Source organism: Pseudogulbenkiania sp. AW2-16 (assembly GCF_056824575.1).
Genome location: NZ_CP157668.1, coordinates 1,014,888 through 1,129,463, shown reverse-complemented (window position 1 = coordinate 1,129,463; position 114,576 = coordinate 1,014,888). Strand labels below are relative to the sequence as shown.

Below are 114,576 nucleotides of genomic sequence, written 5' to 3'. Positions count from 1 at the left end.
TGATGGGCCACCGTGCGTTCGAGGTGCTGCGGCGACACCGGCAGCCACGGCGTGCCGTTGCTGAAACCGCCCTGGGCGCTGCTGTCCCACACCATCGGGGTGCGGCAGCCGTCGCGCCCCTTGTACTCGGGCCACATGGTCTTGCCGTACGGGTCCTGCAGCAGTTCGAACGGCACCTCGGCTTCGGCCAGCGCCAGTTCCTCGCCCTGGTACAGGCACAGCGCGCCGGGCAGCGCCAGCAGGAACGCCAGCAGCAGCTTGGCGCGCGCCTCGGGACTGCCACCCAGCGCCTGCCAGCGGCTGGCGATGCGCGGCACGTCGTGGTTGCCGAGCGACCAGCAGGCGTACGCGTCGCCGGCTTCGCGCAGGTAGTCGGCCAGCACGCCGTGCAGGTACGGCGCGGCGCAGTGCTCGGTGAGCAGGGTGAACACGTACGCCATGTGGAGGTGCTCGTCGCCCCGGGTGTAGGCGGCCAGCGTCGGGTATTGCAGGTCGTCGCCGATCTCGCCGACGGTGACCGCGCCCGGGTACTGGTCGATCAGCTGGCGCAGCCGCGCCAGGAACAGCAGGTTCTCCGGCTGGGTCTTGTCGTAGAGGTGGCGCTGGTGGGTGTAGGGGTTGCTGCGCGGCGCACCCGGGCTGTCCATCTCGGCCGGACGCGGCGGGTTGTTGCGCAGCTGCGCGTCGTGGGTGCCGAAGTTGATCGCGTCGAGGCGGAAGCCGTCCACGCCGCGCTCCAGCCAGAAGCGCGCCACGTCGAGCAGCGCGTCCTGCACCGCGGGGTTGTGGAAGTTGAGGTCGGGCTGGCTGGCCAGGAAGTTGTGCAGGTAGTACTGCTCGCGCCGGGTGTCCCACTGCCAGGACGAGCCGCCGAACACGCTCAGCCAGTTGTTGGGCGGCGTGCCATCGGCTTGGGCGTCGGCCCACACGTACCAGTCGGCGCGCGTGTTGTCGCGGTTGGCGCGGCTCTCGACGAACCACGGATGCTGGTCCGAGGTGTGGCTCAGCACCAGGTCGATCAGCACCTTGAGGCCCAGTTCGTGGGCGCGGGCCACCAGCGCGTCGAAGTCGGCCAGGGTGCCGAACATCGGGTCGACGTCGCAGTAGTCGGCCACGTCGTAGCCGAAGTCGGCCATCGGGCTCTTGAAGAACGGCGAGATCCAGATCGCCTCGGCGCCCAGGCCGGCGATGTGCGGCAGGCGGCGGGTGATGCCCGGCAGATCGCCGATGCCGTCGCCGTTGCTGTCCTGGAAGCTGCGCGGATAAACCTGATAGATGACGGCACCGCGCCACCAGTTTGGATTGTGCTGTTGCATGATGTATTACCCCTTGACTGCGCCGGCGGTGAGGCCGGAGACGATCTGGCGCTGGCACAGCAGTACCAGCAGGATCAATGGAACGGTCACGATCACCGAGGCGGCCATGATGGTGCCCCACGGTAGTTCGAAGCTGCTGCCGCCCGAGATCATCGAGATGGCCACCGGCACGGTGCGCTGCTCGGGCGAGATGGTGAAGGTGAGCGCGAACAGGAACTCGTTCCAGGCGCCGATGAAGGCCAGCAGCGAGGTGGCGGCCAACGCCGGCAACAACAGCGGCAGGAAGATGCGGAAGATCAGCGTGAACACGCCGACCCCGTCCATCAGCGCCGCCTCTTCCAGCTCCTTGGGCAGCTCGCGCATGAAGGTGACCAGCACCCAGATGGTGAACGGCAACGTGAAGATCAGGTCGGTCAGCACCAGCGCGCCCAGGCGGTCGTACAGACCGAGCGCGCGCACCAGTTCGAACAGGCCGGACAGGATGGCCACCTGCGGAAACATCGACACGCCGAGGATGGTCATCATCAGCACGCCGCGGCCGCGAAACGACACCCGGCCGAGTGCGTACGCGGCCAGCACCGAGACGCCGAGCGACAGCAGCACCGCGCCGCCCGATACCAGCACCGAGTTGAGCAGGTAGGCGCCGAACGGCTGGTCCCGGAACAGGCTGGCGTAGTTGCTGAACGACGGGTGCGCCGGCCACAGCGAGGTCGAGAACAGCTCGTTGCCGCGCTTGAGCGACGAGCTGATGGTGTAGAAGAACGGGAACAGGCTGATCACCATCACCAGCGCCACCGCGACGTAATACAGCAGGGTCTCTACCGGATGCTTTTTCATCTCATACTCCTTGCATGCGGCGGCGGGTGAAGGCCATGTAGCCGGCGGTGAACAGCACGATCACCAGGAACAGCACGGTGGCCGAGGCCGAGCCGAAGCCGACCTGCTGGAAGTCCACCAGCTGTTCGCGCACGTACACCGACATGCTCTTGGTCAGGCGGCTGTTCGAGGTCATCACGTAGATCAGGTCGAACACGCGCAGCGCATCGAGCGCGCGGAACACCATGGCCACCAGCACGGCGGGCAGGATCAGGGGCAGCGTGATGTGGCTGAACACCCGGAGCCGCGGCACGCCGTCGACGCGCGCGGCCTCGTAGCAGTCGGAGGGCACCATCTGCAGCGCGGCCAGCATCAGCAGCGCCATGAAGGGCGTGGTCTTCCACACGTCGACCAGGATGATGGTGAAAAACGTCAGGTCCGGATCGGCGATGAAGGCCAGCGGATGGTCGATCAGGCCGAGGCTTTGCAGCAGCACGTTGATCACGCCGTACTGGTCGTTGAGCATCCAGCTCCACATCTTGGCCGACACGATGGTCGGGATCGCCCACGGCACCAGTACGGCGGCGCGCAGCAGGGTGCGTACGCGCGACGGCGTGTTGAGCAGCAGCGCCACGCTAAGCCCGAGCAGGGTTTCCAGCGTGACCGATATCACGGAGAAGCGCAGCGTGTTGGCCACCGCGCTCCACCACGCGGCATCGCGCAGCACGCCGTTCTCGCCGATATAGTTGTCCAGCCCGACGAACTGCAGCTGCGTCAGGTCGCCCAACTGCGCATTGGTCAGGCTGAACCAGATGGTGCGCAGCAGCGGCCAGCCGGCGATGGCCAGCAGCACCACCAGCGCCGGCGCCACCAGCAGCCAGGCCGTGCGCTGGCGCGAGCGCTGCAGCGAGGACTCGGCGGACGACGGACGCGCGGGGGCCGCCGAGGTCAGGGTTTGACTCGTCATGGAAGACTCTCCAGGGTGATTCCAATGCGCCTGAGAAACGCTAACGTTGTCGGCATGCGTTGTGCGGACTGCGTGCGAATCTATCGTTGGGCAAATCAAGGATTTGCACGCAGAGATTCGCTCAGCGAGCCTGGCCGTACCGTGTGTACGGTCTGCGGCCCCGCTCAACTTGCCTTCGCGTTTTCGTTCCTCATGCTTTTTGGAACAAGAAAAGGCCCGCGCCCCGCTGTGCGGAGAGCGATGTACGCGGGCGAAGGGGAGAATTACTTGGCGGCGACGAAGCCTGCCGGAGCCAGCCGCTTGAGCGTGCCGTCCAGCTGCGCCAGCGCGTCGGCCGACTTGGCGTTGCCCGACAGCACGTCGTGGGCGGCGTTCCAGAACTGGTTGCTCACCTGGTTGTACTTGCTGGTGGTCACGGTGGACGGGCGCGGCACGGCGCTGGCGAAGGTGGGGTAGAGCTCGGCCATGAACGGACTGGCCTTGATGATGTCCGGGTCCTTGTACAGGGCCGGAATGGTGGGGTTGAACGAGCCCGCGATGGCGCGGTACTTCTGCGCTTCTGCGCTGGTCAGGTACAGCAGCAGGTCGGCGGCCAGCTTGGGGTTCTTCGAGTAACGCGACACGGCGAGCTGCCAGCCGCCCAGCGTGGCGGCATGGCGGCCGGCGTTGCCGCCCTTGGGCAGCATCATCACGCCGACCTTGCCCTTGACCGCGCTGCCGTCCTGGTTCATCACCGACCAGGCGTACGGCCAGTTGCGCATGAACACCGCGTTGCCGGACTGGAAGACGCCGCGTGCCTCTTCTTCGGCAAAATTCAGCACCGCCTTGGGCGAAATGGTGCCCACCCACTTGGCGGCGGTGTCGAGCGCCTTGGCGGCGTTCGGGTTGCTGATGGTCACTTTGCCCTTGGCGTCGACGACGGTGCCGCCGTTGAAGCTCGACACCCACTCGAGCGCATTGCAGGTCAGCCCCTCGTAGGCACGCCCTTGCCAGACGTAGCCCCACAGCTTGTCGTTGCCGGCGGCGCGCTCCGCGTCCTGGATCTTCTTGGCCGCCGCGGTCATCTCGTCCCAGGTGGTCGGCGCTTTCAGGTGGTATTTGTCGAGCAGGTCCTTGCGGTAGTACATCATGCCGGTGTCGATGTACCAGGGCATGGCGACCAGCTTGCCCGCCACGGTGTTGTTGGCGACGATGCTGGCGAAGTGCTGCTTTTCCGCCCCCTTGCTGTAGGGCTTCAGGTCCAGCAGCTGGTTGGCCAGGATGCCGGGCCAGACCACGTCGATCTGCAGCACGTCGATCTTGTCCGAACCGCTGCCGAGCAGTTGCTGCAACAGCGCCAGTTGCTCGTTCGAGTCGTTCGGCGTCGCCACGAACTGCACTTCGTTGCCGGTCTTCTTGGCCCATTCCTTGGCCGAGTCCATGCACACATTCTGGCCCGGTCCCGGCGCGCCGCATTCGAGACGCAGGGTAGCGGCTTCGGCGGTGCCGGCCAGCGCCAGCACGGCGGCGGCGCTCATCAACGCGATTTTCATGACGGGTCTCTCCTCCTTGTTGTGGTCGACATCGCGTGGTGTGCCGGGGTGTGGCGCGGCTGACTCACGATGTCCTGTACCCATCTAACCGCGCTGGCGTTAATGGCAAATTTCATGGTGCGGGGTGCGGCGTTAACAATTGCAACAGGGCGGCTTCGGCCAACCTTGGCGGCTTAGCCGGCGTCCCGGGCCAACAGCCGTGCCAGTTCCGGCAGGGTGTAGGGCTTGGCCAGGAACGGCGCGCCGGCCGGCCAGTCGCTGCGCCGGGCGTGGTATTCCGGCGGCAGGCCGGAGGTCAGCACCACCGCCAGGCCGGGATGCGCCTGCTGCAGGCGGCGGTAGAGGCGCACGCCGTCGCCGCCCTCGCCCAGCATCACGTCCGACAGCACCAGCTCGGCCGCGCCGCCGGCGGCGAGCCAGTCCAGCGCCGCCGCCTCGCCGGCCACCGCGTGCACCGTGGCGCCCAGTTGCTGCAGCAGCGCCATGGCGGTGTCGCGCACGTCGGCGTCGTCGTCCACCAGCAGCACGCGGCGCGGCGGCAGCGTGGCGGGCAGCGCGGCGGGACCGCGCTCCAGGGTGCAGTGCGGCGCGGCGGGCGGCAGCCACAGCGAGATCGTGGTGCCCTGGCCCGGGGTGCTGTCGATGCCGACGTCGCCGCCGCTCTGGCGCAGGAAGCCGTACACGATGGACAGGCCGAGCCCGCTGCCCTTGCCCTGTTCCTTGGTGGTGAAGAACGGTTCCAGCACGTGCGGCAGCACCTCGGGCGGGATGCCGCGCCCGGTGTCGCGCACGGAGAGGCACAGCGCCGGGCCGGACAGCGGCGTGGCGCCGTCGTCGCGGCGCGCGACGAGGTCGAGCCGGCCGCCGTCCGGCATCGCCTGCGCCGCGTTGAGCGCCGGGTTGAGCACGGCGTTTTCCAGCTGGCCGCGGTCGACGCAGACACGCAGCCCGGGTTCGGCCTGCACCGTGACGGCGATGCCCTCGCCGACGCTGTATTCGATCAGGTCGAGCATTTCCTGCAGCATGTCGTCGAGGTCGACGATCTCCGGCGTGAGCGGCTGGCGCCGGGCGAAGGCCAGCAGCCGGCGCGTCAGCGCCGCCGCCTTGTTGGCGGCGCCGTGGGCGCGTTCCAGGCGGCGGCGCGCGTCGTCGGGCAGGTCGTCACGCTGCTCCAGCAGCTCGAGGTTGCCGAGGATCGCCACCAGGAAGTTGTTGAAGTCGTGCGCCACGCCGCCGGTGAGCTGGCCCAGCACCTCCATCTTCTGCATCTGCTGCAACTGCGCCTCGGCGACGCGGCGCGCCGAGACGTCGCGGCACACCGCCACCCAGCCGCCCTCCGGCATGGCGCGGCTGCGGAATTCCAGCACCCGGCCGTCAGGCAGGTGCAGCTCGGCGGCGCTGGCGATGCGCTCGCGACCGTCGGCGGTGTGCGCCGCGGTATCGGCCGCCACCGCCTGCCAGCGCGTGCCGGCGGGCATCGCCGTGCGCAGCGCGGGGTAGGGCAGGCCGCTGCTGAGCCGCGCCGGGTCGATGCCGAGCAGGGCCGGGAACTGCGGGTTCCACACCATCAGCGCGCCGTCGGCGTCGTACACCGAGAGGCCGTCGTTCATGCTGGCGAACACCGTCTGCAGCAGCCGGCGCTGCGCCTCCAGGCCCTGCGCCAGGCGCTGCTTTTCCAGGAGGTTGTCGCGGAACACCTGGAACGCCCGCGCCAGCTCGCCGATCTCGTCGGCGCGTTCGGTGGCGGGGGTGGCCTGCGCGGTGTCGCCGGCGGCGAGCCGGCTCATCACGCGCGAGATCGACTGCATCTGCCGCGCCACGCGCCGCACGTAGCCCGCCGCCAACAGCGCCACCAGCACGCCGACCGCCGCCAGCACGGTGAGTCCGCTGATGCCGGAGCGGATGGTGACCTGCACGCGGCGGCTGCGATTGTCGGCCAGCGCGCGCAGTTCCTGCACGTAGGCGGCGGTGCGCTGGCTGAGCTGCACCGCGTTGCTGCGGTAGAGCTGCAGCAGCAGCGCTATGCGCTCGTCGGTGGCGAGCACCTGGCGGCGCTGCTCGAACAGGTTCTGCGGCGTGCAGCAGATCACGTCCAGCTCGGTGTGGAGCCAGGGCGGCAGGTAGCGCGTCTCGCCGCGCCGCTGCATCGCCAGCAGCAGCGCTTCGGCGTCGGCTTCCAGCGCGCCCAGCGCGGCACGGTCGCGCGCCAGCGGCACCGCCTGCAGCGTGTGCCACAACGGCAGCAGGGTCGGCGCGCTGCGCACCACGCCGCCGTGGCCGAGCTGGTCGAGCAGGTGGTCGAGGCGCAGGCGGTAGGCGTCGAGCGCCTGCTGGTGGTGGCGCTTGTCGCCGGACAACAGCAGCAGTTGCTCGAGGTCGTGTCCGGCGCCGTCCAGCATGCTGCTGACCGCGAGGCGGCGGTCGGCCTGCGGCGGCAGCGCCAGCGACAGGCGCTGGATGTCGCCCATCAGCGCCTGCAGCCGCTGCACGTCGTCGGGCAGGGTGTCGGGGGCGTAATTGTCGGCCAGGTTGGGGGCGATGGCGGCCACCTGCGACACCTTTTCCGCCAGCTCCAGCACGCGCGCCAGCTCCGGCATCACCTCCTCGCGAAAGCCGGTGAGGGTGTCGAGCGTGGTGCGCATGCCGCTGACGCCGACCAGGGTCACCGCCAGCATCAGCACGAACATCGCCGCGAACGCCGCCTGCAGCCGGGTGCGGATCGGCTGCGACCAGGCGGAACGCACGGGTTGGGGGAGAAGGGCACGGCGGACCTCAAGGGCGGCTGACCGCGGCGCGGAACTGGTAGCCCAGGCCGCGCTCGGTGCAGATCAGTTCGGGGTGGCGCGGGTTCGGCTCGATCTTGCGCCTGAGGCGCAGGATCAGCACGTCGATGGTGCGGTCGTACACCTCGGTGTCGAGGCCGCGCGTCTGCTCCAGCAGCTGCTCGCGGCTCCACACCCGCTGCGGGTGGCGCACCAGCGTCGCCAGCAGCGAGAACTCGCCCTGCGTCAGCGCGCACGGCGTGCCGTCCGGCTGGCGCAGCTCGCGCGCGGTCAGGTCGAGCAGCCAGCCGTTGAAGGCGTAGCACTCGTGCGCCTTGCCCGGGTGGCGCTGCAGCGGGATCGACAGCTCGGTGGTGCGGCGCAGCGCGGCGCGCACGCGCGCCAGTAGTTCGCGCCCGGAGAACGGCTTGGTCAGGTAGTCGTCGGCGGCCAGTTCCAGCCCCAGCACGCGGTCGGTCTCGTCGCCCTTGCCGCTCATCATGATGATCGGCACGGCGGACTGGCCGCGCAGCTCGCGCGCCAGCATCAGGCCGTCCTCGCCCTTGAGCCTGAGGTCGAGGATCACCAGCGCGAAGCGCTGTGCCGCCAGGGCCTGGCGCATCGCCGCGCCGTCGGCTACGCCGTGCGGGGCGAAGCCGCCGTCCTCCAGCAGCGCGCCGAGCCAGTCGCGCACCTCGGTCTCGTCGTCGACGATCAGGATGCGGTGCTTGTCGTCCATGCGGGGGGCTCCTCCTTATTCATCGTGTTGTTCACGATGTTTGGCATCCCGTTTCTTATTGAGTCGGGCTTTTGTGTCAGCTGCGCGGACGACATTTCAAGCGGTGCTGACCGCCGGCAGGCAAGGGGGCTGTGTCGCCAGCCCCCTTGCAACCCCAGGCGACCCCGACGGCCCGTGAATTCCCGCTTGACCAGGGCAGGGCAAGGCGCCGCCGAACTCCATGCGTGCAAATCCATCGCTGGGCCAATCGGAGATTGGCACGCGGAGATTTGCTCAGCGGACGCATTTGCTAACGTCAAATCGCTCAAACAGGCGGCGGCTTAAAACCTTGCCCTACCCCGTCCAAACGGCACAGGCCAACGGGGATAGGGACGAGTCGGTTTTGTCTTGGCTCCGAGTTCGATTGTAGATGCCGAGCTCTGTCGATCCTCACAGAGCATGCACTGGTTCATAACAGAAAGCGCGGCGCGATGTGTTTCAATTGTTACACGGCGCCTGGCGCCAGCCGCCGCGCCACCTCGTCGGCCAGCGCGAGGCAGCTGGTCAGCCCCGGCGATTCGATGCCGTAGAGGTTGATCAGCCCCGGCACGCCGTGTTGGCGCTCGTCCTGGATCACGAAATCGGCGTCGGCCTGGTCCGGCGCGGCGAGCTTGGGGCGGATGCCGGCGTAACCCGGCTGCAGCGCGCCGTCCGGCAGCGCCGGCCACCACTGGCGGATGCTCTGGTAGAAGCAGCCCGCGCGCGCCGGGTCGACGCGGTAGTCCACCGCGTCCACCCATTCCACGTCCGGGCCGAAGCGCGCCTGGCCGGCGAGGTCGAGAGTGAGGTGGGTGCCCAGTCCGCCCGCCACCGGCAGCGGGTAGATCAGGTGCGAGAACGGCGCGCGTCCGCTCAGCGTGAAGTACACGCCGCGCGCGTAATGCAGCGGGGGAATGGAGTCTGCCGGCAGGCCGTCGATGGCCGCCGCGACGCGCTGCGCCCACAGCCCGGCGGCGTTGACCACGCGGCGCGCGTGCAGGTAGTACGGGGTGTCGCTGCCGATGGTGAGCACCAGTGCCGTCCGGCTCGATGCGCCCGCCGACCACCGGCGAGGCCAGCGCCAAGAGCGCGCCGGCGGCTTCGGCGTCGGCCAGCAGCGCCAGCATCAGGGCGTGGCTGTCGACGATGCCGGTGGCGGGCGACAACAGCGCGGTGTGGCCGGCGAGCGCCGGCTCCAGGTCGGCGAGCTCGGCCTGTTCCAGCCAGCGCAGGTCGCTCACGCCGTTGGCGGCGGCGCGTTGGGCGATGTGCGTCAGCCGCGGCGCGTCGCCGGCCTGGGTGGCGACCAGCAGCTTGCCGAGGCGGCGGTGCGGCACCGCGCGCGCGGCGCAATAGCGGTACAGCGATGCGCGCCCGGCCAGGCACAGCCGCGCCTTGAGCGAGCCGGTCGGGTAGTAGAGCCCGGCGTGGATCACCTCGCTGTTGCGGCTCGAGGTGTGGTGGCCGAAGGCGGCTTCGGCCTCGGCGACGATGACTTCGTGTCCTTGCAGGGCCAGCGCGCGCGCCACCGCCAGTCCGATGACGCCGGCGCCGATCACCAGGGTGTCGATGTGGTCCATGGTCGTTTCCTCAGAACCCGTTCACGATCTTGCTGCGCATTCCTGATCGGGGCTCATGTGCACTGCGTGCCAATCTATTGATTCGCTCAGCGATCGGGAGTCCTCATGTATTCCAGTACATTCCAGTTCCTGCGCTGCTTTTCACCCCGCTGAGGGCTGCTCGCGACAGATCGTGAACAGGTTCTCAATCCTGTCCGGCCAGCTGCGCGGTGGCCGGGCGGCCGAGCAGGGTGATGGCGTCGGCCAGTTGCCCGCTCCAGGGTTGGCCGAAGTTGAGGCGCAGGCAGTGGCTGAAGCGCGGCTCGGCCGAGAACAGCAGGCCGGGGGCGAAGCTGATCGACTGCGCCAGCGCGGCTTCCAGCAGCCGCGCGGTATCCACCCCCTCCGGGCATTCCACCCACAGCAGCAGCCCGCCCTGCGGCCGGCGCACGCGCGTGCCGTGCGGGAACGCCGCCAGCACCGCGTCGGCGGTGGCCTGCATCTGCTGCGCCAGCTGCTGGCGCAGGCGCTGGCTGGTGCGCGCGTAATCGCCCGCCGCGAGCATGTCGGCCAGCACCACCTGCAGCAGCGACGAACTCACCAGCGAGCTGCTTTCGCGCAAGCGTGCCAGCGCCGCGTGGTGGCGCCCGCCGGCGAGCCAGCCCAGGCGGAACGACGGCGCGAAGCTCTTGGTGAACGAGGCGCAGTAGATCACCTCGCCGTCGCGGTCCCAGGCCTTGAGCGGGGTGGGGCGGCGGGGGCCGAAGTAGAGGTCGCCGAACACGTCGTCCTCGATGATCGTCACGCCGTGCCGGCGCGCCAGCTGCAGCAGGCGCTTCTTGTTGTCGTCCGGCATCAGCGCCCCGGTGGGGTTCTGGAAGTGCGGCACGGTGACCAGGCACCGCACCGCCGGGCCGTGGCGCAGCGCGAACTCCAGCGCCTCCAGCGACAGCCCGGCGTCCGGCGTGCAGGGAATCTCCAGCGCCTTCAGGCCCAGGCTTTCCAGCGTCTGCAGCAGGCCGAAGTAGACCGGGGTTTCCACCGCCACGGTGTCGCCGGGGCGGGTGAGCAGGCGCAGCGCCAGGCTGATGGCCTCGGTGATGCCCTGGGTCATCAGGATGTCGCCGGGGGTGAGATCGAGCTCGGCGCCGGCGGCGAGGCGGGCGATCTCGCGCTTGAGCCGGGTCTGTTCGGATTCGGCGAGGTAGGCGCCGATCAGCTCCGGCTGGCGCAGCAAGGTGTGCTGCAGGCGGCGCGCCAGCTCGGCGGTGGGGTAGAGCGCGGTGGCGGCCTCGGCCATGTGCAGCTGCAGCGCGAGGCGCGAGCCGGACAGGCGCAGCAGGTGCGAGACGCGGCTGTCGACCCGCACCAGCGCCGCCGGCGCCGGCAGCGGCGCGCTCTGCTCGGGGTGGGCCGCGCGGCGCGGCAGCGCGGCGTAGAAGCCGGCGCGCGGGCGCGCCACCACGCTCTGGCGCTGTTCCAGCAGGCGGTAGGCGGCGAGCGCGGTCAGGGTATTGACGCCGTAGTGCTCGGCCAGGCGGCGCACCGCCGGCAGGCGGCTGCCGGGGACGAATTCGCCGGCGTCGAGGCGGGCCTGCAGTTCGGCGGCGATGCGCTGGTAATGCGGAGTGGCGTTCATCGTCTTGTTATATAGAACAGATCGCGCCCAGCCTAAGCTGTTTGGCGCGTTGTGTGAAGGCGGCGTCGCGCGGCGGGACTACGCTGGGGCCATCGATAACATCTGAGCGGTTAACCAACCCCGCGCAGCGGTCCTGGCCAGGCGCGCGGCTGCCGCCCGTACACCCAGTACGGCAAATGCGCGCCCAGCGATGGATCCGCACGCGCACAACACTGCCAAGAGGGTTGTGTTAGCGGCTCCAAGGAGCAGAACCATGACGTTTTCCCCCTGGCGCGATCTGTCGCCTTCGGCCGTCCTCGCTGCGGTGCTTGCACTGCTGGTGGGGTATTCCGGCCCTTTTCTCATCATCGTGCACGCCGCGCAGTCGGCGGGCCTGAGCGCTGCCCAGTTGGGCTCCTGGGTGTGGGCGGTGTCGATCGGCTCCGGCGTCGCCGGCCTGTGGCTGTCGCTGCGCTGGAAGGCGCCGGTGATCACCGCCTGGTCGACGCCGGGCGCGGCGCTGCTGCTGGCGGCGCTGCCCGGCGTGCCGTACCCCGAGGCGGTGGGTGCCTTCCTGGCGGCGGCGGTCATCGTCACCGCGATCGGTGCTTCCGGGCTGTTCGACAGGATCATGAAGGTGTTCCCGCCCGCGCTGGCGGCGGCGCTCTTGGGCGGCATCCTGTTCCGCTTCGTCGCCGAGCTGGCCGGGGCGGCCAGCCATGACGCGGCGCTGGTGCTGCCGATGGCGGCGGCGTTCTTCCTCGGCCGGCGGCTGTTCCCGCGCTACGCCTTGCCGCTCGCGCTGGCTCTGGGATTCGTCATCGCCGGCGTGCAGGGCCTGTTCGGCGCGCTGCCGGCGTGGCAGGGCGGCGCCGGGCCGCAGTTCACCCTGCCGGCATGGTCGTGGACGGCCTTCGTCAACCTCGCCATTCCGCTCGCGCTGGTGGCGCTGACCGGGCAGTTCCTGCCGGGCATGGCGGTGCTGGCCTCGTCCGGCTACCGCATCCCGGCGTGCTCGCCGGTCACCACGCTCGGATTGATGTCGATCGTCACCGCGCCCCTGGGCGGGCACGGCGTGGTGCTGGCGGCGATCACCGCGGCGATCTGCACCGGGCCCGAGGCGCACCCGGACCCGGCGCGGCGCTACATGGCCGGGGTGGTGTGCGGGGTGTTGTATATCCTGCTGGGGCTGGCCGGCGGCGCACTGGCGGCGCTGATCCTGACCCTGCCCAAGGCGCTGGTGGCCGCCGCCGCCGGGCTGGCGTTGTTCGGCACGCTGGCCTCCTCGCTCGCCACCGCGCTGGGCGACGAGCGCCAGCGCGAGGCGGCGCTGCTCACCTTCGTGGTGGCGGCCTCCGGCGTCACCATCGCCGGGCTCGGCACCCCGTTGTGGGCCTTGCTGGCGGGTGGGGCGGTCAGCGGCCTGCTGCGCTGGCGTTGGCGCTCGGCTCCGGCCTGACGCCTGGAGCATGCCGCCGACCTGTGGCGGTGCCGCTGTCACGCCGGCCGGCATTGCCGAAGTATTGCGTCAGGTACTGGTGTAGCCGCTGGCTGGCGGGGCTGTCGCCGGCGCCGGGCGTCTTGATCCAATAGGAATGGGCACAGCCGACTTGATGCTCGTTGAACGGCACCAGCTGCCCGAGAACCAGTTCGCTCTCCAGCATCACCGGGTCGCACAGGGCCAGTCCCAGGCCCTTGCAGGCCGCGCTCAGCGTCGATTTCGGGGAGTCGCACACCAGCCGTTCGGTGCTGCCCGGCAGCGGGTTGGCCTCCAGCCAGCGGTTCCAGCTGTGCTGCCAGATCTGCTGGTTGGGCTGCTGGAAGATCAGCAGGCGCAAGCGGCTGGTGTCGCCGCTGTGGGCGAACAGTTCGGCCACCGGCGGCGCGCAGAACGCCTGCAGGCGCACCGAGCGCAGCAGCTCGCCGTCGAAGCCCGGCCATGAACCGTCTCCCCAGCGCACCTCGCACGACACCGGCGGCATGTCCCTGTCATTCGGCCGCTCGGGCGAGCTGATGATGATCTTGTCGGCTCCGCTGATGAACTCGATCTCCCGCAGGCGCGGAATCAGCCACTGGCTGGCAAACAAGACCGGGCAGCGAATATGCAGCACCTTTTGCGCCGTGGCCTCGTTGATCTGCCCGATGGCTTTTTCCAGCGTATCGAAGGCCTGGCTCGCCGCAGCCAACAACTGCTGTCCTGCCGGCGTCAACACGATCCGTTTCTGATTGCGGTCGATCAGTTTCTGGCCCAGCGCCGTTTCCAGTGTCTTGACTTGCCGGGACAGCGCACTTTGCGTCAGGCCCAGCGCCGACGCGGCTTGGGTGAAGCTGAGGGTGCGGCCCACCGCCTCGAAGATTTTGAGGGCATTGAGAGACGGTAATTGTCTTTTCATTAATTTTTGTTTATTCAAATGGGATGCGTGAGGACTGTATTTTTTATGCCGGCTGTGCGTCAATTATGTACTTTTTGATTTCTATTACAAATCAGCCGCAGGATTAATTAGTGAATTCCGAAAACGCATCGATGGCGGTGAGAAAAAATCAACCTATGAGATTCGCGCACGGCCAGAGCAGAGCGCTTGTCCTTTTTGTCATGAACAGAATGACGGCGTTATGGCCCGATGGCCGGAGTGTGAAAATTGCCAGTGCCGTGGCATGGCGGGAGTTGTTGCTGTTTTGCACCAAAATGCGGGCGGGTGGCGTGGCGGGGTGGAATGCAAACGTTTGTTTTGGAAGGACGGACTGCGCCGCTCTTCCCGAGGATTTTCCAGTGAGCCGAGGTGGATGATGAAAATCACAACGCGTTTGATACTGTCGTTCCTGATCGGGGTGCTGCTGGTGATCGCGGCGGGAGGGCTGGCGGTATGGCAGCTGTCCCGGGCGCAGGTTCGTATCGAAGGGTTCACGACGGACATCATGCCCAGCGTCAAGGTCCTGGTCGCCGCCAAGGATGCCACGGCCAATGCCCGGGTGGCGGTGTGGAAGCACATCGCCACCGCGGACCCGGCGAAGAAGGCCGAGTACGAGAACCAGATCCGGCAGAGTTTCAGCGCCATCGACACGCAGCTCGCGGCCTACGAGTCGCTGGTCAGCGACGCCGACGACCGCGCCGCGCTGGCGGCGGACAAGGCGACGTATGCGGCCTACAAGCAGGAGATGGACCATACGCTGGGGGCGTCGCGCAGCGGCGACACCAACGCCGCGGTCGCCTTCGCCGGCCGCGGCAAGGGCGCGGCACTGGCCGCCTCCTGGACGCAGCATATCGGTTACAACAACAGAATGGCCGTCGCCATGAAGCAGGACAACGACCGTGCCTACGCCCAGTCGTTGTGGCTGTCTTTCGGCCTGATGGCGCTGTCCGCGCTGCTGGCGCTGGTGTGGGGCGGCTTGCTGTGCCGCAACATCAAGCGCGGTCTCGGCGACCTGGCGAGCACGATGGAAACCATCAGCAGCCGGCTCGACTTCACCCTGCGCGCCCCGGCTGCGGGGCGGGACGAGATCGGCCAGGCCTCGCAGGCCTTCAACCGCTTGCTGGAGCGGCTGCAGTCCAGCCTGCGCACGCTGCAGCAAGGCGTGATGGCGGTGGCGGAATCGTCGCAGGAACTGCAGGCGGCGTCGCGCCAGGTGGCCCAGAGTTCGGACACGCAGAGCGCCTCGTCGGCGCAGATGGCCGCCGCGGTGGAAGAAATGACGGTCAGCATCAACCATGTCGCCACCCGCGCCGAGGAGGCGCAGCAGCTGGCGGGCGAGAGCGCCGGGCAGGCCGGCAACGGCCAGCAGGTGATCGGGCGTTCCGTGGCCGACATCCAGGCCATCGCCGCGACCGTGAGCGGCGCCTCGGAAGACATCGTCCAGCTCGAATCGCGCAGCCAGGACATCGCCTCTGTGGTAAGCGTGATCCGCGACGTGGCCGAGCAGACCAATCTGCTGGCGCTCAACGCCGCGATCGAGGCGGCGCGCGCCGGCGAGTCGGGGCGGGGCTTCGCCGTGGTGGCGGATGAGGTGCGCAAGCTAGCCGAGCGCACCGCCGCCTCCACCCAGGAGATCGGCGCCATCATCGCCGCCATCCAGCAGGTCTCCGGCAGCGTGGTGGGGCGCATGCAGCAGACCGTGCAGCAGGTGGAGCAGGGCCAGGAGGGCGTGCAGTCGGCGCAACAGAGCATGAGCAGCCTGCATCACGGCGCCAGCCAGAGCGCGCGCCTGGTGACGGAGATTTCCGACGCCATCCGCGAGCAGGGCATGGCCACCAACAGCATCGCCCAGCAGGTGGAAGTGGTGGCGCAAGGCGCGGAGGAAAACAGCTGCGCCGCCAGCCAGCCGCCGCGCTGGCCGCGCGGCTGGAAGGGGTGGCGGGGAGCATGCGCCAGGAGGTCAGCGCCTACCGCGTGTGAGAGGCCCGGCGCTGGCGGGGCGGCGGCGGCGCGTGTACAGTTGAACGACTGTATACAATCCAGTGCTTCCGTTCCGTCACCCACAAGGTATCGACTCCATGTTTTCTGCCGACATCTACCTGCAGCGCCGTGCCCGCCTGCAGGCGGCGGGCCTGTCCGGCCTGTTGCTGTTCCCGGGCAACGTCGACGCACCGATGAACTACCGCGACAACATCTACCCCTTCGTGCAGGACAGCTCCTTCCGCTATTTCTTCGGCCTGAACGAGCCGGGGCTGGCCGGCGTGATCGACGCCGACAGCGGCGCGGTGACGCTGTTCGGGCGCGAGCCCGACGTCGCCGAGGTGGTGTGGACCGGGCCGCAACCGAGCCTGGCCGAGCGCGCCGCCTCCGTTGGCGTCGCCGTGGCGCGGCCGTACGCCGAGCTGGCGGCGGTGGTGCGCGCGGCGCGCGGCGCCGGCCGCACCGTGCACTACCTGGCGCCGTACCGCGGCGAGACGCAGATCGAGCTGGGCCGGCTGCTGGCGTTGCCGCCGGACGAGCTGGGCGCCGGCGTGTCCGCCGCGCTGACCCGCGCCGTGGTGGCGCTGCGCGAGATCAAGGGCGACGAGGAAATCGCCGAGATGGAAGCGGCGCTCGCGGTGACGCACGCCATGCACCTGGCGGCGATGCGCGCGGCGCGGCCGGGCGTGGCCGAGCGCGCGGTGGTGGGCGAGATGGAAGGCATCGTGCGCCGCCACGACTGGCAGCTGGCCTACCCCAGCATCTTTTCGCGCCGCGGCGAGGTGCTGCACAACCATCACCACGACCAGGTGCTGGCGGCCGGCGACCTGGTGGTGAACGACAGCGGCGCAGCGAGTGCCAGCGGCTACGCCAGCGACATCACGCGCACGCTGCCGGTGGGCGGGCGCTTCACGCCGCGTCAGCGCGCGCTGTACGACACAGTGCTGGCGATGCAGCTGGCCGCGCTCGAGGCGATCCGCCCGGGCGTACCCTATCTCGAGGTGCACAAGCGCGCGGCGCGGGTGATGGTGGAGCGGATGACGGCGCAGGGTTTCTTCCACGGCGACGCCGACGCCATCGTCGACTCCGGCGCCTACGCCATCGCCTTCCCGCACGGCCTGGGGCACCAGATCGGCATGGACGTGCACGACATGGAGGGGCTGGGCGAGGACCTGGTGGGCTACGGCGGCGAGGCCCAGCGCAGCGCGCTGTTCGGCCTGGGCTACCTGCGTCTGGGCAAGCCGCTCAAGGCCGGCATGGTGATCACCGTGGAGCCGGGCATCTACTTCATCCCGGCGCTGATCGACGCCTGGCGGGCCGAGGGCCGCCACGCCGGGCTGATCGACTACGCGCGCTTCGACGACTACCGCGATTTCGGCGGCATCCGCATCGAGGACGACGTGCTGGTGACGGAACAGGGCTGCCGCGTGCTGGGTACGCCGATCCCGAAGACGGCGGATGAGGTGGAGGCGGCGATGGCGGGCTGAGAACCTGTTTACGATCTGCTGCGCGTCGGCGATACGGCGTTAAAAACGTCTTCGGAATGCTCATTTACCACGTGTAAACTCCGCTTCCTCAGCCGTTTTTGCCTTGTTTCGCTCTAGCTCGCGAGATCGTAACCAGGTTCTGAACCGTCTCACCGCGCTCATCGACCAAAGGCTGGCCGAAGCCCGTGTGCGGGGCTTCGGCCAACCTTTTGTTCAGCGCCGCCGCGTGCGCGGCGGCGGGGAGGGCGATGCGCTCAGAGGAAGCGCACCGGCTCGCCCTGATGATCGAACGCCAGGTAGCGCGACACGTCGCCGCCGGTCTGGATGGTCTGGATCATGCGCTTGAGCGGCTCTTCGGCGTCGTCGCTGCTGGGGGCCTGGCCGTTGGCGCCGCCGATGGCGGCGACGAACATGAGCTGCCAGTGCCTCGCCGGTGCGCGCCGATTCCGCCTTGAGCGCGGCGAAGTTGGTGAGTTCGGCCGGGGTCTTGTCGACGCACAGCACCGGCTGCAGGATGCCGCCCTGGCCGGCGTTAAAGCGTTCGGCTTCGTGCGGGGCGTGGTCGTCGTGCAGCACCGAGCGCACGAACACGAACAGCAGGCGTTGCGGGTCGGGCTGCTGGCGTGCGGCGGCCAGCAGCGAGTCGAAATCGGTGATCTGGGTCATGACGCGGTATTCCAATACGGGCAGGGGGAAGCTGCAGTGTAGCGCGACGGCGGCGGGCACTTCGATACGCCCGACGAGGGGGAGGGGCTAGGCCGAACGGCGGAGGCAGGGCACGGGGCGTCAGGGCGAATCCTCGTCGTCGATGCGGTTCTGCCGTTCCAGTTCGGCGGCCAGGATCGCCCCGGCGCTGGCGCCGGCCATCGCCGCCGTGCGCTGGCTGTCCTCCTCGGTCAGCTCGTGGGTGTCGTCGTAGCCCGCCAGCGGCGCCATGGGCTGGGGCGGCTTGGCCGGCGCCGGTACCGGCAGGATGACGTGGATCGCGCGGTGGGCGAACAGGATGCCGCGTGCCTCCAGCGCCTCCTTGACGCGGCGGTAGGCCTCGCGCCGGATCACCCACTGCTCGCCGGGGCGGGTGGTGAACTTCATGCGCACGATCAGCGCCGACTCCTCGATGCGCATCACCCCCTGCGACTTCAGGGGCAGGATGAAGTGCGGCCCCAGTTCGGGGTCGGCCAGCATCTCCTCGCCGACGCCCTTGATCACCTTGCGCACCGTCTCCAGGTCGACGTCGTAGGGCAGGCGGATCTCCAGCTTCATGGTCGCCCAGTCGCGGCTCATGTTGCGCACGGTGCGGATCGAACTGTAGGGGATGGTCTGCAGCGCGCCCAGGTGGTGCCTGAGCTGCATCGAGCGGATCGACAGCCGCTCCACCGTGCCGCGCAAGTCGCCGGCCTCGATGTACTCGCCGCGGCGGAAGGCGTCGTCGAGCAGGAAGAAGATGCCGGAGATGACGTCCTGCACCAGCTTCTGCGCCCCCAGACCGATGGCGATGCCGATCACCCCGGCGCCGGCCAGGAGCGGCCCGATCTCCACCCCCAGCGCGTGCAGCAGGCTCAGGGTCAGGATGATCAGCAGCAGGAAGAACAGCAGCGTGCGCAAGGGCGGCAGCAGCGTCTCGCGCCGGCTGCCGGCGGCGGCGCCCTCACCCTCGTCGGCCAGGGTGCTCTGCACCTCCTGCTCCGGCGGCGGCAGCTGGCGCTCGATCTGCGACAACAGCACCTCCCACACCATATAGGCCAAGAGCACGATCACCATGCTGTCGAGCAGCGACTTGAGCAGGCGGCTGATGCGGCCGTCGCCGCTCATGGTCATGGCGTCGTAGCCCAGCACGTCGGCCACGGTCAGCACCGCGACGGTGAGCATGATCAGCCTCAGCCCGCCCTGCATGATGCGGCGGAAGCGGCGCGAGCGTTGGGCGAAGGTATGGCTTTGCAGCCAGGGCAGCTGGCACAGCTTGTAGAGCGCGGCGGCGAACAGCCGGTCGATGATCGGAAACAGCAGCGTGAGCCACCACGGCCAGGACATCTTGGCGGCGTGCTGCAGGTTGCCGATGATCAGACTGTGGCTCCACAGCAGCCAGATCGCCAGCAGCCACAGCGTCACCAGCAGCGGCCACGACTGGCTCAGGATGATGGCCAGGCCGTGTTCCCCGCCGTTGCGGTCGCGGCTTTGGAACAACTGCTCGATGGTGCCGCGCTGGAGCCAGACGAAGCCCAGCGCGAACAGGTTGAGGGCGAGGCCGGTGAGCACCTTGAGCAGGCGCACCAGTTCGCCGTCCATGCCGAGCCAGGCCAGGAAATCGGTGCCCTGGAAGCCGACGATGTAGAGCAGGGTGAAGGTCATCACGCCGCGGTGGAAGCCGATGGCCTGCTCGCAGGCGATCGGCAGCGGGCGGATGCCCTTGGCGGTGGGGGCGAACACCGCCTGCGACAGCACGCCCACGGCGCGGAAGGTCACCGTCGCCAGCAGCAGGCTGAACAGCAGCTTCGGCCGCACGTCGTTGGTGTTGCTGGTCAGCAGCAGCATGCCCTGCGCGGTGATCATGAAGATGCCGACGCACAGCAGCCGGAACAGCGTGCGCAGCAGCTGGTAGCCGATGCGGCTGCCGAGCCCGCTGGCCTGTTCGCGGCCGATGGCGTTGGCCAGCGCGCGGAAGCGGCGCCCGGCCAGGTACTCGGCCAGCATCGCCACCCCCACCACCAGCACGGTGATGCCGGCAAAACGGTCCCAGCCGGCGGCGGTGATGTCGTGGTCGATCTGCTGCGCGATCAGTTGCAGCTCGCCGGCGGCGCGGCCGAGGATTTGCTGGATGATCCACAGCACGTCGGCGATCTGGTTGGTGCTGTTGAAGAGCTCGTTCAGCATGGCGGCGCGCCCTCCGCCACAGCGGCATGCCACAACGTCGCCGGATCGTGCCAGTGCGGCGGCGGGGTGGGCGGCCAGCAGCGCCAGCAGGCGCGCGGCACCGTCCCAGATGGCGGCGTCGTGCACGCGGTGGTGGCTCATGATGCCGCTGGGTTCCTGGGCGTCAGCCTCGCCGCGGCGCCGCGCCGCGAGGTGGCGCGCCAGCGCCGCTGCCAGCGCCGCGTCGCCGGCGTACTGGCGGCTTCGCCAGTCGATCAGGTCGGCGTGCACGTTGACCACGGCGAGACCGGGCTGCACCCGACGCGGGCCGAGGGTGGAGAGCCCGATCAGCCCCGCCTCGGGCAGGCGCGCAATCCAGCCGGGGTGGAGGCGGTTCCACGGCGGCACCAGCACCGGGCGGAAACGTTGGCCGAAGGCCGCCGCCAGGCGCGCCCGCCCGCCCTGCAGCGCCGCGCGCAGCACGTCCCACTGCCAGGCGGCGCCGAGCTCGCACTTGCGCTCGCCCGGCAGGGCGTGGTCGAGGTGGGCGATGCCGTGTTGCAGCACGCCGGGCGCGTGCCGGGCGGCGAGGGCGGCGGGCAGCGAGTCCTCCAGCGCGGCCGGAATCACCGCCAGCCACAACGGCACGGCGTGGGCATCGGCCAGGTCCAGTAGCCGTTGCAGCGCGGCACTGTCCGCCACCGCGTCGTCGTCGCGCCACCACATGGTGGCCGTCCGGCCGCTCTCGCTCCAGCGGTCGAGTTCCGCGCGCAGCACGGCAAAACCATCGTCACCCGCCATGGCCGGCCTCCTCGGCCCAGCGCCGCAGCAGCCGCGCGCTCTGCTCGGCGCCGTCCAGCCTGAGTGGCAGGCGGGTGGGCGGCAGGGTCAGCGCCTGCTCGATCGCCGCCGCCAGCGCCAGCGGGGTCAGCGCGTTCTCCTCCAGCAGCGCGACGCGTCCGCGCGCGGCCAGCGCCTCGGCGCGCAGGTGCTGCTCGGTCTGGTCCTCGCCCTGGAACGGCACCAGCACCGCCGGGCAGCCGGCGGCGAGCAGGTCGAGCACGGTGTTGTAGCCGGCCTGCGAGATCGACAGCGCCGCCACCGCCAGGCGTGGCGCGAAATCGGCGCGCAGGTCCTCGACGATCACGCCGTCCGGTGCATTGTGCTCCAGCGCCCGGCGCCGCGCCGCCTCCAGCCGCGGGCCGCACAGCAGGCGCCAGCGCCGCGCAGCGAGCCGGGTCAGCGGCCGGGCCGCCAGCGCGGTGGCGAGCAGCTCGGCGCCGACCGCGCCGCCGCCGGCCGAGACCAGCACCTCGCCGGCCGCCGCGGGGTCGTCCGACGGCGTCAGCGTGGCGCCGACGTAGCCGGTGTGGTGCACCCGCTCCGGCGGCAGCTGCGCCACCGGAAAGCTTGCCGCCAGCGGCAAGAACTCGGCGTCGCCGTGCACCAGCAGGTGGTCGAAGTCGCGCCGGAACAGCGCGGCGCTCTCCGTCTGGCGCTCGGGCGAACGCCCTTGCAGCACGTCGCGCACCGAGCAGACGACCAGCGGACGCGGCGTCATGGCGCGCGCCGCCTCGATCAGGGGGTCGAGCTCGAAGCGCAGGCGGCGCCGCCCGAACGGGTAGCTCTCGATCAGCAGCAGCGCCGGGCGCACCTGCTCCAGCGCCGCCAGCACGCGGTCGCGCCGCTCGGCCTCCAGCGCGGCGTCGAGCGGCCGGCCGTGGCGGTCGAGCAGGGTGGTGAAGCGGGCGTCGGCACTGGTCAGCGGCGGCAGCACGATGCGCCGGGCGGCGCCGAAATCGACCAGCGCGCTGTCCTCGCCGCCCATCAGCATGTGCACCTCCAGGCCGTGCGCCTCGGCACGCCCGCGCCAGCCGCGCGGCGCGCTGCAGGTGGCCGATGCCGAGCAGGCTCTGGACGTAGAACAGCAGCTTCACGAGGCGTGCTCCCGCACGATGGCGCCCACCCGCTTGCCGATGGTCTGCAGCCCGCACAGCATGTTGCGCCGTGCCGCGGCCGACGGCGGTGCTTGCTCCGGCAGGCGCTGCAGCGCCGCCACCATCGGCGCGGTGTCGGCCAGTTGCGCCGGGTCGAGCATGGTGGTCAGCCCCAGCGCGGTCGCCTTGCGCGCGCGGATCAGCTGCTCCAGGCGCGGCTCGGTGCGCGGCACCAGCAGGGCCGGCTTGTTGAACGACAATATCTCGCAGAAGGTGTTGTAGCCGCCCATCGCCACCACCGCGCGCGCCTGGTTCATCAGCGATTCGAACTGGGTGTCGAAGGTGGCGATCTGCACGTTGGGCAGCCGGGCGGCGCGCAGCCGGAACGCCTCCTGCTCGTGCGCCGACATGAACGGCCCCAGCATGAACAGCGCCGGCCACGGCAGCGCGGCGCCGCTTTCGTAGGCGCGCAGCACCCAGTCCACCATCTCGGCGCCGTCGCCGCCGCCGCCCGGCGTCACCAGCAGGTAGGGCTCGGGCAGCCCCTCCAGCAGGCCGGAGCTTTCATGCTCCGGCAGGTGGCGCGGCAGGTAGCCGGTGTACAGCATCTTGTCGTGGATGGCGGGGGTGATCGGCAGCCCGGTGAGCGGGTCGCCCATATTGCGGCTGCCGTACACCCAGATCTCGTCGTACAGGCTCTCCAGCGCCGGCAGCGCGTTCTTGGCCTGCCACTCGCGCGACAGCCGGTCGGCGTCGTCCATCACGTCGCGCAGGCCGAGGATGGTGCGGGTGCGGCGCGTGGCGAGCAGGTCGAGCGTGCTGGCCACCTCGCCCTTGAGCCCGAGCGGCTCCTTGTCGACGATGAACAGGTCCGGCTCGAACACGCGCGCGGTGTGCAGGATGATCGACTCGCGCAGCGCCAGCGTCTCCTTCAGGCTGATGTGCAGCTTGAGCGGGGTGTACTCGCCGTTGTAGAGCTTGATCACGCCGGGAATGCGCACGAAGTCGACACGCGCCTTGAAGTTGAAGTGGCCGGCGATCGGCGATCCGGTCAGGATCAGCACCGTCAGCGACTTGTAGCGCTCGACCAGGGCGTGCGCGATGGCACGGCAACGGCGCAGGTGACCCAGCCCGAACGAGTCGTGGCTATAGATCAGGATGCGGCTTTTCTTCATCGCGGGATACCTTGGCAGCAGCCGGGACGGCTTCTTCCGGTATAGCCGATGCCGCGACGGGCGGGCCCGGCCAGTACGCTCGCAGCAGCGCGGCGGCGCGCCCCAGCGAGTGGTGCTCGCGCACGTAGTGTGGGCCGGCCTCGGCCATGGCGCGGCGCACCGCCCAGTCGTCCAGCAGCGTCGCCACCGCGGCGCTGAAGCGCTCGACGTTGCAATCGTGCACCAGCCGCCCGCTGGCGGCGTCGACGATGCCGGCCACGCCGGCGCCGTAACCGGCCACCACCGGGCAGCCGGCGGCCTGCGCCTCCAGCAGCGCCATGCCGAACGACTCGTTTACCGCCGGCCACACGCACAGCTGCGAGGCCGCCAGCCACGGCGCCGCCGCGGGCGGGTCGAGCGCGCCCAGCCGCACTGCACCGGGCAGGTCGGCGATCAGCGCGTCCAGTTCCGCCGCCGCCGCGCCGTCACCGACGATCAGCCAGTGCAGATGGCGTCCCTCCGCCAGCAGCCGCCGGTAGCACGCCGCCATCAGCCGGTACGAGGCCATCTTGTCGCCCGGGCGCAGCATCGCCACGCTGATCAGCCAGGGCCGCGCCGGGTCGAGCCCGGCTTCGCGCGCCAGCTCCCCACGCGGGCGCCGCCGCGCCAACGTCGTGGTGTCGATGAACGGCGGCAGCCGGCGCAGCACCCGCAGCGGGTTGGCCAGGACCGTCGCCAGGCCGGGCTCGTCGCGCGGGTTGACGATGAAGATGCGTGCCGCCTGGCGGATCGCCGCCACGCAGTCGGACAGGTTGTCCTGCCACAGCCCGCCTTCCTGCTGCGGCGCGTGCGAGGCCTCGCACAGCAGGTAGGGGATGCCGAGGGCGCGGCACACCGCCGGGCCGATCCAGTCCGGCGCCTTGTGGTAGAGGTGGTAGGTGAACCAGGCCTGCGGCCGCTCCTCCGGCGGACGGGCGCGGTAGGCGGCGATCAGCGCCGCGGCGCGGCGTTCGGCGCGCGCCTTGAGCCGCTGTTGCTGGCGCGGATCACCGACGCCGTCGTAGCTGCGCAGGCTGGAGGCCAGCTCCACTTGCCAGCCGGCCAGGCGCAGACCGCGCAGCAGCAGCCGCGCCAGTGTGCGGTCGCCGGACGGCACCGGGTGGCGCGGCGATTTCAATGGGGCGTAGAAGGCGAGACGGGGCATGCTGCCTCCGTAGCGGAAAGAGGGGTGTCAAAACAGGCCAGCAGCCGCTCGATGCCGCGTTCCATGGCGAACTCGCGGCGCACCCGCTCGGCGCCGGCCTGGGCCAGGCGCTGGCGCAGGCCGGGGTCGGCGATCAGCCGCGCCAGCGCCGCGCCGAGCGCCGCCACGTCGCCGGGTTCCACCAGCACGCCGCTGACGCCGTCCTCGATCAGCTCGGGGATGCCCGACAGCCGCGTCGACAGGCAGCACACCCCCTGGCTCTGCGCTTCCATCAGCACGTTGGGCAGGCCGTCGCGGTCGCCGTCGTCGACCACCTTGCACGGCAGCGCGAAGAGATCGGCCTGGCGGTAGGCCGCCAGCACCTCTTGCTGCGGCAGCGCGCCCAGCCAGCGGATGTGGCCGGCCAGCCCGAGCCGCTCCGCCTGGCGCTTGAGTTCCGGCAGCAGCGTGCCGCCGCCGATGTGGCTCAGGCGCCAGTGCAGCCCGGGCGGCAGCGTCGCCAGCGCCGCGAGCAGGTCGTCGTAGCCCTTCTTGGCCACGGCGCGGCCCACCGACAGCAGCTCCACCGGGTGCGCCGGGTCGCTGCCGTCGCGCGCGGCCGGGGGCGGGGGTGGCGGCGGAAAGCGCGCGAAGCTGATGCCGTGGTAGACCAGATGCACCTTGCCGCGCCCCTCAGGCAACGCCGAGAGGTAGTCGTGGTTGGCGCGGGTGCAGGTGGCGAGCCACTGCATGTCGGCCAGCTTGGCGCGGATTTCCCACTCCGGCTGGGTCCACACGTCCTTGGCGTGCGCCGACGCCGCCCACGGCAGGCCGCTCAGGCGCGCGGCGTAGCGCGTCACCGAACCGGGGGTGTGGATGAAATGCACGTAGAGCTGCTCGATCTCGGGCGGGCACTCCGCCGCCAGCACCAGCGCCTGGCCGAAACGGCGCACCCGGTTGGGGGTGAAGTCGCGCGCGAGGTCGGCGAGGAACAGCCGCCACGTCGCCCACAGCGCCGCCGGCCGGCGCAGCGCCGCCAACGCGGCACGCAGCACGCGCCACGGCTGCTGGTACAGGTACTCCGGCAGATACACCACGCGGGCACGGATCTCGTCGTGCACCGGGTGGCGCTCCAGGTCGGTGGGGTGGCGCAGCGAAAACAGCGTCAGCGTGAAGCCGCGCGCCTCCAGCTCGCGCAGCTCCTGCGCGATGAAGGTTTCGGAAAGGCGCGGGTAGCCTTTCAGGACGACGCCGAGGTGGCGGGTTGGCATGGCGAGATCGGTTCCCTGCTAGCAACGGACTCTTCTCCAGTATCGGCCACACGACGTAAAAAAACCGCCCTGCCGTTGCCGGCCGGGCGGTCGATCTTTCAAGGTTGGCCGAAGCCGGCGTTAATGCGCCACGCTCTTCACCAGGTCTTCCACCACCTTCTTGGCGTCGCCGAACACCATCATGGTCTTGTCCATGTAGAACAGCTCGTTGTCCAGACCGGCGTAGCCGGCGTTCATCGAGCGCTTCACCACGATCACCGTGCGCGCCTTGTGCGCCTCCAGGATCGGCATGCCGTAGATCGGGCTCGCCTTGTCCTTCTGCGCCGCCGGGTTCACCACGTCGTTGGCGCCGATCACCAGCACCACGTCGGTGTTGGAGAAGTCGGAGTTGATCTCCTCCATCTCCTGCACCTGCTCGTACGGCACCTCGGCTTCGGCCAACAGCACGTTCATGTGCCCCGGCATGCGGCCCGCCACCGGGTGGATGGCGTAGCGCACCTTCACCCCGGCCTCGTGCAGCAGCTCGGCGAACTCCTGCAGCGCGTGCTGCGCGCGCGACACCGCCAGGCCGTAGCCCGGCACGATGATCACGCTGTCGGCGTTGCTCATCAGGAAGCCGGCATCCTCGGCCGAGCCCGACTTGTAGTTCTTCGGACCCGAGGCCGCGGCGCCGCCGACGGCCGCTTCGGCGCCGAAGCCGCCCAGCAGCACGCTGACGATGGAGCGGTTCATCGCCCGGCACATGATGTACGACAGGATGGCACCGGACGAACCGACGCAGGCGCCGGCGATGATCAGCACCGGGTTGTTCAGCGTGAAGCCAATGCCCGCCGCCGCCCAGCCCGAGTACGAGTTCAGCATCGACACCACCACCGGCATGTCGGCGCCGCCGATCGGGATGATCAGCGTCACGCCCAGCACCAGCGCCACCGCCACCATCGCCAGGAAGGCGGCGTGGCTGTCGCTGACGAAGTAGACGATGCCGAAGCCCACCATGGCGATCGCCAGCAGCAGGTTGAGCAGGTGCTGGCCGCTAAACGACACCGCCTTGGAGCCGAACTTGCCCGACAGCTTGCCGAACGCCACCACCGAGGCGGTGAAGGTGATCGCGCCGATGAAGGCGCCGATGAACAGCTCCACCTTCTGCACCGGGGTATGCTCCACCCCGCTGTGGAAGATCGCCGCCACCGCGATCAGCACCGCCGAGAGGCCGACCAGCGAGTGCATCGCCGCCACCAGCTCCGGCATGCCGGTCATCTCGACGGTCTTGGCACGCCACGCCCCGATCACCGCGCCGCCGGCGATGGCCGCGCCGATCAGCGCCAGCACCGGCTTGTCCATGATCAGGAAGGTGGTGACCACGGCGATCAGCATGCCCACCATGCCGTACAGGTTGCCGCGCAGGGCGGACACCGGACTGGACAGCCCCTTCAGCGCGAGGATGAACAGCACCGCCGCGATCAGGTAGAGAATTGCAGAGATATTTTCCATGGCGGCTCCTTACTTTTTCTTTTTCTTGAACATGTCGAGCATGCGCTGGGTCACCAGGAAGCCGCCGAAGATGTTGATGCTGGCCAGGAAGATGCCGATGGCGCCGAGCACGGACGTCAGGGTGATGGCCTCACCGTTGATGTCCACCACCTGCAGCAGCGCCCCGACCACGATGATGCCCGAGATGGCGTTGGTCACCGCCATCAGCGGGGTGTGCAGCGCCGGGGTGACGTTCCACACCACGTGGTAGCCGACGAACACGGCCAGCACGAACACGGTCAGACTGGTGATGAAAGGATCGATCATGATGCTCTCCTGGAAGGTCAGGCCCGCGTCGCGGCCGGCTGGGCGGCGGCGGACGGGGAGGAAGGTTGGCCGAAGCGCACCGCGCCGTCGTGGGTGATCAGCGTGGCGGCCAGCAGGTCGTCTTCCAGGTTGAGGGTGAAACCGTCCTTGCTCAGCATCAGCGACAGGAAGGTCAACAGGTTGCGCGCGTACAGGCTGGAGGCGTCCGCCGCCACCAGCGCCGGCAGGTTGGTGGTGCCGACCACGGTCACGCCGTTGTCGGTCACGCTCACCTCGCCCGGTACCGTCAGCGCGCAGTTGCCGCCGGCCTCCGCCGCGATGTCGATGATCACCGAGCCCGGCTTCATCGCCCGTACCACCTCGGCGCTGATCAGCTGCGGCGCCTTCTTGCCCGGGATCAGCGCGGTGGTGATGATGATGTCCGCGGCCATGGCGTGCTTGGTCACCAGTTCGGCCTGACGGCGCTTGTAGTCGTCCGACATCTCCTTGGCGTAGACGCCGTCGCTGGCCGCCTTCTCCTCGTCGGTCATCGGCACCTCGATGAACTTGGCGCCGAGCGACTCCACCTGCTCCTTGGTGGACGGGCGCACGTCGGTCGCCTCCACCACCGCGCCCAGGCGCTTGGCGGTGGCGATGGCCTGCAGCCCCGCCACGCCCACGCCCATGATCAACACGCGCGCCGGCTTCACGGTGCCGGCGGCGGTCATCAGCATCGGCATGAAGCGCGGGTAGTAGTGTGTGGCCAACAGCACCGCGCGGTAGCCGGCGATGTTGTTCTGGCTGGAGAGCACGTCCATGCTCTGCGCGCGCGTGGTGCGCGGCAGCAGCTCCATGGCGAAGGCCGACAGCTTCTTGGCCGCCATCGCCGCCAGGTGCGGGTTGGCGTAGGGGTTCATCAGCGAGACGACGGTGGCGCCGGTCTTGAACTCGGCGATCTGGTCGGCCTCGGGCGGGCGCACCTGGAGCACGATGTCGGCGTTGGCGAGCGCTGCCGCGCGGTTCTCCGCCGGCTGGCGCCGGCGTCGGCGTAGGCCGCATCGGGGACGGCGGACAGGCGTCCGGCCCCCGACTCGACGACCACGGAGTGACCCATGGCGACGAGTTTTTTCACCGTTTCCGGTGTAGCGGCCACGCGCGCCTCGCCAGCCAGACGTTCGGCTGGAATTGCGATCTGCATGGTCAGTTCCTCAGTTGTGTGAAAAGCGTTAGTAAAGACGGCAAACGGCTGTTATCCCCGAAGATTAAACAGCCGTTCGTTTTATCTTTATGTATTTATTTGTTATTAAGCGTATCGCTTTTATACTTTTGCGACAAATTTTGCGGAAAACTTGTCCACTGTCAATGCGACTTTAGATGTCCCGGATTGCACTGACATGTCCTGCTCCGCTGTCAATCCGACTCCAGGCGTCACCCCAGCATGTCGTAGGCGAACTTGCCGATCAGCCCGGTCACCAGAATCAGGAACAACACCCGCACCAGCCCGGCTCCGCCCTTGATGGCAATGCGGCTCCCTACCTGGGCGCCGACGATGTTCGACAGCGCCATCGGAATGCTCACCGCGTACAGAATGTTGCCGGTGGTGACAAAAAACGACAGTGCCGCGATATTGGTTGCCGGGTTCACCACCTTGGCCGCGGCCGAGGCGTGCAGAAAGTCGAAGGCGAAACAGCGCACGAACAGGAAAATCAGGAACGTTCCGGTGCCCGGCCCGAAAATGCCGTCGTAGAAGCCGATGCCGCCGCCGATCAGCAGCGCCAGCCGCTTCTCCCGCGCGGTGACCGCCGTCGGCTTGTGTACCCGCCCCAGATCCTTCTTCTTCAAGGTATACAGCGCCATCGCGATCAACAGCACCAGCACCACTGGTTTCATCACCTGCTTCGGCACGTGGCTCGCCGCGGTGGCGCCGGCGAACGACAGCAGGAAGGCCGCGCCGGTGGCCGGCAGAATCAGGCCCCACGCCATCCTCACCCGTTTGACGAAGCTGCGCGTGGCGCTGGCGGTACCGAACACCGAGGCGAACTTGTTGGTGCCCAGCAGCGTGGCCGGAGCCTGCGTCGGCAAACCGTTGAACAGCGCCGGCAGCTGGATCAGCCCACCGCCACCGACTGCCGAATCGATCATGCCGGCAAAAAACGCCATCAGGCATAGAAAAACCATTTCCATTGGGCTATTTCTTCTATTTGTTGCGCCGCACAAGCCATGATGACAGTAACTTTTTGTCACACGAGCTGTAAAGCAGGGTTTACGATTAAGGGAAAACGCGAGACCGTAAAGCATAATCGATTCCAACGTTTTTCAGGTTGGGGCGGCAATGAGCCGCTTGTCATGCCGCCCGTCATCCCGATCGAGGTACCGAAGTGACCATGCCGTTATGGCCCTATCCGCTGGTATTCGCCCATCGTCTGGGCGGGGCGCTGGCACCGGAAAACACCCTGGCAGGCTTGTTGATCGCGGCACGGCTGGGCGTGCGCGCGGTGGAGTGCGACGTCAAGTTGTCGGCCGACGGCGAGCCGTTCCTGTTGCACGACGACACCCTGCAGCGCACCACCAACGGTGCCGGCCCGGCCCGCGCGCTGACGTTGGCGCAGCTGCGTGAACTGGACGCCGGCAGCCGCTTCCACGCCGCCTTCGCCGGCGAAGCGTTGCCGCTCCTGGAGGAACTGGCCACGCTGTGCCGCAGTGGCGGCATCCAGGTCAACCTCGAGATCAAGCCCTGCCCGGGGCGCGAGGCCGAAACCGGGCGCGTGGTCGCCCGTGCGGCGCGGCGGCTATGGCAGCGCGCCGCAGTGCCGCCGCTGCTGTCGTCGTTCTCGGCCGAGGCGCTGCACGCCGCCCGCATCGCGGCACCGGAGTTGCCACGCGGCCTGCTGTTCGACACGGTGCCGGCCAATTGGCGCGCCCAGCTTGACGCCGTCGGCGCCCTGGCGCTGCACTGCCACCACGCCAGCCTCAACCTGACGTTGGTCGAATCCATCCACAGCGCCGGCTACGCCGTCATGGCCTACACCGTGAACGACGTCATGGAAGCGCGGCTGCTGCAGTCCTGGGGGGTCGACATGCTGTGCACCGACCGCCCGGACCGATTGGGAGAACTGCAAAGCCGGGTCTAGCCCATCCCATGAGGTGGCTGCGCCTTCACGTCTTGAGTGCTGGCGGACGGCGTGCGAATTTATCGCTGGGCAAATCCCTGCGTGCCAATCTTCGATTGGCTCAGCGAGAGATTGGCACGCCGTCATTCGCTCGGCGATACGGAATCCTCAGGTACGGCATGACCATTCCGGTTACTGTGCTCCGCCAGCACCCAACCTGCCTTGGCCCGCTCACCTAACTGGAACGGACTTTCAGTCCATCCCCAACCCCGCATAGCGCCTCTCCCACTCTGCGGCGAAAGCTTGGCGCTCGGCCGCGCTCATCGCCAGCCCGCACTTGCTGCGGCGCCACAACACGTCGTCCGGCTGGAGCGCCCACTCCTCCCTGATCAGGTATTCCACCTCGCGCTGGTACAGGCCGCCGCCATGGTCGGTGCCGAGGTCGGCCAGTGCCGTCGCTTCTTGCAGCAGCCGCTCGATAAGGCTGCCGTGGCGTTGCAGCAGCGCCGTCAGCAGGGTTGCCGGCAGCCAGGGATAGCGCTGCGCCAGCTGGTGCCGGTAGGCGCTCAGCGTCAGCGTCGGCAAGACGCCGCCGGGCAGCGCCGGGGGCGGCTCGTCCGGCAGCTCCAGGTCGAAGTGGCCGGCCAGCCGTGCCAGCGCGGCGCGCGCCAGCTGGCGATGCGTGGTGAGCTTGCCGCCAAACACCGACAACAGTGGCGCGTCGCTGCCGTCGAGTTCCAGATGGTAGTCGCGCGTCACCGCCGTGGCGCTGGGCGAGCCGTCGTCGAATAGCGGCCTCACCCCGGCAAAGCTCCACACCACATCCTGCGGCCGGATCGGGCGCACGAAATACTCGTTCACCACGCGGCACAGGTAGTCGATCTCCTCCGCGCTCGCCGCCAGCGTCGCCGGGTCGCCGTCGAACGGCACGTCGGTGGTGCCGATCAGGGTGTAGTCGCCGTACGGCAGCACGAACACCACGCGGCGGTCGCCGTTTTGCAGCAGGTAGGCGTGCTCGCCCTCGTAGCAGCGCGGCACCACGATGTGGCTGCCCTTGACCAGCCGCAGCCGGGAGCGTCCGGCGTGGCCCAGGCTGGTTTCCAGCACCCGTTCCACCCACGGTCCGGCGGCGTTGACCAGCGCGCTCGCCGTCACCGTGCGCGGCGCGCCGGAAGAATCCGCCAGGCGCGCCAGCCAGCCCCCTCGCTGCGGCAGGCGCCTTCCAGGCGGGTGCGGGTCAGCACGTCGGCGCCGTATTCGCGCGCCTGCATCGCGTTGAGCACCACCAGCCGGGCGTCGTCGACCCAGCAATCGGCGTAGCTGAAGCCGGTATGGTAGCGCGGGCGCAGCGGCGCGCCGGCCGGGTGCTGCGCCAGCGTCAGGCGCTGGCTGGCCGGCAGCTGCTCGCGGCTGCCGAGGTGGTCGTACAGCAGCAGCCCGAGGCGGATCATCCACACTGGGCGCAGCGCCTTGTGATGCGGCAGGATGAAGGTCAGCGGGCGGATGATGTGCGGTGCCATCGCCAGCAGCACCTCGCGCTCCGCCAGCGCCTCGCGCACCAGGCGGAACTCGCCGTACTCCAGGTAACGCAGGCCGCCGTGGATCAGCTTGCTCGACGCCGACGAGGTATGCGCCGCCAGGTCGTCCTGTTCCACCAGCAGCACCGAGAGCCCGCACTGGGCCGCCAGGTTGGCGATGCCACAGCCGTTGATACCGCCCCCCACCACCAGCACATCGTAATGATCTCGCATCGTTGCCCCATCCCGTTTGGCTGTCCTGCTTTCAGCATACGACATGGTGCCGGCGCAAGGAGGGCGGCGGTGGTCTATAGCCCGGCACATGGGTCGCCAGCCCCACCGCGATCCGATGCCACAACCAGGTAAAAATTTGTTCGGCATCTACTCATTCGGCATGGTAGGCGGTGTTTTTCCGGTAGAATATCGGGCACCATGGCACCCGCTGCGTCCCGGTGCCATTCCGGCTCATGCCCACTAACCCGACCCTAGTCCGACAACACCATGTGGAATGCTACCCGCCTGCGTCTGGCAGCGGCTCTCGTCGTGCTGGCCACCGTGCTGGCCCTGCCAGCCTACTGGCTGCGCCTGGAGCACAGCCACGACGTCTTGCGGGCGCAGGCGTTGCAGCAGAGCGCCCGGCACGCCGAGCAGATGGCGGCCGCGCTGGCCGACAGCCAGGCCGGCGCGCTGGCCAACGTCGACTTCGCGCTGCAGGGCCTGCGCGCGGAATACCTGGTGGCGCCCGAGCAGGTGGCGCAGCACGCCGTGCAGATCATCGCCACCTTCCCGGCCGGCATGCTGAGCCAGATCGCGGTGATCAACGCCGACGGCTACCTCACCTACTCCAGCCTGAACGACTCGCTGCACGTCTACCTGGGCGACCGCGACCACTTCAAGGTGCACGCCATCAGCCGCACCGACCAGATCTACATCAGCAAGCCGGTGCTGGGGCGGGTGTCCCAGGCCTGGAGCATCCAGTTCTCGCGCCCGATGTACCGCGACGGCAAGTTCGCCGGGGTGATGGTGTTCTCGATTGCGCCGGACTTCTTCATCAACCGTTTCGGCGCGCTGCGCCTGGGGCCGAACGACACCTTGGCGCTGTTGCGCAGCGACGGCCGCTTCCTGGCGCGCAATCGGCTGCAGGACAAGGCGATGGGGCAGCCGTTCGACTTCAACGCGCCGTTCCGCGGCCCGTCTCCCGCCGCGCATGGCAGCTTCCGCCTGACTTCCTCTCTCGACCACGTGCCGCGCATCCATGCCTGGCAGCTGCTGGAGGTGTTCTCGCTGATCGCCGTGGTCGGTTTCGACGAGCGCGCCGTGCTGGCACCGGTCGAGCGTACCATCGCCGCCAGCCGCGAACAGAGCACGGTGGGGGCGCTGCTGCTGGCCGGCTGCGCCGCGGCCCTCGCGCTGCTGCTGTTGCGCCTGGCGCGTCAGCAGCACGCGCTGGACGAGAGCGAGGCGCGTTATAGCGGCCTGTTCGAGAACAACGCCGCCATCAAGCTGCTGGTCGACCCGGCCGGCGCCCGCATCGTCGACGCCAACCCCGCCGCCGCCGAGTTCTACGGCTACCCGCGCGAGGTGCTGGCGCGGATGCGCCTGCCGCAGCTGATCACGCTGCCGGCCGAGGCGCTGCAGCGGGAAATGGAGCGCGCGCTGTGTGGCGAGAGCGGCCGCTTCAGCTGCGTCCACCACCTCGCCAACGGCGAGCAGCGCCAGGTCGAGGTATACACCGGACCGGGTCCATTGGACGGCCGCAACCTGCTGCATTGCATCGTGCACGACGTCAGTTCCCGCCACGAACTGGCACGGCGGCTGCGGCACTGCGAGGAACAACTCCAGGCCCTGTTCGACAGCGTGGCCATGGGTGTCGCCGTGATCGACGCCGACGGCGCGGTGAGCGCCGCCAACCCGCTGGCGCGGCGCCTGCTGGGGCTCGACGAGGCGGGCTGGATGCGGCCCGAGCGCTGGCTGGTGCACCCGGACGGCACGCCGCTCGCCGCCGATCAGGCACAAGGACTGGCGGCGGTGCGCGACGCGGCCCCGCTCGAGCACGAACAGCTCGGCATCGCCAGCCATGGCGCCGAAGCGCAGTGGCTGTCGCTCAGTGCCCGCCCGCTCGGCGGCGACGTCCAGGGCCGGACACCCGCGGCGCTGCTGGCATTCAGCGACGTCTCGCCGCTCCTGGCCGGCCAGGCGGCGCAACGGCTGGCGCAGTCGGTGTTCGACGCCGCCAGCGAAGGCATCATGGTGACCGATCTCGACAGCGTCATCGTCACGGTCAACCACGCCTTCAGCCTGCGCAGCGGCTACAGCGCCGACGAGATCGTCGGCCACACCCCCGCCATGCTGGCCTCGGGCTGGCACGACGAGGCCTTCTACCGGACGCTGTGGCAACGCCTGCGCCAGGATGGCCATTGGGAGGGTGAGATCAACAACTGCCGCAAGAACGGCACGGTGCAGGCCGAGTGGCTGAAGATTTCGGTGCTGGCCGACGAACAGGGCCGGCCCAGCCACTACGTCGCACTGTTCAGCGACATCTGCCCCGAGCGGCAGCGCCAGCAGGCAGCCTGGCAGCAGGCCCACTGCGACACCCTGACCGGCCTGCCCAACCGCACCCTGCTGCTGGCCCGGACGTCGCGCGCCATGGCGCGCGCCGAGGCAGACGGCCAGCGCGTCGCGCTGCTCTATCTCGATCTGGAACGCTTCCAGCCGATTGCGGCGCGCTACGGCGAAGCAGCCGGCGAGCAGCTGCTGCGCCAGGTCGGGCGGCGTTTGGAGAATGGCTTGCGCCCGCAGGATTGCGTGGCGCGGCTGGGGTGTGACGAATTCGCGGTCCTGCTGGCCGACCTGCCGCAGGACGCCACCGCCATCGCCGAACGGGTGGAGCCACTGCTGGCGCGGCTGGCCAATCCGTTCATGCTGGGCAAGCACCGTGTCGAGATCGCGCTGCGCGTCGGCGTCGCGGTGTATCCCGGCGACGGCAACGAGCCCGCCCACCTGCTTGTCCGTGCCGAGTTGCTGTCCCGTTCCGGCACCCCGGGTGCCCCGTTGCTGCTGGCGTCGGGGAGCCCGCCGGGCCGAGGGGGCTTACTTGCCGATGCAGAAGCGGCTGAAGATCACCCCGAGTAGATCGTCCGGGGTGAATTCGCCGGTCACTTCCGACAGCGCGTGCTGCGCCAGGCGCAGCTCCTCGGCGAACAGCTCCACCTGCTGCCACACCGTCTCGGCCAGCGCCAGGTGCTCGGCGGCACGGCGGATGGCGTCGAGGTGGCGTTCGCGCGCCAGGAACACCCCTTCGCTGGCGCCACGGTAGCCGATCATCTCCAGCAGCTTGGCGCGCAGCAGCTCCACCCCGGCCAGGGTGCGCGCCGACAGCCGCACCACCGGATGGCCGTCTTCTTCGGCCAACCCCGGCGCGTCGCCCGACAGGTCCACCTTGTTGAACACGAACACACGCGGCAGGCGTTCCGGCAGCTTGGCCAGGATGGTGGCCACCTCGGCCCCCAGTCCCTCGCGGCTGTCCACCAGCACCAGCACCAGGTCGGCGCGCTGCACCGCCTGCCAGGTGCGCTCGATGCCGATCTTCTCCACCACGTCGTCGGTGTCCCTGAGGCCGGCGGTATCGATCACGTGCACCGGCACGCCGTCGATGACGATCTCCTCGCGCAGCGTGTCGCGCGTGGTGCCGGCGATGTCGGTGACGATGGCGACGTCGTCGCCCGCCAGAGCGTTCAGCAGCGACGACTTGCCGACGTTGGGCTGCCCCACCAGCACCACGTGCATGCCCTCGCGCAGGATCGCGCCCTGGCGCGCCGTGGCCTGCACCTGGGTGAGCCGGGCGCGCACCCCGCCGAGCTTGCCGCGCGCGTCGGCGGCCTCGAGAAAGTCGATCTCCTCGTCCGGAAAGTCGAGCGTGGCCTCCACCAGCATCCTGAGCGTGATCAGCTCGTCCACCAGCTGGTGGATCTCGTGCGAGAACGCGCCCTTGAGCGATTTGAGCGCACTCTTCGCCGCGGTCTCGCTGGAGGCGTCGATCAGGTCGGCCACGCTCTCGGCCTGCGCCAGATCGAGCTTGTCGTTGAGGAAGGCGCGCTTGGTGAACTCGCCCGGATCGGCCAGCCGCGCCCCCAGCTCGAGGCAGCGCGCGAGCAGCATGTTGAGCACCACCGGCCCGCCGTGGCCCTGCAGCTCCAGTACGTCCTCGCCGGTGAACGAGTTCGGGCCGGGGAAGTACAGCATCAGGCCGTTGTCGATGGCCGTGCCGTCGGCGGCGACGAAGTCGCTGTAGGTGGCGTAGCGCGGCTGCGGGGTCTTGCCGCCCGAGATGGCCTGGGCGAACGGCAGCAAACCACGGCCGGAGACGCGGATGACGCCGACGCCGCCACGGCCGGGAGCGGTGGCGATGGCGCAGATGGTGGTCGGAGTGTAGGCAAGCGACATGGTGGCGATCCTGCGGCAAAGGCGGAAAAATCTGGCCGAAACGGTCTGGGTGTTAGACCGCTTCGGCCAAGCTTTTCTCTGGGGACAGAGCAAAGGATGTCAGGAAAAAAGCCCGGCCATCAAGGCCGGGCTCGTCATCGGGAGTGCAAAGCGGCTCAGGACTGCAGCGCCAGCTTCTTGGCCTTCTCGATCTGCTTGTTGATGTACCACTGCTGGGCGATCGACAGCACGTTGTTCACCACCCAGTACAGCACCAGACCGGCCGGGAAGAAGAAGAACATCGCCGAGAACGCCAACGGCATGATCTTCATCATCTTCGCCTGCATCGGGTCGGCCGGCGGCGGGTTCAGGAAGGTCTGCAGGAACATGGTGATGGCCATGATCGCCGGCAGCACGTAGAACGGGTCCGGGCGGGCCAGATCGTTGATCCACAGCGTCCACGGCGCCTGGCGCAGCTCGACCGAAGCCAGCAGCGACCAGTACAGGCCGATGAACACCGGAATCTGGATCACCATCGGCAGGCAGCCGCCGAGCGGGTTGACCTTCTCGCTCTTGTACATCTCCATCACGGCCTGCTGCATCTTCATGCGGTCGTCGCCGTACTGCTCCTTCAGGCGTTCCAGACGCGGCGCCAGCGCCTTCATCTTGCCCATCGAGCGGTACGAGGCGGCGGTCAGCGGGTAGAACAGCGCCTTCACGGTCAGCGTCAGCAGGATGATCGCCCAGCCCCAGTTGTTCACCAGCGCGTGCAGCTTGGTCAAGAGCCAGAACAGCGGCGAGGCGAAGATGTGCACCCAGCCGTAGTCCTTGGCGTACTCCATGCCGTCGGCCACCTTGGTGATGATGTCGAACTCTTCCGGACCGGCGTACAGCGGCACGGTGATCGAGCGGCTGGCGCCCGGCGCGATGGCCGGCAGATCCACCAGCGTGGCGGCGGAGAACAGACCGTTGCTGCTCTTCAGCTCGAAGCGGCACGGCTGGCCGGCGGCGCACACGCTCTGGCCGCCCAGCGGCTTGATGATCCAGGCGCTCATGAAGTAGTGCTGCAGCATCGACACCCAACCGTTGTCGGCGCTCTTGACGTAGTCACCCTTGCCCTTGGTCAGATCGTCGAACGACACCTTCTGGAACTTGCCGTCGGTGGTGTACACCGCCGGGCCGGTGAAGGTGCTCGCAAAGCGGCCTTCGCCTTCCGGCTTCTGGCCGTCGCGCAGCAGGCGGAAGTAGGCGGTCGGGGCGACCGGCGCGCTGCCGCTGTTGCTGATGTCGTAACGCACGTCGATGTCGTAGGCGCCCTTCTTGAAGGTGTATACCTTGCTTACCTTGACGCCGTTGGCTTCAGGCGCGGTCAGCTTCACTTCCAGCTTGTCGCCGTTCATCTGGTAGCTGGTCTTCTCGGCCGTGAACACGGTCTTGTGCGTCGGCAGCGCCGGGTTGGAGGCGGCCACCAGACCGGTCTGCGCCACGTACACGCGGCCGCCCTTGTCGGTGAACAGCTCGAACGGCTTGCTGGCGTCCTCGGCGGCGTTGTGCTTCAGCAGATCCAGGCGACGCAGGTCACCCCCCACGGTGTCGATCTCCGCCTTGTAGAGGTCGGTGCTGACCGTGATGCGCTGGCCCGACGTCAGCTTGGCGGCATCGGCCGGCTGGGCTGCCGCGCTCGGGGCGGCCGGGGCTCCCGGCGCACCCGCCGTAGTCTGGCTCTTGGCCAGCTGCTGCGGGGTCGGTTTGGGCGCAAAATATTCCTGCCAGAGCAGCAGGATGCTCATGGACAGAACGATGAAAATGATCAGTCGTTTGGAATCCATCTCTCGTTACCGGGAAAGGTGGTCAGGGAACCGGGTCGTAGCCGCTGCCACCCCAGGGGTGACAGCGCGAAATACGCCGAACAGCCAGCCAGCCGCCTTTGCAGGCGCCATGTTTCTTCACCGCCTCGATCGCGTAGCCGGAACAGGTCGGCACATAGCGACAGCGCGGCGCGAGCCACGGGCTGATGGCGACCTGATAGCAACGGATCAGGAAGATGAAGAGGCGTGACATCGGGCTAGTTTACCAAAGAGTGAGGACAACGCCGTGACAGCTTCGGTGCGCGTCTCGCGGTCGAACACGAGGCGGGAACGCACCACGTAATCGAAGGAGCCGAGCGTCTGCTGGTTCAGGCGGAACCACTCTCGAACGGTGCGCTTGATGTAATTACGGCGATACGCCCGCTTGGCGACCTTCTTGCCGACCACGAGACCGAGTCGCGGGCGGTTAAGGCCGTTGGGGCGGGCGTATACCTGAAAATAGGGATTGCTGCGCGCTTGCCGCAAACTAAAAACGGATGAAAATTCATCCGTTTTCAACAGCCGGTGCGCACGGCGAAAGCGAAAGGCCAAAACTTACACGGCCAGACGCTTGCGACCCTTGGCGCGGCGGGCGGCCAGAACGGCGCGACCACCACGGGTCTTGGAGCGTACGAGGAAGCCGTGGGTGCGCTTGCGGCGCGTGGTCGAAGGCTGGTAAGTGCGTTTCATGATTCGGTGTTCCTATTTCGAAACGAGGAAATAAACGCGTGATTTCACAAGAAAACCCGGGCTTTGTCAATCGCTAATTTTTTCGCTCCCTGTGGATAACTTTCCGGAAAACTATTAGAATGTCAAAACTTAGCGCCCCCCACCCGCTGCGTAAGAATTGAACAGAAACCTTCCCCCTGCGGGCAAGGTTAGCCGCTCCGGCTGGGAGGATGCGCCTCTGCGCCATGCCGAACACTGACCGCCGCGCCGCCCACGAGGCCCTGGCACGGCGGTATCTCCCGCCTTCGCGACAACGGACAACGGCGGGATTTTTTGCTTTTTATTGCGTGTACTTAATGACCGAACTGGATCAATTCTGGCCTGCGTGCCTCGCTCGCCTCGAGGGCGAACTGTCTTCACAGCAGTTCAACACCTGGATCAAGCCGCTGGCCGCCGAACTCACCGAGGACGGCGTGCAGCTGTTGGCGCCCAACCGCTTCATCATGCAGTTCATCAAAGACCGTTTCCTCGGTCGCATCGAGGAACTGGCGGTGGAGCTGATGGGCGAGGTGCCGGTCGAGCTGCGCCTGGGCAGCCCCAATGCCGCCCCGGCGGTGGTGCCGGCCAAGCCGGCCGCGCCGAGCGGCAAGAGCGCACCGGCCGGCGGCGCGGCCCCGGCCGTGGCCACCCCGGCCAAGCAGGCGGCGGTCAAGGCCATCGGCGGCGGGCACGAAAGCACCCGGCTCAACCCGGCGTTCACCTTCGACACCCTGGTGACCGGTAAAGGCAACCAGCTGGCGCGCGCCGCGGCGATGCAGATCGCCGAGAACCCGGGCGACCAGGCCTACAACCCGCTGTTCGTGTACGGCGGCGTCGGCCTCGGTAAGACCCACTTGATCCAGGCCATCGGCAACCACGTCTACCAGAAGAACCCGCAGGCCAAGATCCGCTACATCCACGCCGAGCGCTACGTGGCCGACATCATGCGTGCCTACCAGCACAAGGCCTTCGACGAGTTCAAGCGCTACTACCACTCGCTCGACCTGCTGCTGATCGACGACATCCAGTTCTTCGCGGGCAAGAACCGCACCATGGAAGAATTCTTCTATGCCTTCAACGCCCTCTTGGAAAGCGGCAAGCAGGTCATCATGACCTGCGACACCTACCCCAAGCAGATCGAAGGCATGGACGAGCGCCTGATCTCGCGTTTCAGCTGGGGGCTGACCGTCGAAATCCAGCCGCCGGAGCTGGAAATGCGCGTGGCCATTCTGATGAAAAAGGCCGAGGCCGACAGCATCAAGCTCGACCACACCGTGGCCTTCTTCATCGCCCAGAACGTGCGCTCCAACGTGCGCGAACTGGAAGGCGCCTTGAAGCGCGTGGTGGCCTACGCCCGCTTCACCAACCAGAGCATCTCGCTCGAACTGGTCAAGGAAGCGCTCAAGGACATCCTCGCCGCCGGCAACCGCCAGGTGACGGTGGACGCCATCCAGAAGACCGTGGCCGAGTACTACAAGATCAAGCTGGGCGACATGCACAGCAAGAAGCGCAGCCGCGACATCGCCCGGCCGCGCCAGATCGCCATGGCGCTGGCCAAGGAGCTGACCCAGCTCTCGCTGCCCAACATCGGCGACGCTTTCGGCGGACGTGACCACACCACGGTGCTGCACGCCTGCAAGACCATCGCGGAGATGCGCGGCAGTGACGCCGACATCGGCCACGATTACGATACCCTGCTGCAAATGCTGCGCAACTAAAAAACTTTCGGGAGCCCGGAACATGCTGATTCTGCAAGCTGAACGCGATGCCCTGCTGAAACCGCTGCTGGCGGTGACGGGGATTGTCGAGCGTCGCCACACGCTGCCTATCCTGTCCAACGTGCTGATCGAGAAAAAGGACGGCGCGGTGGGCTTTCTGGCCACCGACCTGGAAATCCAGATCACCACGGCCAGCGCCGAAACGCTGCCGGGCGAATCGTTCCGCCTGACCACCTCGGCCAAGAAGCTGCAGGACATCCTGCGCGCCATCCCCGGTAACTCCACCGTGTCGCTGGAGCAGCAGGACAACCGCCTGACGCTGAAAGCCGGCAAGAGCCGCTTCAACCTGCAGACGCTGCCGGCCGAAGACTTCCCGCTGCTGTCGGTCAACGGCACGCCGGAAGCCACCTTCAGCCTGCCGCAAAAAGAGCTCAAGCGCCTGATCTCGCAGGTGCAGTACAGCATGGCGGTGCAGGACATCCGCTACTATCTCAACGGCCTGTTGATGCAGACCGACGACAACCAGGTACGCCTGGTGGCCACCGACGGCCACCGCCTGGCCTTCGCTGCCGCCGAAATCGACACCTCGCTGCCCAAGGCCGAGGTGATCCTGCCGCGCAAGACCATCATCGAGCTCTACAAGCTGCTGCAGGATAGCGACGAGCCGATCACCATCGAAGTGCTGGCCAACCAGGTGCGCTTCACCTTCGGCTCCACCGTCATCATCAGCAAGGTGGTGGACGGCAAGTTCCCCGACTACAACCGCGTCATCCCGCTCGACAACGACAAGCTGTTCCTGATCGACCGGCTCACCTTCCTGCACGCGCTGCAGCGCGCCGCCATTCTCGCCAACGAGAAATTCCGCGGCGTGCGCCTGGTGCTCAAGCCGGGCAGCCTGTCCATCCTGTGTACCAACAGCGAACAGGAAGAAGCCGAAGAAGAGCTGGAAATCGACTACGGCGGCGGCGAGCTGGAGATCGGCTTCAACATCAACTACCTGCTGGACGTGCTCACCAACCTGCCGGCCGAAACGCTGCAGCTGGCCTTCGGCGACGCCAACCGCAGCACGCTGGTGACCATTCCGGACTACAGCCAGTTCAAGTACATCGTGATGCCGATGCGCATCTAACGCGGTTTCGGCCGGCCTCGGGCATCACCAGGTTGGCCGAAGACGAAGGCGGGGGCCTCCCCCGCCGGTGACACCTGCCACACGACAGAGAAGGTTTTATGAGCGAACAGGAATACGGCGCAGACAGCATCAAGGTTCTCAAGGGTCTGGATGCCGTACGCAAGCGCCCGGGCATGTACATTGGCGATACCTCGGACGGCACCGGCCTGCACCACATGGTGTTCGAGGTGCTGGACAACGCCATCGACGAAGCGCTGGCGGGTCACGCCGACACCATCAAGGTCACCATCAACCCGGACAACTCCATCTCGGTGGAAGACAACGGCCGCGGCATCCCGACCGACATCCACCCGGAAGAAGGCCGCTCCGCCGCCGAAGTGATCATGACCGTGCTGCACGCCGGCGGTAAGTTCGACAGCAACAGCTACAAGATCTCCGGTGGCCTGCACGGCGTCGGCGTCTCGGTGGTCAACGCCCTGTCCGACTGGCTGCGCCTGAAAATCTGGCGTGACGGCAAGGTGCACGAAATGGAATTCCGCCGCGGCGAAGCGGTGGCCCCGCTCACCGTCACCGGCCACAGCACCTATCGCGGCACCGAAGTCACTTTCCACGCCAGTGAAGAAACCTTCGGCAAGATCGAATTCCACTTCGACATCCTCGCCAAGCGCATCCGCGAACTGTCGTTCCTGAACCAGGGCGTGGCCATCACCCTGATCGACAAGCGCACCGGCAAGGAAGAAAACTTCGCCTTCTCCGGCGGCGTGGCCGGCTTTGTCGAATACATGAACCGCAACAAGACCGCCCTGCACCCCAAGGTGTTCCACGCCATCGGCGAGAAGGAAGGCATGACGGTCGAAGTGGCGATGCAATGGAACGACTCCTACCAGGAATCGGTGCAGTGCTTCACTAACAACATCCCGCAGCGTGACGGTGGCAGCCACCTCACCGCGCTGCGCCAGGTGATGACCCGTACCCTCAACGGCTATATCGAACAATCCGATACCGCCAAGAAGGCCAAGGTCGACACCTCCGGCGACGACATGCGCGAAGGCCTCACCTGCGTGCTGTCCGTCAAGCTGCCCGATCCGAAATTCTCCAGCCAGACCAAGGACAAGCTGGTCTCCAGTGAGATCGGCCCGGTGGTCAACGAAGTGATCAGCGACGCGCTGAAATCCTTCCTGCTGGAAAACCCCAACGACGCCAAGATCATCGTCGGCAAGATCGTCGACGCCGCCCGCGCCCGCGAAGCCGCGCGCAAGGCGCGCGAGATCACCCGCCGCAAGGGCATCATGGACGGCCTAGGCCTGCCCGGTAAACTGGCCGACTGCCAGGAAAAAGACCCGGCCATGTCCGAACTTTACCTGGTCGAGGGTGACTCCGCCGGCGGTTCCGCCAAGCAAGGCCGCGACCGCAAGTTCCAGGCCATCCTGCCGCTCAAGGGCAAGATTCTCAACGTCGAGCGCGCCCGCTTCGACAAGATGCTGGCCAGCCAGGAAGTCGCCACCCTGATCACCGCGCTCGGCTGCGGCATCGGCAAGGACGAATACAACCCGGACAAGCTGCGCTACCACCGCATCATCATCATGACCGATGCCGACGTGGACGGCGCGCACATCCGTACCCTGCTGCTCACTTTCTTCTACCGCCAGACCCCCGAGCTGGTCGAGCGCGGCCACATCTACATTGCCCAGCCGCCGCTCTACAAGGCCAAGCACGGCAAGCAAGAACGCTACCTCAAGGACGACTACGAGCTCGACCAGTACCTGCTGCAGCTGGCGCTCGAGAAGGCCGAACTGATGCCGGCCGAAGGCGAAGCCGCACTGTCCGGCGACACCCTGGCCGAAGTGGCGCGCCAGTTCCTGCTCGCCCGCGCCGTGATCGAACGCGAAAGCCGCGTGGTCGACCCGCTGGTGCTGCAAGCCATGCTGCGCGTTGGCCGCCTGTCGCTCGACACCGAACACGCCGCCCGCGACGCCGTCGCCGTGCTCACCGCCGCGCTGCCGGCTGAGTTCATCCGCCTCGACCTGCTGCACGACGAGAAGAACGACGGCTGGATGATCAAGATCACCCGCAAGCTGCACGGCAACGTGATGGTAACGGTGCTCGACCAGGACTTCCTCGATTCCGGCGACTACGCCGAACTGGCCAAGACCGGCGACCTGCTCAAGGGCCTGCTGCGCGAAGGCGCCACCGTCAAACGCGGCGAAACCGTCAAGCCGGTGGCCGACTTCGGCGAAGCGCTCGACTGGCTGCTGGCCGAAGTGCGCAAGGGCATGAACATCCAGCGCTACAAAGGCCTGGGCGAGATGAACCCGGAACAGCTGTGGGAAACCACCATGGACCCGACCGTGCGCCGCCTGCTCAAGGTGAAGATCGAAGACGTGATGGGCGCCGACGACGTGTTCACCACCCTGATGGGCGACAACGTCGAACCGCGTAGGGCGTTCATTGAGGGTAATGCCTTGATTGCACGGAATATTGATGTGTAAACATGTCGGGTGACACGGAAAGTGAAAACCGTGTCACGTTAGTGCAAAAGTAGTGACACAGTTAATGAAAAAGCCACCGAGGACGGTGGCTTTTTTATGCTGTAGGCAGGCTGCTCGGCTTGAAGCCAGATTAGGGGTCCTATATGCCGGAAACTCCATAAAAATCATGATATTCTGCGAATAGGCCAAAAAATACCTGGCCAAACCTCCACTGATTTCCGCACAATGCGCGAAAAACGCCCACGAAGGACGCTAGTCTTTACATTGATTAGATGAAGGCAACAATGAACAAGCAACACATGACCAAGCTCTCCGACGCCTTGGTAAAGCAAAAGCACTCCCGCATCCTCGCTGGAAATGCTCCCAGAACATTGGATTTGTTTGCTGGGTGTGGCGGTATTTCTTTGGGCTTTGATGCGGCCGGGTTCAAGACGATTGGTGCTGTGGAGTTTGATCCTGATGCTGCACGTTCCCATGCAATGAACTTCATGAGCGATTTGCCGCATGATCTTTTCGAGATTCATGCTGGTGCAAAAGACATCACCAAGATAGAGCCAGCCAGCTTGTTAGAGACATTCAAGCTGGAGGGGCCGATAGAGCACCACGTTGATGTGATCATAGGCGGTCCGCCTTGTCAGGCATTTGCGCGGGTCGGTCGGGCCAAGCTACGTGAGGTTGCTGACCATCCTGAAGCATTCTTGAAGGACCCAAGAGGCAACCTTTACCTGCGCTATCTGCACTATGTCAATGAGTTGAAGCCCATTGCCATCCTGATGGAGAACGTACCAGATGTTCTGAACTATGGAGGGCATAATGTAGCCGAAGAAACTTGCGAAATATTGACCGAGATGGGGTACAGGTGTGGTTATACACTTCTCAACTCGGTCTACTTTGGTGTACCTCAGATGCGGGAGCGAATGTTCCTGGTGGCAGTGGCTTCACAAATCGCCTCAAAGATTTCCGTTCCCACTCCCTCCCATTGGATAGACATGCCGAAGGGCTACGAGGGCACTCGGCAGGTTGCACTTCAGACTGTTAGACGCGGGCTATTTGAGGGCGAGGGGTTTTTCATTGACCCGCCAATCCCCGACAAAAACAATTGCATCCCAGCTGTCACAGCACAGGATGCCCTTGGCGATCTTCCGGTGATTACCGAACACTTGGAGGGGAAACTGAAAAAAGGGGCGCGTCGTTTCGACAATGCATTGCCTTACCCCGGGGGAGCAATCAACGCGTATGCCAAACTCATGCGTTCTTGGCCTGGATTCGAGAATGATGCCGGTGTGCGCGATCATGTCATCCGCTATCTGCCTCGTGATTATGCAATCTTCAGGAGAATGAACCCTGGAGACCAGTATCCGGAAGCACATGGACATGCAGTAGCTATGTTTGATGAGTGCCTTGCTGCCTTAGAAAATCAAAAAGGAAAAACCATTGGTCCCAACTCAAAGGAGTACAAGGAGCTATGGAAAGCAACTGTTCCTCCGTATGATGTGAGCAAGTTTCCAAATAAATGGCGCAAGATGGAGGCATACGCTCCTGCACGAACACTGATGGCTCATCTGGGGAAAGATGGGTACTCCCACATTCACTACGACAGCGCCCAAGCGAGAACCATTTCTGTGCGAGAGGCCGCTCGGCTTCAATCTTTCCCGGACGGCTTTGTGTTCTCGGGGTCCATGAATCCGGCATTCAAGCAAATCGGAAACGCGGTGCCGCCTTTGCTCGCGAAAGCCATAGCGGATAGCCTCTACAAAATTCTTATGGGAGAAACGGATGTTGAGAAAACTAGCGCTGAAGAAGCTCAAGCCGTCTGATTTGTCTTTCTTCAAGTCATATCTCACGAAGCACCCGCAAGCTAAGCAAAAGGGTTTCAACCTCGACCTGAGTGTAATGGAAGGGGTGTTTTTCCCCTCGCTTCGGGTTTCACTGGAACCTCTTAGCAAAAGGGCAGCTCACGTTGACCTGACAATGTATGGACCGGGGATGGCCGATGCTCATACATTGGCTAGAAAGGTGAAGCGAGATGCGAAGAACATTCGCTTGAATGGTGAGATTGTTGACTGCCCTGTCACCGACCCCACTCGCTATGACGGGCTGGTTCCAGGTGACTTTGCAGTAATGGAATTCGTTGGGGCCGCTGTACCAACCGCTGTGAATGTTGTGCTGATTGCAGCGGGACACCCAGACGATGCAGCCCTTTATGCTGAGCTTCAGCCGCTGCTTCCTTCTCCCAATGATTCAATGAGAGTGCTTTCAGAGAAAGAGTTGGAGAGTGCCATCAATGAGGCGGCACCTGCGATCTCTCATCCGATTCGAGATTGGCTTGATGCAGCATTGTTGGAGGAGGTCGGCCAGGGAAGTTCGGAAGCGACTGAAACACTCAATAAACGACGGGCTGGACGAGGTCTCAGTCCTTCTGATCTGAAAGCCGCGAAGGAGTCTGCAGAACGGACTGGACGTCTTGGAGAGGAGTTGCTGGATCAGCATCTCAAGTTTTCAGGATTCATTGGTGTGGCCAGTCACGAGTGGGTGGCACAACTCAATGCAGTTTCTCCCTTCGATTTTTCCTTGAAAATGGATGATGGTTCTGAACGTCATGTCGATGCGAAAAGCACTTCAGGTAAGTTCTCGGCTCCACTCTATCTTTCCATCGGCGAAATAAAACACGCAGTATCAAGCGGGGTGCCGTATGACATCTTTCGGCTCTATGAGGTAAAAGAGTCGAGTGCCTCGCTTAAGGTCGCAAGGAACATTGGCCCTCAGCTTGAACCTGTTCTCAAAGCACTTTCCTCCATGCCGTCGGGAGTAAGCGTAGATTCGCTTTCATTCGACCCGTCCTTTTTTGAGTTCGGTGCAGACAGTTTTGATGTTGAAATTGCTCCGGAGGATGAGGAGGAGTTGGAGTAACCGTACCTAGCAGGGGGCGCAATGGTAGGAAAAGACGTCCTATCGCCTGAACAGCGCAGGCGTTGCATGTCCCGTAACCGAGGGCAAGACACTGGACCGGAGGTTGCTCTAAGAACATTGTGCTGGGCAAACGGTCTTCGATACCGTCTCAACTCAAAGCTTGTCGGTAAGCCAGACTTTGTTTTTGTGCGCGAGAAAGTGGCAGTGTTTGTCGACGGTTGTTTCTGGCATGGTTGCCCAGATCACTACAACGCCCCGAGTACCAGAAGTGAATTCTGGAAAAAGAAGCTAGAAAACAATCGTCAGCGTGACGCGAGAGTGACTGAGGAACTGCAAGAATCAGGATGGCTGGTGTTGCGGTATTGGGAGCACGACGTTAGAACGGCCTCACTAAGAGAGGAACGTGTTAGAGAAATTCGGAGTGCCATACTGGCGAGGCGAGTAGGGGGAAAGGGGGCGTGAATCGCCTTGTATCTATATATCATTGCTGTGGTAAGCCACCAATAGCTAGAATTTCAGAACATTGACATCCATACGGGCAAGCCGAGGCTAGACCATGATTCTGAAAGACAAAGCGGCTACCGAGCCCAAAGACAAGTTTCAAGCGGCTGGCGACGCTGCTGAGCGCGAGCTGGCGTTCTACCTGAAGCGCTACTTTGCTGACGATCCCGAGGTGCTTGTCCTGCACGACATCCGCATCGAGTTTAACGATGACGTGGCGCAGATGGATCATCTCATCATCCACCCCGCCGGGATGACTATCGTCGAGACCAAGAGTGTGGCTGGCAAGGTGCAGATGAAGGAAGATGGGCAGTGGCTGCGCTGGTATGGTGACCGCTCGTCTGGCATGGCCTCGCCGTTGATTCAGGCCAAGCTCCAGATGGAGTTGCTGCGCAAATTCCTCCGGGCCAATACGCGTCAGCCTGAAGTGATCAACCGCTTACCGATTGATATTTTGGTGGCGATTTCTTCACAGGGCGTGTACCTCCCCCAAAAAGCAACCCACCACCAGAGGTGTGCAAGACTGATCTGGTGGGTGAAAAGCTACGCACCAAGATGGTGGATGTGTTGGCATGGTTTTCCGTGGGCCATCGCAAGCTATTGGCCGACTTTTTGGTGCGCAGCCATACGCCGCGTGTGGCACCTGCTCCCCAACCGGTTCCTGTCCCTGTTGTTGTGGAGGCACCGGAGCCTGTGGTGCAAGAAGCGTACGCGGTCTACCTGGCTGAACCGGTTAAAGCCAAAACAATCCCGGCCACGCGTACAGTACCTGCGCACCTTGAATACATCGGGGATCGGCTCAAAGCGGCGGGTTTCTTGCGCTCATTGGCTGGGGCCGATAGGGTGCGCAAGGTCTATGCCACTTATTGCAAAAAGTGCTCCTCGCAAAATCTGGAATTCCGCTACGGCAAATATGGCTATTACCTCAAGTGCCTAGAGTGCGAAGAGAACACCTCGATCAAGCTCGACTGTCGGATTTGTCATCGGCAGACCAAACTGCGTAAGGATGGCGATCTACTGTTCGTGGAGTGTGCCCAGTGCAAACTGTCGGAGGTACTGCATCGTAATGATCGACCCTTGCCAGAGCTTGAAAACTAAGCAAGTCCATAGGCTTCGAGCAGGGTGCTTGGCGATGCCTTCACTTGGCTTGGCGTAGGTCGAGGTCGACTCGTTCTAGCGCGGCATTGCAATAGGCCTGCATGAAGGCATCCCGCGAGTGGGGCCGCAATGCGCGGTCGCGCGTCCCCGTCATAAGCGCCTGTTTTTTATAGCCGGGCCGGCGCGGCGGCAGGGGGCGTGTTACCATTTGCACCGCGCCGTTTTTATTGCTTTGCAGCATGCGACGGTGCACTGCTGCAGCACCATTGCCATGATGCGGCCAACGTTGGCCGCCCTTTCTGTCGTCTTCCCGCCTTGTCGCCGGTCGCGGCGTAACCTGTTTTCAGCCGCCGCACGGCGCTTCCCATGATCATTCTGAAAAACGTGGCCTTGCGCCGCGGTACCAAAGTCCTGCTCGACAACGCGTCGGTGACGCTCAATCCCGGCGAGAAAGTCGGCCTGGTCGGCCGCAACGGCGCCGGCAAATCCTCGCTGTTCGCAGTACTGAACGGCTCGCTGCATGAAGACGGCGGCGATGTGTCGATCCCGTCGCAGTGGCGCATGTCGCAGGTGGCGCAGGACATGCCGGAAACGTCGCAGACCGCGACCGAGTTTGTGGTCGAGGGCGATACCACCCTGCTGGCCGCGCAGCGGGAGGTGACCGAGGCCGAGGCCGGCGAAGACTACATGCGCATGGCGCATGCCTATACCGCGCTCAACGATGCCGGCGCCCACGACGCGCCGGCACGGGCGCAGGCGCTGATTCTCGGGTTGGGGTTCAGCGTCGCCGAGCTGCAGCAGCCGGTGAACAGCTTTTCCGGCGGCTGGCGCATGCGGCTGCAACTGGCGCGCGCGCTGATGTGCCCGTCCGACCTGCTGCTGCTGGACGAGCCGACCAACCACCTGGATCTGGACGCGCTGGTATGGCTGGAAGCGTGGTTGAAGCAGTACGCCGGCACCATGGTGGTGATCAGCCATGACCGCGAATTCCTCGATGCCGTCACCACGGTGACACTGCACGTCGACAATGCCAAGCTGGTGCGCTACGGCGGCAATTACAGCAAGTTCGAGGACATGCGTGCCGAACAGCTGGTCCTGCAGCAGGCGGCGCAGGCCAAGCAGCAGGAAAAGATGGCGCACCTGCAGAAGTTCATCGACCGCTTCAAGGCCAAGGCCAGCAAGGCGAAGCAGGCGCAGAGCCGGGTCAAGGCGCTGGAGCGGATGGAGAATATCGCGCCGGTGCTGGCCGATGCCGAGTTCCAGTTCGAATTCAAGGAACCGCAGAGCCTGCCCAACTCGATGCTGTCGATGAGCGGTGTGGTGTTCGGCTATCCGGCGCCTGAAGGCGCGGCGGACGGCACGCCGCCGACGGTGATCGTGCGTAACGTAAACCGCACCGTGCTGGCCGGGCAGCGTATCGGCATCCTCGGTGCCAACGGCCAGGGCAAATCGACGCTGGTGAAAACCGTGGCCGAGGCGCTGCAGGCGGTCGGCGGCGAGATCATTCGCGGCAAGGGGCTCAATATCGGCTACTTCTCGCAGCAGGAGCTGGACGTGCTGCGGCCGGAGGACGATCCGCTGCAGCACATGTTCCGTCTGGTGCGCGACACCCCGGCGGCGATGCGGCCGTCGGCCAACGATTGCCGCGAGCAAGGGCTGCGCAATTTCCTCGGCACCTTCAACTTCAGCGGCGACATGGTGAAGCAGGCGGTCGGCAGCATGAGCGGCGGCGAGAAGGCGCGGCTGGTGCTGTGCATGATCGTGTGGCAGCGGCCGAACCTGCTGCTGCTGGATGAACCGACCAACCATCTGGACCTCGCCACCCGCGAGGCGCTGAGCGTGGCGCTGAACGAGTTCGAAGGCTCGGTGATGCTGGTCAGCCACGACCGGGCGCTGCTGCGCGCGGTGTGCGACGAATTCTGGATGGTGTCGCGTGGCGGGGTCAGCGATTTCGCGGGCGATCTGGACGATTACCAGGTCTACCTGCTGGAAGAGGCCAAGCGCCGGCGCGAAGAGGCGGCCGGCAAGCGTTAAGCCGGCCCGTCTGCGCGTTACCACCTTTCGGCCAACCTTGTTCAAGGTTGGCCGAAAGGTTTTGGGTGGCGACGGAGAAAAGGGGACAGATTTATTTCTGGTATACGGGCAGCAGCCTGACGGATAGCTGAGGGCCGCTGCCGGCGGCGATGTGCCTTCCCCCGTCGCCGTATCGTGGCATGATGTCTTTTTCCCCTTCTTTACGAAAACAACATGAAGCGCTTTGCCAATCTGTTCGCTGTGGCGGCGCTGGGCGTCTGTCTGCACGCCCAGGCCGATACGCCCAAGGCCGGGGTGGTGGTGATGCACGGCAAGGGCGGCTCTCCCTCTAAATATGTGTCTGACCTGGCCGCCTCGCTCGAGCGCGACGGGTTTCTGGTGGCCAATCTGGACATGCCCTGGTCTGGCCGGCGCGAGTACGACGTGGACGTCACCACTGCCGAAAACGAGGTGGAAGCGGCCTTGACGGCGTTGCGGCAGAAGGGTGCCGGCAAGGTGTTCGTGGCGGGGCATAGCCAGGGTGGGGTGTTTGCGCTGTATTTCGGCGGCCGGCACCGCGTCGACGGCGTGGTGGCCATCGCGCCGGGCGGCAACGTCGGCAATGCCACCTTCCGTGAGGCGGTGGGGCCGTCCGTGGAGCAGGCGCGCCAGCTGGTGGCGCAGGGCAAGGGGCAGGAGAAAGCCCGGTTCAGCGATTACGAGGGTGGCCGGGGGACCTATGCCGTGGCCTCCACGCCGGCGGCCTATCTGACCTGGTTCGAGCCGGAAGGGGCGATGAACCAGACGCTGGCGATGCGCGGCATCAAGGCGGATACCCCCGTGCTGTACATTGCGCCCAGCAACGATTATCCGGCCCTGGTGCGGGTGAAGCACGAGATGTTCGGGCTGCTGGCCAAGCACCCGCTGACCAAGATGGTCGAGCCTGCTTCCAGTCACCTGAACGCTCCTTCGGCCTCGGTGCAGGAGATCGAGCGCTGGATTGCCACGGTTTCCAAACAGTAAACGCCCCCGACGCTAGCGGCCGGTCGGGCCGGTCGCCGTTGGGGTGTCTCTCCCGTGCGGCAGTCGCTTGGTCTTCGATGGCTGTCTGCAAATCGCATTGCGTTGCCCTTGCCACCATCTAACATGGAACAAACTCCAACAATTCGGGAGGGGCGGCGATGGGTATCAACCGGCGGGATTTTTTGCGTGTCGGCTCGGGTGGCTTGCTGCTGGCTGGCGGGGGTTTGCTGGTGCCGGCCTGGGCCAAGGGCGCGAAGTTGCTGCAACCGGCGGCGCTGCCGGATGGCGCGCGCGAGTCGGCCTTGCTCGAGGCCTTGCCCGGCAAGGTGCCGCTGATCAAGCGCAGTTACCGTCCTCCCAACTATGAAACGCCGCCGGAGTACTTCCGCGAGGTGTTCACGCCCAACAAGGCGTTTTTCGTGCGCTATCACCTGGCCAACATTCCCGAGGTAGAGGCGCGCAGCTGGCAGCTGCGCATCGGCGGCGAGGTGGAGAGCCCGCTGGTGCTGACGCTGGATGAGCTGCGCCGCTTCGAGACGGTGGAGCTGGCGGCGGTGTGCCAGTGCTCGGGCAACCGGCGCGGCCTGTTCCAGCCGCACGTGCCGGGGGTGGAGTGGAGCTACGGTGCGATGGGCAACGCGCGCTGGCGCGGGGTGCGCTTGCGCGACCTGCTGAACAAGGCCGGGGTGAAGAAGGGCGCGCTGGAGCTGGTGCTCGACGGCGCCGACGGCCCGGTGCTCGACAAGACGCCGGATTTCGTCAAGAGCCTGCCGCTGTGGAAGGGGCTGGACGAAAACACCCTGATCGCCTTCGAGATGAACGGCGAGCCGCTGCCGCACTGGAACGGCTTCCCGGCGCGGCTGATCGTGCCGGGCTGGACCGCCACCTACTGGGTCAAGCACCTGAGTTCGATCAACGTGGTGTCGGCGCCGTTCGACGGCTTCTGGATGAAGAGCGCCTACCGTGTGCCGGTGGGCAAGTTTCCGGTGGTGGAGCGCTTTTTGTCGCAGGAGACGGCGGCCAACACGCCGATCACCGAGATGGTGGTCAATTCGCTCATCACCAGCGTGCGCGACGGCGAGCGGCTGCCGCTGGGCAAGCCGCTGGAGCTGGCCGGCATTGCCTGGGATGCGGGTTACGGCATCCGCCAGGTGGAGGTCTCCATCGACGGCGGCATGAGCTGGCGCAACGCCGAGCTCGGCACCGATCACGGCCGTTTCTCCTTCCGCCCCTGGCATTACCGCTTCCAGCCGCGCCACAAGGGCCGCTATACGCTGCTGGCCAAGGCCACCAACCGCATCGGCCAGACCCAGACCTTCGAACTGATCGCCAACCCGGCCGGGTATCACCACAACCTGGTGCACCAGGTGGCGGTGGACGTCGTGTGAGGGGCCAGCCATGAACAAGACACTCTGCGCGCTGCTGTTGCTGCTGCCGGCCCTGGCGCTGGCCGACGAGAGCGCCGTCAAACTGCGGCAAGGCAGCAACCAGGACGTGGTCGCCCGCAATTGCGCGGTCTGCCACAGCCTGGACTACATCCAGATGAACTCGCGTTTTCTCGACCGCAAGGGCTGGGAGGCGACCGTCACCAAGATGATCAAGGTGATGGGGGCGCCGATCAAGGAAGAAGACGTGCCCCTGATCCTCGATTACCTCGATCAGCAGTACGGCAAGCCGAAGTAGGCGGTGCCGGCTGGGCCCATGCGGCGGCGTTCCGGTGTCGGGTTCCCTGCGCCGGGACCGACGCGGGCTTCGTGCTGCCGAGGCGGGACAAGGTGCACGAGGTGTTCGACGGCGTCGCCACCTCGCTGAAGGATCAACCCTTCGCCTCGATTTGACCGGCCTGCTTCTCTCGGCGTGGATCGGGGCGAGCCCCTGGTCGGGAGAACCTCCATGCCTGCATGGCTCATCTTCGCCATCATCGGCACGCTCGGCGGCGTGGCCGCCGGCTTGTTCGGGGTGGGCGGCGGCATCGTCATCGTGCCGGCGCTGATTTACTGGGCGGGGTTCTCGCAGCACGTGGCCACCGGCACGTCGCTGGCGGTGCTGCTGCCGCCCATCGGGCTGGCGGCCGTCATCGAGTATTACCGGCACGGCAACGTCGACGTGCGCGCCGCCGTCATTCTCGCCACCACCATGTTTCTCGGCGCGTGGCTGGGCGCCTATTTCGCCAACCGCATGGCAGGGCCGCAGTTGCGCCTGCTCTTTGGCGTGTTCATCACCGCGCTGGGCGTGTACCTGGTGTACGGCGCCTGCAAGCGGCTGGGCTGGCTCTGAACGGAGCGCGCTGGGCCTGAAGTATCGGGGCCGATTCACTATGGTGAAGAAACAGGCGCCGTCTGGGCTCGCGTGCCCCGATGCCGTTCTTCCTGTGGGAGAAAAACATGGGCCAAGCCGTTCCGTTCCCCCGCGCCGACGTCGTGCGCAATCCCCACCTCAACCAGGGCACCGCGTTTAGCGCCGAGGCGCGCGAGCGGCTGGGGTTGAGCGGGTTCTTGCCGCCGCGCATCGAAACGCTGGACGAACAGGCGGCGCGGGCGCTCGACATGGTGCGCGCCCAGGCCGGCCCGATCGAGCGCTACGTCTACCTCTCCGCCCTCCAGAACGAGAACGAAACGCTGTTCTACCGGGTGGTTGTCGACAATCTGGCGGAATGCCTGCCGCTCATCTACACCCCCACGGTTGGCCAGGCCTGCCTGGAGTGGAGCCGGCGTTACCTGGCCCCGCGCGGGCTGTACCTGACGCCGGAGCACCAGGGGCAGATCGCCGACATCCTCCGGCGCTGGCCGCAGCGCGACATCGACATCATCGTGGTGACCGACGGCGGCCGTATCCTCGGGCTGGGCGATCTGGGCGCCAACGGCATGGGGATTCCCATCGGCAAACTGGCGCTGTATACCGCCTGTGCCGGCGTGCCGCCGTCGCGCTGCCTGGCGGTGACGCTGGATGTGGGGACGGACACGGCCTCCCTCCGCGAGGACCGGTTCTATCTCGGCCGGCGCGTGCCCCGGCTTGCCGGGGAGGCCTACGACAGTCTCGTCGACGAGTTCGTCGGCGCGGTGCGCCAGGTGTTTCCCGGGGCGGTGCTGCAGTTCGAGGACTTCAACAACGCCAACGCGTTCCGCCTCTTGGTGCGCTACCGCGACGAGCTGTGCTGCTTCAACGACGACATCCAGGGCACCGGCGCCATGGGGTTGGCCGGGCTGTACGCCGCCGGCCGGATGACGGGACGCACGTTGGCCGAAGAACGCCTCTTGTTTCTCGGTGCCGGCGAGGCGTGCCTGGGGATCGGGTCGCTCGTGATCAAGGCGCTGCAGCATGCCGGGGCCGAGCTGGCGCAAGCGCGCTCGCAGTGCCTGTTTGTCGACTCGACCGGCCCGGTGGTGGCGAGCCGCCGCAATCTGCCGCCGCACAAGCGCGCCGTGGCGCAGGACCGCGCCGCGCAGCCCGACCTGGTGGCGACCATCCGGGATTTTCGGCCGACCGTGCTGATCGGCGCCACCGGTTGCGGCGGCCTGTTCACCCGGGCGGCGCTGGAGGCGCTGGCGGAGGTCTGCCCGCGCCCCGTGGTGTTCGCCCTGTCCAACCCGACCGTCAAGGCGGAGTGCACCGCCGAGCAGGCATACGCCTGGAGCGCCGGGCGCGTGATCTTCGCCAGCGGCAGCCCGTTCGAGCCGGTGACCGTGGCGGGGGTGTCGCATGCGCCGGGGCAGGCCAACAACGCCTATATCTTTCCCGGCTTCGGACTCGGGCTGATCGTCTCCGGCGCCCGCCGCGCCAGCGACGAGATGTTCTTCGCGGCGGCCAGCGCCCTGGCCGGCCAGGTCAGCGCCGACGATGTGGCCGCCGGGCGCATTTTCCCGCGCCAGGCGCAGCTGCGCGCCGTGGCGCAGGCGGTGGGCGCGGCCGTTGCCCGGGTGGCGTACGAGCAGGGCGTGGCGACGCAACCCCGGCCGGATGACCTGGACGCGGCGGTCAGCCAGGCGATGTGGCAGCCGCGCTACGCGGCCACGGTGTGAGCCGGGTGGTACAGGGCGGGCCGGTCAGCGGCTAGCGCGCCAGCCCCGGGTAGAGTCTGGCCGCCAGGGCCAGCAGCAGCAGGAAAACCAGCAGCATGATGCCGAAGCTGGTGGCGTCGCCGTAGACGCTATGCCCGCCCACGATCATCGCCCCGCGCAGCGCGTCCACCAGGTAGGTGAGCGGGTTGAAGGCGGCGATGCCGCGCAGCCAGTCCGGCATGATATCGAGCGGATAGATGGCGTTGGAGGCGAAAAACAGCGGCATGGTGAGCAGCTGGCCGATGCCCATGAAGCGCTCGCGCGTCTTGACGATGCAGGCGATCACCAGCGAGAAGGTGGAGAAGATGCACGAGCCGACGAACACGGCGGCGGCCACGGTGACCATCGGCAGCGGCTCCCAGCGGATCGCCACGTGCAGCGCGATCGCCACCAGGTACACCACCGCCGCCTGCACCAGCCCGCGCAGCCCCGCCGCCACCGCCTTGCCGAACACCAGGGCGCTGCGCCGCGCCGGGGTGACCAGGAGCTTGTGCACGATGCCGAGATCGCGCTCCCAGATGATGGCGATGCCGTAGAAGATGGCGCTGAACAGGATGCTCTGCGCCAGGATGCCGGGGGCCATGTAGTCGAGGTAGCGCAGGTTGCCGGTGGGGATGCCGCGCACGTGGCTGAACACCTGGCCGAACACCGCCAGCCACAGTACCGGCTGCACCGCGCGCGACAGCAGCTCGGTGGGGTCGCGCCTCAGTTTGCGGACCTCGGCGTCGGTCACGGCGGCACTTTCGTAGAGCCAGTTGAGCATGCGGCTTACCCCAGGCGTTGGATGGTGCCGCGGCTTTGGCGGATGCCGCGGTAGTAACCTTCCTGCTCGATGACGGCGCCGCTGAAATGCGCGAATACATCGGCCAGATCGGCCTCCGGCCCGACTTGCGCCTTGAGTCCGTCGGGCTTGCCGATGACCGCCAGCCGGCCCTGATGCAGGATGGCGAGTTCGTCGCACAGCACGTCGGCCTCTTCCATGTCGTGGGTGGTGATCAGGATCGTCATGCCCTGGGCCTGACGCAACTGCTGCAGTCTTTCCCACACGGTGCGGCGCGCCACCGGGTCGAGGCCGATGGTCGGTTCGTCGAGAAACAGGATTTCCGGGTAATGCAGCGTGGCCTGGGCCACTTCGAGGCGGCGGATCATGCCGCCGGAAAAGGTGCGGACCAGCTTGTGCGCCACCGTGTCGAGGCCGGCAAAGGCCAGCGCCTCGTGCACGCGCGTCTTGAGCTGGATGCCGTGCAGGCCGTACAGGCGGGCCGACAGGGTCAGGTTCTCGGTGGCGGTCAGGGCGCCGTCGGCCGACAGCAGCTGGGGCACGTAGCCGATGCGCCGCCGCACTTCGATCGGGTCGGCCGCGACGTCGAAACCGGCCACCGTGGCGCTGCCGGAACTGGCCTCGAGCAGGGTGGTGAGAATCTTGATGGTGGTGCTCTTGCCGGCGCCGTTGGGGCCCAGCAGGCCAAAGATCTGTCCGCGCGCCACGCTCAGGTTGAGCCGGTCGAGCGCCGTGACGTGGTTGAAGCGTTTGCTCAGGTCAACCGTGGCAATCGCGATGGAGTTGTTGGTAGCGGCCATGATCCATGCTAGCACCGAATCGGCGCGGCATTGCCGGATGCCGCCCGGCCCGGCGAAGCGGGGCGCGGGTGGTCGTCGTGCGGTGGCGGCGCGGGGGTTCAGGTCACCGAGGCGCGCCGGTGGAATTCGGGGCGATCCCAGCTGCCGCTGTCGAGGATGTCCTTGAGCGTGTCCACCGCGTCCCAGATGTCGGCGTAGCCGAGGTAGAGCGGGGTGATGCCGAAGCGCAGCACTTCCGGCTCGCGGTAGTCGCCGATCACGCCGCGCGCGATCAAGGCCTGCATCACGGCGAAGCCCTGCGGGTGGCTGAAGCTGACGTGGCTGCCGCGCCGGGCGTGCTCGCGCGGGGTGATCAGGGTGAGCGGGTGGTCGGCGCAGCGCTGTTCCACCAGCTCGATGAACAGGTCGGTGAGCGCCAGCGATTTCGCCCGCACTACTGTCATGTCGGCCTGCAATGCCACGTCCAGGCCGCATTCGATCAGCGACATCGAAACGATGGGCTGGGTGCCGCACAGGAAGCGGCGGATGCCGCTGGCGGGCTGGTAGTCGGTGGCCATGGCGAACGGGCGCTGGTGTCCCCACCAGCCCGACAGCGGCTGCCAGAAGCGGTCCTGGTGGCGTGCCGCCACCCAGATGAAGGCGGGCGAGCCGGGGCCGCCGTTGAGATATTTGTAGGTGCAGCCGACGGCGAAGTCGGCCTCGGCGCCGTTGAGGTCGACCGGCATCGCGCCGGCGGCGTGTGCCAGGTCCCAGAGGGTGAGGATGCCGTGGCGGTGCGCCAGCGCGGTGGTGGCGGCCATGTCGTAGAGGTAGCCGGTGCGATAGTTGACGTGCGACAGCAACAGCACCGCGACGTCGTCGCCCAGCGCCGCCTCCAGCGGCGTGGCGTCGTCGATCAGGCGCAGCTGGTAGCCCTGCTGCAGCAGGTCCATCATGCCCTGGATCATGTAGAGATCGGTGGGGAAATTGTCGCGTTCGGACACGATCACGCGGCGCTCGGGGTGGTCTTGCTGCTGGATGCGCAGGGCGGCGGCAAGCGACTTGAAGAGGTTGAGCGAGGTGGTGTCGGTGACCACCACTTCGCCGCCGTTGGCGCCAATCAGGCGGCCGAGCTTGTCGCCCAGGCGCGCCGGCAGGTCGAACCAGCTGGCGGTGTTCCAGCTGCGGATCAGGCCGACGCCCCATTCCTGGTCGATGACCTCGGCGCTGCGGGCGCGGGCGGTTTTCGGCAGCACGCCGAGCGAGTTGCCGTCGAGGTAGATCACGCCGGGTGGCAGCTCGAAATGCTGTTTGAGCGCGGCCAGCGGGTCGTGCCGGTCGGCGGCGAGGCAGGCTTCACGGGTATGCATGGTGGGTCTCCTTGTGGGGCGAGGCTGAGAACTAATGCTAGCACCGGAGGCTTTGGCCAAAATTGCAAGTTCGACTTGTCGATGTGCTATTTTTCGCAGATTATTCGAAGAAATAGTGCTAAGCGATTGGATATTGCAGATGCAGGTCGATTCGATAGATTGGCGCATTCTTGCCGCGCTGCAGCAAAACGGCCGGCTCAGCAATCAGGACCTGGCCGACAAGGTGGCGCTGTCGCCGTCGGCCTGCCTGCGCCGGGTGCGCACGCTTGAAGAGCACGGCCTGATTCGCGGCTACCACGCCGAACTCGACGCGCAGCAGCTGGGTTTCGAGCTGGAGGCCATCGTGCACGTCACGCTGGACCGCTCGCGCGAGGAGTGGCACGAGCAGTTTCTGGAGCAGATCGCGGCGCTCGACGAGATCGTCGCCGCCTACGTGGTGAGCGGGCCGACCAACTACGTGTTGCACGTGCGCACGCGCCATCTCACGGCGTTTTCGAATTTCGTGGTGGAGAAGCTCAACAAGATTCCGGGCATGCGCGACATCTGCTCCTATATCGTGATGAAGAAGGTCAAGGACCGCCTGGGCCGGCTGCCGGTGGGCAAGGGCGACTAGGCGCCGGCAGGAACAGACGGCAGCGGCGGGGGCAACGCCGCCCCGCCGGCCGCCGGGATGAAGCCGGGTCCTATGGCTTGGGGGCGCCGTCGTGGACCGCTCCATTCATTTATTTCGGGCAAGTCGTCCAGGCCGGACGCCGCCTTTTAATAGCCGGCGCTTTTGCGGGCGCAGGCCATCCATCTCCTTGTTCATCCATTTAATCGGCCTGGCCGTAATAGGGGTTATTTTGCCCCGGCCAATTAAATGCCATCAGTATTTTTCTCCTTGCAAACGAACGCCGTTTTACACCTGGTGAGGCCATCACGGTCGTCTTCTCGCCCGCTCTTCAGCGGGAATAAAACGTAAAAACAGACACTTGGAGATATGGCGCCATGCCTCACGTAATGTGACGCAAGGCGGCGGCTTAGAGCGTTCGTCAAATCCGACCGGTTTGCCGAATCGTTTCAGATGAGCGGGGTATTTAGTCCGGATTCGACATGCCAATAGCGCAGGAAAATCATTATCGGGCCGCGTATGTCATGGAGGAGTCATATTGCTCTGAAACAATGGCGGGTATTCGATTTACTGCGCCAGCACGTTATCCCTTCCATGCCGTTGAGATAACGCTCTGCTTGTCTGTTTTCCCGGGGTATTACGCCAAATGAATCTCCGTCACCGGATCACGCTGCTCATCATCCTGGCCTTGCTGGCCATTTCGTCGATTGGCGGCTACAGCATCCTGCAATCGCGCAACAACGCCGCCGAGGTCAAGGTGGTGACCGAGGGCGTCGTGCCCAGCGCCCTGGCTTCCGCCGATCTGGTGGCACTGCTCAAGGATGTGCAGCTGGCCACGATCACGCTGGTCACCGCGCCGGACGACAACACCGCGGCCCAAGCCAAGGACAAGCTGACGGCACAGAAAGCGCGCCTGAAAGCAGGGCTGGAGCTGCAATTCCGGCAGGCCAGCAGCACTACCCAGCAAGGCCTGCTGCAGCAGGCCCAGGAGGGTCTGGACGACTACTTCGCGGCGGTGGACGAGACGATGCAGTTCAAGCTGGCGGGTCAGAAGGACCTGGCCGAGGCCAGCCTGTTCGCCAGCGTGGCCCAGTACCAGCGGGCCATGGAACAGATCATCGGCACCTTGAGGATCGAGAAAAACCGCACCAAGGACGAGGCGATTGCTGCCTTGAACGAAAACCTGTCGGATACCGTGATGGCCATCGCCGGTGTCAGCGTCCTGGCCGCGCTGGTGCTGGCCGCTGCCGGCGCCTTGCTGTACCGCCAGATCACCCGGCCGATCAGCCGCATGCAGGCGATGATGAGCGAGATCGCCACGAGCCAGGATTTCACCCGCCGCGTGCCGGTCGACCGCATGGATGAAATCGGCCATTCGATCGTGGCGTTCAACAGCATGATCACCAAAATTCAGGAAAGCTCGGAATTGCTGCAGCAAAAGACGGCCGACATGCAGGCCATGCTGCAGAACATCCCGCAGGGCATTCTGACCATCGTCGATGGCAACAAGGTTCACCCGGAGTTTTCTGCTTATCTGGAAACGATTTTCGAGACCAAGGCTATCGCCGGTCGCAACATGATGGATCTGGTCTTTGCCAACACCCATCTTGGTGCCGATGCGCTGTCGCAGCTCGAGGCCGTCGGCGGGGCGTGCATCGGCGAGGATGTCATGAACTTCGCCTTTAACGAGCACCTGCTGGTCGGCGAAATTGAAAAGACCATGGCGGATGGCCGGGTGAAGATTCTCGATCTGAGCTGGTCGCCGATCACCGACGACACCGACACCATCGTGCGCCTGATGCTGTGCGTGCGCGACGTGACCGAGCTGCGCAAGCTGGCGGCGGAGGCCAACGAGCAGAAGCGCGAGCTGGAGATCATCGGCGAAATCCTTGCCGTCACCCAGGAGAAGTTCCACGACTTCATCGCCGGTGCGATCAAGTTCCTCGACGAGAACGAACTGCTGATCCGCCAGCATCCGGAGCACGACGCCGAGGCGATCGCGCAGCTGTTCCGCCACATGCATACCATCAAGGGCAATGCCCGGACCTACGGGCTGCAGCACCTGACCAACATCGTGCACGAGGCCGAGCAGACCTACGACGAGCTGCGCAAGCCGCGCCCCGCCATCGCTTGGGATCAGGTCATGTTGCTGGACGAGCTGGCCGGCGTGAAGGCCATGGTCGAGTGCTATGCACGCATCAATGAAGTCAGCCTGGGGCGCAAGGGGCCGGGCCGGCGTGGTGGCGAACGTTATCTGATGGTGGATCGGGAGCATATCCAGCAGGCCATCCAGCGCCTGGAAAAGATCAATACCCGCAACCTGCACGAGTTGGTGGCGGCTCGCGATGCGGTGCGCAAGGCGCTGCGTCTCTTGGGCACCGAGCCGATCAGCGAGGTGCTGGGCGGCGTGTTCGAGTCGCTGCCGGCACTGGCGCAGGAACTCGGCAAGGCCGCACCGGTGGTGAAGATCGAAGACAACGGCTATGTGGTGCGCAACCAGGCCGGCAGCCTGCTCAAGAACGTGTTCATGCACCTGATCCGCAATGCCATGGACCACGGCCTGGAAACCCCGGCGGTGCGACTGGCGCAGGGTAAGCCGGGGGCGGGCCTGATCCGCCTGAGGATGAGCGTTGCCGGCGGCATGTTGCACCTTCGTCTCAGTGACGACGGGCGTGGCCTGGCACTGGCCCGCATCCGCCAGATGGCCATCGAGAAGGGACTGATCGCAGCCGACGAGCCGCTCGGTGACGAGGACATTGCGCGCCAGATTTTCCGTCCGGGATTCTCCACCGCGGAGAAGGTGACCGAGGTGTCGGGGCGTGGCGTCGGCATGGACGCGGTGAACGACTTCGTCAAGCGTGAGCATGGCCGCATCGAGATCCGTTTCCTCGACGACGCCGTGGGTACCGATTTCCGCCAGTTCGAGATCGTGGTGTGCCTGCCGGAGAGCCTGGCCGAGCATGTCGAGGGCGACGAGGTGCTGCTGGTGGAGCGCGCGCGTCAGGAGCCGGCTGCCACAGGAAACACGGAAGGGGCCGAGCAGGAGGCGCACGAGGCGGAGCCCGGCAAGGGCAAGCTGCGCGTGGTCTGAGGCGGGGTGCCGTCGGTGGGCAAGGGTGGGATGGTTGAATCAGGAGCAGGGTTGGCAGATGAAGAACGATAGGCTGGTCGTTAGCAAGGTGCTGGTGTTGGACGATGTGGAAGCGCATTTCGAGCACCTGAAGGCCTTCTGCGAGGAGTGCGGGCTGGTGGGTATCCGCCCGCAGCAGCGCGATGCGGCCAGCGTGATGGCCATCCTCCGCTCCAATGTCGATCTCGGCGGCATCATGCTGTACGAGCATTTCGGCGGCTCGGCGGGTCAGGGCCTGGCGCTGGCGCGGGAAATCCATGCCGCGCGCCCGGAGTTGCCGATTTTCCTGCGTCGCGACGTCGTGGCCAGCATGGCCGGGCTGGACGAGAAGACAGCGGCGATGTTCCGCTGTGCCTACACCCTGGCCGACCTGCAGCAGCTGCGTTCCTCGCTCGAGGTCTCGATCTTCAGCCGCGTCTACCCCAACGAACTGGTGCGCGGCATCACCGACTTCACCCGGGCCTCGTTGGAAACATTGTTTTCCCACTGCGACATCGATACCGAGACGCCTTATCTGGTCAAGGACCGCCTCATCTACGGCGAAGTTTTCACGCTGATCGCCATCGAAAGCGACTGGTGCCGCGGCTACATGATGTTCCAGGCCTCGGAGGAGGCCGCACTGGAGCTGCTGCGCCGCGCCGGGGGGCAGGAGGGCGAACACTGGACCTTCCGCGAGCTCAACAATGTGCTGGGTGAGCTGACCAACTTGGCCTGGGGCTCGTTCAAGAACCGCTACGTCGGCCATGAGAACCGCAGCGAGCGCTTTCAGACGCAGGTACCGATCATCATCAACCACCAGCGCGGCTTCATTTCCTTCGGCTCGGAAGACCCGCAGCTGTGCCTCAAGTACCTGCTACGCGAGCGTCATCGTCCCGAGGCGGCACCGGTACCGATCTTCCAGCGCTTCGTCTTCAACCTGAACTGGTCACCCGACGAGTTCCGGGAAAACCCTTCGGTCGAGTCGCTGGTGGATGCCGGCGAGCTCGAGCTGTTCTGATCATTACTTATGTCATTTTGAAAAGGATATTCCATGGCACAGATTCTGGTAGTCGATGATTCCAGTACCGTCCGCAACGAGGTGGCGGATTTTCTGAAGTCGCAGGGCCTGGCGGTCGCCACCGCAGTGGACGGCAAGGACGGGCTGGACAAGCTCAAGGCGGATGCGTCGATCAAGCTGGTGGTCAGCGACGTGAACATGCCCAATATGGACGGCCTGACCATGGCCGAGAAAATCCGCAGCGAGCAGAAGAATATCGCCGTCAACATCATCATGCTGACCACCGAGAACAGCCCGGCGATGAAGGAGCGTGGCAAGGCCGCCGGCATCAAGGGCTGGATCGTCAAGCCGTTCAATGGTCCTGGCGTGATCGCGACACTGAAGAAGCTGGCCAACTGAGGAGCGGCCGGGCCGCAGAGGGTGAGGGATGGATTTATCGCTAAACACGTTCCTGCTGGTGGTCGTGGGGATGGTGCTGGGCGCGGCCGCCATGGGGTGGCGCGCCGCCGTCGGGCAGCGCTTGGCCCGCAAGGAGATCGCGCAGCGCGACGAGCTGATCCGCGAGCTGTCCGGGCGCATGGCTGCCGACGAGCTGGCAGCGCACCAGGCCACGTGGCGCGCCGAAGCCGACGCGCTGCGCCAGCAACTGGCGCAGCAGACCGCGGTGCATGAGGCGGCGCTGGCCCTGGCGGCCGAGCAGGCCGCCGTGGAATGCGACGGCCGCCTGTCGCAGCTGACCCAGGAGCATGCCCGGCAGCTGGCCAGGGTGCGGGCGGAACTGACCGCCGATCAGGCGTCCCTGCAGCGCGACATCGAACTGCTGTTGGGCATCGTCCGGACCGTCGAGCGCTGGCACGACGAGATGCAGACCATTTTGGGCAACAACCGGGAACTCAAGGAACAGAACGAGGAATTTGCCCGCATCGTGAAGAACGTGGTGATGCTGGCGCTCAATGCCGCCATCGAGGCGGCCCGCGCCGGCGAGCACGGGCGCGGCTTTGCCGTAGTGGCGGACGGCGTGCGCGATCTGGCGCTGACCTCGGCCAAGCTGTCGCAGGACTACAAGTGCAATCTCGACAAGAACGATCTCATCACCACCACCACGTTCCAGGACATGCAGGCGAGCGGCAACATGATCCGCACCGCCGTGTTCGGCATCCGGGCTAAGGCCGAGAAGATCCAGTCGACCATCGCCAGCGCGGACCTATCGGCATGATGACCGCCAAGGCAAGCGCCGCGATGGATTGGTTGTTCGAGAAGGCCATCCGCGACCACTGTGTCCTCGGCGGTGGGGCGAGCTGCACCGTGACCCGCAAGGCGGAGGGGGCCGTGGCGGCCGAGGGCAGTCAGCGCCAGCTCGTGGTGCTCAACATGTCGTCCTACCTGTTCCGCATCGTGGCGCTGTTCGATTTCGACAACACGGCGGCCACCACGGCGCATCTGACCGGACAGGGGCGTGGCGGCGACAGGTCCCTGGACGATCAGGCCCAGTTCGACATCTACGCCGAGTTCGTCAACATGGTGTGCGGTGCCGTCAACCGTGGGCTGTGTGCCGAGTTCCTGCATGCCGGCATGTCGACGCCGTTCAGGCTCGAGAGCAGCTGCGCCCGCTACCTGTCTGTCCTGAAACCGACGCGGGTGCAGTCCTTCGAGGTGGCGGTGGACGACGGCATGCGCTTCGACGTCACGGTCTGTGTGTGCCCGGCCAGTGGCGCCACGCTGGATTTCGATGTTGACCGCCGCGAGCCGGAGGTAGAAGCGGCGGGTGAGCTCGAACTGTTCTGAGGGGCATGGCGGGCCGGCCGCGCACCCCGAGGGCTTGGGTGCGCTGGGGTTCTGCGCTACATTGATGCCAACGGCGTGTCGTGCCGTTTTGCCGTCGGCTGACTTGCCGGGGGCGTTCGATCGGGTTCGACCATACTGCAATCGGAAGAAGGGAAGTGAACCATGCGCAAATTCGTGATGATGGCCCTGTTGGCCCTGGTTTCGGCCAACGTGGCCCTGGCCGGCGACGCCGCGTGCGAAGCCAAGGCGGCGGAGAAGAAGCTGGCGGGTGCCGCCAAGGCCAGTTTCCTCAAGAAGTGCGAGAAGGACAGCAAGGGCATGGCAGCGCAGTCGAGCTGCGAGGGCAAGGCCGCCGAGAAGAAGCTGGCGGGCGCCGCCAAGAGCAGTTTCATGAAGAAATGCGTGAAGGATGCCGGCGCCAAGTAAGCCGGCAGCGCGTGGCGTATCACCCGGGCCCGTCCGTTGTGGACGGGCTTTTTATTGCACGGGCGGCGGGGCGCGTGCTGCCGGATGCCTTCACTTGTGGGGGAAAGCGGGCTAGTTTTAAAGAATCTCAAGGGGCAACCATTCGCATACCGCATGGCCCGCGCCCGTCGTCCGTCGGCGTCCGGCGGCCGGGTCATGGCCGACTTTGGAGGAGGACGATCATGTCGATCTCTACCACCTTGCAGGACTGCCTGAGCCGCAAGGGCAGTCAGTACGATATCGTGCATCACGCGCACACCCATTCCACCAGCGAAACCGCCCAGGTGGCGCACGTGCCGGGCGACCGCCTGGCCAAGACGGTGCTGCTGGCCGACGAGCGCGGCTACGTCGCGGCGGTGCTGCCGTCCACCTTCCGCCTGGACATGTCGGAGCTGAGGGACGCCACCGGTCGGGATCTGGAACTGGTCCGGGAGGCCGAGCTGTCGGCGCTGTTCCAGGACTGCGAAATCGGCGCGGTGCCGCCGGTGGGCATGGCCTATGGCATGCAGACCTACCTCGACGAGAGCCTGGCGATGCAGCCGGACATCTACTTCGAGGCGGGCGATCACGAGGACCTGATCCACATGCGCACCGAGCAGTTCCTCAACTTGATGGACAAGGCGGAGCGGGGCAGTTTCGCCCACCGCTGGAGCACGTGACGGAGCCGGGCCGGCGCGGGCGACGCCAGTGCGCCGGCGCCGGCCCTAGCCTCAGGGAGCACGCATGGGAAAAGCCATCATCACGCCGCGCAACAACGGCCCGTATCACATCAAGGGCGAGTTCACGATCGTCACCCAGGGCGGCCGGGAGATCGCCGTCGAGGGGGACCAGGTCTGGCTGTGTCGCTGCGGCCACTCCAGGAACAAGCCGTTCTGCGACGGTTCGCACAAGGCGGCCGAGTTCAAGAGCGATCTGGACGAGACGTCGTAGCGGCGCCGTGGAGCGGCCCGCCGTGGACGGCGCGGGCGCGGCAGACAGCAAAAAGGTTGGCTTCGGCCAACCTTTTTAGCGGTAGCGGGACGACCCCGGGGTTAGGGCGCCAGTCGCGACTTCTGCCACTGGCCGGCATCGTCCAGCGTGTACACCACGCGGTCGTGCAGCCGGCTGGGGCGGCCCTGCCAGAATTCGATGCGGTCGGCGGCCACGGCGAAGCCACCCCAATGCGGCGGGCGCGGCACGTGCAGCGGGTACACGGCGCCGAACAGCGCGGCACGCTTGATCAGCTCGGTCTTGGAGGCAATCTCGCTGCTCTGTTCCGAGGCCCAGGCGCCGAGGCGGCTGGCGTAGGGGCGGCTGTGGAAGTAGCTGTCGGACACCTCCGGCGCCACCGTCACGGCCTTGCCTTCGATGCGCACCTGGCGTTCCAGCTCGGGCCAGAAGAAGGTCAGCGAGACCCAGGGGTTGGCCGTCAGCTGGCGCCCCTTGCGGCTGTGGTAGTTGGTGTAGAACACGAAGCGGCCGTCCTCCACCCCCTTGAGCAGCACGATGCGCGCACTGGGGCGGCCGTCGTCGCTGACGGTGGCCAGGTGCATCGCGGTCGGCTCGTTGACCTTGGCGGTGATGGCTTCGTTGAGCCAGAGCGTGAACTGCGCGACGGCGTCGGGCAGGCAGTCGTCCGGCGACAGTTCCTTCTGGGCGTAATCGTGGCGGATATCGGCGAGCTTCAGCGACATGGCGTCCTCCTGTGGGGCGCTATCTTACTCCCTTGGCCGGGGCAGCGGGGAGTGGGTGTGGCTGCGCCGGACTACCCATCCGGCTTGCTTGGCCGACGGCTGAGGTGACACCGGCTCCTCCGCCGTGGGGAGTAGGGACGGGAACACTGGTTTAGGCTAGAATAAGCCATTTAACCTGCGGCCTTTCCGCTCATGCACCTGGTTGCTTTCGGACTCAATCATCAAACCGCGCCGTTGTCGGTCAGGGAGAAGCTCGCTTTCCCGGCGGAGGTATTGCCGGGAGCGCTGGAGAGCCTGGTCCATTCCGACGCCGCGGGCGAGGCGGCCATCGTCTCCACCTGTAACCGCACCGAGATCTACTGCGCGAGCCACAACCCGCAGGCGGCGCTGGAGTGGCTGTCGCAATTCCACGGCCTGCCGCTCGACGAACTCGTCCCCTACCTGTACCAGCTCGACGCCGCCGCCGCCGCGCGCCACGCCTTCCGCGTCGCCTCGGGGCTGGATTCGATGGTGCTGGGCGAGACGCAGATTCTCGGTCAGATCAAGGACGCGGTGCGCGCCGCCGAGCAGAGCGGCACGCTCGGCACCCAGCTCAACGCGCTGTTCCAGAAAACCTTCGCCGTGGCCAAGGAAGTGCGCAGCAAGACCGCGGTCGGCGCCAACTCGGTGTCGATGTCGGCGGCGGCGGTGAAGCTGGCCGAGCAGATCTTCCCCACCATCCGCGAGCTCAAGGTGCTGTTCATCGGCGCCGGCGAGATGATCGAGCTGGTGGCCACGCACTTCGCCGCGCGCAACCCGTCCTGTATCACCGTGGCCAACCGCACGCTGGAGCGTGGCGAGAAGTTGGCCGAACGCTTCGGCGGCAACGCCATCACCCTGTCCGACCTGCCCGAGGCGCTGCCGCGCTACGACGTGGTTGTGACCTCCACCGCGAGCCAGCTGCCGATCCTGGGCAAGGGCCTGATGGAGCGCGCCATCAAGATCCGCCGCCATCGCCCGGTGTTCATGCTCGACCTCGCCGTGCCGCGCGACATCGAGGCCGAGGTGGGCGAGCTGGACGACGTCTTCCTCTACACCGTGGACGACATCGCCAGCGTGGTCGAGGTCGGCCGCGAGGCGCGCCAGCTGGCGGCGGAAGAGGCCGAGACCATCATCCAGGCGCGCGTGCAGGAATTCGTCGAATGGCTCAAGCGGCGCGAGACCGTGCCCTTGATCCGCGGCCTGCGCGACGAGGCCGAGCGCGTGCGCCGCCACGCGCTGGAGGCGGCGCACAAGCAGCTGGCGCGCGGCGATGACCCGGCCAAGGTGCTGGAAGCGCTGTCGCAACAGCTCACCAACAAGCTGATGCACCCACCGACCCAGGCACTGTCCGCGGGCCACGGCCCCGAGCACGACGCGCTGGTGCATGCCATCACGCGTCTTTACCGTTTACACCCGGAGTCGTAATGAAACCGTCGATTGCGACGAAGTTGAGCCAGCTGGCGGACCGGCTGGAAGAAGTCACCCATCTGTTGGCGAGCGAAGCCGCCACCCAGGACATGGACTCGTTCCGCAAGCTGACGCGCGAACATGCCGAACTCACGCCGGTGGTCGAAACCTACCAGGCCTATCGCCAGTGCGAGGGCGACCTCGCCACCGCCACCGAGATGTTGGCCGACCCGGACATGAAGGAATTCGCCCAGGCCGAGATCGACGAAGGCAAGGAGCGCATGGCCAGCCTCGATGTCGAGCTGCAGAAGCTGTTGCTGCCCAAGGACCCCAACGACGAGAAGAACATCTTCCTCGAAATCCGCGCCGGCACCGGCGGCGACGAGGCGGCGCTGTTCGCCGGCGACCTGTTGCGCATGTACACGCGCTTTGCCGAGCGCAACCGCTGGCAGGCCGAGATCGTGTCGTCGTCCGAGTCGGACCTCGGCGGCTACAAGGAAGTGATCGTGCGGCTGGTGGGCTTTGGCGCCTTCTCGCGCCTCAAGTTCGAATCGGGCGGCCACCGCGTGCAGCGCGTGCCGGCCACCGAAACCCAGGGCCGCATCCACACCTCGGCCTGCACCGTGGCGGTGATGCCGGAGGCCGAGGAAATCGCCGAGGTGGTGCTGAACCCGGCCGACCTGCGCATCGACACCTTCCGCGCCTCCGGCGCCGGCGGCCAGCACATCAACAAGACCGACTCGGCGGTGCGCATCACCCACCTGCCCACCGGCATCGTCGCCGAATGCCAGGACGGCCGCTCGCAGCACGCCAACAAGGCCAGCGCGATGCAGGTGCTGGCGGCGCGCATCTACGACATCCAGCTGCGCGCGCAGCAGCAATCGGTGGCCGCCGAGCGCAAGAGCCTGATCGGCTCGGGCGACCGCTCCGAGCGCATCCGCACCTACAACTACCCGCAGGGCCGCATCACCGACCACCGTATCAACCTGACGCTGTACAAGCTCGACCAGGTGATGGACGGCGACCTGTTCGAACTCACCGACGCGCTGATCGCCGAACACCAGGCCGAGCTGCTGGCCGCCATGGGCGACTAAGAACCTGTTCCCGCTCTTGCTGCGCCTCCCTGATCGGGGCTCATGGGCACTGCGTGCCAATCTTCGATTGGCTCAGCGATCGGAAATTCTCATGTACTTCAGTACATTCCGGTTCCTGTGCTGCTCTTCGCCCCGCTGAGGGCTGCTCGCGACAGATCGTGAACAGGTTCTGAGCCCTTCCTCTCGTCTTGCCGCCACGCGGGCCGCCTTCGGGCGGCCCGTTTCGTTTGGGGGCGGGCTTGCCTTTTTAAGTGCCATATATTATATATTTGTATATATTGTTTTCGAATGGCGCACAAAGGAGCGAGTGATGAAGCAGAACATCGGCAGGATCGAACGCGTGGTACGCATCGCGGCGGGGCTGGGCATCGTCAGCCTGGCGCTGGTCGGGCCGCACAGCCCGTGGGGCTGGCTGGGGCTGATTCCGCTCGCCACCGGCCTGGTCGGCTGGTGTCCGCCGTACGCGCTACTCGGCATCAACACCTGCAAGTGCCGCCACTAGCCGTTGCTTCCGTCCTGCCCGCCGCCGCCCTGCGCGGCGGTTTCCATTTGCACAGCAAGAATCGGATCGTCATAAGACGCCACCTTCTCTACACTGGCGTTTTGCGAGGACATCCCGATGAATCTTCCGAGTCGTTATTCCGGGCGCCGCCGTCGGCGCGCCGTGACTGTCGTGGCGGAGGTGAGCCATGGCTGAGCGGCGCGACTGGCTGTGGCTGGTGTTGCTGGCCGCGATGTGGGGCGGCTCGTTCCTGTTCATGCGCGTGGCGGTGCCGGAGCTGGGGCCGTTCCCGCTGATCGCGCTGCGCCTCAGCGTGGCAGCGCTGGCCTTGCTGCCCTTGCTGCTGTGGCAGGGCGGGATCGCGCTGTGGCGCCAGCATTGGCGCGCCATCGCTATCGTCGGGGTGTTCCTGTCGGCGCTGCCGTTCTGCCTGATCGCCTGGGCCACGCTCAGCCTGCCGGCCGGGGTGGCCTCGGTGCTCAACGCCACCACGCCGCTGATGACCGCGCTGTGGGCGATGCCGCTGGCGGGCGAGGCGATGACCCGGCAGCGCGCTGCCGGGCTGGCGCTGGGGCTGGCCGGGGTGCTGGTGCTGACGCTGGGACGCGGCGCCGCGTTCGGCCTGGACAGCGGGATGCCGGTACTGGCGATGCTTGGCGCCACCGCCTGCTACGGCTGGTCCGGCCACATGGCCAAGCGCTGGCTGCCGGGCCTGCCGCCCCTGGTGACCGCGACCGGCAGCCTGGCGTCGGGTGCCGTATTGCTGTTGCCGCTGGCGCTGGTCACCTGGCCGCCGGTCGTTCCGCAGGGCAAGGTGTGGGGCGCGGTGCTGCTGCTGGCGCTGGCCTGCACGGCGTTGGCCTACGTGATCTTCTACCGCCTGATCGAGAAGCTCGGCGCCACCCGCGCCAGCAGCGTCACCTACCTGGTGCCGGTGTTCGGCGTGTTGTGGGGGGCGATGTGGCTGGGCGAGGCGGTGAGTGCGGCGATGCTGGGGGGCGGGGTGCTGATCCTGGCCGGGGTGTTGCTATTAGGCTGGCGGCGGCGCGGCTGAGAGCCCATCCCATTAGGCGGCTGCGCCTGCGCATTGTGAGCGCCGGCGATGCTCGGAATCCTCATGGACTCCGTGTCCATTCCGGTTCCTGTGCTTCGGCGGCACTCAACCTGCTTTGGCTCGCTCGCCTACTGGGGCGGGCTTTGACGGCTTCGGCCAACCTTTTCACCCAACGGGGGGCTTCGGCTCCCCGTTTTGCGTTTGTGGCGCCAGCGTGTCGCTCCAGTCCGATCAAATGTCGCCAGAGTTCGCTGGGCCGGGGGCCGATGCCGCTACAGTGACGCCACTACCCCCTCCGCCGGGTGACGGCGGTGCCACCGGGCGCCGCGTGGATGGCCGTCGCAACGGCCCGCGGGTCGGAACAGGACCGATTCTTTATCACGGAGCTAGGACATGAAACTGGATATCAAACCGCTGGTGCTGTGCCTCTCTTCGCTGCTGGCGCTGCCGGCCTTGGCCGCGGAGCCGGAAAGCTGCCGCAACGTGCGTTTTGCCGACGTCGGCTGGACCGACATCGCCGCCACCACCGGGCTCGCGACGGTGGTGTTCAAGGGGCTGGGCTACGTCCCGAGCAAGACCATCGCCTCCGAGCCCATCGTGTTCGCCGGCCTGAAGAGCAAGCAGCTGGACGTCTACCTCGGCTACTGGGACCCATCGCAGACCCCGGCCATTACCCCGTTCGTGCAGAGCAAGTCGCTGCAGGTGCTGCCCGGCGCCAACCTCGACGGCGCCAAGTACACGCTGGCGGTGCCGAGCTACGCCGCCGAGCACGGCCTGAAGACGTTTGCCGACATCGCCGGGTTCCGCAAGGAGCTGGACGGCAAGATCTACGGCATCGAGCCCGGCAGCCAGGGCAACGCCCAGATCAAGAAGATGATCGACAGCAACGAATTCGGCCTGAAGGGCTTCAAGCTGATCGAGTCGAGCGAGGCCGGCATGCTGGTCGAGGCCACCAAGGCGTTCCGCCAGAAGCGCCCGATCGTGTTCCTGGCCTGGGAGCCGCATCCGATGAACTTCCTGATGAAGCTGACCTACCTCTCCGGCGGCGACAAGCAGTTCGGCCCCAACTACGGCGGCTCCAAGGTGTACACGGTGCTGGCCAACGACTACCAGCAGCGCTGCCCCAACGCCGGCAAGCTGGTCGGCAACTTCAAGTTCACCCTCGACATGGAAAACCGCGTGATGGACCCGATCATGAACAAGGTCGATCCGGCCAGCGCCGCCAAGCAGTGGCTGCAGCGCAACCCGCAGGTGCTGACCGCCTGGCTCGACGGCGTCACCACCTTCGACGGCAAGCCCGGACTGGACGCCGTGAAGAGCTATCTGGCGCAGTAAGCCGGCCCCCGATTCCCGCAGAAAGGACACAGCATGAACCATGACGTCATCGTCACCTGCGCGGTGACCGGCGCCGGCGACACCGTCGGCAAGCACCCGGCCATCCCGGTCACCCCGCGCCAGATCGCCGACGCCGCCATCGAGGCGGCCCGTGCCGGCGCCACCGTGGTGCACTGCCACGTGCGCAACCCGGATACCGGCAAGCCCAGCCGCGACCCCAAGCTGTATCGCGAGCTGGTGGACCGCATCCGCTCCTCCGGCGTCGACATGATCCTCAACCTGACCGCCGGCATGGGCGGCGACCTGGAGATCGGCGCCGGCGAAAAACCGATGGAGTTCGGCCCCGGCACCGACCTGGTGGGCGGGCTGGAACGGCTGATCCACGTCGAGGAGCTGCTGCCGGAAATCTGCACGCTCGACTGCGGCACGCTCAACTTCGGCGACGGCGACTACATCTACGTCTCGACCCCGGCGCAGCTGCGCGCCGGCGCCAAGCGCATCCAGGAGCTGGGCGTGAAGCCGGAGCTGGAGGTGTTCGACACCGGCCACCTGTGGTTCGCCAAGCAGCTGCTGAAGGAAGGCCTGCTCGACGACGCGCCGCTGTTCCAGTTCTGCCTCGGCATCCCCTGGGGGGCGCCGGCCGACACCACCACCATGAAGGCGATGGTCGACAACCTGCCGCCGGGGGCGAACTGGGCCGGCTTCGGCATCGGCCGCATGCAGATGCCGATGGTGGCGCAGGCGGTGCTGCTGGGCGGCAATGTGCGCGTCGGGCTGGAAGACAACCTCTACCTCGACCGCGGCGTGTTCGCCAGCAACGGCTCGCTGGTGGAGCGCGCCATCGACTTGGTGGAGAAACTCGGTGCGCGCACGCTGACGCCGGAAGAGGGGCGCCAGAAGCTCGGGCTGAAGAAGCGCGGCTGATCCTGCGCAGGATGTGGGAGCGCGGCGCGCCACACATTCTGGCTCTGAATACGACGAAACATTCCATGCTGGGCCATCCGGCCCCAGCGAGAGGAGGCAGTCATGCCTGTGATTAGCGAAATCAAGACTTTTGCCGCGCTCGGCGTCGGCGTGATCGGCAGCGGCTGGGTGGCGCGCGCGCTCGCCAACGGCCTCGACGTGGTGGCCTGGGACCCGGCACCCGGTGCCGAGGCGCAACTGCGCGCCAACGTCGCCAACGCCTGGCCGGCGCTGGAGCAGGCCGGCCTCAAGCCGGGCGCCTCGCCGGCTCGGCTGCGCTTCGTCGCCACCATCGAGGAGGCGGTGACCGACGCCGACTTCATCCAGGAGAGCGCGCCGGAGCGGCTGGAGCTGAAACTGGAGCTGCACGCCCGGGTGTCGGCGGCGGCCAAGCCGGGGGCCATCATCGCCTCGTCCACCTCGGGGCTGCTGCCGTCCGAGTTCTACCGCGACGCCGTGCACCCGGAGCGCTGCATCGTCGGCCACCCGTTCAACCCGGTGTACCTGTTGCCGCTGGTCGAGGTGGTGGGCGGGGAGAAGACCTCGCCGGAGACCATCGAGGCCGCCAAGGCGATCTACGCCGGCCTCGGCATGCGGCCCTTGCACGTGCGCAAGGAGGTGCCCGGCTTCATCGCTGACCGCCTGCTGGAAGCCTTGTGGCGCGAGGCGCTGCACCTGGTCAACGACGGCGTGGCGACGACCGGCGAGATCGACGACGCCATCCGTTTCGGCGCCGGCCTGCGCTGGGCCTTCATGGGCACCTTCCAGATCTACACCCTGGCGGGAGGCGAGGCGGGCATGCGCCACTTCATGCAGCAGTTCGGGCCGGCGCTCAAGCTGCCGTGGACCTATCTGCCGGCGCCGGAGCTGACCGACGAGCTGATCGAACGCGTGGTCGAGGGCACGGCGGTGCAGCAGGGCGAGCGCTCGATCAAGGCGCTGGAACGCTACCGCGACGACTGCCTGCTCGGCGTGCAGGCGGCGGTGGCGGCGGCCAAGGCGCGTCACGGCCTGAATCCGGAGGAATGAGATGGGCGCGCTGACGCTGTATCGCGACGAGGTGCGCGCCGAGTGGGTCGACTACAACGGCCACCTGCGCGACGCCTTCTACCTGCTGCTGTTCAGCTACGCCGCCGACGCGCTGATCGACGCCATCGGGCTCGACGCGGCGGAGCGCGAGCGCAGCCGGCGTTCGGTCTACACGCTGGAGGTGCACCTGAACTACCTCTCCGAGCTGAAGCAGGGCGAGGCGGTGCGGGTGGATTGCCAGCTGCTGGCGCACGACAGCAAGCGCCTGCACGTCTACTTCACGCTGCATCGTGGCGACGAGGCCGAGCCGGTGGCCGCCAGCGAGCAGATGCTGCTGCACGTGGATACCGAGCGCGCGTGCTCGGCGCCGTTCGGTGCGGCGGTGCTGGCCAAGGTCGAGACGCTGGCGGCGGCGCATGCCGGCCTGCCGCGCCCGGCCTACGCCGGCCGGGTGATCGGGCTGCCGCGGCGCGCTGCGACGGAGGGCGGGCCGAGATGAGCGTACCCGTTCCCAACGAGCCCTTGTGGCAGCCCAGCGCCCCGTGCCGGCTCGACGCCTTCCGCGCCGAGGTGGCGTGCGAGCAGGGCATCGCGCTCGACGACTACGACGCGCTGTATGAGTGGTCGATCCGCGAACCGGCGGCGTTCTGGCAGGCGCTGTGGCGTTTTGCCGAGGTGCGTGTCAGCCGCGAGGCGGACACGGTGCTGCAGGATGGCGAGCGCATGCCCGGCGCGCGCTGGTTCGTCGGCGCGCGCCTGAACTTCGCCGCCAACCTGCTGCGTCGGCGCGACGACGGCGTGGCGCTGGCGTTCTACGGCGAGGACAGGGTGCGCGCAACGTGGAGCTGGTGTCGGCTCTACGACACCGTGTCGCGCCTGGCCCAGGCCTTGCGCGCCCAGGGCGTCGGCCCCGGCGACCGGGTGGCCGGCCCGGTGCCGAACATGCCGGAGACGGTGGCGGCGATGCTGGCCGCTGCCAGCCTGGGCGCGGTGTGGAGCAGCTGTTCGCCGGATTTCGGCGTCGAGGGCGTGCTCGACCGCTTCGGCCAGATAGCCCCCAAGGTGCTGTTCGCCAGCGACGGCTACCGTTACAACGGCAAGGCGATCGACGTGCGCGCCAAGTTGGCCGAACTGGCCGGCGCGCTGCCGGGCCTCGAACGCGTGGTGGTGTGGAACTACGCCGGCGGCGTGCCGGAACTCGGCGGGATGGCCAAGGCGGTGACGTGGGACGACTTCGTCGCGCCGTACCCGGCCGGCGACATCGACTTCGCGCCGATGCCGTTCGAGGCGCCGCTCACCATCCTGTATTCGTCCGGCACCACCGGCCAGCCCAAGTGCATCGTGCATGGCGCCGGCGGCACGCTGCTGCAGCATCTGAAGGAGCACATGCTGCACGGCGACCTCGCGGACGGCGACCGCCTGCTGTACTACACCACCTGCGGCTGGATGATGTGGAACTGGATGGTGTCGGCGCTGGCGGTGGGCGCCACGCTGGTGCTGTACGACGGCGCGCCGCTGCTGAACGACGCACCCGACGTGCTGTGGCGCATCGCCGAGGCGATGCGGCTGACCCATTTCGGCACCAGCGCCAAGTATCTGTCGGCGCTGGAGAAGGCCGGCGTCGCGCCGGGCGAGCGCTACGACCTCACCAGTCTGCGCTTCATCTACTCCACCGGCTCGCCGCTGCTGCCGGCCAGCTACGACTACGTCTACCGCGCCATCAAGCCGGACGTGGCGCTGTGTTCGATCTCCGGCGGCACCGACATCGTGTCCTGCTTCGCGCTCGGCTGCCCGGCCAAGCCGGTGTACCGCGGCGAGCTGCAGGCGCGCGGGCTCGGCATGGCGGTCGAGGTGTGGAACGAGGCCGGGGCGCCGGTGGTGGGGGAGAAGGGCGAGCTGGTGTGCACCAAGCCGTTCCCGTCGATGCCGCTCGGCTTCTGGAACGATGCCGATGGCACGAAGTACCGCGCCGCCTACTTCGAACGCTTCCCCGGGGTCTGGGTGCACGGCGACTGGGCCGAGCTGAGCGCGCGCGGCGGGCTGATCATCCACGGCCGCTCCGACACCGTGCTCAATCCCGGCGGAGTGCGCATCGGCACCGCCGAAATCTACCGCCAGGTGGAAACGGTGCCCGAGGTGCTGGAGTCGCTCGCCATCGGCCAGGACTGGCAGGGCGACGTACGCGTGGTGCTGTTCGTGCGGCTGGCCGCCGGGTTGACGCTGAGTGATGAGCTGCAGCAGACGATCCGCGCGCGCATCCGCCGCCACACCACGCCGCGCCACGTGCCGGCGCGCATCGTGCAGGTGGCCGACATCCCGCGCACGCAAAGCGGCAAGATCGTGGAACTGGCGGTGCGTGAGGTGGTGCACGGCCGGTCGGTGAAGAACGTGACGGCGCTGGCCAACCCGGAGGCGCTGGAACTGTTCCGCAATCTGGCGGCACTGGCGGTGTAGGGCGGATGCCCCTGACTGAGCAAGGTAGCGCAGCGTTGTGAAGGAATGCGTTGCGAAGGAATACGGGGTGATCCGCCGACGCCCCGCAATATACCGCGTCGGTATGCGCGTCGAATGCGCTGCGGATGCGCGGTGCGTTGCTTGGCGGAACGCCCCTTTAAAAGGGGCTTCCGCCCTACGGTCAGGGTGCCGCCCGCGTGGCGCTCTCTTCGTGGCGGTCGTGGCTCGGCGTCACCCCATAGCGCTGGCGGTAGGCGCGCGCGAAATAGGTGGCCGAGTCGAAACCGCACGCCACGCCGATCTCCATCACGCTCATCCCGGTCTGGCGCAGCAGCTCGCGCGCCCTCTCCAGCCGCAACTTCAGGTAGAACGCGCCCGGGGTATCGTCGAACTGGGCGCGGAACAGCCGCTCCAGCTGGCGTCGCGTCACCCCCACCGTCTCGGCCAGCTCGTCCGCCGTCAGCGGCGTCTCGAGATGCCGTTCCATGGCGCCGATGGCGTTCACCAGCTTGCGGTTGTGCACGCCGTAGCGCACCGCGATCTGCAGGCGCTGGTGGTCCGACTTGGCGCGGATGCGGCCCAGCACGAACTGCTCGGACACCTGCATCGCCAGCTCGGCGCCGTGGCGGCGGCCGATCAGCTCCAGCATCAGGTCGATCGAGGCGGTGCCGCCGGCCGAGCTGATGCGCGCGCCGTCGATCTCGAACAGCTCCTGGGTGACGTTGAGCGCCGGGTAGCGCTCGCGAAACGCCGCGATCGCCTCCCAGTGCAGCGTCAGCTTCTCGTGCCGGAACACCCCGGCCTCGGCCAGCACGAAGCAGCCGGTGTCGATGCCGCCCAGCGTCGCACCCTGCCGCGCGAGCTGGCGCAGCCAGGCGGTCAACGCCGGCGTGGCGTGCGCCAGCGGGTTGAAGCCCGCCACCACGAACAGCGTGCGCACCACATCCGCCCCGCTGCAGGCGCCTTCCGCCGCCAGCGACATGCCGTTGCTGGCGCTGACCGCGCCGCCGTCCAGGCTCAGCAGGTGCCAGCGGTACAGCGCCGGATGGAAGCGGTTGGCGACGCGCAGCGGCTCGATCGCCGACAGCAGGCCGAGCATGGAGAATTCCGGCAACAGCACGAAGTGGACGTCTTCGGGGACGGCGGTCGGCGGAGTCGGGCAAGGGGCGCTCATCGGGCGGGGCGGCTCGGTTGGGGGGTGACACAGCATAGCGCATGCGCGACACGGCGCCGAGTCCGGCGCCGGGAGCCCTCCCGACCGGCATGACGCGTGGCACGAATTCGCATTCTCTCCATGTTTGCGTAAGGTTTAGCCGATATCATTGAACCTCGCCCGGTGCGTCGAGGTTGGTCCGGGCGTCTGCGCGTTTTCCTTTTTCCCAGCCCCAGACAGCGAACCGACACGATGAGCCCGACCCCCGCCGAATCCACCCCCCCGTCTTCTCCCTCTTCCCCCCGCCCGCGTCGCCGCCTGCTGTGGCTGGCGCTGTTCGGCCTGGTCGTGGCCGGGGCGGTCGGCTGGCAGCGCTGGCACGCCGCGTCCGGTGCGGACAAGGCGGCGGTGCAGAAACGGGGCGAGCGCGGGCCGCAGACGGTGACGGTGGCGACGGTGAAGCGTGGCCAGCTCAAGGTCTACCTGACCGCCTTGGGCACGGTGACGCCGAGCGAGACGGTGACGGTGAAGAGCCGCGTCGACGGCCAACTGATGCGCGTGCTGTTCACCGAGGGCCAACTGGTCAAGTCCGGCCAGCTCCTGGCCGAGATCGACCCGCGCCCGTTCGAGGCGGCGCTGGCGCAGGCCGAGGGGCAGCAGCTGCGTGACAGCGCGCAGCTGAAGAACGCCGAGATCGACCTGGCGCGCTACCAGTCGCTGCTGGCGGAGAATTCCATCGCGCGTCAGCAGGTGGATACCCAGGCGGCGCTGGTGCAGCAGTTCCGCGGCACGGTCAAGGTCGACCAGGGCGTGGTCGACAACGCCCGCCTGCAGCTGTCGTACAGCCATATCACGGCGCCGCTGGCGGGGCGTGTCGGGCTGCGCCGCGTCGACGCCGGCAACATGATCACCGCCAACGACGCCAACGGCCTGGTGGTGATCACCCAGACCCAGCCCAGCCACGTGGTGTTCGCGCTGCCCGAGGCGCACCTGAGCACGGTGATGAAGCCGTATCTGGCCGGGCAGGCGCTGTCGGTCGAGGCGTGGGACCGCGGCGGCAAGCTGCTGGCGCAGGGCAAGCTGGAGACGCTGGACAACCAGATGGACAGCACCACCGGCACGGTCAAGCTCAAGGCGCGTTTCGCCAACGCCGACAACGTGCTGTTCCCCAACCAGTTCATCAACGTCAAGCTGCTCACCGAGGTGCGCCGCGACGCGGTGCTGATCCCGGAGGCGGCGCTGCAGCGCGGCAAGGACGGCCCCTTTGTCTACCTGGTGCAGCCGGACAACCGCGTCGCGTTGCGCCCGGTGGTGCCGGGGCCGGCCGACGCCGGCCAACTGGCGGTGGAGCAGGGCCTGGCGCCGGGTGAGCGCGTGGCGCTCGACGGTCTCGACCGGCTGCGCGCCGGCAGCCGAGGTCAAGCCGCGCGCCCTGAACGACGCGGGTGCCACGGCGCCGGCCGGCGGCGGCAAGCGCCGTGGCAAGCACGCGGCCTCGGCGCCGGCGGCGCAGGGACAGGCCAAGCAATGAACCCGTCCCGTCCCTTCATCCTGCGGCCGATCGCCACCACGCTGTGCATGCTGGCGCTGGTGCTGACCGGCTGGGTGGCGTACAAGCTGCTGCCGGTGTCGGCGCTGCCGCAGGTGGATTACCCCACCATCCAGGTGGTGACGCTCTACCCGGGCGCGAGCCCGGAGGTGATGGGGGCGATGGTATCCTCGCCGCTGGAGCGCCAGTTCGGCCAGATGCCGGGGCTGAGCCAGATGCGCACCAGCAGTTCCGGCGGCGCCTCGGTGATCACGTTGCAGTTCACGCTCGACATCGCGCTCGACGAGGCCGAGCAGGAAGTGCAGGCGGCGATCAACGCCGCCAGCTCGCTGCTGCCGGCCGACCTGCCGTCGCCGCCGATCTACAACAAGGTCAATCCGGCCGACAGCCCGATCGTGTCGCTCGCCATCACCTCGCCCACCTTGCCCTTGCCCAAGCTGGAAGACCTGGTCGACACGCGCCTGGCGCAGAAGCTGTCGCAGCTCTCCGGGGTGGGGCTGGTGAGCCTGAGCGGCGGCCAGCGCCCGGCGGTGCGCATCCGCGCCGACGCGCGCGCGCTGGCGGCCAACGGCCTGACCCTGGCCGATCTGCGCAGCGTCATCGGCAGCGCCAACGTGAAGCAGTCCAAGGGCGGCTTCGACGGTCCGCTGCAGGCCTCCAGCATCGACGCCAACGACCAGCTCGCCTCGTCCGACGACTACCGCCGCCTGGTGCTGGCGTACAAGAACGGCGCGCCGCTGCGCCTGTCCGATGTGGCCTCGGTGGTGGACGAGGTGGAGAACCGCCGCCTCGGCGCCTGGGCCAACCGCAGCCCGGCGATCATCGTCGACATCCGCCGCCAGCCCGGCGCCAACGTGATCGAGGTGGTGGACCGCATCAAGACGCTGCTGCCGCAGCTCAAGGCGACGCTGCCGGGCTCGGTCGACGTCACCCTGCTCAGCGACCGCACCGACGGCATCCGCGCCGCGGTGCACGACGTCGAGTTCGAGCTGATGCTGGCGGTGGCGCTGGTGGTGATGGTGATCTTCCTGTTCCTGCGCAACGTGCCGGCCACCCTCATCCCCGGCGTGACGGTGCCGCTGTCGCTGGTCGGCACCTTCGGCGTGATGTACCTGGCGGGTTTCAGCCTCAACAACCTGACGCTGATGGCGTTGACCATCGCCACCGGCTTCGTGGTGGACGACGCCATCGTGATGATCGAGAACATCGCGCGCTACATCGAGGAGGGCGACTCGCCGCTGCAGGCCGCGCTCAAGGGCTCGGCGCAGATCGGCTTCACCATCATCTCGCTGACCTTCTCGCTGATCGCGGTGCTGATCCCGCTGCTGTTCATGGGCGACGTGGTGGGGCGCTTGTTCCGCGAGTTCGCCGTCACGCTGGCGGTGTCGATCCTGCTGTCGGCGGCGATCTCGCTGTCGCTGACGCCGATGATGTGCGCGCGCCTCTTGAAGCACGTGCCGGAGGAGAAGCAGGGGCGCTTCTACCACGCCAGCGGCGCCTTCATCGACGGCATGATCGCGCGCTACGGCCGCGCCCTGGAGTGGGTGCTGGAGCACCAGCCGCTGACGCTGCTGGTGGCGCTGGGCACGCTGGTGCTGACCGCCGCGCTGTACCTGGTGGTGCCCAAGGGCTTCTTCCCGCTGCAGGACACCGGTGCCATCCAGGCGGTGACCGAGGCACCGCAGTCGGTGTCGTTCGCTGCCATGGCCGAGCGCCAGCAGCGCCTGGCCGCGGTGCTGCTGCACGACCCGGCGGTGGCGAGCCTGTCGTCCATCGTCGGCGTCGACGGCAGCAACGCCACGCTCAACAGCGGACGCCTGCAGATCAACTTGAAGCCGCACGGCGAGCGCGACGACGTGTCCACGGTGGCGGCGCGGCTGCAGCAGAGCGCGGCGCAGGTGCCGGGCATCGCGCTCTACCTGCAGCCGGCGCAGGACCTTACCATCGAGACCACGCCCAGCCGCACCCAGTACCAGTTCGCGCTCGACAGCGCCAATTCCGCCGAGCTGGCGCAGTGGGTGCCGCGCCTGTTGGACGCGCTGCGCCAGCGCCCGGAGCTGGCGGATGTCGCCAGCGACCAGCAGGAGCAGGGCCTGCAGGCGTATATCGAGATCGACCGCGACAGCGCGGCGCGCCTCGGCGTCAGCGCCGCGGCGGTGGACAACGCGCTGTACGACGCCTTCGGCCAACGTCTGATCTCGACCATCTTCACCCAGACCAACCAGTACCGCGTGGTGCTGGAATCGGGCGGGGCCGCCGGCAAGGGCCTGGCCGCGCTCGACGATCTCTACCTGACCAGCAGCGGCGGCACCCCGGTGCCGCTGAAGAGCGTGGTGAAGGTGAGCGAGCGGCTGGCGCCGCTGGTGCTCAATCGCCTCGACCAGTTCCCCACCGCCACGCTGTCGTTCAACCTCGCCCCCGGCGTGTCGCTGGGCAGCGCGGTGGCGGCGGTGCGCGAGGCGGAGCATGAGATCGGCCTGCCCGCCAGCGTCGAGACGCGCTTCCAGGGCGCCGCCGCGGCGTTCCAGAGCTCGCTCTCCAACACCCTGTGGCTGATCCTGGCGGCGGTGGTGACGATGTACATCGTGCTGGGGGTGCTGTACGAGAGCTACATCCACCCGGTCACCATCCTCTCCACGCTGCCGTCGGCGGCGATCGGCGCGCTGTTGGCGCTGCTGGTGTCGGGCTCCTCGCTCGACGTGATCGCGGTGATCGGCATCATCCTGCTGATCGGCATCGTCAAGAAGAACGCGATCATGATGATCGACTTCGCGCTGGAGGCCGAACGCAAGCAGAAGCTGAGCCCGCGCGAGGCGATCTTCCAGGCCTGCCTGCTGCGTTTCCGCCCGATCCTGATGACCACGCTGGCGGCGCTGTTGGGCGCGCTGCCGCTGATGCTGGGCTCCGGCGCCGGCTCCGAGCTGCGCCACCCGCTCGGCATCACGCTGGTGGGCGGGCTGCTGTTGAGCCAGCTCTTGACGCTGTTCACCACGCCGGTGATCTACCTCGCCTTCGACCGCCTGGCGCGGCGCTGGCGCAAGGCGCCGGCGGCGCAGGGTGACGCGGCATGATCCCGTCCGCGCCGTTCATCCGGCGCCCGGTCGCCACCGTGCTGTTGACGCTGGCGATCGCGCTGGCCGGGTTGCTGGCGTTCGGGCTGTTGCCGGTGGCGTCGCTGCCACAGGTGGATTTCCCCACCATCCAGGTGCAGGCGCAGCTGGCCGGCGCCAGCCCGGAAACCATGGCGGCCACGGTGGCGACGCCGCTGGAGCGCACCTTGGGGCGCATCGCCGGGGTCAACGAGATCACCTCGACCAGCTCGCAGGGCAGCACCCGTATCGTGCTGCAGTTCGACCTCAACCGCGACAGCAACGGCGCCGCCAAGGACGTGCAGGGCGCCATCAACGCCGCGCTCGCCAACCTGCCCAGCGCGCTGTCCGGCACGCCGACCTACCGCAAGGTCAACCCGTCCGAGGCGCCGGTGCTGATCCTGACGCTGACCTCGGACACCCTGACCAAGGGCCGGCTGTACGACATCGCCTCCACCGTGCTGGCGCAGAAGCTGTCGCAGGTGGACGGCATCGGCCAGGTCACGGTCGGCGGCGGGGCGCTGCCGGCGGTGCGCGTGGCGCTCGATCCCACCGCGCTGTCGCGCCACGGCGTCAGCTTCGACGCGGTGCGCCGGGCGATCCAGAACTACACCCTGAAGCTGCCGCTGGGAGTGCTGGAGGACGCCGGCCGGCAGTGGCAGCTCGCCAGCAACGACCAGCTCAACCGCGCCGCCGACTACCGCGGCCTGATCGTGCACTACCAGGACGGCGCCGCGCTGCGCCTAGCCGACGTCGCCACGGTGAGCGATTCGGTGCAGGACGTGCGCAACGCCGGGCTCGCCAACGGCAAGCCGGCCATCGTGCTGCTGCTGTTCCGCGCCCCCGGCGCCAACGTCATCGACACCGTGGAGCGCGTGCGTGCGCTGATGCCGCAGCTCTCCGCCTCGGTGCCGCAAACCGCCACACTGACGGTGACGCAGGACCGCACCTCGACCATCCGCGCCTCGCTGCGCGACGTCGAGCGCACCCTGATCACGGCGGTGGCGCTGGTGGTGCTGGTGGTGTTCCTGTTCCTCAAGAGCGGGCGCGCCACGCTGGTGCCGGCGATCACCGTGCCGGTGTCGCTGATCGGCACCTTCGGCGTGATGTACCTGGCCGGCTTCAGCCTCAACAACCTGTCGCTGATGGCGCTCACCATCGCCACCGGCTTCGTGGTGGACGACACCATCGTGGTGCTGGAGAACATCGCGCGCCACATCGAGAACGGCATGACGCCGCGCGCGGCGGCGTTCCGCGGCGCGCGCGAGGTGGGCTTCACGGTGCTGGCGATGAGCCTGTCGCTGATCGCGGTGTTCATCCCGATCCTGCTGATGGGCGACATCGTCGGCCGGCTGTTCCGCGAGTTTGCGCTGACGCTGTCGGCGGCGATCCTGGTGTCGCTGGTGGTGTCGCTCACCACCGCGCCGATGCTGTGCTCGCGCTGGCTGCGCCCGCGGCCGCCGCGGCCGGCGGCGCCGAGCCGCTTCGCGCGCTGGCGCGCGCAGTGGTTCGAACGCCTGGTGGCCGGCTACCGCCGCTCGCTGGCGTGGTCGCTCGACCACCACCTGCTGATGCTGCTGCTGCTGGTCGCCACCGTGGCGGCCAACGTCGCGCTCTACGTCGCGGTGCCCAAGGGCTTCTTCCCGCAGCAGGACACCGGACGCCTGATCGGCAACATCCGCGCCGACCAGAGCATCTCGTTCCAGGCCATGCGCGACAAGCTGCAGCGCTTCGTCGACGTGGTGCGGCGCGACCCGGCGGTGGCCAGCGTGGTCGGCTTCACCGGCGGCGGCGCGCGCAACAGCGCCAACGTCTTCGTCGGCCTCAAGCCGCGCAGCGAGCGCCAGGAGAGCGCCGACCGGGTGATCGCGCGGCTGCGCAAGCAGCTGTCGCGCGAGCCGGGCGCCACCTTGTTCCTGCAGGCGGCGCAGGAGCTGCGCATCGGCGGACGCCAGAGCAACGCCCAGTACCAGTACACGCTGCAGGGCGACGACCTGGCCCAGCTGCGCGCCTGGGAGCCGCGCGTGCGCCAGGCGCTGGTGCGGCTGCCCGGGCTCGCCGACGTCAACACCGACCAGCAGGACCGCGGCCTGCAGACCACGCTGCTGTTCGACCGCGACACCCTGGCGCGCCTCGGCCTGACCCAGAACGACGCCGACAGCGCGCTCGGCAACGCCTTCGGCCAACGTCAGATCGCCACGCTGTACAATCCGCTCAACCAGTACAAGGTGGTGCTGGAGGCGGCCCCGGCCTACCTCGAGCGCCCCGAGTCGCTGCGCGATATCTATTTGATCACGTCGCAGAGCCAGCCGGTGCCGCTCGCCACGGTGAGCCGGGTGCAGCCCGACAACACGCCGCTGGCGGTCAACCACCAGGGCCAGTTCGCCGCCACCACGGTGTCGTTCAACCTCGACCCCGGGGTGTCGATCGGCGCGGCGCGCGCCGCCATCGACGGCGCCGTCAACCGGCTCGGTCTGCCCGGCTCGCTGGTGGGCAGTTTCCAGGGCAGCGCGCGCGCCTTCCAGGCCTCGCTCGACAGCCAGCCCTGGCTGATTCTGGCGGCGCTGGCGGCGGTGTACATCGTGCTGGGCATCCTCTACGAAAGCGCCATCCACCCCATCACCATCCTTTCCACGCTGCCCTCGGCCGGGGTCGGCGCCATCCTGGCGCTGCAACTGTCCGGCGGCGAACTGAACGTGGTGGCGATGATCGGCGTGCTGCTGCTGATCGGCATCGTCAAGAAGAACGCCATCATGCTGATCGACTTCGCGCTCGCGGCCGAGCGCAAGCAGGGGCTGGCGCCGCGCGAGGCCATCCTCGAGGCCGGCGTGCTACGTTTCCGCCCCATCATGATGACCACCATGGCGGCGCTGTTGGGCGCGCTGCCGCTGGCGCTGGGGCACGGCGAGGGCGCCGAGCTGCGCCAGCCGCTCGGCATCTCGGTGGTGGGCGGACTGATCGTCAGCCAGCTGCTGACCTTGTACACCACCCCGGTGGTGTACCTGTACATGGACCGCCTGCGGCGGTGGAGCGGGCGCCGGGAGCGCCGCTCCGCGCCGGCGCAGGCGCAGGAGAACGGGTAAATGAAGACAAGCAAGCGCCATGCGCTGTGGCCGCTGGCGGCGTTGCTGTTGGGCGGCTGCGCGGTGGGACCGAACTACCAGCGCCCCAGCGTGGCGGTGCCGGAGGCGTACCAGGAAGCCAAGGACTGGAAACCGGCGACCCCGGCCGACCACCTGCCGCGCGCGGCATGGTGGCAGGACTTTGCCGACGCCCAGCTCGACAGCCTGCAGCAGCAGCTGCAGCAACATAACCAGACGCTGCGTGCCGCCGAGGCCAGCTACCGCCAGGCCCAGGCGCTGCTGCAGCAGGCGCAGGCCGGCTACAGCCCGAGCGTCACGGCCGGCGCCTCGGCCAGCCGCGGCCGCGCCGGCGGCGACAGCGCCATCGCCAACAGCTACCGCGCCGACCTGAGCGCGGCCTGGGAGCTCGACCTGTGGGGACGGGTGCGGCGCACGGTGGAAGCCGGCCGCGCCAGCGCCGAGGCCAGCGCGGCCGACCTGGAATCGGTGCGGCTGAGCGCCCAGGCGCAGCTCGCCAGCGCCTACTTCAAGCTCTACGTCGCCGATCGCACGCTACGGCTCCTGGAAGAGCAGGTGGCGGCCTATCGTCAACAGCTGCAGATCACGCGCAACCGTTACCGCCAGGGCGTGGTATCGCGCGCCGACGTGGTGCAGGCCGAGACCCAGCTCAAGAGCACCGAGGTCAGCCTGCTCGACAAGCGCGTGACGCGGCGCCAGCTGGAGCACGCCATCGCCGTGCTGCTGGGCCGCCCGCCGGCCGGCTTCACGCTGGCCGAGCGCAAGCAGCCGCCGGCGCTGCCGCTGCTGCCGGCCGGGCTGCCGTCGCAGCTGTTGGAGCGGCGCCCCGACATCGCCGCCGCCGAGCGCCGCGTCGCCGCCGCCAACGCCGCCATCGGCGTCGCCAAGGCCGGCTACTTCCCGAGCCTGACGCTGGCCGCCAGCGGCGGCTACGCCGGCGCCAGCCTGGCCGACTGGTTCAACCTGCCGGCGCGCTTCTGGTCGCTCGGGCCGCAACTGGCGGCGACGCTGTTCGACGGCGGCCTGACCCGCGCCAAGACCGCCGAGGCCACCGCCGCCTACGACGCCAGCGTCGCCAACTACCGCCAGACCGTGCTGCAGGGCTTCCAGGAAGTGGAGGACTCGCTCACCGCGATCCGCCTGCTCGACCAGCAGGCGGCGTTGCAGGTGGAAACGCTGGCCGCCGCGCGCGAGGCCGAGACCATCGCCCGCAACCAGTACCAGGCCGGGCTGGTGAGCTATCTGGATGTCGTCACGGTGCAGAGCACGCGCCTGTCCGCCGAGCAGAACGGGCTCGCCATCCTCGCCAGCCAGCTCGCGGCGCGGGTGGCGCTGATCAAGGCGCTGGGAGGAGGGTGGCAGGCGTCGCCGCCTGCGGCAGGGTGATGCGCACGCGGAAGCCGCCCTCCGGGGCGTCTTCCAGGAACAGCGCGCCGCCGTGCTGCTTGACGATGCGCGCCACGATGGCGAGGCCCAGGCCGCTGCCGCCGTCGGTGCCGCGGTGTTCGGCCAACCTTTCGAACGGCGCCAGCGCGTTCTCGCGCTGCCCCGGGGCGATGCCGCTGCCCCGGTCGCTAACCGTCAGCGTCACCGTGGTGGCGTCGGCGTCCACCCCCACCCGCACCGGCGGGCGGCCGTAGCGCCGCGCGTTCTCGATCAGGTTGGTGAGCAGGCGCTCCAGCGCCAGCGCGTCGGCCTCGATTTCCGGCTCGGCGCCGCGCCGCAGCCCCACCTCCATGCCCTCGCGGCGGAAGCGCGCCACCACGCTGGCGGCCAGTTCCGCCAGCGCCACCGGTTCGCGCCGGCTGGTCTCCTCGCTGCGCGCGAAGTCGACGAACTGGCGCACGATGCGCGACAGCTCGTCGATGTCGGCCAGCATGTCGTCCTTGTCCTGGCTGTTCTGCTGTAGCTCCACCGTCAACTTGAGCCGGGTCAGCGGCGTGCGAAGATCGTGCGACAGCCCGGCCAGCATCAGCCGCCGCTCGCGCGCCGCGTCGTCCAGCGCCTCCGCCATGCGGTTGAAGCGCTTGGCCAGCACGCGCACCTCGCTCGGGCCGGACGGCGGCACCGGCTCCGGCTTGTAGCCGCTCTCCAACTGGCGCGCCGCGTGCGCCAGATCGGTGAGCGGGCGCGTGACGCGCCAGGCCAGCACCGAGGCGGCCAGGATCGCCAAGAGCGAGAACAGCAGGCCGCCCAGCAGCACCGGCGAGACCGACGGCGGGATGTAGCGTCCCACCGGCATCACCAGCCAGTAGCGCTGACCGATCACCTGCACGTCGAGCCAGATCTCCTGGCGCTCGGTCTGTTGTGCCCACAGTACCGTCACCGGCTCGTTCATGCCGAGCGACAAGCGTTCTTGCAGCGATTGCCCCAGCGAGGGAAGGCTGGTCAGGAAGCGCTGGTCCTGGCGCGAGGCGGCCGGCAGCAGGCGCGGGAAGCCGGGGCGGTTGTAGGCGATGAGGAAGTCCACCCGCTGCAGCGGGGTGAGATTGTCGAGCGCACCCTCCAGGTCGGCCAGGGTATCGATCACCTGGGCGTAGAGCTGGTCGGCCAGCAGATGCTCGCGCTGGCGCGCGCTCATCCACAGCGTGAAGGCCTGGCTGGCCAGCACCACCAGCACCACCAGCAAGGCGAGACGGAAGAACAGCGAGCCGAGCAGACGGCGCAACGCGTGCTCCTTATTCCCGTGGCGCGCCGTCGGGCACGAACACGTAACCGTAGCCCCACACCGTCTGGATGTAGCGCGGGCCACCTTCATCGGTGTCGAGCGCGCGGCGCAGGCGCGAGATGTGCACGTCGATGCTGCGGTCGAGCGATTCGCCGTTGCCCTTGCCCAGCGCCATCTCCATCAGCTGCTCGCGCGTCATCGGTCGGCGCGGGTGGCTCGCCAGCACCGCCAGCACCGCGTACTCGGCGCTGGTCAGCGTCACCACCTTGTCCTGGTGGGTCAGCTCGCGCCGCCCGAGGTGCAGCGTAAACGGCCCGAACTCGATGGCGTCGCCCTCCTCGTGGCGTGCCGCCAGCGCCGGCGTGGCGTTGTGACGGCGCAGCACCGACTGGATGCGCGCCACCAGCTCGCGCGGGTTGAACGGCTTGGGCAGGTAGTCGTCGGCGCCCATCTCGAGGCCGAGGATGCGGTCGATGTCCTCGCCGCGCGCGGTGAGCATGATCACCGGCACCATCTCGCCCTGCGCGCGCAGCCGGCGCACCACCGCCAGCCCGTCCTCGCCCGGCATCATCACGTCGAGCACCATCAGGTCGGGGCGGTTGCGCGCCAGCTTGCGCTGCAGTTCGCGCGCGTCCGGCAGCGTGTCCACGGTGTAGCCCTGCTGGCCGAGGTAGCGCACCAGGAGGTCGCGTAGTTTGGCGTCGTCGTCGACGACCAGGATTTTGCTGTTTTCCATAATGCCAAGAGTAGCGTGTCGCGGTAGCGGGTGTCAGCCCGGAAAGTAAACAGATTTTACATCGTGCCGCCGGCTTCAAACTCGTTAACACTTGGCGCGGATTTGCACACGGTTCGGCAACACCCGCCCCCTACACTGGCAGCATCCCCTCGCTGTCAGGAGTTCCCCATGATCCGCACTACCGTTCCGCTCGTGCTGCTGGCCATGCTCGGCGGTGGCGCCCTGGGCCTCTGGGTCGGTGCCCCGCAGCCGTCAGCGGCTACCCCGTTCTCCCCCTCCGCGCTGTCCCGCACGCCGGTGCAGCAGCAGCGCCCCGCGCTCGCCCCCCCGAGCCGGGAGCGCTATCCGGAACTCGGCTGGCGCGCCAACCAGCGGCCGTTCGAGGCCGACGTTTGAACCCTGCCGATATCGTGCATGCGACGGATGGCAGGTCCGCTTGGCACAGGATAGAATGAAAGCATGAAACATCGCGTCTTCGCCGGTTTGGCGGCTTGTCTCGTTCTGGTTCTGGCGCCGCCGGCGTTGGCCGGCCGGCATGGGCCTCCCGGTGGCGGGATGGACGGCGGCGGTTTCTCGCCGCCGGGCTGGATGCAGGCCGGCCGGGGCCAGGATGGCCAAGGCCAGGACGGCGACATGCGGCGGCTGCGCGAGCTGCGCCTCAAGGAAGCCATTCGCAATGGCGACCTGAGCCGCGAAGAAGCCCGCCAGCAGCGCCCGTCGCCGCGCGAATACTGGCCGTTTGCGCCGGGCAACTCGGCCGGGGAAGGCCCGGGTGCTCCGGATAACAAGAGACGCTACTGGCGCGACAAGCGGCGACAAGCCAACGAACGCGACCGTGGCGATTGACAGCCTGCAACCGCAGGGCAAGGGGCAACGCAGCGTGGAGGCCGTGGAGGCCCGCGCTGCACATGACCACCGCCTGAAGGAAGTCGGCTTCACAGGGGGGATGGATGCTGCGGCGACAGATGCTGGCCATGGGGGTGATGGCGCTGTTGTCAGGCTGGCCGATGACGGGCTGGTCGGCGGAGCCGTTGGCGCTTTCCTGTAGCCAGAGCATCGCCCCGCAGCGCTGCGAACTGATGCGCCTGGGCCAGTTGTCGTGTTCCGACCTGCCGCTCGAGCACCAGCGTGAATGCGAGCAGCTGTTCACCCCGCCCCTCAACTGCTTCCGCAGCCGCGACCCCCGTGCCTGCCAGGCCCTGCAGCAGGCGCAGCAGGCCTGCGATTCACAGCGCGGCGAGGCGCGCCGGGTGTGCATCCGCGAGCGCCTGCCGGCACCGGACTGCACCCGTGCCGCCGCGCCCGAGCGCTGCCGCCAGCGGGCGGAGGCGGAACAGGCCTGCAGCGAACGCTACGGCGCGGACTACCGCGAGTGCGTCGCCAAGGCGATGCGTTGACCCATCCCGCGATAAATACAAAAAAGTGGCCGACCCCGTGCGGGCGTCGGCCACTTTTCGCCCAAGAGCCTGAACAGGCGCTAAAGCAAACGGCGCGCGGTTACGGCCGCAGGATCAGCGAACCGGTGGTACGGCGCCCTTCCAGGTCGCGGTGCGCCTGGGCCGCGTCGGCCAGGGCGTAGCGGTGCGACGGGGCAACCTGCACCGCGCCGGCCCGCACCCGCTCGAACAGCGCGTTGGCCGATTCCTCCAGCTCGGCGCGGCTGGCGGTGTAGTCGCCCAGGCGGGGGCGGGTGAAGTACAGCGAGCCCTTCTGCGCCAACAGCAGCGGGGCGAACGACGGCACCGCGCCGGAGGCGTTGCCGAAGCTGACGAACATGCCGCGCGGCGCCGGGCAGTTCAGCGAGATTTCGAAGGTATCCTTGCCCACCGAGTCGTACACCACCGGCACGCCCTGTCCGGCGGTGATCTCGCGCACCCGCTCCACCACGTTCTCGGTACTGTAGTTGATGACGTCGGCGCAGCCCAGCTCGCGCGCCCGCTGCGCCTTGGCGTCCGAGCCCACCGTGCCGATCACGTTGACGCCGAGCGAACTCAGCCACTGCACCGCAATCTGCCCGACGCCGCCGGCGGCGGCGTGCCACAGCACGGTCTGGCCCGGCTGCACCGGGTAGGTGCGACGAATCAGGTACTCCACGGTCATGCCCTGCAGCATCATGCAGGCCGCCTGTTCGTCGCCGATCTCGTCCGGCAGCTTCACCAGCACCGCCGCCGGGATCAGGCGCTCGCCGCTGTAGGCACCGAGCGGGCCGCCGCAGTAGGCGACCCGGTCGCCCACCCGCACCTGGTCGACGCCGGCGCCCACCGCCTCGACCACCCCGGCCGCCTCGGTGCCGAGCCCGGATGGCAGGCTGGCCGGGTAGAGCCCGCTGCGCACGTAGGTGTCGATGAAGTTGACGCCGATGGCGCTATGGCGCAGCCGCACCTCGCCCGGTCCGGGCGCGCCCACTTCCACGGTTTCGGTCTGCAGCACCTCGGGTCCACCGGTCTGGTAAAAGCGGATGGCAAGCGTCATGTCGGGTCTCCTCAAGCGATGTCGGTCTAGCTCGGCATAGTGTCGCGGCGGCGCCGGCCGCGCAATGGCCGTGGCAGAACAGGCTGTTTTGTGCAGCGAACAGCGGGCGGCGTTACGTCTCGTCCACCTGTTCCCGGCACTCGTCGCCCGCCCATGCCAGCACCCCCGGCAGGCATTCCGGCCAGCGGGCCAGGCGGTGATCGTCGCCAAAGAACACGGTCTGGCGCGCACCGCGGTAGTGGCGCACCGCCTCGCGCCAGTCCAGCACCTCGTCGGCGGTGCCCAGCACCAGCCAGTAGCGCTCCGCGTTGGGCCGCTCCACGGCGAGCCGGCGCAGCGCCGTCAGGTCGGCCTCGCCGAGCGTGTACTGCTCGCCGGTATAGGGGTTGGTCTGTGGCCCGATATAGGCGGCCAGCGAGCGGTCGGGGCGTACCGCCGGGTTGATCAGCACCGCGCGCAGCCCCAGCGCCTCGGCCAGCCAGCTGGCGTAGAACCCCCCAGCGAACTGCCGATCAGCAGCGTGTCCGCCGGCAGCCTCTGCAGCAGCGCCGTGGCGGCGGCGATGGCATCGGCCGGGTGTGGCGGCAGGCGTGGGCAGTGAAACGTTTCGGCCAACCCGCACTGGTCGAGAAAGGCCGCGGTTTCTTGCGCCTTGGCCGAGTGTTCGCTGGAATTGAAACCGTGCAGATAGACGATGTGTGGCATGGCTGACCTGAGAACGTGTTTACGATCTTGCTGCGCATCCCTGATCGGGGCTCATGTGCACTGCGTGTGAATCTATCACTGAGCCAATCGAAGATTGGCACGCAGTGATTCGCTCAGCGATCAGGAAGCCTCATGTACTCTAGTACATTCCGGTTCCTGCGCTGCTCGCGACAGATCGTGAACAGGTTCTGTAAGCGAGGTTGGTGAAAGGGGCGGGGCCGGCATGGAAGGCGGATGAGCGCATCGCCTTGTGCATGACATGCGGACCACTATACTTTTTTTAACTGGCCTTTGTCCGTCACCGGTCTGCCGTCAAAGGATGCCGATAATGAAAACAAGTACCATCGTCGCCGGCTTGCTGTTCACCGTTGCCCTGATGCCTGCCGCCCAGGCGCTTGATCTGTCGCTGTCGCTGGGGAAAAGCGGGGAGGGGTCCGATTATTACCGCCTGGGCCTGCAGCAGGACTTCACCCAGAGCTGGTGGAACAGCCCCACCGGCCGCCTCACCGGCTACTGGGACGTCGGCCTGACCCACTGGGCCGGCGACCAGGCCGCCAGCAACCAGACGCTGTCGTTCTCGCCGGTGCTGGTCTACGAATTCAGCAACAGCGACATCCGTCCCTTCGTCGAGGCCGGCATCGGCCTTGCCGCGTTCCGCCATACCCAGATCGAGGATCACCAGTTGGGCAGCGCGCTGCAGCTCGAGGACCGCATCGGCATCGGCCTGCGTTTCGGCGCCCACCACGCCCTCGGCCTGCGCGCCATCCATTACTCCAACGCCGGACTCAAGCAGCCCAACGACGGCATCGAAGCCTATTCGCTGTACTATCAGCTACGTTACTGAGGGAGAGGCCACGCCGTGCTCAATTGGCCTGCCACTGATAGGCCTTGAGAATGGTCTTGAGCTTGCCGTTCTTGTGCAGCCGGGCGATGGCCTGGTTCAGCTCGGTCACGCTGTAGCGGCTGGCCGGGGCCACCGCGCACATGGTCGGCATGGTGGACACCACCACCGGCAGCATCTCCAGCTTGCGCGCCTCGAACGGGTAGCTGCGCGCCCAGTAGGCGAATTCCAGTTCGGAATGGATGGCGACGTCGATCAGTTTCTTCTGCAGCGATTTCATCAACAGCTCGATGCGCGCCTCGTCCACGCGCGTGGCCTCGGCCGCTGGCCCACAGCGCCTCCACCGCCGGATAGTGGTAACCGCGCGTGGTGCCGATGCGCTTGCCCGCCAGTTCGTCCAGATGCCGCAGCGGGTGGTTCGATCTGAGCGCGATCAGCCGTTCCACCTGCGGGTACAGCTCCTGGGTCCAGCCCAAGCGGCTGGCGTTGCCGTACCACAAGGGGTTGGCGTTGCAGTGGATGTCGACCTTGTTGGCCTCGATGTTCTGTTCCACCCGCTTGCGCGACACCACGATGAACTGTGGCGTGGTGCCCAGTTCTTCCGCCAGCGCCGTCCCCAGTTCCTTGTACAGGCCGCCCACCAGCCCCTGCTGCGGATCGCTGGCCAGCTCGACGATGGGCGGGCCGTCCGAATCCGACACGCCGATGCGTAATACCGCTGCCGCCTGCGCGGACAGTCCCCCCCTAAGGCCAGCACCATCGCCAGCACCGGTTTATGCGCCCTGAACATAAGCTTCTGCTCTCTTCTTCTTAAAGGTTGGCGGGTTCGGTACGGACAGCATGGTAAGATGCCAGACCGATGACGCCACCTTCCCGTTTTAGACGATAACCACTTGTTTGCCATGACGATCGCCACCAACCCCACCCTATACGATCACCTGTCGCGCCGTATCCTGATTCTGGACGGTGGCATGGGCACCATGATCCAGCGCCACCAGCTCACCGAACAGGACTACCGCGGCGAACGTTTTGCGGACTGGCGTTGCGACGTCAAGGGCAACAACGACCTCTTGGTGCTGACTCAGCCCGGCATCATCGGCGGCATCCACCAGGCCTACCTCGATGCCGGCGCCGACATCGTCGAGACCAACACCTTCAACGCCACCTCGATCGCCATGGCCGACTACGAGATGGAAGCGCTGGTGTGGGAGATCAACCACGCCGCGGCGCGTCTGGTGAAGGAGCTGTGCGTCGCCGAAACAGCGAAGAACCCGGCCAAGCCGCGCTACTGCGCCGGCGTGCTGGGGCCGACCAACCGTACCTGTTCGATCAGCCCGGACGTCAACGACCCGGGCTACCGCAACGTCACCTTCGACGCCCTGGTCGAGAGCTACACCGAGGCCATCGACGGCCTGGTCAAGGGCGGCGCCGACCTGCTGCTGGTCGAAACCATCTTCGACACGCTCAACGCCAAGGCGGCGGTGTTCGCCATCCACAAGTATTTCGACGAGCACCCGGAGGCGACCCGGCTGCCGATCATGGTGTCCGGCACCATCACCGACCAGTCCGGCCGTACCCTGACCGGTCAGACGACAGAGGCATTTTACAACTCACTTTCGCATGCCGATGCAATTTCTTTTGGCCTGAATTGTGCGCTGGGGCCGGACCTGCTGCGTCCCTACGTCGAGGAAATGGCGCGCATCTCGTCCACCTTCGTTTCGGTGCACGCCAACGCCGGCCTGCCCAACGCCTTCGGCGGCTATGACCTGTCGCCGGCGGACATGGCGGTCAACGTCAGGGAGTGGGCCGAATCGGGCCTGATCAACATCGTCGGCGGCTGCTGCGGCACCACGCCGGAGCACATCGCGGCGATCTGCCAGGCGGTGCAGGACCTGCCGCCGCGCGCGCTGCCGGCGCTCGAGCCCAAGTGCCGCCTGTCCGGCCTCGAGCCGTTCAACATCGGCGACAGCGACCTGTTCGTGAACGTCGGCGAGCGCACCAACGTGACCGGCTCGAAGGCGTTCGCGCGCCTGATCCTGAACGGCGACTACGCCACCGCGCTCGACGTGGCGCGCCAGCAGGTGGAAAACGGCGCGCAGATCATCGACATCAACATGGACGAGGGCATGCTGGACGCCCACGCCGCGATGGTGCGCTTCCTCAACCTGATCGCTGCCGAGCCGGACATCGCGCGCGTGCCGATCATGATCGACAGCTCCAAGTGGGAGGTGATCGAGGCCGGCCTGAAGTGCATCCAGGGCAAGGGCATCGTCAACTCGATCTCGATGAAGGAAGGCGTCGACAAGTTCGTCGAGCAGGCGCGCCTGATCCGCCGCTACGGCGCGGCGGTGATCGTGATGGCGTTCGACGAGGCCGGCCAGGCCGACACCTACGCGCGCAAGGTCGAGATCTGCGAGAAGAGCTACCGCATCCTGGTGGACGAGGTGGGCTTCCCGCCGGAAGACATCATCTTCGACCCCAACATCTTCGCCGTCGCCACCGGCATCGAGGAACACGCGCGCTACGGGCTGGACTTCATCGAGGCCACCGGCTGGATCAAGCAGAACCTGCCGCACGCCAAGATTTCCGGCGGCGTATCCAACGTGTCGTTCTCGTTCCGCGGCAACAACAAGGTACGCGAGGCGATCCACGCCGTGTTCCTGTACCACGCCATCAAGCGCGGCATGACCATGGGCATCGTCAACGCCGGCGCGCTGGAGGTGTACGACGAGGTCGACCCGGTGCTGCGCGAGCGCATCGAGGATGTGGTGCTGATGCAGGGCGACGACAGCATGGCCGCCACCGAGGCGCTGATCACGTTGGCCGAAAGCTTCCGCGGCGATGCCAAGGAAGCCAAGGGCGAGGACCTGGCGTGGCGCAGCCTGCCGGTGGAGAAGCGCCTGGAACACGCGCTGATCAAGGGCATTACCACCTATATCGTCGAAGATACCGAAGAAGTCCGCCTCAAGTGCGAGCGCCCGATCCACGTCATCGAAGGCCCGCTGATGGACGGCATGAACGTGGTCGGCGACCTGTTCGGCGCCGGCAAGATGTTCCTGCCGCAGGTGGTGAAATCCGCGCGTGTGATGAAGGCCGCCGTGGCGCACCTCGAGCCGTTCATCGAGGAAGAGAAGATCGCCATGGGCCTGCAGGACGCGCCGGCCAAGGGCGTGATCATCATGGCCACGGTGAAGGGCGACGTGCACGACATCGGCAAGAACATCGTCGGCGTGGTGCTGCGCTGCAACAACTACAAGGTGATCGACCTGGGCGTGATGGTGCCGTGCCAGAAGATTCTGGACGCGGCGATCGAGCACAAGGCCGACATCATCGGCCTGTCCGGCCTGATCACCCCGTCGCTGGAAGAAATGAGCCACGTGGCCAAGGAAATGCAGCGTCAGGGCTTTACCATTCCGCTGCTGATCGGCGGCGCCACCACCAGCCGCGTGCACACCGCGGTGAAGATCGCCCCCAACTACCACGGCCCGGTGATCTACGTGCCGGACGCCAGCCGCGCCGTCGGCGTGTGCTCCAACCTGCTGTCCGACACGCTGCGCGACGTGTTCGTCGAGGAGGTCGCCGCCGACTACGCCAAGGCGCGCGCCATCTTCGAGGGCCGCGGCGAGGCCAAGCTGCTGCCGATCGCCGAAGCCCGCGAACAGCGCCACCAGATCGACTGGGCGAACTACACCCCGCCCAAGCCGTCCTGGCTCGGCGTGCGCCGCTTCGAGCACTACGACACTGGCCGAGATCGCCCGCTGCATCGACTGGACGCCGTTCTTCCAGAGCTGGGAGCTGGCCGGCCGCTACCCGGCCATCCTGTCCGACGAGGTGGTGGGTGAGTCGGCGCGCGCGCTGTGGGCCGACGCCCAGGCCATGCTGAAGCAGATCATCGACGAGAAATGGCTCACCGCCAACGCCGTGATCGGGCTGTTCCCGGCCGCCAGCGTCGGCCACGACGACATCGAGATCTACCACCCCGACAGCGGCGAGCGGCTGATGACCTGGGTCGGCCTGCGCCAGCAGATCGTCAAGACCGACAAGGACGGCAACAGGAACCCGGACTGGTGCCTGGCCGACTTCATCGCGCCCAAGGACAGCGGCGTTGAGGACTACATCGGCGTCTTCGCCGTCACCGGCGGCCTCGGCATCGACCCGCACGTGGCGCGCTTCGAAGCCGCCAACGACGATTATTCGGCGATCCTGCTCAAGGCGCTGGCCGACCGCTTCGCCGAGGCCTTCGCCGAGCTGATGCACCAGCGCGTGCGCACCGAGTTCTGGGGCTACGCGCCGCACGAGCAGCTCGACAACGAGGCGCTGATCGACGAGCAATACCAGGGCATCCGCCCGGCGCCGGGCTATCCGGCCTGCCCGGACCATACCGTGAAGAAGGAGCTGTTCGAACTCTTGGACGCCCCGGCCATCGGCATGACGCTGACCGAAGGCTACGCCATGTTGCCCACCGCGGCGGTGTCGGGCTTCTACTTCAGCCACCCCGATTCGCGCTACTTCGGCGTTGGCAAGGTGAGCCGCGATCAGGTGGAGAGCTACGCCCAGCGCCGTGGCGTCAGCGTGGAGCAGGCCCAGCGCGATCTGGCGTCGAATTTGGGGTACAACGCCTGAACCTTACCGCTCGCACCGGGCGATGCGCCGCCGTGATGCCAAGCCGGGACGTGTCCGGCTCAACAGAAACCGCCCGTCAAGGGCGGTTTTTTGCTTGATGGCGAGACGGGCCGCTCATGTCGCCGCGATCGCACGGTCGATGTCCTCGATCAGGTCTTCGACGTCTTCCAGCCCCACCGACAGCCGTACCAGCGCGTCGGGCAGGCCGGCCTTGTGGCGCTGCTCGGGCGGGATGGCGGCGTGGGTCATGGCGGTGGGCAGGCTGACCAGCGACTCGACGCCGCCCAGGCTTTCGGCCAACGTGAACAGCCGGGTGCGGCTGGTGAAGCGGGCGCTGCGCTCGGCGCCGCCCTTGAGTTCCAGCGAGATCATGCCGCCGAAGGCGTACATCTGGCGCCGCGCCAGCTCGTGCCAGGGGCTGTCGGGCAGGCCGGGGTAGTGCACGCGCAGCACCTCGGGGTGCTCGGCCAGGTGCTGCGCCAGTTCCAGCGCGTTGGCGCAGTGCTGGCGCATGCGCAGCGCCAGCGTCTTGATGCCGCGCAGCACCAGGAAGCAGTCCATCGGCCCAGGCACCGCGCCGACCGCGTTCTGCAGGAACTTGAGCGTCTGGTACAGCGCCTCGTCGTTGGTGACCAGCGCGCCGCCCACCACGTCGGAATGGCCGCCCAGGTACTTGGTGGTGCTGTGCAGCACCAGGTCGGCGCCGAGTGTCAGCGGTTGCTGCAGGTAGGGCGAGGCGAAGGTGTTGTCCACCACCACCGTGACGCCATGCGCGTGCGCCAGCCGGGCCAGCGCGGCGATGTCGCACACCGTCAGCAGCGGGTTGCTCGGCGTCTCCAGCCACAGCAGCTTGGTGGCGGGGGTGAAGGCGGCGGCAACCGCCGCCGGGTCGGTGGCGTCGACGAAGCTGGAGGCGACGCCGAAGCGGGCGAACACCTGGGTCATCAGGCGGTAGGTGCCGCCGTACAGGTCCTGCCCGCACAGCACGTGGTCGCCGCTCGACAGCGTTTGCAGCACGGCCGTTGCCGCCGCCAGGCCGCTGGCGAACGCCAGGCCGTAGGCGCCTTCCTCCAGTGCTGCCAGGTTGGCTTCCAGCGCGCTGCGCGTGGGGTTGGCGGTGCGCGCGTAGTCGTAGCCCTGGTGTACGCCGGGGGCCTGTTGCGCGAAGGTGGAGGTGAGGTAGACCGGGGTCATGACAGCGCCGGTGGAGGGGTCCGGCGCCAGCCCGGCGTGGATGGCCTTGGTGGAGAAACGCATGGTGTGCCTCTCTTTCGGTGTAGCGACTCTTCCTGCCCGGCCGCTCGGTAGGATGGGGGGCGTAGCGCACCCCGTCACCGCGCCGGATGCGTGGCTCGATGGGTTGCGGCACTGACTGAGTGGGCAAGCGTCACGTCGCGAAGGAATAGCGCCTTCACCCATCCTGCGCAGTCCGGCGGCGGCCATCGCGCTTCAGTCGTCGGCGGCCAGCGCCCGCAGCAGATCGCTCTTGGTGATGATGTCGTAGCCGGCACTGGTGTGCACCAGCAGCGCCGGCACCTGGCTCGGCACGCGCCGCGCGATCTCGTCGAACGGGGCATCGGCTTCGAGTACCGGTAGCGGTTCGCGCAGCAGCTCGCGCACGATCAGCGCATCCAGCGCCTTGCCGGCGAGCAGGGCATTGATCAGGTCCTGGCGGTACAGCATGCCCAGCAGCTCATCGCCGTCGAATACCGGCAGTTGCGCGCACGACAGGTCGCGCATGCGTTGCAGCGCGTCGCGCAGCGCATCGCCCGGGGCGGCGGTGGCGAGTGCGCGCGGCGGTTTGGCGCGCAGCACGTCGGCGACGGTGAGACCGGGCCGTGCCTCGAGGTAGCCGTTGGCGCGCATCCAGTCGTCGTTGTAGATCTTGCCCAGGTACTGCCGGCCGCCGTCTGGCAGCAGCACCACCATCAGGTCTCCCGGGCCCAGCCGTTCTGCCACCTGCAGCGCGGCCAGTATCGCCGCGCCGCTGGAGCCGCCGGCGAAGATGCCCTCGCTGTGCGCCAGGTGGCGCGTCATCAGGAAGCTGTCCTTGTCGCCCACCTGGATCACGTCGTCGATCACGCTCCAATCCAGCGCCCCCGGCACGAAGTCCTCGCCGATGCCTTCCAGCTTGTACACGTGTGGCTCTACCTCGCGCCCGCTGTGGAACAGGTCGTACAGGATGGAGCCTTCCGGGTCGACGCCGATCACCTGCACCGCCGGGTTCTGCTCCTTCAGGTAGCGGCCGATGCCACTGATGGTGCCGCAGGTGCCCATGCAGCAGACAAAGTGGGTGATCTTGCCTTCGGTGTCGTGCCAGATTTCCGGGCCGGTGCTGACGTAGTGCGCCCGGGTGTTGTCCGGGTTGTGGTACTGGTTGCACAGGAAGGCGCCGGGAATCTCGACCGCCAGCCGGCGCGCCACCTCGATGTACTGGCGCGGGTGGTCCGGCGGCAGGTCGGTGGGGCAGACGATCACTTCCGCCCCCATGGCGCGCAGCATGTCGATTTTTTCGCGCGATTGCTTGTCTGCGATGGTGAACACGGTGCGGTAGCCGCGTGCCGCGGCGAACATGGCGAGCCCCATGCCGGTGTTGCCCGAGGTGCATTCGACAATGGTGCCGCCCGGCGCGATCTCGCCGCGGCGCTCGGCTTCGCCGACCATGAACTGGCCGATGCGGTCCTTGACCGAGCCGCCGGGGTTCATGAATTCGAGCTTGGCGTAGACCGCGCAGTCGAACTGGCGGGTGAGGCGGTTCAGCCGCACCAGCGGGGTGTGGCCGATGGCGTCCAGAATGCTCTCGTACTTCATGGCGTTCCTCCATGCCGTGAGCCGGGGTGGAGTTCAGGGGACTGCAGCCGGTGCCGGGGCCCGTCGCCGCAGTGCTCCACCGCGCCTGCGATCCGCGCGTGGCAGATCGTGGACCGGTTCTTCGGTTCACTATAGCCGGTGGATGGGGCCGGCTGCTGCCCCGGCGTATCCGTTTTACAATGCCGACGTCGCTACGCTCAGAACTGCTGGATTGCCATGAACATCACCGTGCTGTTTCCCACCGCCACCGAGGCGAGCCTGTTTTCCCACCCCGGCGTCACCACCGTGGTTTCCGGCGTCGGGCTGACCGCCACCGCCTACGCCACGCTGAAGGCGATCCAGCAGCATAAGCCCGACGTCATCATCCTGGCCGGCGTGGCCGGGGTGTACCCGCACGCCGGCCTGCGGATCGGCGACGTGGTGCTGGTGGCGTCGGAGGTGGAAGGCGATCTGGGCTTCTTCACGCCCGAGGGCTTCACCCACCTGGCGCATCTGCCGCTCGACATGGCGTTCGAGCGCCGCCATACCCTGGCGTGCCCGGCGTTGCCGGCCGGGTTCGCGCAGGCGAAGAGCGTGTCGCTGAACGCAGCGCTGGCGCCCTTTATCGATAGCCGCGAGGTGGAGATCGAGAACATGGAGGGGGCGGCGTTCTTCCACGTCTGCCTGCAGGAAGGGCAGCGTTTCATCGAGATTCGCGCCATTTCCAACGTGGTGAAACCGGGGCACGACGACTGGGACCTGGAAGGCTCGGTGCGGGCGCTGACCGACGGTCTGCACCGCCTGATCGACGTGTTGCAGCGGGAGGACGCCGGCGCAGCGCCGGCCTGAGCACGCGGGGCGTACGGGCCATGCGCCGTGCGGAGGGGGCGGCCAGGCACCCGTTGCTCCCTTCCGTGCGGCCGGCCTTCGTCGCCCCGCCACGGGCCGGGCGCGGCCGATGCCGGCGGGGCGAGGCGCGCAGGCGGTTCTCTGCGTTAAATCAAGAACGGCGGTCCGGGGGGCGTCTACCATGGCATGAAACCCCTGCCGCCGCCGCGCGGCCCGCCACCTTTGGAGGATGTCATGTTTCCCGAATTTCGCGACCGTATCAGCCAGCTCAAGACCGAAGACGCCCATTTTGCGCGCCTGTTCGACAAGCACAACGCGCTCGACCAGCAGATCAAGAACATCGAGGCGCACCTCGAGGCGGGCAGCGCCGAAGACGTGGAGAACCTGAAGAAGGAAAAGCTCAAGCTCAAGGACGAGCTGTACCAGATACTGAAAAACGCCGCGGCCTGATCGGCGCCGCGCCGCGCACTGCCGACGCGGCGGCGCGGTTGGTCTACAATGCCCGGCGCGGGTCGCCAGGGCGGCGACAAGGTTGGCCGAAGCCTCGCTGGGGGCTTCGGCCAACCTTTTGTCTATGCGGCCGGCGGCGGGGGTTGATCTGGCTCATGGCACCCCGGCCGCCGCGATGCACAATGCCATGCCATGTAAACGCCGACTGCGCTGGCACTGCCGGCGCGCTCGTCCTCGGGATGAAGGTCATGAAGGGTATCCACACCAGGCACCGGGGCCGCCGCTGGGCGGCCTTGCTGTGCGCGTTGCTGCCGGCGCTGGCCGCTGCCGTGCCGTCCGGCGGGCCGTTGCGCGTGGCCATCGGCGAGACCAAGGCGCCGTACGTGATGGCGGAGGAGCAGCGCGGGGTGGAGTACGAACTGGTCACCGCCGCGCTGCGCGCCGCCGGCTACCAGCCGCAGGTGTCGTTCGCCCCCAACAAGCGCGCCCAGCAGTGGCTCGCCGCCGGGCGGGTGGACGCGGCCATCGCCAACGACGGCGGCTACCTGTCCGATCCCTACATCACCTACCAGAATGCCGCGATCACGCTGTGTCGCCGCCAGCTCCGCCTCGACGCGGTGCCGGAGCTCGGTCGTTACCGGGTGGCGGCGTTTCAGAACGCGCGGCGCTTTCTCGGCCCGGACTACGCGGCGATGGCGGCGGGCAATCCCGACTACGTCGAGCAGTCGCCGCAGATCACCCTCAACCGCCTGCTCTACAACGGCCGCGCCGACGTCGCGGTGAGCGACATCAACGTCTTCCTGCAGCTCAACGACGAACTCGGCCCCGGCCTCGACACGGCGCCGTCGCTGTGCCCGTTCGCGCTGTTCCCGCCCACGCCGTACCGGCTGGCCTTCCACGATGCCACGGCGCGCGACCGTTTCAACCAGGCGCTGCGTCAGCTCGGCCAGCAGGGCTTCTACGAGGCGCTGGCGAAGCGCTACCGCCTGCCGGCGCCGCAGGGCCGGCCGTGGTTCAAGCCGGCGCTGCGTTGAGTTCCCTCACCCCCGATTACCCCGGCCAGCGTGGCGAAGTGGCGCGCGATGTCGTCCTCGTCGACGTGGGCGTAGCCCAGCAGCAGGCCGGGCTGGTGCGGGCCGTCGCCACGGTAGTAGGCGCTCAGCGGCCGGGTCAGGATGCCGCGCGCGAGCGCCGCGGCGGTGACGGCGCGGTCGTCGCTGCCGTCCGGCAGGCCCAGCACTAGGTGCAGCCCGGCGGCACCGTCGTGGATGGCGAATTCGTCGCCGAAATGCTGGCGGATGGCCGACAGCAGCGCCTCGCGCCGCGCCGCGTAGAGGTGGCGCATGCGGCGGATGTGCGAGACGAAGTGGCCCTCGGCAATGAAGTCGGCCAGCACCGCCTGGGTCAGGTACTGGCCGCCGCGGAACAGCTCGGACAGACCGGTCTGGAAGCTTTCCACCAGCGCCTCCGGCACCACCATGTAGCCCAGACGCAGCCCGGGGTAGATCACCTTGGAGAAGGTGGCGAGGTAGATCACCCGACCGTGGCCGTCCAGCCCCTGCAGCGACGGCAGCGGCGGGCGGCCGTAGCGGAATTCGCTGTCGTAATCATCCTCGACGATCCAGCTGTCGTGGCGGCGCGCGTAGGCGAGCAGGCGGCGCCGACGCGCCGGGCTCATCACCGCGCCCAGCGGGTACTGGTGCGAGGGTGAGACGTAGATCAGCCTCGGCACCCCGAGGCGGGCGCCTTCGTCCACCTGCAGTCCCTCGCCGTCGACCGGTACCGGCAGCGTGTCGAGCCCGGCGCTGCGCCACACGCTGTGCACCCCCCAGTAACCCGGATTCTCCACCCAGGCGGCGTCGCCGGCGTCGCCCAGCAACAGCCCGATCAGCTGCAGCGCCGAGTGCGAACCGTTGGTGACGATGATCTGCTCCGGCGTGCAGCGCACCCCGCGCGAGCTGTGCAGGTAGTCGGCCAGCGCGCTGCGCAAGGCCGGCAGGCCGGGGCCGACGGCGTAGGTCAAGAGGTCCGGCTGCGGCTTGCGCCACTGGCGGTTGTGCAGCCGCATCCAGGTGCGCGACGGGAAGGTGCGCACCTCCGGCACCCCCGGCATGAAGGCGCCCCATTGCTTCTCGCCGGCGCCGGCCTGTTCCACCAGTTCGGCGCCGCGGCGCGAGATCACCACCTCCGGGGTGGCCGGCACCGGCCGCGCCGGGCCGGCCGCGTCGCGGCTGGCGAGCTTGTCCGGGCGCGTGTCGAGCACGAAGGTGCCCTGGCCGACCCCGGCCGCGACGTAGCCCTCGGCCCCCAGCCGTTCGTAGACGTGGATCACGGTGTTGCGGGCGAGGCTGAGCTCGGCGGCGAGCTGGCGCGACGAGGGCAGGCGCAGCCCCGGCGGCAGCGTTTCGTGCAGGATGGCGTCGCGCAGCAGGCGGTAGAGCTGCTGGTTGTTGGGCTCGCTGCTGGCCGGGTCGAAATGCAGCTGCAGCAGGTCGGTCAGCAGCGAGGGCGTGGCGGAGGAAGCGGGGCTGGGACGTGGCGACATGGGCGTGCGGGCCAAAATGGCTCCATCAAAAAAACCGGATTGGGTCTAATTGTATCGCCAATCCGCGCTTACACTCGCACGCTGCATTTCCCCATGCATAAAAAAAACCGATAACACGCCGGCCGCTGCCCCCTTGCCGCAGCCGAGCACAGGCCCCGGCGCATTCTGCACACGGAGGCCGGGTAGTCAGGAGAATCTATTCATGAGTGTTTCATCCCAAGGCCTGAGTCACGGCCTCAAGCAACGTCACGTCACCATGCTGTCGATCGCCGGTGTGATCGGCGCCGGCCTGTTCGTCGGCTCCGGCCACGCCATCGCCGAGGCCGGCCCGGCGGTGCTGATCGCCTACGCCATCGCCGGCCTCTTGGTGGTGCTCGTCATGCGCATGCTGGGCGAGATGGCCGTCGCCGCTCCGGATACCGGTTCCTTCTCCACCTACGCCGACCGCGCCATCGGCCACTGGGCCGGCTACATCATCGGCTGGCTGTACTGGTGGTTCTGGGTGCTGGTGATCCCGCTCGAGGCTAACGCCGCCGCCACCATCCTGCACACCTGGTTTGCCGGCGTGCCGATGTGGCTGTTCGCGCTCGGCATCACCGTGCTGCTGACCATCACCAACCTGTTCAGCGTCAAGAACTACGGCGAGTTCGAGTTCTGGTTCGCGCTGGTCAAGGTGGTGGCCATCGTCGCCTTCCTCGCCATCACCGGCGCCGCCATCATGGGCTTCATCCCGGGCAGCCAGGTGAGCGGGGTGTCGCAGCTGGTCGCCCACGGCGGCTTCATGCCCAACGGCTTCGGCGCCGTGCTGGGCGCGATGCTGACCACCATGTTCACCTTCCTAGGCACCGAGATCGTCACCATCGCCGCCGCCGAATCGGACAACCCGCAGCAGCAGATCACCAAGGCCACCAACTCGGTGGTGTGGCGTATCAGCCTGTTCTACCTGGGTTCGATCTTCGTGGTGACCGCGCTGGTGGCGTGGAACGACCCGCTCCTGGCCTCGTCCGGTTCCTACCAGCGCACGCTGGAGCTGATCGGCATCCCCAACGCCAAGGCCATCGTCGACGTGGTGGTGCTGATCTCGGTGGCGAGCTGCCTCAACTCGGCGCTCTACACCGCCTCGCGCATGCTGTACTCGCTGTCCTCCCGTGGCGATGCGCTGAAGATGTTCGGCGAAACCGCCGCCAACGGCACGCCGCAGAAGGCGGTGCTGGGCTCGATGGTGGTGGGCTTCCTCACCGTGATCGCCAACTACCTGATGCCGAAGGCGGTGTTCGACATCCTGCTGGCTACCTCCGGCACCATCGCCTTGCTGGTGTACCTGGTGATCGCCATCTCGCAGCTGCGCATGCGTCAGCGCATGATCGCCAAGGGCGAGACCCCGGCGTTCAAGATGTGGCTGTTCCCGTGGCTGACCTGGGCGGTGATCCTGTTCATCTGCGCCGTGGTGGCGATGATGGCGATCCGTCCGGAGCACCAGATCGAGGTGATCGGCACCGGCGTGCTGGCGCTGGCGCTGCTGGTGGTGGGCTGGGCCCGCTCGCGCCTGTTCGGCACGCCGTGGAGCAAGAGTCGTCCGGCGGTGGCCGCCGCGGCCGCCCGCTCGTAACGGCGTCCTTGAGCCCAGCGCGGCGGCGTGACCGTCGCGCGGCAACACAAAGCCCATCGTGCCTCGCGGCCGATGGGCTTTGTTGTTGGTGTTGGGGATCTTCGGCCAACGTGTGGGGGCGGGACCCGCAAGCTGGTCGACCAATTTACTTGCCGCGATAAGCAGGCTGCCTGTGTTCGGCCCCACGCGGCTCACGCCCAAGCGGCGGCGGCATCCTCTTCGGCCAACCCTGCCACCCGGCGGGGCTGGGTCAGGATGCGGTCGCGGCGTGGCCCCGCCATGCCGCGGGCGGGCGCCACTGGCTGACCCAGACCGGGAAGTCCGCCGCCGGCATCGGCCGGGCGATGGCGTAGCCCTGGCCGAAGCGCACCCCGAGCGCCAGCAGGTCCTGGCCGATGGCCTCGGTTTCCACGCCCTCGGCGATCACGGTGCGGCCGGAGAGCTGGGAGAAGGTGCTGACGCTCTTGATGATGGCGATGTTTTCCGGCTGTTCGCGCATCGAGCGCACGAAGCGCTGGTCGATCTTGATCACGTCGGGCTGGATGCGCTGCAAGTGCAGCAGCGAGGAGGCGCCGGTGCCGAAGTCGTCGAGCGCCAGCGACACGCCGATGTCCTTGCAGGCCTGCAGGCAGTCGATGATGTATTGCAGGCTGTCCTGGCTGACCGATTCCAGCACCTCCAGCTGCAGCGCCTGGTGCGGCAGGGCGGCCTCGGCGAGCAGCGCGCGCAGTTCGCCGAAGAACGCCGGGCGGCGCAACGAGATGGCGGAGACGTTGACCGAAATCTGCAGCGGCAGGCCGTGGCGGTGCCAGTGCGCGGCCTGGGCGATAGCGTGGCGGATCGCCCAGCTGTCGATCTGTCCCAGCAGTTCGGTGCCTTCCAGCGCCGGCAGGAAGCGGCCGGGGGCGCGCACCTCGCCGTCGACCAGCCAGCGGATCAGCGCCTCGGCGCCGATCACCGCGCCGCTTTGCAGGTCGACCTTGGGCTGGTAGTAGAGCGCCAGCTCGTCGCCGTCGAGCGCGGCACGGATGGCGTGGCGCGTGGTCTGCTGCTGCTTGAGCTGGCGTTCCAGTTCGTCGTCGAACAGGCAGTACTGGTCGCGCCCGAGCGACTTGGCGCGGTACAGCGCGATGTCGGCCTGGCGCAGCAGGGTATCGGCGCTGACGCCGGCGCTGCCGGTCACCATGCCGATGCTGGTGCTGACGCTGACCTCGCCGTCCGGCAGCGGCACCGGGCGCCGCACGGCGCTGATGATCTGCTCCACCGCGTTGCGCGCGGTGTGCGGGTCGGGCAGCTGTTCCAGCAGCACCACGAACTCGTCGCCGCCCATGCGCGCCACCACGTCGGCGGGGCGGCACAGCGCGCGCAGGCGCTCGGCGATGCGGCACAGCAGGGTGTCGCCGGCGCTGTGGCCGAACAGGTCGTTGATGTCCTTGAAGCCGTCCAGGTCGAGCATCAGCACCGTCAGCCGGTCGGCGGCGTCCGCCTGCAGCGCCTGCTCCAGGCGGTGGAACAGGCGGGTGCGGTTGGGCAGGCCGGTGAGCGGGTCGTGGGTGGCCTGGTGCAGCAGCCGGGCCTCGGCCTGGCGCTGCCGTTCCAGGTCGTCGAGGTGGCCCAGCGCGAGGTCGATCTTGTCGGCGATGGCCTTGGCCAGGCGCTGTTCTTCCGCGCCGAAAAAGCCGGGCGCGGCGGCGTACAGGTTGAGCACGCCGATCACCGCGCCGTCGCGCCACAGCGGCGTCGCCACGCTGCTGCGGAAGCCCTGGCGCAGCGCGTGCTGGCTCCAGGCGTGATAGCTCGGGGCGTTGAGCGAGTCCTCGAGCAGTTGCAGTTGCCCGCTGCGTACCGCGCGGCCGGAGGGGCCCTGGCCTTCCGGCCGCGCCGGGTCGGTGGACACCGTGATGCCGACCAGGTAGCGCGCGGCGTCGGCGCCGGCCCAGGCGAACGGGTCGATGCGCTGCGACGCCGGATCGATGAAGCCGACCCAGGCCATGTGGATGCCGCCGTGCTCGACCACGGTTTCGCATACCTCGCGCAGCAGGGTCTGCGCCGCCAGCTCGCGTGAGCCGAGGTGGCGCACGTTGCGCGCGGCGATGTGGCTGACCTGGCTCAGGGTGATGTAGAGGCGGTTGAGGCGCGCCAGGCGCTGCGCCTCGCCCTGGCTCACCGCTTCCGCCCCGGCGTGGTAGCCGCTCAGTTGCAGCAGCAGGTCGTAGAACACCAGTTTGCGCAGCGCCGCGGTCAGGCCGGCGCGGTCGTCCGCCGCCAGGGCGAGGCCGCCCACGCGCTGCTCCAGGTGGTCGAGATACACCCGGTGCGCGCTGCTGAGCCAGGCGGTGGAGAGTCCGTACTCATGCTGTTGCCGTCCCAGCGCCAGCCCGGCGTCGAGCGACTCCCCGGCCCAGGGCCGCGTCAGCAGGGCGGCGAAGTGGCTTACCTTGTGCTCGACCAGCCGGCGCAGCGCGGCGTCGGCCGCGTCGCCGAAGCGCTCGCCGGTCTCCGGCTGGCGCTGCAGGAAGTCGTGCAGCGCGGCGCCGAGGAGGGCGGTGTCGGCCAGCGCCGGGTGCTGCTCGAGGTCGTACCGTGCCAGCTCGGCCGGATCGAGATCGACCCGTTGCGCCAGCAGCGCGGCAAGGTCGGGAAGAGGGGCAGCGGATGACATGCGGTTTCGGCCTTGCCAAAAGGGTGTGTGAGGAGGCGTAGAGGTGTTTTTAACACATTTGACGCGGCGGCATCATGACGTCGCTGAGGATCGGCGCCGCGCTGTGGCGGGCGTGCCGGGTCGGCGGGGAGGGGGCAGGGCGGGAAGTGGGGGCGGGAAAAAGCCGACGGGCCGGCGTCGGCCGGCCCGTCGCGGGCGGCAGGCGGGTCGACGCGACCGCCCTGCCGCCACCGGGGAAGGCCGCGCTTATGCGGCGGCGTCTTCCACCTGCCGCGGCGCCATGAAGTAGAGCCAGGCCAGCGCGATGAAGTAGACCACCGGGATCATGGTGAACAGCACGGCGTAGTTGTTGTGGGTGACGGTCAGCACATAGCCCACCAGCTGGGTCATGAACATGCCGCCGATGGCGCTGATCATGCCGCCGAAGCCGAACACCGAACTCACCACGTGCTTGGGCGAGGTGTCCATCACCACGCTCCAGATATTGGCGGTCCAGGCCTGGTGCGCGCCCACCGCCAGCGAGATGAACAGCACCGCCATCCACAGGCTGCTGGCGCCGGCGGCGAACACGATCGACGAGATACACAGCGCGAAGGCCAGCATCGACACCAGGCGCGAGCGTACCGGCGCCATGCCGCGCGAGATCAGGTACGACGACACGGCGCCGCCGAACACGCTGCCGAAGTCCGCCATCAGGTAGATCACCATCAAGGGCAGGCCCATCTGGGTCACGCTGATGCCGAGGTGGTACTGCTGGTTGAGGAACGGCGGCAGCCAGTACAGGTAGAACCAGAACACCGGCGAGGTGATGGCGTAGGCCACGGTGAAGGCCCAGGTGCCGCGCATCTTCAGGATGCGCGAGTAGGGCACCTTGGCCGGCGCCGGTTCGACGCCCTGCTGCACGTAGGCCAGTTCCTGCTGGCTGACGCGCGGATGCTCTTCCGGGTTGTAGTAGTTGCGCAGCCAGAACACGAGCCATACGAAGCCCAGTGCGCCGATGGTGAAGAACGCCGCCTGCCAGCCCCAGACCTGCAGGATGAACGGCAGCATCAGCGGGGTCAGCATGGCGCCGACGTTGGTGCCGGCGTTGAAGATGCCGGTGGCCATGGCGCGCTCGCCGGCCGGGAACCACAGCCGCGTGGTCTTGACGCAGGACGGGTAGTTGGCGGCTTCGGCGAGGCCGAGGAAGAAGCGGCACACCATGAAGCCGGCGGCGCTGGCGGCGAAGCCGTGCGCGGCGGCGGCGATGCTCCACAGCACCACGGCGATGGCGAAGGCGCGTTTGACGCCGACCTTGTCGATGAAGCGGCCCTGCGCGGCGAAGCCGGCGGCGTAGCCGACCTGGAACCAGAAGTTGATGTTGGCGTAGTCCTGCGCGGTCCAGGCCATGGCCTTGGCCAGCACCGGCTGCATCACGCCCAGCGCGGCGCGGTCGATGTAGTTGATGGTGGTGGCGAAGAAGACCAGCGCCAGCATGCCCCAGCGCATCTTGCCGATGGCGAAGGCGCTGCGGATCTTGTCGCCGACGCTGCCGGAGGGGGCGATCGCCGTCAGGGGGGTGGGGGTAGTCGACATCCTGTTGTTCTCCATTCGTTTATGGCGACGGCGTCTGAATCTCGTCGTCGCTGTTTTATCGCGTTGTTACAAAGTGTTGTTTTTATTGGGTGTGAAGCGGTGCGCTGGCCTGGCGTCCCGGTGCCGCGGTGCGAGCGGCCGAGGGTCTGGTCAGGGACGGCGTGCGGGGCGGTGATGTCGCGGCGCGACCGTCGGGTCTTGCTCTGCCCCCGGGTGGAGGGCGGCGCGTCGTCCTGCGGGTGTGAGGACGGGTGGCGCTCAAAATGTAGCAACAGGGCTGGGGGACGACAATTCCGATTATCGAAAATATGTTCGTTAATCGGTCGTTGCAGAAGGGGACGCCGTTACAGCGGCATTCAGGGGGTGGTTCTGTTGGTTTGTTGCCATGCAGCACGTACGCCGGTATGGCCGGTGCCCGCGGTGAGGCCCGGCGCGCCGGGCGGAAAAACCCGGCGCCAGCCCGGCTTCGGCCAACCTTGGCCTCGGGCTGGCACGGTGGTGCCGGGCTCGGCTAGCCGGCCGCCACGGTCTCGTCGTCCTCGGCCTCCTCGCCGAGGAAGCCGCCGCTCTGGTGCGCCCACAGCCGCGCGTACAGCCCGCCCTGCGCCAAGAGCGCGGCGTGCGTGCCTTCCTCGACGATCTGGCCGCGGTCGAGCACGACCAGCCGGTCCATCGCGGCGATGGTGGAGAGGCGGTGCGCGATCGCCACCACGGTCTTTCCTTGCATCAGGCGGTACAGGCTGCCCTGGATCGCCGCTTCCACTTCCGAATCGAGCGCGCTGGTGGCTTCGTCCAGCAGCAGGATCGGCGCGTCCTTCAGCATCACGCGGGCGATGGCGATGCGCTGGCGCTGGCCGCCGGAGAGCTTGACGCCGCGCTCGCCGACGTGGGCCTCGTAGCCGTGGCGGCCCTTGGGGTCGGTCAGGGTCTGGATGAACTCGTGCGCCTCGGCGCGGCGCGCGGCGGCGACCATCTGCTCGTCGCTGGCGTCGGGGCGGCCGTACAGCAGGTTGTCGCGCACCGAGCGGTGCAGCAGCGAGGTGTCCTGCGTCACCATGCCGACCTGGGCGCGCAGGCTGTCCTGCGTGACGTGGGCGATGTCCTGGCCGTCGATCAGGATGCGCCCGCCCTCCACGTCGTAGAAGCGCAACAGCAGGTTGACGATGGTCGACTTGCCGGCGCCGCTGCGTCCCACCAGGCCGATCTTCTCGCCCGGCCGCACCGTCAGCGTGAGCTGGTCGATCACCTTGCGCTCGCCGCCGTAGCCGAAATCGACCGCCTCGAAGCGGACCTCGCCGCGCGTCACCGCGAGCGGCTTGGCGTCCGGGCGGTCGGTGACGGCGATGCTGCGCGACAGCGTGGCGATGCCGTCCTGCACCGTGCCGATGTGTTCGAACAGGCTCGACATCTCCCACATGATCCAGTGCGAGATGCCGTTGAGGCGCAGCGCCATCGCGGTGGCGGCGGCCACCGCGCCGACCCCGACCTCGGCCCTGGCTCCACAGCCACAGCGTGGCGCCGGCGGTGCTGGCGATGAGCACCATGCTGAGGGCGTGGTTGGTGACCTCGAAACCGCTCACCAGCCGCATCTGGCGGTAGGCGGTGAGCATGAACTCCTGCATCGCGCTCCTGGCGAAGCCGGCCTCGCGCTGGCCGTACGAGAACAGCTTGACGGTGGCGATGTTGGTGTAGGCGTCGGTGATGCGCCCGGTCATCAGGCTGCGCGCGTCGGCCTGGGCGCTGGCGGCACGCCCCAGGCGCGGCACGAAGAAGGCGAGCGTGGCGACGTAGAGCACCAGCCAGCCGAGGAAGGGCAGCATCAGCACCAGGTCGAAACGGCCCACCACCGCCACCATGGTGACGAAGTAGATCACCACGAACACCAGGATGTCGGTGACGATGACCACCGTTTCGCGCACCGCCAGCGCGGTCTGCATCACCTTGGCCGAGACCCGGCCGGCGAATTCGTCCTGGTAGAAGCTCATGCTCTGGCCGAGCAGGTGGCGGTGGAAGTTCCAGCGCAGCAGCATCGGGAAATTGCCGGCCAGGCCCTGGTACTTGCACAGCGACTGCAACGCGATCAGCAGCGGGCTCGCCAGCAGGATGCCGGCCAACAGCAGCAGGTTGTGCTGCTGCGTCTGCCACAGCTGCGCCGGCGGCACCTTGCTCAGCCAGTCCACCACCGACCCCAGCATCGAGAACAGCAGCGCCTCGAAGGCGCCGATCAGCGCGGTGAGCGAGGTCATCGCCGCGATCAAGGGCCGCAGGCCGCGGGTACAGGACCAGACGAAGGGGAAGAAGCCCTGGGGGGGCTGGGCCGGTGGCGTGTCGGGGTAGGGGTGCAGCCGTTTTTCGAACCAGGCGAACATGGGGGAGTGTCCTAAGTCCTGTGTATCCAGGAACAACTCAGAACCTGTTCAGGGTCTGTCGCGAGCGGCCCTCAGCGGAGCGAAGAGCCGCACAGAAACCGGAATGTACTGGAGTACATGAGGATTTCTGAGCGCTGAGCGAATCACTGCGTGCAAATCTTCGATTTGCTCAGTGATAGATTCGCACGCAGTGCGCATGAGCCCCGATCAGGGACGCGCAGCAGGATCATGAACAGGTTATCAGCGCGTGCTGTTCCAGTTATGTATCGCTTCTTTCTTGTTGTCGGCCTGGGCGCCGATGGCGTTGCAGTTGCCGTTGCCGGCGTAGCGCGTGCATTGCACCCAGTAGCGGCGCGAGCCGCTCTTGATCAGCTCGGCGCGCGAACCGCACTTGTTGCAGGGTTTGAGGGTTTCGGGGACGGTCTGGTTCATGGCGGTCTCGTGATGGTGCGATGGGGCGGCGCGGCCGCCCGATAATGGCCGATGATACCGCAAAGCCGGCCGTGGCACGGCGGGCGCTGGCCGGGGCGGCCGCGCAAGATAATGCCACCCGCCGCGCGCGAACGGCCTATCATCTGCTTATGCGGCGCCACCGTCGGCGCCGCTGCAGGGAGATACCTGCAACCGCCTTACCGTGGTGCCGGGGCATGGCACGATGCCGGCACCGCCAGGAGATATCCAATGGCTAAGGGTCAAGTGCGCAGCAACAAGGAAGTCAAGAAGCCGAAGCAGGCCAAGCAGAAGGTGGTGGCGCCGGGCTCGATCATTCCGCCGGGCCGAGGCCGCGAGCCGGCCAAGAAGTAAGAACCAGTTCATGATCTTACTGCGCGATCCCTGATCGGGGCTCATGCGCTGCGCGAAATCCTCATGTACTCCAGTACATTCCGGTTTCTGTGCGGCTCTTCGCCCCGCTGAGGGCCGCTCGCAACAGATCCTGAACCGGTTCCAAGCCGCCGGTCAAAACAAAACCCCGTCATGCTGACGGGGTTTTTTGTCGCGGCTCACGGCGCCTGGTGGCGGCGGGCTCAGGCCAGTTTCAGGATGCTGCGCGCCACCGCCTCGGCCACCTTGATGCCGTCGACCCCGGCCGACAGGATGCCGCCGGCGTAGCCGGCGCCTTCGCCGGCGGGGAACAGGCCGCGCACGTTCAGGCTCTGGCAGTCCTCGCCGCGGGTGATGCGCAGCGGCGACGAGGTGCGGGTTTCCACACCGGTCAGCACCGCGTCGTTCATGGCGAAGCCGCGGATCTTCTTGTCGAAGGCCGGGATCGCCTCGCGCATGGCGGCGATGGCGTAGTCGGGCAGCGCGCTGGACAAGTCGCCCAGCATGACGCCCGGCTGGTAGGACGGCGTGACCGAGCCGAGACGGCTGGACGGCCGGCCGGCGAGGAAGTCGCCCACCAGCTGGCCCGGCGCCTCGTAG

General features: G+C 67.4%; 89 protein-coding genes and 8 pseudogenes (2 of these 97 running past the window's edge). 51 read left to right on the top strand and 46 right to left on the bottom strand.

Features of this window, described 5'->3' with window-relative positions:
* From ABKF58_RS05390 to ABKF58_RS05350, 9 genes and pseudogenes are all read right to left on the bottom strand, one after another.
* A protein-coding gene (locus tag ABKF58_RS05390; RefSeq protein ID WP_482583701.1) for an alpha-glucosidase family protein crosses the window boundary here: on the bottom strand, positions 1-1,316 show its 5' portion. Its footprint begins 313 nt before the window's first position; only the first 1,316 of its 1,629 coding nucleotides appear in the window; its start codon is at positions 1,314-1,316; its stop codon lies off the left edge, out of view.
* A gap of 6 nt (positions 1,317-1,322) precedes the next feature.
* Entirely contained in the window at positions 1,323-2,153 is an 831-nt protein-coding gene (locus tag ABKF58_RS05385; protein ID WP_008955467.1) for a carbohydrate ABC transporter permease, read from the bottom strand.
* A gap of 1 nt (position 2,154) precedes the next feature.
* Positions 2,155-3,099, bottom strand: coding sequence for a carbohydrate ABC transporter permease (locus ABKF58_RS05380; protein WP_482583699.1), 945 nt, complete (start codon positions 3,097-3,099; stop codon positions 2,155-2,157).
* A gap of 263 nt (positions 3,100-3,362) precedes the next feature.
* Positions 3,363-4,631 carry an ABC transporter substrate-binding protein gene (locus tag ABKF58_RS05375; RefSeq protein WP_482583697.1) on the bottom strand — a complete coding sequence of 423 codons (1,269 nt, stop codon included), beginning with the start codon at positions 4,629-4,631 and terminating at the stop codon, positions 3,363-3,365.
* A 173-nt stretch (positions 4,632-4,804) separates the two neighbouring features.
* Positions 4,805-7,375, bottom strand: coding sequence for a hybrid sensor histidine kinase/response regulator (locus ABKF58_RS05370; RefSeq protein WP_482583696.1), 2,571 nt, complete (start codon positions 7,373-7,375; stop codon positions 4,805-4,807).
* Positions 7,376-7,403: 28 nt separating this feature from the next.
* Positions 7,404-8,132 carry a response regulator gene (locus ABKF58_RS05365; RefSeq protein WP_482583695.1) on the bottom strand — a complete coding sequence of 243 codons (729 nt, stop codon included), beginning with the start codon at positions 8,130-8,132 and terminating at the stop codon, positions 7,404-7,406.
* A 484-nt stretch (positions 8,133-8,616) separates the two neighbouring features.
* Entirely contained in the window at positions 8,617-9,183 is a 567-nt protein-coding gene (locus tag ABKF58_RS05360; protein ID WP_482583693.1) for an NAD(P)/FAD-dependent oxidoreductase, read from the bottom strand.
* Positions 9,184-9,238: 55 nt separating this feature from the next.
* Positions 9,239-9,730 (bottom strand): annotated as a pseudogene (locus ABKF58_RS05355) (NAD(P)/FAD-dependent oxidoreductase); the annotation flags it as partial.
* A gap of 184 nt (positions 9,731-9,914) precedes the next feature.
* Positions 9,915-11,348 carry an aminotransferase-like domain-containing protein gene (locus ABKF58_RS05350; protein WP_482583692.1) on the bottom strand — a complete coding sequence of 478 codons (1,434 nt, stop codon included), beginning with the start codon at positions 11,346-11,348 and terminating at the stop codon, positions 9,915-9,917.
* Positions 11,349-11,601: 253 nt separating this feature from the next.
* Between ABKF58_RS05350 and ABKF58_RS05345 the strand changes: the two genes are divergently transcribed.
* On the top strand, positions 11,602-12,786 hold the full coding sequence (locus tag ABKF58_RS05345; protein ID WP_482583691.1) for a benzoate/H(+) symporter BenE family transporter: 1,185 nt from the start codon (positions 11,602-11,604) through the stop codon (positions 12,784-12,786).
* Here the strand turns inward: ABKF58_RS05345 and ABKF58_RS05340 are convergent.
* Positions 12,743-13,720 carry a LysR family transcriptional regulator gene (locus tag ABKF58_RS05340; RefSeq protein ID WP_482583690.1) on the bottom strand — a complete coding sequence of 326 codons (978 nt, stop codon included), beginning with the start codon at positions 13,718-13,720 and terminating at the stop codon, positions 12,743-12,745. The two genes, ABKF58_RS05345 and ABKF58_RS05340, sit on opposite strands and share 44 nt — an antisense overlap.
* 220 nt (positions 13,721-13,940) lie before the next feature.
* On the opposite strand from ABKF58_RS05340, the pseudogene ABKF58_RS05335 reads away from it, so the two are divergent.
* Both ABKF58_RS05335 and ABKF58_RS05330 read left to right on the top strand, forming a co-directional pair.
* Positions 13,941-15,551, top strand: a pseudogene (locus tag ABKF58_RS05335) (methyl-accepting chemotaxis protein); the annotation flags it as partial.
* Positions 15,552-15,816: 265 nt separating this feature from the next.
* Entirely contained in the window at positions 15,817-17,205 is a 1,389-nt protein-coding gene (locus ABKF58_RS05330; protein WP_482583689.1) for an aminopeptidase P family protein, read from the top strand.
* Positions 17,206-17,459: 254 nt separating this feature from the next.
* Here the strand turns inward: ABKF58_RS05330 and ABKF58_RS05325 are convergent, their stop codons facing one another.
* Positions 17,460-17,618 (bottom strand): hypothetical protein, encoded by a 159-nt coding sequence (locus ABKF58_RS05325; protein ID WP_482583688.1) that lies wholly within the window; start codon positions 17,616-17,618, stop codon positions 17,460-17,462.
* Here ABKF58_RS05325 and ABKF58_RS05320 point away from each other — a divergent pair.
* Positions 17,602-17,913 (top strand): hypothetical protein, encoded by a 312-nt coding sequence (locus tag ABKF58_RS05320; protein WP_482583687.1) that lies wholly within the window; start codon positions 17,602-17,604, stop codon positions 17,911-17,913. The two genes, ABKF58_RS05325 and ABKF58_RS05320, sit on opposite strands and share 17 nt — an antisense overlap.
* Positions 17,914-17,991: 78 nt before the next feature.
* Here ABKF58_RS05320 and ABKF58_RS05315 read toward each other — a convergent pair whose 3' ends face one another.
* The 9 genes and pseudogenes from ABKF58_RS05315 to ABKF58_RS05275 form a co-directional block, all read right to left on the bottom strand.
* Positions 17,992-20,856 (bottom strand): mechanosensitive ion channel domain-containing protein, encoded by a 2,865-nt coding sequence (locus ABKF58_RS05315; protein WP_482583686.1) that lies wholly within the window; start codon positions 20,854-20,856, stop codon positions 17,992-17,994.
* A complete protein-coding gene (locus ABKF58_RS05310; RefSeq protein ID WP_482583684.1) occupies positions 20,846-21,889 on the bottom strand; it encodes a glycosyltransferase family protein in 1,044 nt (347 codons plus the stop codon). The genes ABKF58_RS05315 and ABKF58_RS05310 overlap by 11 nt, the downstream gene beginning before the upstream one ends.
* 99 nt (positions 21,890-21,988) lie before the next feature.
* On the bottom strand, positions 21,989-23,167 hold the full coding sequence (locus ABKF58_RS05305; protein ID WP_008955482.1) for a glycosyltransferase family protein: 1,179 nt from the start codon (positions 23,165-23,167) through the stop codon (positions 21,989-21,991).
* Positions 23,139-24,350 carry a glycosyltransferase family 4 protein gene (locus tag ABKF58_RS05300; protein WP_482583682.1) on the bottom strand — a complete coding sequence of 404 codons (1,212 nt, stop codon included), beginning with the start codon at positions 24,348-24,350 and terminating at the stop codon, positions 23,139-23,141. The genes ABKF58_RS05305 and ABKF58_RS05300 overlap by 29 nt, the downstream gene beginning before the upstream one ends.
* On the bottom strand, positions 24,320-25,600 hold the full coding sequence (locus tag ABKF58_RS05295) for a glycosyltransferase family 4 protein (protein ID WP_482583680.1): 1,281 nt from the start codon (positions 25,598-25,600) through the stop codon (positions 24,320-24,322). Before ABKF58_RS05295 ends, ABKF58_RS05300 begins: the two co-directional genes overlap by 31 nt.
* Before the next feature lie 120 nt (positions 25,601-25,720).
* On the bottom strand, positions 25,721-27,091 hold the full coding sequence (locus tag ABKF58_RS05290) for an NAD(P)(+) transhydrogenase (Re/Si-specific) subunit beta (RefSeq protein WP_014088853.1): 1,371 nt from the start codon (positions 27,089-27,091) through the stop codon (positions 25,721-25,723).
* A 12-nt stretch (positions 27,092-27,103) separates the two neighbouring features.
* A pseudogene (locus ABKF58_RS05285) lies at positions 27,104-28,435 on the bottom strand (NAD(P) transhydrogenase subunit alpha); the annotation flags it as partial.
* Positions 28,436-28,463: 28 nt separating this feature from the next.
* Positions 28,464-28,574: pseudogene (locus tag ABKF58_RS05280) on the bottom strand (hypothetical protein); the annotation flags it as partial.
* A 230-nt stretch (positions 28,575-28,804) separates the two neighbouring features.
* Entirely contained in the window at positions 28,805-29,560 is a 756-nt protein-coding gene (locus ABKF58_RS05275) for a sulfite exporter TauE/SafE family protein (RefSeq protein ID WP_482583679.1), read from the bottom strand.
* Between the two features lie 200 nt (positions 29,561-29,760).
* On the opposite strand from ABKF58_RS05275, the gene ugpQ reads away from it, so the two are divergent.
* Positions 29,761-30,507, top strand: coding sequence for a glycerophosphodiester phosphodiesterase (ugpQ, locus tag ABKF58_RS05270; RefSeq protein WP_482583677.1), 747 nt, complete (start codon positions 29,761-29,763; stop codon positions 30,505-30,507).
* A gap of 231 nt (positions 30,508-30,738) precedes the next feature.
* On the opposite strand, the gene ABKF58_RS05265 is transcribed toward ugpQ, so the two are convergent.
* Both ABKF58_RS05265 and ABKF58_RS05260 read right to left on the bottom strand, forming a co-directional pair.
* Positions 30,739-31,641: an FAD-dependent oxidoreductase gene (locus ABKF58_RS05265; RefSeq protein ID WP_482583676.1), complete on the bottom strand. Its 903-nt coding sequence runs from the start codon at positions 31,639-31,641 to the stop codon at positions 30,739-30,741.
* On the bottom strand, positions 31,638-32,237 hold the full coding sequence (locus ABKF58_RS05260) for an FAD-dependent oxidoreductase (RefSeq protein ID WP_482583674.1): 600 nt from the start codon (positions 32,235-32,237) through the stop codon (positions 31,638-31,640). The genes ABKF58_RS05265 and ABKF58_RS05260 overlap by 4 nt, the downstream gene beginning before the upstream one ends.
* Before the next feature lie 267 nt (positions 32,238-32,504).
* On the opposite strand from ABKF58_RS05260, the gene ABKF58_RS05255 reads away from it, so the two are divergent.
* A complete protein-coding gene (locus ABKF58_RS05255) occupies positions 32,505-35,135 on the top strand; it encodes a sensor domain-containing diguanylate cyclase (protein ID WP_482583672.1) in 2,631 nt (876 codons plus the stop codon).
* Here ABKF58_RS05255 and mnmE read toward each other — a convergent pair.
* The 5 genes from mnmE to rpmH form a co-directional block, all read right to left on the bottom strand.
* Positions 35,094-36,446, bottom strand: coding sequence for a tRNA uridine-5-carboxymethylaminomethyl(34) synthesis GTPase MnmE (gene mnmE / locus ABKF58_RS05250; protein WP_482583671.1), 1,353 nt, complete (start codon positions 36,444-36,446; stop codon positions 35,094-35,096). The two genes, ABKF58_RS05255 and mnmE, sit on opposite strands and share 42 nt — an antisense overlap.
* Positions 36,447-36,601: 155 nt before the next feature.
* Positions 36,602-38,254 carry a membrane protein insertase YidC gene (yidC, locus tag ABKF58_RS05245; protein WP_008955799.1) on the bottom strand — a complete coding sequence of 551 codons (1,653 nt, stop codon included), beginning with the start codon at positions 38,252-38,254 and terminating at the stop codon, positions 36,602-36,604.
* A 22-nt stretch (positions 38,255-38,276) separates the two neighbouring features.
* Entirely contained in the window at positions 38,277-38,486 is a 210-nt protein-coding gene (yidD, locus tag ABKF58_RS05240) for a membrane protein insertion efficiency factor YidD (protein WP_008955800.1), read from the bottom strand.
* Positions 38,462-38,791 (bottom strand): ribonuclease P protein component, encoded by a 330-nt coding sequence (gene rnpA / locus ABKF58_RS05235; protein WP_482583670.1) that lies wholly within the window; start codon positions 38,789-38,791, stop codon positions 38,462-38,464. Before rnpA ends, yidD begins: the two co-directional genes overlap by 25 nt.
* A gap of 36 nt (positions 38,792-38,827) precedes the next feature.
* Positions 38,828-38,962 (bottom strand): 50S ribosomal protein L34, encoded by a 135-nt coding sequence (gene rpmH / locus ABKF58_RS05230; RefSeq protein WP_008955801.1) that lies wholly within the window; start codon positions 38,960-38,962, stop codon positions 38,828-38,830.
* Positions 38,963-39,297: 335 nt separating this feature from the next.
* Here rpmH and dnaA point away from each other — a divergent pair, with 335 nt between their 5' ends.
* The 7 genes from dnaA to ABKF58_RS05195 all read left to right on the top strand — a co-directional run bounded on the left by dnaA (position 39,298) and on the right by ABKF58_RS05195 (position 48,664).
* Entirely contained in the window at positions 39,298-40,698 is a 1,401-nt protein-coding gene (gene dnaA / locus ABKF58_RS05225) for a chromosomal replication initiator protein DnaA (RefSeq protein ID WP_008955802.1), read from the top strand.
* 22 nt (positions 40,699-40,720) lie between these two features.
* The gene (gene dnaN / locus ABKF58_RS05220) at positions 40,721-41,827 is read left to right on the top strand and encodes a DNA polymerase III subunit beta (protein WP_008955803.1); all 1,107 of its coding nucleotides are present in this window, start codon (positions 40,721-40,723) and stop codon (positions 41,825-41,827) included.
* A 98-nt stretch (positions 41,828-41,925) separates the two neighbouring features.
* Positions 41,926-44,316, top strand: coding sequence for a DNA topoisomerase (ATP-hydrolyzing) subunit B (gyrB, locus tag ABKF58_RS05215; protein ID WP_008955804.1), 2,391 nt, complete (start codon positions 41,926-41,928; stop codon positions 44,314-44,316).
* Between the two features lie 284 nt (positions 44,317-44,600).
* The gene (locus tag ABKF58_RS05210; protein ID WP_482583669.1) at positions 44,601-46,133 is read left to right on the top strand and encodes a DNA cytosine methyltransferase; all 1,533 of its coding nucleotides are present in this window, start codon (positions 44,601-44,603) and stop codon (positions 46,131-46,133) included.
* Positions 46,093-47,226, top strand: a complete 1,134-nt coding sequence (locus ABKF58_RS05205) for a hypothetical protein (protein WP_482583668.1) — start codon at positions 46,093-46,095, stop codon at positions 47,224-47,226. Before ABKF58_RS05210 ends, ABKF58_RS05205 begins: the two co-directional genes overlap by 41 nt.
* Before the next feature lie 21 nt (positions 47,227-47,247).
* Positions 47,248-47,688 carry a very short patch repair endonuclease gene (locus ABKF58_RS05200; protein WP_482583667.1) on the top strand — a complete coding sequence of 147 codons (441 nt, stop codon included), beginning with the start codon at positions 47,248-47,250 and terminating at the stop codon, positions 47,686-47,688.
* A 94-nt stretch (positions 47,689-47,782) separates the two neighbouring features.
* Entirely contained in the window at positions 47,783-48,664 is an 882-nt protein-coding gene (locus ABKF58_RS05195; protein ID WP_482583665.1) for a nuclease-related domain-containing protein, read from the top strand.
* 201 nt (positions 48,665-48,865) lie between these two features.
* Here ABKF58_RS05195 and ABKF58_RS05190 read toward each other — a convergent pair whose 3' ends face one another.
* Positions 48,866-49,066 (bottom strand): hypothetical protein, encoded by a 201-nt coding sequence (locus ABKF58_RS05190; RefSeq protein ID WP_482583663.1) that lies wholly within the window; start codon positions 49,064-49,066, stop codon positions 48,866-48,868.
* Positions 49,067-49,191: 125 nt separating this feature from the next.
* Here ABKF58_RS05190 and ABKF58_RS05185 point away from each other — a divergent pair, with 125 nt between their 5' ends.
* The 6 genes from ABKF58_RS05185 (at position 49,192) to ABKF58_RS05160 (ending at position 55,880) form a co-directional block, all read left to right on the top strand.
* A complete protein-coding gene (locus ABKF58_RS05185) occupies positions 49,192-50,859 on the top strand; it encodes an ABC-F family ATP-binding cassette domain-containing protein (protein WP_482583662.1) in 1,668 nt (555 codons plus the stop codon).
* A 213-nt stretch (positions 50,860-51,072) separates the two neighbouring features.
* Positions 51,073-51,861 (top strand): alpha/beta fold hydrolase, encoded by a 789-nt coding sequence (locus ABKF58_RS05180; protein WP_482583660.1) that lies wholly within the window; start codon positions 51,073-51,075, stop codon positions 51,859-51,861.
* Positions 51,862-52,019: 158 nt separating this feature from the next.
* Positions 52,020-53,249 (top strand): molybdopterin-dependent oxidoreductase, encoded by a 1,230-nt coding sequence (locus tag ABKF58_RS05175; protein ID WP_482583658.1) that lies wholly within the window; start codon positions 52,020-52,022, stop codon positions 53,247-53,249.
* Positions 53,250-53,259: 10 nt separating this feature from the next.
* Positions 53,260-53,544: a cytochrome c gene (locus ABKF58_RS05170; protein ID WP_482583657.1), complete on the top strand. Its 285-nt coding sequence runs from the start codon at positions 53,260-53,262 to the stop codon at positions 53,542-53,544.
* A gap of 210 nt (positions 53,545-53,754) precedes the next feature.
* Positions 53,755-54,138, top strand: a complete 384-nt coding sequence (locus ABKF58_RS05165; RefSeq protein WP_482583656.1) for a sulfite exporter TauE/SafE family protein — start codon at positions 53,755-53,757, stop codon at positions 54,136-54,138.
* A 107-nt stretch (positions 54,139-54,245) separates the two neighbouring features.
* The gene (locus tag ABKF58_RS05160) at positions 54,246-55,880 is read left to right on the top strand and encodes an NAD-dependent malic enzyme (RefSeq protein WP_482583654.1); all 1,635 of its coding nucleotides are present in this window, start codon (positions 54,246-54,248) and stop codon (positions 55,878-55,880) included.
* Between the two features lie 31 nt (positions 55,881-55,911).
* Here the strand turns inward: ABKF58_RS05160 and ABKF58_RS05155 are convergent, their stop codons facing one another.
* The 3 genes from ABKF58_RS05155 to kynU form a co-directional block, all read right to left on the bottom strand.
* Positions 55,912-56,682: an ABC transporter permease gene (locus tag ABKF58_RS05155; protein WP_482583653.1), complete on the bottom strand. Its 771-nt coding sequence runs from the start codon at positions 56,680-56,682 to the stop codon at positions 55,912-55,914.
* A gap of 5 nt (positions 56,683-56,687) precedes the next feature.
* The gene (locus ABKF58_RS05150) at positions 56,688-57,500 is read right to left on the bottom strand and encodes an ATP-binding cassette domain-containing protein (RefSeq protein ID WP_482583652.1); all 813 of its coding nucleotides are present in this window, start codon (positions 57,498-57,500) and stop codon (positions 56,688-56,690) included.
* A gap of 98 nt (positions 57,501-57,598) precedes the next feature.
* Positions 57,599-58,849: a kynureninase gene (gene kynU / locus ABKF58_RS05145; protein WP_482583651.1), complete on the bottom strand. Its 1,251-nt coding sequence runs from the start codon at positions 58,847-58,849 to the stop codon at positions 57,599-57,601.
* Positions 58,850-58,988: 139 nt separating this feature from the next.
* On the opposite strand from kynU, the gene ABKF58_RS05140 reads away from it, so the two are divergent.
* From ABKF58_RS05140 to ABKF58_RS05100, 9 genes and pseudogenes are all read left to right on the top strand, one after another.
* A complete protein-coding gene (locus tag ABKF58_RS05140) occupies positions 58,989-59,462 on the top strand; it encodes an Lrp/AsnC family transcriptional regulator (protein WP_482583650.1) in 474 nt (157 codons plus the stop codon).
* 643 nt (positions 59,463-60,105) lie between these two features.
* Positions 60,106-62,550, top strand: a complete 2,445-nt coding sequence (locus ABKF58_RS05135; protein WP_482583648.1) for an ATP-binding protein — start codon at positions 60,106-60,108, stop codon at positions 62,548-62,550.
* Positions 62,551-62,608: 58 nt separating this feature from the next.
* Positions 62,609-63,586 (top strand): chemotaxis protein CheX, encoded by a 978-nt coding sequence (locus ABKF58_RS05130; protein ID WP_482583647.1) that lies wholly within the window; start codon positions 62,609-62,611, stop codon positions 63,584-63,586.
* A gap of 33 nt (positions 63,587-63,619) precedes the next feature.
* A complete protein-coding gene (locus ABKF58_RS05125) occupies positions 63,620-63,985 on the top strand; it encodes a response regulator (RefSeq protein ID WP_482583646.1) in 366 nt (121 codons plus the stop codon).
* Between the two features lie 541 nt (positions 63,986-64,526).
* Positions 64,527-64,802 (top strand): annotated as a pseudogene (locus ABKF58_RS05120) (methyl-accepting chemotaxis protein); the annotation flags it as partial.
* On the top strand, positions 64,799-65,371 hold the full coding sequence (locus ABKF58_RS05115; protein WP_482583645.1) for a hypothetical protein: 573 nt from the start codon (positions 64,799-64,801) through the stop codon (positions 65,369-65,371). The pseudogene ABKF58_RS05120 and the gene ABKF58_RS05115, both read left to right, overlap by 4 nt.
* A 162-nt stretch (positions 65,372-65,533) precedes the next feature.
* Complete coding sequence (locus ABKF58_RS05110) at positions 65,534-65,797, top strand: hypothetical protein (protein ID WP_008955823.1); 264 nt, start codon at positions 65,534-65,536, stop codon at positions 65,795-65,797.
* A 221-nt stretch (positions 65,798-66,018) separates the two neighbouring features.
* Positions 66,019-66,495 carry an aminoacyl-tRNA deacylase gene (locus tag ABKF58_RS05105; protein WP_294866460.1) on the top strand — a complete coding sequence of 159 codons (477 nt, stop codon included), beginning with the start codon at positions 66,019-66,021 and terminating at the stop codon, positions 66,493-66,495.
* Positions 66,496-66,559: 64 nt separating this feature from the next.
* Entirely contained in the window at positions 66,560-66,766 is a 207-nt protein-coding gene (locus ABKF58_RS05100) for a CDGSH iron-sulfur domain-containing protein (RefSeq protein WP_482583644.1), read from the top strand.
* Positions 66,767-66,867: 101 nt separating this feature from the next.
* On the opposite strand, the gene pdxH is transcribed toward ABKF58_RS05100, so the two are convergent.
* A complete protein-coding gene (gene pdxH / locus ABKF58_RS05095; RefSeq protein ID WP_482583643.1) occupies positions 66,868-67,509 on the bottom strand; it encodes a pyridoxamine 5'-phosphate oxidase in 642 nt (213 codons plus the stop codon).
* 192 nt (positions 67,510-67,701) lie between these two features.
* On the opposite strand from pdxH, the gene hemA reads away from it, so the two are divergent.
* The 9 genes from hemA to ABKF58_RS05050 all read left to right on the top strand — a co-directional run bounded on the left by hemA (position 67,702) and on the right by ABKF58_RS05050 (position 77,368).
* Positions 67,702-68,955 (top strand): glutamyl-tRNA reductase, encoded by a 1,254-nt coding sequence (gene hemA / locus ABKF58_RS05090; RefSeq protein WP_014085503.1) that lies wholly within the window; start codon positions 67,702-67,704, stop codon positions 68,953-68,955.
* Positions 68,955-70,031, top strand: a complete 1,077-nt coding sequence (prfA, locus tag ABKF58_RS05085; protein WP_482583642.1) for a peptide chain release factor 1 — start codon at positions 68,955-68,957, stop codon at positions 70,029-70,031. The genes hemA and prfA overlap by 1 nt, the downstream gene beginning before the upstream one ends.
* Positions 70,032-70,341: 310 nt before the next feature.
* Positions 70,342-70,533 (top strand): YgaP family membrane protein, encoded by a 192-nt coding sequence (locus tag ABKF58_RS05080; RefSeq protein WP_008955829.1) that lies wholly within the window; start codon positions 70,342-70,344, stop codon positions 70,531-70,533.
* A gap of 187 nt (positions 70,534-70,720) precedes the next feature.
* The gene (locus ABKF58_RS05075) at positions 70,721-71,587 is read left to right on the top strand and encodes a DMT family transporter (protein WP_482583640.1); all 867 of its coding nucleotides are present in this window, start codon (positions 70,721-70,723) and stop codon (positions 71,585-71,587) included.
* Positions 71,588-71,980: 393 nt separating this feature from the next.
* On the top strand, positions 71,981-72,922 hold the full coding sequence (locus ABKF58_RS05070; protein ID WP_482583639.1) for a choline ABC transporter substrate-binding protein: 942 nt from the start codon (positions 71,981-71,983) through the stop codon (positions 72,920-72,922).
* A 33-nt stretch (positions 72,923-72,955) separates the two neighbouring features.
* Positions 72,956-73,846: a 3-dehydrocarnitine:acetyl-CoA trimethylamine transferase CdhC gene (cdhC, locus tag ABKF58_RS05065; protein ID WP_482583637.1), complete on the top strand. Its 891-nt coding sequence runs from the start codon at positions 72,956-72,958 to the stop codon at positions 73,844-73,846.
* 102 nt (positions 73,847-73,948) lie between these two features.
* Positions 73,949-74,914, top strand: coding sequence for an L-carnitine dehydrogenase (locus ABKF58_RS05060; protein WP_482583635.1), 966 nt, complete (start codon positions 73,949-73,951; stop codon positions 74,912-74,914).
* 1 nt (position 74,915) lies between these two features.
* Entirely contained in the window at positions 74,916-75,413 is a 498-nt protein-coding gene (locus ABKF58_RS05055) for a thioesterase family protein (RefSeq protein ID WP_482583633.1), read from the top strand.
* Positions 75,410-77,368 carry an acetoacetate--CoA ligase gene (locus ABKF58_RS05050; protein WP_482583632.1) on the top strand — a complete coding sequence of 653 codons (1,959 nt, stop codon included), beginning with the start codon at positions 75,410-75,412 and terminating at the stop codon, positions 77,366-77,368. Before ABKF58_RS05055 ends, ABKF58_RS05050 begins: the two co-directional genes overlap by 4 nt.
* 181 nt (positions 77,369-77,549) lie before the next feature.
* On the opposite strand, the gene ABKF58_RS05045 is transcribed toward ABKF58_RS05050, so the two are convergent.
* Positions 77,550-78,542: a GlxA family transcriptional regulator gene (locus ABKF58_RS05045; protein ID WP_482583631.1), complete on the bottom strand. Its 993-nt coding sequence runs from the start codon at positions 78,540-78,542 to the stop codon at positions 77,550-77,552.
* 231 nt (positions 78,543-78,773) lie between these two features.
* Between ABKF58_RS05045 and ABKF58_RS05040 the strand changes: the two genes are divergently transcribed.
* From ABKF58_RS05040 to ABKF58_RS05030, 3 genes are read left to right on the top strand one after another with little or no spacing between them, the layout of a single operon-like run.
* Positions 78,774-83,141, top strand: coding sequence for an MdtB/MuxB family multidrug efflux RND transporter permease subunit (locus ABKF58_RS05040; RefSeq protein ID WP_482583630.1), 4,368 nt, complete (start codon positions 78,774-78,776; stop codon positions 83,139-83,141).
* Positions 83,138-86,242: a multidrug efflux RND transporter permease subunit gene (locus ABKF58_RS05035; RefSeq protein ID WP_482583629.1), complete on the top strand. Its 3,105-nt coding sequence runs from the start codon at positions 83,138-83,140 to the stop codon at positions 86,240-86,242. The genes ABKF58_RS05040 and ABKF58_RS05035 overlap by 4 nt, the downstream gene beginning before the upstream one ends.
* On the top strand, positions 86,243-87,646 hold the full coding sequence (locus ABKF58_RS05030; RefSeq protein WP_482583628.1) for an efflux transporter outer membrane subunit: 1,404 nt from the start codon (positions 86,243-86,245) through the stop codon (positions 87,644-87,646). It abuts the gene before it with no gap.
* On the opposite strand, the gene ABKF58_RS05025 is transcribed toward ABKF58_RS05030, so the two are convergent.
* Both ABKF58_RS05025 and ompR read right to left on the bottom strand, forming a co-directional pair.
* A complete protein-coding gene (locus ABKF58_RS05025) occupies positions 87,597-88,928 on the bottom strand; it encodes an ATP-binding protein (protein WP_482583626.1) in 1,332 nt (443 codons plus the stop codon). The two genes, ABKF58_RS05030 and ABKF58_RS05025, sit on opposite strands and share 50 nt — an antisense overlap.
* A gap of 10 nt (positions 88,929-88,938) precedes the next feature.
* Complete coding sequence (gene ompR, locus ABKF58_RS05020; protein ID WP_008954572.1) at positions 88,939-89,664, bottom strand: osmolarity response regulator transcription factor OmpR; 726 nt, start codon at positions 89,662-89,664, stop codon at positions 88,939-88,941.
* 168 nt (positions 89,665-89,832) lie between these two features.
* On the opposite strand from ompR, the gene ABKF58_RS05015 reads away from it, so the two are divergent.
* The 3 genes from ABKF58_RS05015 (at position 89,833) to ABKF58_RS05005 (ending at position 91,061) form a co-directional block, all read left to right on the top strand.
* Positions 89,833-90,060, top strand: a complete 228-nt coding sequence (locus ABKF58_RS05015; RefSeq protein ID WP_294866431.1) for a hypothetical protein — start codon at positions 89,833-89,835, stop codon at positions 90,058-90,060.
* Between the two features lie 63 nt (positions 90,061-90,123).
* Positions 90,124-90,510 carry a hypothetical protein gene (locus ABKF58_RS05010; RefSeq protein ID WP_014085518.1) on the top strand — a complete coding sequence of 129 codons (387 nt, stop codon included), beginning with the start codon at positions 90,124-90,126 and terminating at the stop codon, positions 90,508-90,510.
* A 104-nt stretch (positions 90,511-90,614) separates the two neighbouring features.
* A complete protein-coding gene (locus ABKF58_RS05005; RefSeq protein WP_008954575.1) occupies positions 90,615-91,061 on the top strand; it encodes a hypothetical protein in 447 nt (148 codons plus the stop codon).
* A 100-nt stretch (positions 91,062-91,161) separates the two neighbouring features.
* Here ABKF58_RS05005 and ABKF58_RS05000 read toward each other — a convergent pair whose 3' ends face one another.
* Positions 91,162-92,136, bottom strand: a complete 975-nt coding sequence (locus ABKF58_RS05000; protein ID WP_482583625.1) for a quinone oxidoreductase family protein — start codon at positions 92,134-92,136, stop codon at positions 91,162-91,164.
* 112 nt (positions 92,137-92,248) lie between these two features.
* Positions 92,249-92,841 (bottom strand): annotated as a pseudogene (locus tag ABKF58_RS04995) (YqiA/YcfP family alpha/beta fold hydrolase).
* Positions 92,842-93,169: 328 nt separating this feature from the next.
* Between ABKF58_RS04995 and ABKF58_RS04990 the strand changes: the two are divergent.
* A complete protein-coding gene (locus ABKF58_RS04990) occupies positions 93,170-93,685 on the top strand; it encodes an acyloxyacyl hydrolase (protein WP_482583624.1) in 516 nt (171 codons plus the stop codon).
* Positions 93,686-93,704: 19 nt separating this feature from the next.
* Here the strand turns inward: ABKF58_RS04990 and ABKF58_RS04985 are convergent, their stop codons facing one another.
* A complete protein-coding gene (locus ABKF58_RS04985; protein ID WP_482583623.1) occupies positions 93,705-93,962 on the bottom strand; it encodes a hypothetical protein in 258 nt (85 codons plus the stop codon).
* Between ABKF58_RS04985 and ABKF58_RS04980 the strand changes: the two genes are divergently transcribed.
* Together ABKF58_RS04980 and metH are read left to right on the top strand one after the other, a co-directional pair.
* Positions 93,925-94,395: a hypothetical protein gene (locus ABKF58_RS04980; protein WP_482583622.1), complete on the top strand. Its 471-nt coding sequence runs from the start codon at positions 93,925-93,927 to the stop codon at positions 94,393-94,395. The genes ABKF58_RS04985 and ABKF58_RS04980 overlap by 38 nt on opposite strands.
* 189 nt (positions 94,396-94,584) lie before the next feature.
* Positions 94,585-98,305 (top strand): annotated as a pseudogene (gene metH, locus ABKF58_RS04975) (methionine synthase).
* Between the two features lie 114 nt (positions 98,306-98,419).
* Here the strand turns inward: metH and ABKF58_RS04970 are convergent.
* Positions 98,420-99,562: a cystathionine gamma-synthase gene (locus ABKF58_RS04970; protein ID WP_482583621.1), complete on the bottom strand. Its 1,143-nt coding sequence runs from the start codon at positions 99,560-99,562 to the stop codon at positions 98,420-98,422.
* Between the two features lie 192 nt (positions 99,563-99,754).
* Positions 99,755-101,116, bottom strand: a complete 1,362-nt coding sequence (locus ABKF58_RS04965) for a pyridoxal-phosphate dependent enzyme (RefSeq protein WP_008954583.1) — start codon at positions 101,114-101,116, stop codon at positions 99,755-99,757.
* A 216-nt stretch (positions 101,117-101,332) separates the two neighbouring features.
* Here ABKF58_RS04965 and ABKF58_RS04960 point away from each other — a divergent pair, with 216 nt between their 5' ends.
* From ABKF58_RS04960 to ABKF58_RS04950, 3 genes are all read left to right on the top strand, one after another.
* Positions 101,333-101,944 (top strand): phosphorylase family protein, encoded by a 612-nt coding sequence (locus ABKF58_RS04960; protein WP_482583620.1) that lies wholly within the window; start codon positions 101,333-101,335, stop codon positions 101,942-101,944.
* Between the two features lie 234 nt (positions 101,945-102,178).
* Positions 102,179-102,394: an HP1242/YdcH family protein gene (locus tag ABKF58_RS04955; RefSeq protein ID WP_008954585.1), complete on the top strand. Its 216-nt coding sequence runs from the start codon at positions 102,179-102,181 to the stop codon at positions 102,392-102,394.
* Positions 102,395-102,642: 248 nt separating this feature from the next.
* Complete coding sequence (locus ABKF58_RS04950; RefSeq protein WP_482583618.1) at positions 102,643-103,428, top strand: substrate-binding periplasmic protein; 786 nt, start codon at positions 102,643-102,645, stop codon at positions 103,426-103,428.
* Here the strand turns inward: ABKF58_RS04950 and pdxR are convergent.
* Positions 103,374-104,954, bottom strand: a complete 1,581-nt coding sequence (pdxR, locus tag ABKF58_RS04945) for a MocR-like pyridoxine biosynthesis transcription factor PdxR (RefSeq protein WP_482583617.1) — start codon at positions 104,952-104,954, stop codon at positions 103,374-103,376. The genes ABKF58_RS04950 and pdxR overlap by 55 nt on opposite strands.
* A gap of 187 nt (positions 104,955-105,141) precedes the next feature.
* Between pdxR and gabP the strand changes: the two genes are divergently transcribed.
* Positions 105,142-106,548: a GABA permease gene (gabP, locus tag ABKF58_RS04940; RefSeq protein ID WP_482583615.1), complete on the top strand. Its 1,407-nt coding sequence runs from the start codon at positions 105,142-105,144 to the stop codon at positions 106,546-106,548.
* 250 nt (positions 106,549-106,798) lie between these two features.
* Here the strand turns inward: gabP and ABKF58_RS04935 are convergent, their stop codons facing one another.
* The 4 genes and pseudogenes from ABKF58_RS04935 to ABKF58_RS04920 all read right to left on the bottom strand — a co-directional run bounded on the left by ABKF58_RS04935 (position 106,799) and on the right by ABKF58_RS04920 (position 113,586).
* Entirely contained in the window at positions 106,799-109,210 is a 2,412-nt protein-coding gene (locus tag ABKF58_RS04935) for an EAL domain-containing protein (protein ID WP_482583614.1), read from the bottom strand.
* 246 nt (positions 109,211-109,456) lie between these two features.
* Positions 109,457-110,785 (bottom strand): MFS transporter, encoded by a 1,329-nt coding sequence (locus ABKF58_RS04930; RefSeq protein WP_482583612.1) that lies wholly within the window; start codon positions 110,783-110,785, stop codon positions 109,457-109,459.
* 511 nt (positions 110,786-111,296) lie between these two features.
* Positions 111,297-113,154, bottom strand: a pseudogene (locus tag ABKF58_RS04925) (ABC transporter ATP-binding protein).
* Positions 113,155-113,394: 240 nt separating this feature from the next.
* The gene (locus ABKF58_RS04920; RefSeq protein WP_008954592.1) at positions 113,395-113,586 is read right to left on the bottom strand and encodes a Lar family restriction alleviation protein; all 192 of its coding nucleotides are present in this window, start codon (positions 113,584-113,586) and stop codon (positions 113,395-113,397) included.
* Between the two features lie 249 nt (positions 113,587-113,835).
* On the opposite strand from ABKF58_RS04920, the gene ABKF58_RS04915 reads away from it, so the two are divergent.
* Positions 113,836-113,958 (top strand): hypothetical protein, encoded by a 123-nt coding sequence (locus ABKF58_RS04915; protein ID WP_482583611.1) that lies wholly within the window; start codon positions 113,836-113,838, stop codon positions 113,956-113,958.
* Positions 113,959-114,179: 221 nt separating this feature from the next.
* On the opposite strand, the gene ABKF58_RS04910 is transcribed toward ABKF58_RS04915, so the two are convergent.
* Positions 114,180-114,576: the end of an NAD(P)/FAD-dependent oxidoreductase gene (locus ABKF58_RS04910; protein ID WP_482583610.1), read on the bottom strand. The gene runs 1,220 nt beyond the window's last position; the window shows 397 of its 1,617 coding nt (coding positions 1,221-1,617); its start codon lies beyond the right edge, outside the window; the stop codon is at positions 114,180-114,182.

What these genes read in the sequence shown, in the direction of transcription:
- ABKF58_RS05385 (WP_008955467.1), bottom strand. Translation starts at nt 2,153, where the DNA reads ATGAAAAAGCATCCGGTAGAGACCCTGCTGTATTACGTCGCGGTGGCG.
- ABKF58_RS05380 (WP_482583699.1), bottom strand. Translation starts at nt 3,099, where the DNA reads ATGACGAGTCAAACCCTGACCTCGGCGGCCCCCGCGCGTCCGTCGTCC.
- ABKF58_RS05375 (WP_482583697.1), bottom strand. Translation starts at nt 4,631, where the DNA reads ATGAAAATCGCGTTGATGAGCGCCGCCGCCGTGCTGGCGCTGGCCGGC.
- ABKF58_RS05365 (WP_482583695.1), bottom strand. Translation starts at nt 8,132, where the DNA reads ATGGACGACAAGCACCGCATCCTGATCGTCGACGACGAGACCGAGGTG.
- ABKF58_RS05350 (WP_482583692.1), bottom strand. Translation starts at nt 11,348, where the DNA reads ATGAACGCCACTCCGCATTACCAGCGCATCGCCGCCGAACTGCAGGCC.
- ABKF58_RS05345 (WP_482583691.1), top strand. Translation starts at nt 11,602, where the DNA reads ATGACGTTTTCCCCCTGGCGCGATCTGTCGCCTTCGGCCGTCCTCGCT.
- ABKF58_RS05340 (WP_482583690.1), bottom strand. Translation starts at nt 13,720, where the DNA reads ATGAAAAGACAATTACCGTCTCTCAATGCCCTCAAAATCTTCGAGGCG.
- ABKF58_RS05330 (WP_482583689.1), top strand. Translation starts at nt 15,817, where the DNA reads ATGTTTTCTGCCGACATCTACCTGCAGCGCCGTGCCCGCCTGCAGGCG.
- ABKF58_RS05320 (WP_482583687.1), top strand. Translation starts at nt 17,602, where the DNA reads ATGGCGGCGACGAACATGAGCTGCCAGTGCCTCGCCGGTGCGCGCCGA.
- ABKF58_RS05325 (WP_482583688.1), bottom strand. Translation starts at nt 17,618, where the DNA reads ATGTTCGTCGCCGCCATCGGCGGCGCCAACGGCCAGGCCCCCAGCAGC.
- ABKF58_RS05315 (WP_482583686.1), bottom strand. Translation starts at nt 20,856, where the DNA reads ATGGCGGGTGACGATGGTTTTGCCGTGCTGCGCGCGGAACTCGACCGC.
- ABKF58_RS05310 (WP_482583684.1), bottom strand. Translation starts at nt 21,889, where the DNA reads ATGCTGATGGGCGGCGAGGACAGCGCGCTGGTCGATTTCGGCGCCGCC.
- ABKF58_RS05305 (WP_008955482.1), bottom strand. Translation starts at nt 23,167, where the DNA reads ATGAAGAAAAGCCGCATCCTGATCTATAGCCACGACTCGTTCGGGCTG.
- ABKF58_RS05300 (WP_482583682.1), bottom strand. Translation starts at nt 24,350, where the DNA reads ATGCCCCGTCTCGCCTTCTACGCCCCATTGAAATCGCCGCGCCACCCG.
- ABKF58_RS05295 (WP_482583680.1), bottom strand. Translation starts at nt 25,600, where the DNA reads ATGCCAACCCGCCACCTCGGCGTCGTCCTGAAAGGCTACCCGCGCCTT.
- ABKF58_RS05290 (WP_014088853.1), bottom strand. Translation starts at nt 27,091, where the DNA reads ATGGAAAATATCTCTGCAATTCTCTACCTGATCGCGGCGGTGCTGTTC.
- ABKF58_RS05275 (WP_482583679.1), bottom strand. Translation starts at nt 29,560, where the DNA reads ATGGAAATGGTTTTTCTATGCCTGATGGCGTTTTTTGCCGGCATGATC.
- ugpQ (WP_482583677.1), top strand. Translation starts at nt 29,761, where the DNA reads ATGCCGTTATGGCCCTATCCGCTGGTATTCGCCCATCGTCTGGGCGGG.
- ABKF58_RS05260 (WP_482583674.1), bottom strand. Translation starts at nt 32,237, where the DNA reads ATGCGAGATCATTACGATGTGCTGGTGGTGGGGGGCGGTATCAACGGC.
- ABKF58_RS05255 (WP_482583672.1), top strand. Translation starts at nt 32,505, where the DNA reads ATGTGGAATGCTACCCGCCTGCGTCTGGCAGCGGCTCTCGTCGTGCTG.
- mnmE (WP_482583671.1), bottom strand. Translation starts at nt 36,446, where the DNA reads ATGTCGCTTGCCTACACTCCGACCACCATCTGCGCCATCGCCACCGCT.
- yidC (WP_008955799.1), bottom strand. Translation starts at nt 38,254, where the DNA reads ATGGATTCCAAACGACTGATCATTTTCATCGTTCTGTCCATGAGCATC.
- yidD (WP_008955800.1), bottom strand. Translation starts at nt 38,486, where the DNA reads ATGTCACGCCTCTTCATCTTCCTGATCCGTTGCTATCAGGTCGCCATC.
- rpmH (WP_008955801.1), bottom strand. Translation starts at nt 38,962, where the DNA reads ATGAAACGCACTTACCAGCCTTCGACCACGCGCCGCAAGCGCACCCAC.
- dnaA (WP_008955802.1), top strand. Translation starts at nt 39,298, where the DNA reads ATGACCGAACTGGATCAATTCTGGCCTGCGTGCCTCGCTCGCCTCGAG.
- dnaN (WP_008955803.1), top strand. Translation starts at nt 40,721, where the DNA reads ATGCTGATTCTGCAAGCTGAACGCGATGCCCTGCTGAAACCGCTGCTG.
- gyrB (WP_008955804.1), top strand. Translation starts at nt 41,926, where the DNA reads ATGAGCGAACAGGAATACGGCGCAGACAGCATCAAGGTTCTCAAGGGT.
- ABKF58_RS05210 (WP_482583669.1), top strand. Translation starts at nt 44,601, where the DNA reads ATGAACAAGCAACACATGACCAAGCTCTCCGACGCCTTGGTAAAGCAA.
- ABKF58_RS05205 (WP_482583668.1), top strand. Translation starts at nt 46,093, where the DNA reads ATGTTGAGAAAACTAGCGCTGAAGAAGCTCAAGCCGTCTGATTTGTCT.
- ABKF58_RS05200 (WP_482583667.1), top strand. Translation starts at nt 47,248, where the DNA reads ATGGTAGGAAAAGACGTCCTATCGCCTGAACAGCGCAGGCGTTGCATG.
- ABKF58_RS05195 (WP_482583665.1), top strand. Translation starts at nt 47,783, where the DNA reads ATGATTCTGAAAGACAAAGCGGCTACCGAGCCCAAAGACAAGTTTCAA.
- ABKF58_RS05190 (WP_482583663.1), bottom strand. Translation starts at nt 49,066, where the DNA reads ATGCTGCAAAGCAATAAAAACGGCGCGGTGCAAATGGTAACACGCCCC.
- ABKF58_RS05185 (WP_482583662.1), top strand. Translation starts at nt 49,192, where the DNA reads ATGATCATTCTGAAAAACGTGGCCTTGCGCCGCGGTACCAAAGTCCTG.
- ABKF58_RS05180 (WP_482583660.1), top strand. Translation starts at nt 51,073, where the DNA reads ATGAAGCGCTTTGCCAATCTGTTCGCTGTGGCGGCGCTGGGCGTCTGT.
- ABKF58_RS05175 (WP_482583658.1), top strand. Translation starts at nt 52,020, where the DNA reads ATGGGTATCAACCGGCGGGATTTTTTGCGTGTCGGCTCGGGTGGCTTG.
- ABKF58_RS05170 (WP_482583657.1), top strand. Translation starts at nt 53,260, where the DNA reads ATGAACAAGACACTCTGCGCGCTGCTGTTGCTGCTGCCGGCCCTGGCG.
- ABKF58_RS05165 (WP_482583656.1), top strand. Translation starts at nt 53,755, where the DNA reads ATGCCTGCATGGCTCATCTTCGCCATCATCGGCACGCTCGGCGGCGTG.
- ABKF58_RS05160 (WP_482583654.1), top strand. Translation starts at nt 54,246, where the DNA reads ATGGGCCAAGCCGTTCCGTTCCCCCGCGCCGACGTCGTGCGCAATCCC.
- ABKF58_RS05155 (WP_482583653.1), bottom strand. Translation starts at nt 56,682, where the DNA reads ATGCTCAACTGGCTCTACGAAAGTGCCGCCGTGACCGACGCCGAGGTC.
- ABKF58_RS05150 (WP_482583652.1), bottom strand. Translation starts at nt 57,500, where the DNA reads ATGGCCGCTACCAACAACTCCATCGCGATTGCCACGGTTGACCTGAGC.
- kynU (WP_482583651.1), bottom strand. Translation starts at nt 58,849, where the DNA reads ATGCATACCCGTGAAGCCTGCCTCGCCGCCGACCGGCACGACCCGCTG.
- ABKF58_RS05140 (WP_482583650.1), top strand. Translation starts at nt 58,989, where the DNA reads ATGCAGGTCGATTCGATAGATTGGCGCATTCTTGCCGCGCTGCAGCAA.
- ABKF58_RS05135 (WP_482583648.1), top strand. Translation starts at nt 60,106, where the DNA reads ATGAATCTCCGTCACCGGATCACGCTGCTCATCATCCTGGCCTTGCTG.
- ABKF58_RS05130 (WP_482583647.1), top strand. Translation starts at nt 62,609, where the DNA reads ATGAAGAACGATAGGCTGGTCGTTAGCAAGGTGCTGGTGTTGGACGAT.
- ABKF58_RS05125 (WP_482583646.1), top strand. Translation starts at nt 63,620, where the DNA reads ATGGCACAGATTCTGGTAGTCGATGATTCCAGTACCGTCCGCAACGAG.
- ABKF58_RS05115 (WP_482583645.1), top strand. Translation starts at nt 64,799, where the DNA reads ATGATGACCGCCAAGGCAAGCGCCGCGATGGATTGGTTGTTCGAGAAG.
- ABKF58_RS05110 (WP_008955823.1), top strand. Translation starts at nt 65,534, where the DNA reads ATGCGCAAATTCGTGATGATGGCCCTGTTGGCCCTGGTTTCGGCCAAC.
- ABKF58_RS05105 (WP_294866460.1), top strand. Translation starts at nt 66,019, where the DNA reads ATGTCGATCTCTACCACCTTGCAGGACTGCCTGAGCCGCAAGGGCAGT.
- ABKF58_RS05100 (WP_482583644.1), top strand. Translation starts at nt 66,560, where the DNA reads ATGGGAAAAGCCATCATCACGCCGCGCAACAACGGCCCGTATCACATC.
- pdxH (WP_482583643.1), bottom strand. Translation starts at nt 67,509, where the DNA reads ATGTCGCTGAAGCTCGCCGATATCCGCCACGATTACGCCCAGAAGGAA.
- hemA (WP_014085503.1), top strand. Translation starts at nt 67,702, where the DNA reads ATGCACCTGGTTGCTTTCGGACTCAATCATCAAACCGCGCCGTTGTCG.
- prfA (WP_482583642.1), top strand. Translation starts at nt 68,955, where the DNA reads ATGAAACCGTCGATTGCGACGAAGTTGAGCCAGCTGGCGGACCGGCTG.
- ABKF58_RS05080 (WP_008955829.1), top strand. Translation starts at nt 70,342, where the DNA reads ATGAAGCAGAACATCGGCAGGATCGAACGCGTGGTACGCATCGCGGCG.
- ABKF58_RS05075 (WP_482583640.1), top strand. Translation starts at nt 70,721, where the DNA reads ATGGCTGAGCGGCGCGACTGGCTGTGGCTGGTGTTGCTGGCCGCGATG.
- ABKF58_RS05070 (WP_482583639.1), top strand. Translation starts at nt 71,981, where the DNA reads ATGAAACTGGATATCAAACCGCTGGTGCTGTGCCTCTCTTCGCTGCTG.
- cdhC (WP_482583637.1), top strand. Translation starts at nt 72,956, where the DNA reads ATGAACCATGACGTCATCGTCACCTGCGCGGTGACCGGCGCCGGCGAC.
- ABKF58_RS05060 (WP_482583635.1), top strand. Translation starts at nt 73,949, where the DNA reads ATGCCTGTGATTAGCGAAATCAAGACTTTTGCCGCGCTCGGCGTCGGC.
- ABKF58_RS05055 (WP_482583633.1), top strand. Translation starts at nt 74,916, where the DNA reads ATGGGCGCGCTGACGCTGTATCGCGACGAGGTGCGCGCCGAGTGGGTC.
- ABKF58_RS05050 (WP_482583632.1), top strand. Translation starts at nt 75,410, where the DNA reads ATGAGCGTACCCGTTCCCAACGAGCCCTTGTGGCAGCCCAGCGCCCCG.
- ABKF58_RS05045 (WP_482583631.1), bottom strand. Translation starts at nt 78,542, where the DNA reads ATGAGCGCCCCTTGCCCGACTCCGCCGACCGCCGTCCCCGAAGACGTC.
- ABKF58_RS05040 (WP_482583630.1), top strand. Translation starts at nt 78,774, where the DNA reads ATGAGCCCGACCCCCGCCGAATCCACCCCCCCGTCTTCTCCCTCTTCC.
- ABKF58_RS05035 (WP_482583629.1), top strand. Translation starts at nt 83,138, where the DNA reads ATGATCCCGTCCGCGCCGTTCATCCGGCGCCCGGTCGCCACCGTGCTG.
- ABKF58_RS05030 (WP_482583628.1), top strand. Translation starts at nt 86,243, where the DNA reads ATGAAGACAAGCAAGCGCCATGCGCTGTGGCCGCTGGCGGCGTTGCTG.
- ompR (WP_008954572.1), bottom strand. Translation starts at nt 89,664, where the DNA reads ATGGAAAACAGCAAAATCCTGGTCGTCGACGACGACGCCAAACTACGC.
- ABKF58_RS05015 (WP_294866431.1), top strand. Translation starts at nt 89,833, where the DNA reads ATGATCCGCACTACCGTTCCGCTCGTGCTGCTGGCCATGCTCGGCGGT.
- ABKF58_RS05010 (WP_014085518.1), top strand. Translation starts at nt 90,124, where the DNA reads ATGAAACATCGCGTCTTCGCCGGTTTGGCGGCTTGTCTCGTTCTGGTT.
- ABKF58_RS05005 (WP_008954575.1), top strand. Translation starts at nt 90,615, where the DNA reads ATGCTGCGGCGACAGATGCTGGCCATGGGGGTGATGGCGCTGTTGTCA.
- ABKF58_RS05000 (WP_482583625.1), bottom strand. Translation starts at nt 92,136, where the DNA reads ATGACGCTTGCCATCCGCTTTTACCAGACCGGTGGACCCGAGGTGCTG.
- ABKF58_RS04990 (WP_482583624.1), top strand. Translation starts at nt 93,170, where the DNA reads ATGAAAACAAGTACCATCGTCGCCGGCTTGCTGTTCACCGTTGCCCTG.
- ABKF58_RS04980 (WP_482583622.1), top strand. Translation starts at nt 93,925, where the DNA reads ATGGCGACGTCGATCAGTTTCTTCTGCAGCGATTTCATCAACAGCTCG.
- ABKF58_RS04985 (WP_482583623.1), bottom strand. Translation starts at nt 93,962, where the DNA reads ATGAAATCGCTGCAGAAGAAACTGATCGACGTCGCCATCCATTCCGAA.
- ABKF58_RS04970 (WP_482583621.1), bottom strand. Translation starts at nt 99,562, where the DNA reads ATGCGTTTCTCCACCAAGGCCATCCACGCCGGGCTGGCGCCGGACCCC.
- ABKF58_RS04965 (WP_008954583.1), bottom strand. Translation starts at nt 101,116, where the DNA reads ATGAAGTACGAGAGCATTCTGGACGCCATCGGCCACACCCCGCTGGTG.
- ABKF58_RS04960 (WP_482583620.1), top strand. Translation starts at nt 101,333, where the DNA reads ATGAACATCACCGTGCTGTTTCCCACCGCCACCGAGGCGAGCCTGTTT.
- ABKF58_RS04955 (WP_008954585.1), top strand. Translation starts at nt 102,179, where the DNA reads ATGTTTCCCGAATTTCGCGACCGTATCAGCCAGCTCAAGACCGAAGAC.
- ABKF58_RS04950 (WP_482583618.1), top strand. Translation starts at nt 102,643, where the DNA reads ATGAAGGGTATCCACACCAGGCACCGGGGCCGCCGCTGGGCGGCCTTG.
- gabP (WP_482583615.1), top strand. Translation starts at nt 105,142, where the DNA reads ATGAGTGTTTCATCCCAAGGCCTGAGTCACGGCCTCAAGCAACGTCAC.
- ABKF58_RS04935 (WP_482583614.1), bottom strand. Translation starts at nt 109,210, where the DNA reads ATGTCATCCGCTGCCCCTCTTCCCGACCTTGCCGCGCTGCTGGCGCAA.
- ABKF58_RS04930 (WP_482583612.1), bottom strand. Translation starts at nt 110,785, where the DNA reads ATGTCGACTACCCCCACCCCCCTGACGGCGATCGCCCCCTCCGGCAGC.
- ABKF58_RS04920 (WP_008954592.1), bottom strand. Translation starts at nt 113,586, where the DNA reads ATGAACCAGACCGTCCCCGAAACCCTCAAACCCTGCAACAAGTGCGGT.
- ABKF58_RS04915 (WP_482583611.1), top strand. Translation starts at nt 113,836, where the DNA reads ATGGCTAAGGGTCAAGTGCGCAGCAACAAGGAAGTCAAGAAGCCGAAG.